The sequence below is a fragment of the Yunchengibacter salinarum genome (assembly GCF_037658235.1).
Taxonomy (GTDB): domain Bacteria; phylum Pseudomonadota; class Alphaproteobacteria; order Sphingomonadales; family Kordiimonadaceae; genus Yunchengibacter; species Yunchengibacter salinarum.
In genome coordinates, this window is record NZ_JBBJLN010000001.1 from 224,662 (window position 1) to 340,004 (window position 115,343).

General features: G+C 64.8%; 94 protein-coding genes and 1 tRNA gene (1 of these 95 running past the window's edge). 48 read left to right on the forward strand and 47 right to left on the reverse strand.

The genetic code is table 11. The annotated features are described in order from the left end of the window. Window positions 1–39: 39 nt before the first annotated feature. Complete coding sequence (locus WGH93_RS01115) at window positions 40–1,041, reverse strand: adenosine kinase (protein WP_374762997.1); 1,002 nt, start codon at window positions 1,039–1,041, stop codon at window positions 40–42. A gap of 133 nt (window positions 1,042–1,174) precedes the next feature. On the opposite strand from WGH93_RS01115, the gene WGH93_RS01120 reads away from it, so the two are divergent. From WGH93_RS01120 to WGH93_RS01135, 4 genes are read left to right on the forward strand one after another with little or no spacing between them, the layout of a single operon-like run. Beyond that, window positions 1,175–1,870, forward strand: coding sequence for an EI24 domain-containing protein (locus WGH93_RS01120; protein ID WP_374762998.1), 696 nt, complete (start codon window positions 1,175–1,177; stop codon window positions 1,868–1,870). Continuing rightward, on the forward strand, window positions 1,867–2,439 hold the full coding sequence (locus WGH93_RS01125; protein ID WP_374762999.1) for a hypothetical protein: 573 nt from the start codon (window positions 1,867–1,869) through the stop codon (window positions 2,437–2,439). The genes WGH93_RS01120 and WGH93_RS01125 overlap by 4 nt, the downstream gene beginning before the upstream one ends. Continuing rightward, a complete protein-coding gene (locus WGH93_RS01130) occupies window positions 2,420–2,653 on the forward strand; it encodes a DUF6460 domain-containing protein (protein ID WP_374763000.1) in 234 nt (77 codons plus the stop codon). Before WGH93_RS01125 ends, WGH93_RS01130 begins: the two co-directional genes overlap by 20 nt. Window positions 2,654–2,670: 17 nt before the next feature. Then, complete coding sequence (locus WGH93_RS01135) at window positions 2,671–3,312, forward strand: DUF938 domain-containing protein (RefSeq protein ID WP_374763001.1); 642 nt, start codon at window positions 2,671–2,673, stop codon at window positions 3,310–3,312. A 70-nt stretch (window positions 3,313–3,382) separates the two neighbouring features. Here WGH93_RS01135 and olsB read toward each other — a convergent pair whose 3' ends face one another. The 3 genes from olsB to WGH93_RS01150 all read right to left on the reverse strand — a co-directional run bounded on the left by olsB (window position 3,383) and on the right by WGH93_RS01150 (window position 6,514). Further along, window positions 3,383–4,279, reverse strand: a complete 897-nt coding sequence (gene olsB, locus WGH93_RS01140; RefSeq protein ID WP_374763002.1) for a l-ornithine N(alpha)-acyltransferase — start codon at window positions 4,277–4,279, stop codon at window positions 3,383–3,385. A 121-nt stretch (window positions 4,280–4,400) separates the two neighbouring features. After that, entirely contained in the window at window positions 4,401–5,741 is a 1,341-nt protein-coding gene (locus WGH93_RS01145) for an AmpG family muropeptide MFS transporter (protein ID WP_374763003.1), read from the reverse strand. Next, window positions 5,738–6,514 carry a hypothetical protein gene (locus WGH93_RS01150; RefSeq protein WP_374763004.1) on the reverse strand — a complete coding sequence of 259 codons (777 nt, stop codon included), beginning with the start codon at window positions 6,512–6,514 and terminating at the stop codon, window positions 5,738–5,740. The genes WGH93_RS01145 and WGH93_RS01150 overlap by 4 nt, the downstream gene beginning before the upstream one ends. A gap of 145 nt (window positions 6,515–6,659) precedes the next feature. Here WGH93_RS01150 and WGH93_RS01155 point away from each other — a divergent pair, with 145 nt between their 5' ends. From WGH93_RS01155 to purH, 4 genes are all read left to right on the forward strand, one after another. Further along, window positions 6,660–8,027 carry an RsmB/NOP family class I SAM-dependent RNA methyltransferase gene (locus WGH93_RS01155; protein ID WP_374763005.1) on the forward strand — a complete coding sequence of 456 codons (1,368 nt, stop codon included), beginning with the start codon at window positions 6,660–6,662 and terminating at the stop codon, window positions 8,025–8,027. A gap of 102 nt (window positions 8,028–8,129) precedes the next feature. Then, window positions 8,130–8,798, forward strand: coding sequence for a ribulose-phosphate 3-epimerase (rpe, locus tag WGH93_RS01160; protein WP_374763006.1), 669 nt, complete (start codon window positions 8,130–8,132; stop codon window positions 8,796–8,798). Between the two features lie 57 nt (window positions 8,799–8,855). After that, a complete protein-coding gene (locus WGH93_RS01165) occupies window positions 8,856–10,682 on the forward strand; it encodes a heparinase II/III family protein (RefSeq protein ID WP_374763007.1) in 1,827 nt (608 codons plus the stop codon). Between the two features lie 45 nt (window positions 10,683–10,727). Continuing rightward, entirely contained in the window at window positions 10,728–12,332 is a 1,605-nt protein-coding gene (purH, locus tag WGH93_RS01170; protein ID WP_374763008.1) for a bifunctional phosphoribosylaminoimidazolecarboxamide formyltransferase/IMP cyclohydrolase, read from the forward strand. Window positions 12,333–12,373: 41 nt separating this feature from the next. Here the strand turns inward: purH and WGH93_RS01175 are convergent, their stop codons facing one another. From WGH93_RS01175 to WGH93_RS01185, 3 genes are read right to left on the reverse strand one after another with little or no spacing between them, the layout of a single operon-like run. After that, entirely contained in the window at window positions 12,374–13,855 is a 1,482-nt protein-coding gene (locus WGH93_RS01175; protein ID WP_374763009.1) for a M20/M25/M40 family metallo-hydrolase, read from the reverse strand. A 33-nt stretch (window positions 13,856–13,888) separates the two neighbouring features. After that, entirely contained in the window at window positions 13,889–14,524 is a 636-nt protein-coding gene (gene nth / locus WGH93_RS01180; protein WP_374763010.1) for an endonuclease III, read from the reverse strand. Further along, window positions 14,521–15,327 (reverse strand): alpha/beta fold hydrolase, encoded by an 807-nt coding sequence (locus tag WGH93_RS01185; protein WP_374763011.1) that lies wholly within the window; start codon window positions 15,325–15,327, stop codon window positions 14,521–14,523. Before WGH93_RS01185 ends, nth begins: the two co-directional genes overlap by 4 nt. A gap of 194 nt (window positions 15,328–15,521) precedes the next feature. Between WGH93_RS01185 and thrS the strand changes: the two genes are divergently transcribed. The 5 genes from thrS to WGH93_RS01210 all read left to right on the forward strand — a co-directional run bounded on the left by thrS (window position 15,522) and on the right by WGH93_RS01210 (window position 20,715). Next, window positions 15,522–17,510 (forward strand): threonine--tRNA ligase, encoded by a 1,989-nt coding sequence (gene thrS, locus WGH93_RS01190; protein WP_374763012.1) that lies wholly within the window; start codon window positions 15,522–15,524, stop codon window positions 17,508–17,510. 145 nt (window positions 17,511–17,655) lie between these two features. Then, window positions 17,656–18,201, forward strand: a complete 546-nt coding sequence (gene infC, locus WGH93_RS01195; protein ID WP_374763215.1) for a translation initiation factor IF-3 — start codon at window positions 17,656–17,658, stop codon at window positions 18,199–18,201. Window positions 18,202–18,246: 45 nt separating this feature from the next. Continuing rightward, complete coding sequence (locus WGH93_RS01200; protein ID WP_374763013.1) at window positions 18,247–18,660, forward strand: MAPEG family protein; 414 nt, start codon at window positions 18,247–18,249, stop codon at window positions 18,658–18,660. 7 nt (window positions 18,661–18,667) lie between these two features. Then, a complete protein-coding gene (locus WGH93_RS01205) occupies window positions 18,668–19,573 on the forward strand; it encodes a LysR family transcriptional regulator (RefSeq protein ID WP_374763014.1) in 906 nt (301 codons plus the stop codon). 152 nt (window positions 19,574–19,725) lie between these two features. After that, complete coding sequence (locus WGH93_RS01210; protein ID WP_374763015.1) at window positions 19,726–20,715, forward strand: glutathione S-transferase family protein; 990 nt, start codon at window positions 19,726–19,728, stop codon at window positions 20,713–20,715. Window positions 20,716–20,720: 5 nt separating this feature from the next. On the opposite strand, the gene WGH93_RS01215 is transcribed toward WGH93_RS01210, so the two are convergent. Further along, window positions 20,721–21,308, reverse strand: a complete 588-nt coding sequence (locus WGH93_RS01215) for a Tll0287-like domain-containing protein (protein WP_374763016.1) — start codon at window positions 21,306–21,308, stop codon at window positions 20,721–20,723. Window positions 21,309–21,438: 130 nt separating this feature from the next. Here WGH93_RS01215 and WGH93_RS01220 point away from each other — a divergent pair, with 130 nt between their 5' ends. Continuing rightward, on the forward strand, window positions 21,439–22,302 hold the full coding sequence (locus tag WGH93_RS01220; protein ID WP_374763017.1) for a pirin family protein: 864 nt from the start codon (window positions 21,439–21,441) through the stop codon (window positions 22,300–22,302). Window positions 22,303–22,680: 378 nt separating this feature from the next. Here the strand turns inward: WGH93_RS01220 and WGH93_RS01225 are convergent, their stop codons facing one another. Genes WGH93_RS01225 through WGH93_RS01240 form a run of 4 tightly spaced genes read right to left on the reverse strand, consistent with a single transcriptional unit; the run spans window position 22,681 to window position 27,075 of the window. After that, window positions 22,681–23,874, reverse strand: coding sequence for an acyl-CoA dehydrogenase family protein (locus tag WGH93_RS01225; protein WP_374763018.1), 1,194 nt, complete (start codon window positions 23,872–23,874; stop codon window positions 22,681–22,683). Continuing rightward, window positions 23,871–25,499: an AMP-binding protein gene (locus tag WGH93_RS01230; RefSeq protein WP_374763019.1), complete on the reverse strand. Its 1,629-nt coding sequence runs from the start codon at window positions 25,497–25,499 to the stop codon at window positions 23,871–23,873. Before WGH93_RS01230 ends, WGH93_RS01225 begins: the two co-directional genes overlap by 4 nt. Then, window positions 25,496–26,395, reverse strand: a complete 900-nt coding sequence (locus WGH93_RS01235; RefSeq protein WP_374763020.1) for an SDR family oxidoreductase — start codon at window positions 26,393–26,395, stop codon at window positions 25,496–25,498. The genes WGH93_RS01230 and WGH93_RS01235 overlap by 4 nt, the downstream gene beginning before the upstream one ends. Then, window positions 26,392–27,075 (reverse strand): TetR/AcrR family transcriptional regulator, encoded by a 684-nt coding sequence (locus WGH93_RS01240; RefSeq protein ID WP_374763021.1) that lies wholly within the window; start codon window positions 27,073–27,075, stop codon window positions 26,392–26,394. Before WGH93_RS01240 ends, WGH93_RS01235 begins: the two co-directional genes overlap by 4 nt. A gap of 154 nt (window positions 27,076–27,229) precedes the next feature. Between WGH93_RS01240 and WGH93_RS01245 the strand changes: the two genes are divergently transcribed. The 5 genes from WGH93_RS01245 to WGH93_RS01265 are packed head-to-tail and all read left to right on the forward strand — an operon-like array spanning window position 27,230 to window position 33,839. Beyond that, window positions 27,230–28,837 carry an acyl-CoA carboxylase subunit beta gene (locus WGH93_RS01245; RefSeq protein WP_374763022.1) on the forward strand — a complete coding sequence of 536 codons (1,608 nt, stop codon included), beginning with the start codon at window positions 27,230–27,232 and terminating at the stop codon, window positions 28,835–28,837. A gap of 37 nt (window positions 28,838–28,874) precedes the next feature. Continuing rightward, window positions 28,875–30,050, forward strand: a complete 1,176-nt coding sequence (locus tag WGH93_RS01250) for an acyl-CoA dehydrogenase family protein (protein WP_374763023.1) — start codon at window positions 28,875–28,877, stop codon at window positions 30,048–30,050. 9 nt (window positions 30,051–30,059) lie between these two features. Next, complete coding sequence (locus WGH93_RS01255; protein ID WP_374763024.1) at window positions 30,060–30,926, forward strand: enoyl-CoA hydratase/isomerase family protein; 867 nt, start codon at window positions 30,060–30,062, stop codon at window positions 30,924–30,926. Beyond that, the gene (locus tag WGH93_RS01260) at window positions 30,923–32,938 is read left to right on the forward strand and encodes an acetyl/propionyl/methylcrotonyl-CoA carboxylase subunit alpha (RefSeq protein WP_374763025.1); all 2,016 of its coding nucleotides are present in this window, start codon (window positions 30,923–30,925) and stop codon (window positions 32,936–32,938) included. Before WGH93_RS01255 ends, WGH93_RS01260 begins: the two co-directional genes overlap by 4 nt. Further along, complete coding sequence (locus tag WGH93_RS01265) at window positions 32,931–33,839, forward strand: beta-keto acid cleavage family enzyme (RefSeq protein WP_374763026.1); 909 nt, start codon at window positions 32,931–32,933, stop codon at window positions 33,837–33,839. Before WGH93_RS01260 ends, WGH93_RS01265 begins: the two co-directional genes overlap by 8 nt. A 9-nt stretch (window positions 33,840–33,848) precedes the next feature. Here the strand turns inward: WGH93_RS01265 and WGH93_RS01270 are convergent, their stop codons facing one another. From WGH93_RS01270 to WGH93_RS01290, 5 genes are all read right to left on the reverse strand, one after another. Beyond that, complete coding sequence (locus WGH93_RS01270; RefSeq protein ID WP_374763027.1) at window positions 33,849–34,463, reverse strand: porin family protein; 615 nt, start codon at window positions 34,461–34,463, stop codon at window positions 33,849–33,851. A 100-nt stretch (window positions 34,464–34,563) separates the two neighbouring features. Then, window positions 34,564–37,941, reverse strand: coding sequence for a TonB-dependent receptor domain-containing protein (locus WGH93_RS01275; protein ID WP_374763028.1), 3,378 nt, complete (start codon window positions 37,939–37,941; stop codon window positions 34,564–34,566). Between the two features lie 322 nt (window positions 37,942–38,263). Continuing rightward, complete coding sequence (locus WGH93_RS01280) at window positions 38,264–41,029, reverse strand: TonB-dependent receptor plug domain-containing protein (protein ID WP_374763029.1); 2,766 nt, start codon at window positions 41,027–41,029, stop codon at window positions 38,264–38,266. Window positions 41,030–41,251: 222 nt separating this feature from the next. Next, on the reverse strand, window positions 41,252–41,656 hold the full coding sequence (locus tag WGH93_RS01285; protein ID WP_374763030.1) for a hypothetical protein: 405 nt from the start codon (window positions 41,654–41,656) through the stop codon (window positions 41,252–41,254). A 95-nt stretch (window positions 41,657–41,751) separates the two neighbouring features. Next, on the reverse strand, window positions 41,752–44,823 hold the full coding sequence (locus WGH93_RS01290) for a hypothetical protein (protein ID WP_374763031.1): 3,072 nt from the start codon (window positions 44,821–44,823) through the stop codon (window positions 41,752–41,754). Window positions 44,824–45,219: 396 nt separating this feature from the next. Between WGH93_RS01290 and WGH93_RS01295 the strand changes: the two genes are divergently transcribed. The 4 genes from WGH93_RS01295 to WGH93_RS01310 are packed head-to-tail and all read left to right on the forward strand — an operon-like array spanning window position 45,220 to window position 47,458. Then, entirely contained in the window at window positions 45,220–45,516 is a 297-nt protein-coding gene (locus WGH93_RS01295) for a YggT family protein (protein ID WP_374763032.1), read from the forward strand. A gap of 17 nt (window positions 45,517–45,533) precedes the next feature. Next, a complete protein-coding gene (locus WGH93_RS01300; RefSeq protein WP_374763033.1) occupies window positions 45,534–45,914 on the forward strand; it encodes a DUF167 domain-containing protein in 381 nt (126 codons plus the stop codon). 1 nt (window position 45,915) lies between these two features. After that, window positions 45,916–46,812, forward strand: coding sequence for a bifunctional methylenetetrahydrofolate dehydrogenase/methenyltetrahydrofolate cyclohydrolase FolD (folD, locus tag WGH93_RS01305; protein WP_374763034.1), 897 nt, complete (start codon window positions 45,916–45,918; stop codon window positions 46,810–46,812). Between the two features lie 22 nt (window positions 46,813–46,834). Then, window positions 46,835–47,458: a MarC family protein gene (locus tag WGH93_RS01310; RefSeq protein ID WP_374763035.1), complete on the forward strand. Its 624-nt coding sequence runs from the start codon at window positions 46,835–46,837 to the stop codon at window positions 47,456–47,458. Window positions 47,459–47,855: 397 nt separating this feature from the next. On the opposite strand, the gene WGH93_RS01315 is transcribed toward WGH93_RS01310, so the two are convergent. From WGH93_RS01315 to WGH93_RS01330, 4 genes are read right to left on the reverse strand one after another with little or no spacing between them, the layout of a single operon-like run. Further along, the gene (locus WGH93_RS01315) at window positions 47,856–48,317 is read right to left on the reverse strand and encodes a YtoQ family protein (RefSeq protein WP_374763036.1); all 462 of its coding nucleotides are present in this window, start codon (window positions 48,315–48,317) and stop codon (window positions 47,856–47,858) included. Then, window positions 48,314–49,288: a hypothetical protein gene (locus WGH93_RS01320; protein WP_374763037.1), complete on the reverse strand. Its 975-nt coding sequence runs from the start codon at window positions 49,286–49,288 to the stop codon at window positions 48,314–48,316. Before WGH93_RS01320 ends, WGH93_RS01315 begins: the two co-directional genes overlap by 4 nt. A 13-nt stretch (window positions 49,289–49,301) precedes the next feature. After that, window positions 49,302–50,246, reverse strand: a complete 945-nt coding sequence (locus WGH93_RS01325) for an AEC family transporter (protein ID WP_374763038.1) — start codon at window positions 50,244–50,246, stop codon at window positions 49,302–49,304. A 30-nt stretch (window positions 50,247–50,276) separates the two neighbouring features. After that, window positions 50,277–51,509 carry an argininosuccinate synthase gene (locus WGH93_RS01330; protein ID WP_374763039.1) on the reverse strand — a complete coding sequence of 411 codons (1,233 nt, stop codon included), beginning with the start codon at window positions 51,507–51,509 and terminating at the stop codon, window positions 50,277–50,279. Window positions 51,510–51,765: 256 nt separating this feature from the next. On the opposite strand from WGH93_RS01330, the gene WGH93_RS01335 reads away from it, so the two are divergent. Both WGH93_RS01335 and WGH93_RS01340 read left to right on the forward strand, forming a co-directional pair. Further along, window positions 51,766–53,226 carry a hypothetical protein gene (locus WGH93_RS01335; RefSeq protein ID WP_374763040.1) on the forward strand — a complete coding sequence of 487 codons (1,461 nt, stop codon included), beginning with the start codon at window positions 51,766–51,768 and terminating at the stop codon, window positions 53,224–53,226. Between the two features lie 90 nt (window positions 53,227–53,316). Continuing rightward, window positions 53,317–53,955, forward strand: coding sequence for a hypothetical protein (locus WGH93_RS01340; RefSeq protein ID WP_374763041.1), 639 nt, complete (start codon window positions 53,317–53,319; stop codon window positions 53,953–53,955). Between the two features lie 134 nt (window positions 53,956–54,089). On the opposite strand, the gene WGH93_RS01345 is transcribed toward WGH93_RS01340, so the two are convergent. The 10 genes from WGH93_RS01345 to WGH93_RS01390 form a co-directional block, all read right to left on the reverse strand. Next, complete coding sequence (locus tag WGH93_RS01345) at window positions 54,090–56,186, reverse strand: TonB-dependent receptor plug domain-containing protein (protein ID WP_374763042.1); 2,097 nt, start codon at window positions 56,184–56,186, stop codon at window positions 54,090–54,092. Between the two features lie 77 nt (window positions 56,187–56,263). After that, window positions 56,264–56,830 (reverse strand): hypothetical protein, encoded by a 567-nt coding sequence (locus tag WGH93_RS01350; protein WP_374763043.1) that lies wholly within the window; start codon window positions 56,828–56,830, stop codon window positions 56,264–56,266. A 156-nt stretch (window positions 56,831–56,986) separates the two neighbouring features. Next, the gene (locus WGH93_RS01355) at window positions 56,987–58,795 is read right to left on the reverse strand and encodes a methyl-accepting chemotaxis protein (protein WP_374763044.1); all 1,809 of its coding nucleotides are present in this window, start codon (window positions 58,793–58,795) and stop codon (window positions 56,987–56,989) included. Window positions 58,796–59,030: 235 nt separating this feature from the next. Beyond that, window positions 59,031–61,121: a TonB-dependent receptor plug domain-containing protein gene (locus WGH93_RS01360; RefSeq protein WP_374763045.1), complete on the reverse strand. Its 2,091-nt coding sequence runs from the start codon at window positions 61,119–61,121 to the stop codon at window positions 59,031–59,033. Between the two features lie 7 nt (window positions 61,122–61,128). After that, window positions 61,129–61,704 (reverse strand): hypothetical protein, encoded by a 576-nt coding sequence (locus tag WGH93_RS01365; RefSeq protein WP_374763046.1) that lies wholly within the window; start codon window positions 61,702–61,704, stop codon window positions 61,129–61,131. A gap of 394 nt (window positions 61,705–62,098) precedes the next feature. Further along, window positions 62,099–62,983, reverse strand: coding sequence for an RNA polymerase factor sigma-32 (locus tag WGH93_RS01370; protein WP_374763047.1), 885 nt, complete (start codon window positions 62,981–62,983; stop codon window positions 62,099–62,101). Window positions 62,984–63,515: 532 nt separating this feature from the next. Continuing rightward, a complete protein-coding gene (locus WGH93_RS01375) occupies window positions 63,516–64,016 on the reverse strand; it encodes a CarD family transcriptional regulator (RefSeq protein WP_374763048.1) in 501 nt (166 codons plus the stop codon). Window positions 64,017–64,336: 320 nt separating this feature from the next. Further along, window positions 64,337–64,672 (reverse strand): ferredoxin FdxA, encoded by a 336-nt coding sequence (gene fdxA / locus WGH93_RS01380; protein WP_374763049.1) that lies wholly within the window; start codon window positions 64,670–64,672, stop codon window positions 64,337–64,339. A gap of 168 nt (window positions 64,673–64,840) precedes the next feature. Further along, the gene (locus tag WGH93_RS01385) at window positions 64,841–65,242 is read right to left on the reverse strand and encodes an Hsp15 family ribosome-associated heat shock protein (protein WP_374763050.1); all 402 of its coding nucleotides are present in this window, start codon (window positions 65,240–65,242) and stop codon (window positions 64,841–64,843) included. A 61-nt stretch (window positions 65,243–65,303) separates the two neighbouring features. Continuing rightward, on the reverse strand, window positions 65,304–68,387 hold the full coding sequence (locus tag WGH93_RS01390) for a helicase-related protein (protein ID WP_374763051.1): 3,084 nt from the start codon (window positions 68,385–68,387) through the stop codon (window positions 65,304–65,306). A gap of 183 nt (window positions 68,388–68,570) precedes the next feature. Between WGH93_RS01390 and WGH93_RS01395 the strand changes: the two genes are divergently transcribed. The 3 genes from WGH93_RS01395 (at window position 68,571) to rpmB (ending at window position 71,331) form a co-directional block, all read left to right on the forward strand. Beyond that, the gene (locus WGH93_RS01395) at window positions 68,571–70,328 is read left to right on the forward strand and encodes an amidase (RefSeq protein WP_374763052.1); all 1,758 of its coding nucleotides are present in this window, start codon (window positions 68,571–68,573) and stop codon (window positions 70,326–70,328) included. 98 nt (window positions 70,329–70,426) lie between these two features. Further along, on the forward strand, window positions 70,427–70,837 hold the full coding sequence (locus WGH93_RS01400; protein ID WP_374763053.1) for an energy transducer TonB: 411 nt from the start codon (window positions 70,427–70,429) through the stop codon (window positions 70,835–70,837). 206 nt (window positions 70,838–71,043) lie between these two features. Further along, window positions 71,044–71,331, forward strand: a complete 288-nt coding sequence (gene rpmB, locus WGH93_RS01405; protein ID WP_374763054.1) for a 50S ribosomal protein L28 — start codon at window positions 71,044–71,046, stop codon at window positions 71,329–71,331. Window positions 71,332–71,461: 130 nt separating this feature from the next. Here rpmB and WGH93_RS01410 read toward each other — a convergent pair whose 3' ends face one another. Genes WGH93_RS01410 through cobS form a run of 3 tightly spaced genes read right to left on the reverse strand, consistent with a single transcriptional unit; the run spans window position 71,462 to window position 75,441 of the window. Continuing rightward, window positions 71,462–72,532, reverse strand: a complete 1,071-nt coding sequence (locus WGH93_RS01410; RefSeq protein ID WP_374763055.1) for an esterase-like activity of phytase family protein — start codon at window positions 72,530–72,532, stop codon at window positions 71,462–71,464. Window positions 72,533–72,548: 16 nt separating this feature from the next. Continuing rightward, complete coding sequence (gene cobT, locus WGH93_RS01415; protein WP_374763056.1) at window positions 72,549–74,426, reverse strand: cobaltochelatase subunit CobT; 1,878 nt, start codon at window positions 74,424–74,426, stop codon at window positions 72,549–72,551. Between the two features lie 10 nt (window positions 74,427–74,436). Further along, complete coding sequence (gene cobS, locus WGH93_RS01420; RefSeq protein ID WP_374763057.1) at window positions 74,437–75,441, reverse strand: cobaltochelatase subunit CobS; 1,005 nt, start codon at window positions 75,439–75,441, stop codon at window positions 74,437–74,439. Window positions 75,442–75,690: 249 nt separating this feature from the next. Here cobS and WGH93_RS01425 point away from each other — a divergent pair, with 249 nt between their 5' ends. From WGH93_RS01425 to WGH93_RS01435, 3 genes are all read left to right on the forward strand, one after another. Beyond that, complete coding sequence (locus WGH93_RS01425) at window positions 75,691–75,966, forward strand: BolA family protein (protein ID WP_374763058.1); 276 nt, start codon at window positions 75,691–75,693, stop codon at window positions 75,964–75,966. Window positions 75,967–76,364: 398 nt separating this feature from the next. After that, window positions 76,365–79,040, forward strand: coding sequence for an aconitate hydratase AcnA (acnA, locus tag WGH93_RS01430; protein ID WP_374763059.1), 2,676 nt, complete (start codon window positions 76,365–76,367; stop codon window positions 79,038–79,040). A 216-nt stretch (window positions 79,041–79,256) separates the two neighbouring features. After that, window positions 79,257–80,093 (forward strand): DUF1223 domain-containing protein, encoded by an 837-nt coding sequence (locus WGH93_RS01435; protein WP_374763060.1) that lies wholly within the window; start codon window positions 79,257–79,259, stop codon window positions 80,091–80,093. A gap of 115 nt (window positions 80,094–80,208) precedes the next feature. Here WGH93_RS01435 and queG read toward each other — a convergent pair whose 3' ends face one another. The 4 genes from queG to WGH93_RS01455 all read right to left on the reverse strand — a co-directional run bounded on the left by queG (window position 80,209) and on the right by WGH93_RS01455 (window position 88,214). Further along, window positions 80,209–81,333 carry a tRNA epoxyqueuosine(34) reductase QueG gene (queG, locus tag WGH93_RS01440; RefSeq protein ID WP_374763061.1) on the reverse strand — a complete coding sequence of 375 codons (1,125 nt, stop codon included), beginning with the start codon at window positions 81,331–81,333 and terminating at the stop codon, window positions 80,209–80,211. Continuing rightward, a complete protein-coding gene (locus WGH93_RS01445; protein ID WP_374763062.1) occupies window positions 81,333–82,001 on the reverse strand; it encodes a glutathione S-transferase family protein in 669 nt (222 codons plus the stop codon). The genes queG and WGH93_RS01445 overlap by 1 nt, the downstream gene beginning before the upstream one ends. A gap of 145 nt (window positions 82,002–82,146) precedes the next feature. Next, on the reverse strand, window positions 82,147–86,691 hold the full coding sequence (gene gltB / locus WGH93_RS01450; RefSeq protein ID WP_374763063.1) for a glutamate synthase large subunit: 4,545 nt from the start codon (window positions 86,689–86,691) through the stop codon (window positions 82,147–82,149). Between the two features lie 68 nt (window positions 86,692–86,759). Beyond that, the gene (locus tag WGH93_RS01455) at window positions 86,760–88,214 is read right to left on the reverse strand and encodes an NAD(P)-dependent oxidoreductase (RefSeq protein WP_374763064.1); all 1,455 of its coding nucleotides are present in this window, start codon (window positions 88,212–88,214) and stop codon (window positions 86,760–86,762) included. A gap of 382 nt (window positions 88,215–88,596) precedes the next feature. On the opposite strand from WGH93_RS01455, the gene WGH93_RS01460 reads away from it, so the two are divergent. Then, window positions 88,597–89,421: an undecaprenyl-diphosphate phosphatase gene (locus tag WGH93_RS01460; RefSeq protein WP_374763065.1), complete on the forward strand. Its 825-nt coding sequence runs from the start codon at window positions 88,597–88,599 to the stop codon at window positions 89,419–89,421. 80 nt (window positions 89,422–89,501) lie between these two features. Here WGH93_RS01460 and WGH93_RS01465 read toward each other — a convergent pair whose 3' ends face one another. Continuing rightward, entirely contained in the window at window positions 89,502–90,452 is a 951-nt protein-coding gene (locus WGH93_RS01465) for a complex I NDUFA9 subunit family protein (protein WP_374763066.1), read from the reverse strand. Between the two features lie 279 nt (window positions 90,453–90,731). Here WGH93_RS01465 and WGH93_RS01470 point away from each other — a divergent pair. From WGH93_RS01470 to ptsN, 8 genes are all read left to right on the forward strand, one after another. Continuing rightward, window positions 90,732–90,818, forward strand: a tRNA-Leu gene (locus WGH93_RS01470). 205 nt (window positions 90,819–91,023) lie between these two features. Further along, window positions 91,024–91,650, forward strand: coding sequence for a ribonuclease D (locus tag WGH93_RS01475; RefSeq protein WP_374763067.1), 627 nt, complete (start codon window positions 91,024–91,026; stop codon window positions 91,648–91,650). Window positions 91,651–91,665: 15 nt separating this feature from the next. After that, window positions 91,666–92,382, forward strand: a complete 717-nt coding sequence (lptC, locus tag WGH93_RS01480; protein WP_374763068.1) for an LPS export ABC transporter periplasmic protein LptC — start codon at window positions 91,666–91,668, stop codon at window positions 92,380–92,382. After that, entirely contained in the window at window positions 92,379–92,927 is a 549-nt protein-coding gene (locus WGH93_RS01485) for an LptA/OstA family protein (protein WP_374763069.1), read from the forward strand. Before lptC ends, WGH93_RS01485 begins: the two co-directional genes overlap by 4 nt. Before the next feature lie 291 nt (window positions 92,928–93,218). Beyond that, on the forward strand, window positions 93,219–94,028 hold the full coding sequence (gene lptB, locus WGH93_RS01490) for an LPS export ABC transporter ATP-binding protein (protein WP_374763070.1): 810 nt from the start codon (window positions 93,219–93,221) through the stop codon (window positions 94,026–94,028). A gap of 28 nt (window positions 94,029–94,056) precedes the next feature. Then, complete coding sequence (gene rpoN, locus WGH93_RS01495; protein WP_374763071.1) at window positions 94,057–95,679, forward strand: RNA polymerase factor sigma-54; 1,623 nt, start codon at window positions 94,057–94,059, stop codon at window positions 95,677–95,679. 334 nt (window positions 95,680–96,013) lie between these two features. Next, the gene (hpf, locus tag WGH93_RS01500) at window positions 96,014–96,610 is read left to right on the forward strand and encodes a ribosome hibernation-promoting factor, HPF/YfiA family (RefSeq protein WP_374763072.1); all 597 of its coding nucleotides are present in this window, start codon (window positions 96,014–96,016) and stop codon (window positions 96,608–96,610) included. 181 nt (window positions 96,611–96,791) lie between these two features. Beyond that, entirely contained in the window at window positions 96,792–97,253 is a 462-nt protein-coding gene (gene ptsN / locus WGH93_RS01505; RefSeq protein ID WP_374763073.1) for a PTS IIA-like nitrogen regulatory protein PtsN, read from the forward strand. 13 nt (window positions 97,254–97,266) lie between these two features. On the opposite strand, the gene truA is transcribed toward ptsN, so the two are convergent. The 4 genes from truA to WGH93_RS01525 all read right to left on the reverse strand — a co-directional run bounded on the left by truA (window position 97,267) and on the right by WGH93_RS01525 (window position 100,514). Then, window positions 97,267–98,034, reverse strand: coding sequence for a tRNA pseudouridine(38-40) synthase TruA (gene truA / locus WGH93_RS01510; RefSeq protein WP_374763074.1), 768 nt, complete (start codon window positions 98,032–98,034; stop codon window positions 97,267–97,269). 3 nt (window positions 98,035–98,037) lie between these two features. Continuing rightward, window positions 98,038–98,970 carry a methionyl-tRNA formyltransferase gene (gene fmt, locus WGH93_RS01515; RefSeq protein WP_374763075.1) on the reverse strand — a complete coding sequence of 311 codons (933 nt, stop codon included), beginning with the start codon at window positions 98,968–98,970 and terminating at the stop codon, window positions 98,038–98,040. A gap of 18 nt (window positions 98,971–98,988) precedes the next feature. Beyond that, window positions 98,989–99,507, reverse strand: a complete 519-nt coding sequence (def, locus tag WGH93_RS01520) for a peptide deformylase (protein ID WP_374763076.1) — start codon at window positions 99,505–99,507, stop codon at window positions 98,989–98,991. Between the two features lie 68 nt (window positions 99,508–99,575). After that, window positions 99,576–100,514, reverse strand: a complete 939-nt coding sequence (locus WGH93_RS01525) for a LysR family transcriptional regulator (protein WP_374763077.1) — start codon at window positions 100,512–100,514, stop codon at window positions 99,576–99,578. Between the two features lie 214 nt (window positions 100,515–100,728). Between WGH93_RS01525 and WGH93_RS01530 the strand changes: the two genes are divergently transcribed. Beyond that, window positions 100,729–101,037, forward strand: a complete 309-nt coding sequence (locus WGH93_RS01530) for a hypothetical protein (protein ID WP_374763078.1) — start codon at window positions 100,729–100,731, stop codon at window positions 101,035–101,037. A 132-nt stretch (window positions 101,038–101,169) separates the two neighbouring features. On the opposite strand, the gene WGH93_RS01535 is transcribed toward WGH93_RS01530, so the two are convergent. Genes WGH93_RS01535 through WGH93_RS01545 form a run of 3 tightly spaced genes read right to left on the reverse strand, consistent with a single transcriptional unit; the run spans window position 101,170 to window position 104,181 of the window. Continuing rightward, window positions 101,170–101,514 (reverse strand): DUF1491 family protein, encoded by a 345-nt coding sequence (locus WGH93_RS01535; RefSeq protein ID WP_374763079.1) that lies wholly within the window; start codon window positions 101,512–101,514, stop codon window positions 101,170–101,172. Continuing rightward, entirely contained in the window at window positions 101,511–101,861 is a 351-nt protein-coding gene (locus WGH93_RS01540) for a PilZ domain-containing protein (protein ID WP_374763080.1), read from the reverse strand. The genes WGH93_RS01535 and WGH93_RS01540 overlap by 4 nt, the downstream gene beginning before the upstream one ends. Before the next feature lie 4 nt (window positions 101,862–101,865). Next, on the reverse strand, window positions 101,866–104,181 hold the full coding sequence (locus WGH93_RS01545; RefSeq protein WP_374763081.1) for an NADP-dependent malic enzyme: 2,316 nt from the start codon (window positions 104,179–104,181) through the stop codon (window positions 101,866–101,868). Window positions 104,182–104,618: 437 nt separating this feature from the next. On the opposite strand from WGH93_RS01545, the gene mutS reads away from it, so the two are divergent. From mutS to WGH93_RS01580, 7 genes are all read left to right on the forward strand, one after another. Next, the gene (gene mutS / locus WGH93_RS01550; RefSeq protein ID WP_374763216.1) at window positions 104,619–107,294 is read left to right on the forward strand and encodes a DNA mismatch repair protein MutS; all 2,676 of its coding nucleotides are present in this window, start codon (window positions 104,619–104,621) and stop codon (window positions 107,292–107,294) included. 8 nt (window positions 107,295–107,302) lie between these two features. Next, window positions 107,303–110,086, forward strand: coding sequence for a [protein-PII] uridylyltransferase (locus WGH93_RS01555; RefSeq protein ID WP_374763217.1), 2,784 nt, complete (start codon window positions 107,303–107,305; stop codon window positions 110,084–110,086). A 1-nt stretch (window position 110,087) separates the two neighbouring features. Continuing rightward, window positions 110,088–111,719 (forward strand): murein biosynthesis integral membrane protein MurJ, encoded by a 1,632-nt coding sequence (gene murJ / locus WGH93_RS01560; RefSeq protein WP_374763082.1) that lies wholly within the window; start codon window positions 110,088–110,090, stop codon window positions 111,717–111,719. Window positions 111,720–111,799: 80 nt separating this feature from the next. Then, a complete protein-coding gene (gene trpS, locus WGH93_RS01565) occupies window positions 111,800–112,828 on the forward strand; it encodes a tryptophan--tRNA ligase (RefSeq protein ID WP_374763083.1) in 1,029 nt (342 codons plus the stop codon). Window positions 112,829–112,930: 102 nt separating this feature from the next. After that, window positions 112,931–113,560, forward strand: coding sequence for a DUF4136 domain-containing protein (locus WGH93_RS01570; protein ID WP_374763084.1), 630 nt, complete (start codon window positions 112,931–112,933; stop codon window positions 113,558–113,560). A gap of 301 nt (window positions 113,561–113,861) precedes the next feature. Further along, a complete protein-coding gene (locus WGH93_RS01575; protein WP_374763085.1) occupies window positions 113,862–114,617 on the forward strand; it encodes a hypothetical protein in 756 nt (251 codons plus the stop codon). Continuing rightward, complete coding sequence (locus WGH93_RS01580) at window positions 114,604–114,924, forward strand: winged helix-turn-helix domain-containing protein (protein ID WP_374763086.1); 321 nt, start codon at window positions 114,604–114,606, stop codon at window positions 114,922–114,924. Before WGH93_RS01575 ends, WGH93_RS01580 begins: the two co-directional genes overlap by 14 nt. A 35-nt stretch (window positions 114,925–114,959) precedes the next feature. Here the strand turns inward: WGH93_RS01580 and WGH93_RS01585 are convergent, their stop codons facing one another. Further along, window positions 114,960–115,343, reverse strand: the 3' portion of a protein-coding gene (locus WGH93_RS01585; RefSeq protein WP_374763087.1) for an MBL fold metallo-hydrolase. The gene runs 525 nt beyond the window's last position; only the last 384 of its 909 coding nucleotides appear in the window; its start codon lies off the right edge, out of view — the gene reads right to left on this strand; the stop codon is at window positions 114,960–114,962.

Genomic DNA, 115,343 nt, shown 5'->3' on the forward strand with positions numbered 1-115,343 from the left:
CGTGCCCCGGCGCGGCCACCCCCCGAAGCCAGAGGCGCTTCAGCCGGGCAGGTGCAGGCCGAGCCGGTCCACCGTCAGTTGCCGGAGATCGTTTTCCGGGCGCGCGCCCAGATAGGAGATCACGTCCGCCGCCGCCATGCTGGCCAGTCGCCCGCCCTGTTCCAGTGTCAGCCCCGCCGCCAGCGCATACAGCAGCCCGGCGGCATAAAGGTCGCCCGCGCCGGTGCTGTCCGCCACATCCGTCGGCAGGGCGGGCACGGTGATGCCTTCATCCCCGTGCAGGATGATGGACCCCTTTTCCGAACGGGTCACGGCCACCAGATCCACGCACCGGCGCACCTGTTCCTTGGCCTCTTCCAGATTTTGCGTTTCATACAGGGACAGCAGTTCATCCTCATTGGCGAACAATATGTCCACCCGGCCTTCCACCAGGGCCCGGAATTCGGCCCGGAACCGATCCACGCAGAAACTGTCCGACAGGGTAAGCGCCACCTGAACGCCGTTTTCGCGGGCGATGTCCATGGCCCGTGTCACGGCCTCCTTCTGGGGCGGCGTATCCCACAGATAGCCTTCCACATACAGAATGCCCGCCTGTTTGATGGCGTCCGCGTCCACGTCGTCCACGGTCAGTCCCACGCAGGCACCCAGATAGGTATTCATGGTACGCTGGGCATCTGGGGTTACCAGAACCATGCTGGTGGCGGTGGCAGGGCCATCGGAGGCCGCCGGGGTCTCGAAAGCCACGCCCGCGGCGCGAATATCATGGCTGAATACGCGACCAAGCTGGTCATCGCGCACCTTGCCGATATAGCGTGCCGCGCCGCCGAACGCCGCGATCCCCACCGCCGTATTGGCCGCCGAGCCGCCGGAACGCTCAATGGCGGGCGGCATGGCATCATAGAGCGCGGCGGAGGTGGCCTCATCCACCAGCATCATGGACCCCTTGATCCGCTCATGGCGGTCAAGAAAGGCATCATCCACGCGGGCGATCACATCCACGATGGCATTGCCCATGCAAAGAACGGTCTTGGTATCGGACACGGCGTCGGCTCCCTGTTGCGCTTTTTTGGCAGCCTAGCGGGGAAAAGTGCGATTGCAAGGACAGTGAGGGGACGATAACAATGGTTCCCATGACAACACAGCCCCCTGTTCCCGCCATCCGGCAGGCCGCCCCATGATCATCACCGCGCTCAACCGCACCTGGTCGCAGTTGCTGGACCCCACCTTTCGCCGCGTTCTGGCGCTGAGCCTGGCGGTGGCGGCGCTCACCTTCGCCGGGGTGGTGGTGCTGGCCGACCTGTTCTGGCCCGCCAGCCTGACGATGGAGGCGGACTGGCTGCCCCAATGGGTGGCCGATCTGGGTTTTTGGGCCGTGGTGGCCGTGGCCGCCTGGTTCCTGTTTCCCGCCATGGTCACGCTGGTGATGGGCTTCATGCTGGAACGGGTGGCCGATGCGGTGGAAGCCCGCTATTACCCCAACCGGCAGGGCGCGCGAGACCCCGGCTGGATTGATCCGGCCATCAGCGCGCTGAAGCTTCTGGGCCTGGTGCTGCTGCTGAACCTGCTGGCGCTGATCCCCTATGTGATACTGCTGGCGCTCACCGGCGGGGTGGGCACGCTGGCGCTCTATCTGGTGCTGAACGGCATCCTGCTGGGCCGGGAATATTTCGAGCTTGTCACGCTTCGCCACATGCGGGAGCGGGACATGGTGGCCCTGCGCCGCCGGGGCCGGGACCGCGTATTCATGGGCGGCGTGGTGATCGCGGGCCTGTTCCTGATCCCTGTGGTCAATCTGGTGGCGCCCATCATCGCCACCGCCGTCATGACCCATCTGGTCCATGACCTGTTCCACCGGGAGGCTGGCCGATGACCGCCCTTTTGTTCCGTGTCTCCCTGTTTCGCGCACCTTCCGCTTTGCGCGCCTTTCGGCCCCTGGCGGCGGCGCTTGTGCTGGCGGCCTGTGGCGGCAATCTGCCCTTTGGCGACAACGCGCCGGAAAAGGCGCCACCCCCCGCCGAGGCCACCGAAACCGCCAAGGCCGATATCGCGCCCACCGCCGAGGTTCCCAAGGCACCGCGCAGGATCAGCCCGCAATTGCTGCACGGCCTGACCCCGGCGGAGGCGGTCGGCGCCTTTGGTCAACCGGACCTGACGCGCCGGGACGACACGGTGCAGATCATGTTGTTCGATCATGGCCAGTGCGTGCTGGAACTGGTGTTCTACGAACCCGAACCCGGCGCCCATTTTCGCGCCCGGCGCCTGACCGCGCGGGACAGCCGGGGCCGCCCCTATGACACGGGCCGCTGCATCCGGCAAAGCCTGACCGGGCCACTGCCCGAACGGATTCTGGAAACCGAAACGGACACGGCGTCCGATGACCCGGCGGGCACCGCGCCCCCGGCCACGAAGGAGGGCCCCGATGACACGGGTGGATCTTAAAACCGTGCTGAAACTGGCGCTGCTCAGCCTGATCGTGGGGGCCATTCTCTATGCGCTGGGGCTGTCGCCGGGCGACATTTATGGCTGGGCAGCCAATGTTCTGGCGGATATCTGGCATTGGCTGGTGACCAGCGGCCTGCAATACATGGCTCTGGGCGCCGCCATCGTGGTGCCGATTTTCCTGATCCTGCGGCTGAAAAAAGGCATCCGCTAAGCGAGGGAGGCGCCATCATGGCCCAATTTTTCGACCCCGACCACAGTGACGACGGGCGCCGCCACGCCCCGGCGGTGGCGCGCAACACCGCACCCCTGATCGAAACGCTCACCCCCCTGCTGCCCGCGCGCGGCATGGTGCTGGAGGTGGCATCCGGCACCGGCGAACATGCGGCGGCCTTCGCCCGCGCCTTTCCCCACCTGACCTTTCAACCCAGCGACCGGGACGATGAACACCTGGGCAGCATCCGCGCCTGGGTGAACCATGCGAATGCTGCCAATCTGCGCCCGCCCCTGACGCTGGACGTAACCGCAAGCCCCTGGCCGCTCGATGAATCACCGGCGGCGATCCTGGCCATCAATCTGATGCATATCAGCCCCTGGGCGGTGACACAGGCCCTGTTCGCAGAGGCGGGCCGCCTGTTGAGCGAAGGGGCGGCACTGATCAGCTATGGGCCGTACAAGATCGACGGCAAACATACATCCGACAGCAATGAAAAGTTCGACGAATCGTTGAAATCACGCGATTCTTCATGGGGCATCCGGGATCTGGACACGCTCAGGGAAGAGGCCGCGAAGCACGGCCTGCGCCTGGCCGGTCGCCATGCCATGCCCGCCAATAATTTCACACTGGATTTCCGCAAGGGCGCCGCCGCCTGAAGCCGCCGCACACGGCACCCGGCAGACGTGACGGCATGAGCCCGGCATGAGCCCGGCATGAGCCGCGCTGTCAGCCGCCTGCTTCGGCGGCCTTTCCATCCGTGTCATTGGCGCCTTCGCCCACGTCATAGTGGCGGGAATAACGCCGGGCAATCTTTTCCACGGGCAGCAGGATGAAAACATCCGTGGTGCCGAACTGCTCGTCCACCACGGCGCCGTCACCGATAAGGCAGCCAATTCGCAGATAGCCCTTGATCAGGGGCGGCAGGGCGCGCCGCGCGGCCCGGTTATCCAGGGAATCGGCGGGCACCGCATCCATCGCCACGAACTGATCATCCAGCGCGCGAATGGAAAATTCCGCAGGCACATGATGATTGTGATAAAGATAGGCCAGCGCTTCCTGAATGCTGTCCGGGTCGGTGGTGGGGAAGCTGGCGCAGCCGAACATATAGGCGATATTGTGTTCCTTGAGATATTCGGCAATGCCCTTCCACAGCATCTGAATGGTGCTGTTGCCCCGATAATCGGGATGCACACAGGACCGCCCCAGTTCCAGCAATTGCCGCCCGTCCCCCTTGAGCGCCTGAAATTCCGGGCTCTCAAAACCGGACAGGTCATATTCACCCGCGCTGTAGAAGCCGTCATGGGCTTTGGCCACCTCTTCGCGCAGCAGGCGATAGGTGCCCACAATGCGCTTGCCGCGCGGCCTGTCATGGTCGATCACCAGAAGATGGTCGCATATGGGATCATAGGGATCGATGTCCCGCCGCGTCATGCGGGCCTTCCAGTCTGGCCGGGCGTTCATTTCCTCGTAGAAGATCCGGTAGCGCAGCTTTTGCGCCGCCTTGATTTCCTTGAAGGAGCGGGCAAGGCGCACTTCCAGACTGCCCTGACGCACATAGGATGGCGCGCCGGCCATGGCTTGCGCCGCGGCAACGCGCGGACGGATACGGGCATATGGCTTCATCACGCTCCCCCAAGTGCAGTGTCACTGATCTGGGTGTCTATCGTGGACGGACACCGCCGTCCAGTGACAGTCCCGTGACGATAACAGCCTGTTAGGTGCAGCGCCCGCTTGCAAGGGCTTTCTATTGTGCACCGCCCGCATTGCTCCCGGCTTTCGGGGTCTCGCCCACCACGCCGCGCCGCCACATCACGCCCAGCAGAACCAGCCCCGGCACCGCCGCCAGCGTGGCCAGCACGAAGAACATCACCCAGCCCGTGCCCGCCGCCAGTTCGCCGGAAAAGGCCCCCACCAGCGCCCGCGCCTGACTGGCCAGCGACGACAGCAGCGCATATTGCGTGGCGGTGAAGCTGAGATTGCACAGGCCGGACAGATAGGCCACCGTCACCGTGGTGCCCAGCCCGGTGGAGAAGTTCTCCGCCCCGATGGTGACCGCCAGCGCCACCACGTCCGCACCCTGCTGTGACAGCCAGGCGAACACCAGATTGGTCAGCATCATCAGCACACCCGACAGCAGCAGTGCCCGGAACGTGCCAAGCCGCCAGTAAACCCAGCTTCCCAGCGCGATTCCGGTCCACAAGGCGATGGTTCCCACCAGCTTGTTGGCATTGGCGATCTCGGCATCGGTGAAATTCAGCTCCACCAGCAGCGGCGCGGTCATGATGGCGGTGATGGCATCCCCCATCTTGAAGAAAAAGATGAAGGCCAGGATCAGCAGCCAATTGTCGCGCCGGGTGAATTCCTTGAACGGCAGCGCCACCGCTTCATACAGAAAGGCCAGCACACGGCGCCCGCGGGTCATCCCGGCGACCCGGTTCATTTCCCGCCGGGCGAAGCGTTCCGGCGGGTGGTTCGGCTCCCCGATCAACAGGGCCGCCACCAGCGCCGGGGCCAGCAACAATACCTGAAGCGCGATCGCGGCGGACCAGCCGATCACCTCCGCCAGCATCAGCACGCCATAGCCCACGATCAGATTGCCCGCCCGATATCCGAAGGTGGTCATGGCCGCGCCGAAACCCTGCTGGCGCGTATCCAGCAATTCGATACGATAGGCGTCTATGACAATATCCTGACTGGCGGACAGAAAGCCCACCGCCAGCACCAGCGCGGCGATGGCGCCGATATCGTCCGCCGGATTCAGGCCGGAAAGCGCGAAAAGCGCCAGCGCCATCAACGCCTGGATCAGCAGCAGCCAGCTTCGCCGGTGCCCCATCCAGCGGCCCAGCCGCCCCAAAGGCAGCCGGTCGATCAGCGGCGACCACAGGAACTTCCACGCATAGGGCATGGTGGCCAGGGCGAACAGGCCCACCGTTTCCTTAGATACCCCGAAGCGGGACAGCCAGAACCCGGTGATGGAAATAACAAAGGTCAGCGGGAACCCGCTGGACATGCCGAAAAAGAAGGTGGCCAGCACCCTGGGTTCCAGATAGTTGGCAAGCCCGGTGCGGGTGGTCTCACCGCTCACGCCGTCCCCCCGGTGATGGTGGCAGGGTCCACCACGACCCAAAGCCCCTCGGCCAGCGCCAGAAGCCGCCCGTCACCGCCCACCAGCGCCGTGCCGCAGCGCCGCTTGCGGCCCGATCCGCTGAGCGGCCAGCCTAGCGCCATCAGGCCGTCTTCCGCACCGGGCCGTTCCAGAATACGCACGCTGAAACGGGCCAGAAGCGCCGCTTCCCCGGCGGCACAGGCGAAATAGCCGGGGCAGTCCAGCGCCGCCCACAGATATTCCGGCGCCACCCGGTGGCCATTGTCCAGAAGGTCCGGGCTGACCGTCCAGGGGGCTGCCACAAGGCCGTCGTCCCGCCCCGCCACCGGGCTGGGATGCAGGCAGAGCCCATCGCCCGGCGTGCGCGCCGACCCACAGACGAAACAGCCGTCAAAAGGCGCAAAGGCGGCGCCGGGCGGCGGCAGCGGGGTTTCCCGGTCCAGCCGCGGGGGCCATTGCAACGCGGGCAGGGTCACATCCGGCAGGCCCGGTTCCGCCACCGCCAGCAGCCGATCCGCCATCGGGTCATGCAGGGTGGCCCGGTCGGCGCCCGTGCTCAGCCGCAATGGGCGATCCAGCGGCGGCGGCGCCTTCAGGCTCACCGTGCCGCCCAGCCCCGTCTGCTGGCCGTCCCCCTGATTCCCGCCATGGCCCTTTTCCAGCCCGGCGGCCACACAGCCGCTGGCATAGCCGCCATTGGCGCTGTTCGGCGGGCCGTTGAAGCGGCGCGCGAGAATGATGTCACGGTCCATGGCATGTCCCCCCAATGCGGTGGCGCCCCGACTTTCGCGGCATGGGCCGGGCAGTGGGCGATCTCGTGGGCGCAGCCTATGGCCTTGACTCTGCGCCGTCCAGTGGGTGCTTGCGCGCGGGCCGAAAAGCCCGTAAAGCGGCCCCATGACCGCCAATCAGGACAGACAGCCCAAAAGGCCCGCAAAAACGCGCTCCGGCGCGCCCGCCGACCCGGCGCGCAGCGCCGCGCTGGCCACCCATATGGCCGTAATCAGCCGACGCCAGGTGCTGGAAACCGCCCTGCCGGAGCATTTCGACCACCACGGCCTGACCGGGCGCGACCGGGCTTTTGCCGCCACGCTGGTCTATACCGCGCTACGGCGCCATGGCAGCCTGTCGGCGCTGCTGGCAAGCCTGATGGACAAACCCCTGAAACCGGCACGGGCGGCGGTGCAAAGCGCCCTGCTGCTCGGCCTAACGCAAATTCTGCTGCTGCGCACCCAGGATCATGGCGCGGTGGACGGCACGGTGCGGCTGGTCAAGGCGCGCGGCAAGGGGGATAGCGCCCTGGCCGGGCTGGTGAACGCCATATTGCGCCGGGCCATACGGGAACGGGCCGATCTGGTTGAAAGGCTGGACATTGACCCGCTGGCCGACCTGCCCGCCTGGTTGAAGGATGACTGGGCCAGCACACTGGGGAGCGATGCGTGCCGTGCCGTGGCGCGCACCCTGCGCACCGAACCGCCGGTGGATCTCAGCCTGCGCGACCCGGCGGGCACCGGCACATGGGCCGCCACGCTGGGCGGCACGCCGCTGCCCACGGGGGCGGTTCGGCTGACCCGCGCGGGCGACGTGACCGCGCTTCCCGGCTACCGCGAAGGCCAGTGGTGGGTGCAGGACATGGCCGCCAGCCTGCCGGTGCGCCTGCTGGGCGCCATAGGGGGCAGCCATGTGCTGGACCTGTGCGCCGCGCCCGGCGGCAAGACCCTGCAACTGGCCGCGGCGGGCGCCCGTGTCACGGCGGTGGACCGGTCGGAAAAGCGGCTGGCCCGGCTGCACGCCAATCTGGCCCGCACGGGCCTGACCGCCCGTGTGGCGGTGGCCGACGCGCTGGAATACACGCCGCCGGAGCCGGTGGACCATATCCTGCTGGATGCGCCATGCAGCGCCACGGGCACGCTTCGGCGCAACCCGGATACGCCCTGGGTCAAGGGGCCGGACGACGTGACCAGACTGGCCGCCCTTCAGGCGAAACTGCTGGACCGGGCCTTTGCCCTGCTGCCACCTGGCGGCGTGTTGGTTTATTGCGTCTGCTCCCTGCAAAGCCGGGAGGGGCCGGATCAGGTGGCCGCCTTTCTGGACCGCACCCCGCAGGCCCGGCGCCAGGCCCTGCCGAAAGAAAATCTGGGGCCGCTGGCGGAGGCGGTCACCGAAACGGGCGACATCCGCACCCATCCGGGCCTGATGGCCGATGCGGGCGGCATGGACGGCTTTTACATGGCCCGCCTGATTCGCCCGCTGGCGGCGGGATAAGCCCGCCGCGCCCGCACAAGGCACCCATACCGCCGAGAAGGCCACCTGAGTGACCGCCCAAGAGACTTGGCAAAGAAAGGGCAAGCTGCTAGGCAAACGGCCATGACTCGCACCGTCAAAATCGCTCCGTCCATCCTGTCCGCCGATTTCGCCCGGCTGGGGGAGGAAGTGCGCGCCGTGGACGCGGCAGGCGCCGACTATATCCATGTGGACGTGATGGACGGCCATTTCGTGCCCAATATCACCATCGGCCCGGATGTGGTGAAGGCGCTCAGGCCCCATAGCGACAAGCCGTTTGACGTGCATCTGATGATCCAGCCCGCGGACCCCTATCTGCAAGCCTTCGCCGACGCGGGCGCGGACATCATCACCGTTCATGCGGAAGCGGGCCCGCACCTGCACCGCAGCCTTCAGACCATCCGGGGGCTGGGCAAGCGGGCCGGGGTTTCGCTGAACCCGGCCACCCCCGCCCATGTGCTGGACTATGTTTATGAAGATGTGGACCTGATCCTGCTGATGTCGGTCAATCCCGGCTTTGGCGGTCAGTCCTTCATCCACAGCCAGCTTCGCAAGATCGAGGCGGTGCGGGAACGAATCGCCATGCTGGGTCTGTCCATCGACCTGGAAGTGGATGGCGGCATCAATGGGGATACGGCCCCCCGCGTGATCGCCGCCGGTGCCGACGTGCTGGTGGCCGGCAGCGCCACCTTTCGGGGCGGGGCTGACCGATATCGCGCCAATATGGACAAGCTCCGCGCCGCCGGGCCGTAGCCGGGCCGGGCGCGGAACCGGGCCGGACACGGGCGCGCACGCGCAAAGGGAACGCCTGTGAGCGCTGGAATTGAAAGCATCACCGCCACATTGACCGACAGCCGCGCCGGTGCCGCGCGCACGGCCCATGTGCGCGATTTCGGCCCCGGCCTCGCAGCGCGCCTGTGGGCCGCCGGGCCACGGGCGTTCTGGCGGCGACTGGCCCGCTGGGGCTATGGGCGGCCCGGCTATGACTGGCGGCTGAAAGGGCGCCATCCGGTTCAGCTTCTGGCCAGCCCCGATGACCCGGTAACCGGCAATGCCACACGCGGCTCGGCACTGGCGGGCGGTGACATGATGGTGCTGGGCCGCAGCCTGCCGGTGGACGATTCCTTCTGGGACACGCTGCGCCATGAAAGCGACCCGGTGCGCCGGGAAGTGGAAAGCTTCAACTGGCTGGCGGACCTGGCGGCCCATGGCGGCGATCAGGCCCGCCACACCGCCGAACGGCTGACCGATCAGTGGATCGACCGTCACGAGCGCTGGTCGCGGACAAGCTGGGACCCCAGCCTGATCGCCCCGCGCCTGATCAACTGGATCGTCCATGCGCCGCTGGTGCTGTCATCCAGCAATCTGGTCTATCGCTCCCGCGTGCTGCTGCTGGCGGCCAAGCAGGCCCGCCACCTGATGCGCACGGCAGCCCTGCCCGCGCCGGGCATGGCGCAACTGGAAACCCATGCCGCCCTTGTCATTGCCGGGGTGCTGCTGCCCTGGGGGGAACGCTGGTACCAGCGCGGCCTGAAGGGCCTGCGCAAAGTGCTGGATCGCTTTGTCCTGCCCGATGGATGCCCGATCAGCCGCAATGGCGCCGACGCGATCCGGGCCATGCGCCTGCTGATTCTGGTGCGGGATGCCCATTTGGCCCGCGCCCGGCGCGGCGATGCGCCGGAACTGCCCGCCATCGTCCAGATCATGCTGGATCGGCTGGCCCCTTTCGTGCGGGCCATGCGCCACCCCGATGGCCGCTTTGCCCAGATGAACGGGCTCACCGCCCGCCAGCCCGGCGCGGATGCCATTCTGCGCGCGGGGGAAAGCACCGGCAAACCGGTGGAAAACGCCCCCCATGGCGGCTATCAGCGGCTCTCGGCGGGCGACGCGCTGGTCATCATGGATACCGGCGCACCCCCGCCCGCGCCCCATGGCCAGCATGTTCATGCCGCCACCGGCGCCTTTGAAGCCACGCTGGGCGGCCAGCGGCTGATCACATCGCTGGGCCATGCCACCCCGGCCCAGGCCGAGGCCGCGGGAATGCCCGATCTGGCGGTGCTGGGCCGCACCACCGCCGCCCACAGCGTGCTGGTACTGGGGGACCGTAACCAGACCATCGTGCCCGAAACGCCCGATGTACCACTGGGTGACGGCGTGCGCCGGGTGGCGGTCACCCGTCGCCGGGACGATCAGGCGGTGCAGATTTCCCTGACCCATGACGGCTATCGGCGGCGGCTGGGCGTGGATGTGATCCGCGAACTGGCGCTGTCCGCCGACGGATCGGCAATGGAAGGCGAGGACCGGCTTCAGGTCATGGCCGCCCGCAAACTGGAAAAGGCCGGTGTGGATGCCGCCGTGATCCGCTTTTTCCTGGCCCCCGGCATTACCGCGTCCCTGGCGCCGGACGGGCGCGTCTTTCTGGAGCCGCGCCGCACGGCGGAAACGGATCAGGACGGCCCCACCGCCTGGGTCTTTACCGCAAGCGGCGGCACGATCGCCCTGGAAGATGGCCTGAGCCTGGAAGATCCCTGGCACCCGGCGCCCACACAGATGATCACCGTCACCCTGCCCGTGACCCCGACCGACCCGGAGGCGCCCATCGCCTGCTTCTGGCGGCTGCGCCAAAGTCACTGGTAAGACACACCCCGTTCAACACCAAAACCACCCCGGACAGGAGCCCCCATGAGCCAGACTGTGAGCGACCCTTCCACCATCCAGCCCGTGAAAACCGCCCTGCTGTCCGTTTCCGACAAAACGGGGCTGGACCGTTTCGGCGCCGATCTGACCGATGCCGGTGTGCGGCTTGTTTCCACCGGCGGCACGGCGCGCGCGCTCAAGGCGGCGGGCACGGATGTGCGCGATGTGGCCGATGTGACCGGCTTTCCCGAAATGATGGACGGGCGCGTGAAAACCCTGCATCCGCACATTCATGGCGGTCTGCTGGCCCGGCGCGATCTGGACCAGCACACCGCCGCCATGGCCGAGCATGGCATTGAGGGCATCGATCTGGTGGTGATCACGCTCTACCCCTTCGAGGAAACCCGTGCACGCGGGGCGGATTTCGATGAAAGCGTGGAAAACATCGATATTGGCGGCCCGGCCATGATCCGCTCGGCGGCCAAGAACCACGCCTTTGTCACCGCCATCACCGACCCGGCGGATTATGAGCCCGTCATGGCGGAAATCCGCGCCCATGGCGGCACCACGCTGGCCACGCGCCAAAGGCTGGCGGCCAAAGCCTTCCGGCGCACGGCGGCCTATGACGCGGCGATTTCCGGCTGGCTGTCCGATGAGGTGGGCGACCCCATGGCAGAGACCATGACCCTGACCGGCAGCAAGGCGCAGGACTGTCGATACGGCGAAAACCCGCACCAGAAAGCGGCCTTTTACACCACCGCCGAGGCGCGCCCCGGCGTGGCCACGGCGCGGCAGGTGCAGGGCAAGGCGCTGTCCTACAACAATCTGAACGATACGGATGCCGCCTTTGAACTGGTGGCGGACCTGCCGCGCAACCGGCCCGCCGTGGCCATCATCAAGCACGCCAATCCCTGCGGCGTGGCGGTGGCGGACAGCGGCCTTGAAGCCTACAGGCGCGCCCTGATGGGCGACCCGGTCAGCGCCTTTGGCGGCATTGTGGCGCTCAATCACCGGCTTGACGGCCCCACGGCGGAGGCCATCGCCGAAATCTTCACCGAAGTGGTGATCGCGCCGGACATAAGCGATGAAGCCGCCGCCATCTTCCGGCGGAAAAAGAATCTGCGCCTGCTGAAAACCGGCGGCCTGCCAGACCCCACAGCGGGCGGCGCGATGGTGAAATCCCTGGCCGGTGGCTTTCTGGTGCAGGACCGGGATACGGGCCGCATCGAACGGGACGAGCTGAAAGTGGTCACCAAACGCCAGCCCGATGAGCAGGAATGGGCGGACATGATGTTCGCCTTCACCGTGGGCAAGCATGTGAAATCCAACGCCATCGTCTATGCCCGCGACGCCATGACGGTGGGCATCGGCGCGGGCCAGATGAACCGCCGCGACTCGTCAAGAATCGCCGCGTTGAGAGCGGGTGAGGCCGCCGAGGCCGCGGGCGAGAGCGCCAGCCTCGCCACCGGGTCCGTGGTGGCGTCGGATGCCTTTTTCCCCTTTGCCGACGGCCTGATCGCGGCGGCCCAGGCGGGGGCGACGGCGGTGATCCAGCCCGGCGGCTCCATCCGCGACCACGAGGTGATCGCGGCGGCCAATGAAGCGGATCTCGCCATGGTCTTCACCGGTATGCGCCATTTCCGCCATTGAAGGCGGCGGGTGAGCGCGCCGTCGTGGCCGTCGCGCCCGCCCTATAGTCCCTTGAACAGCCGCTCATAAAAGCGGATGGCGGCGGCCAGATGGGCCACGGGCATGTGTTCATCGGTGCCGTGAATCCGCTTCATGCTGTCCTTTGTCAGGCCGAAGGGGGAAAAGCGATAGGTGTTGCGGGCCGCCTGCTGGAAATGGCGGCTGTCCGTGCCCACAATGGTGGTGGCGGGGGCCACCGGCACCGGGCCGAAGCTGTCCCGGATCACGCTTTCCAGCAGCTTGTACCCGTCCGCATCCGTACTGGCGGGCGGCGTGGCATTGCGGCCCGAACCGGCTTTTTCCACCTTCAGGCTGGCGCCCGGCGGCAGATCCTCGGGCATCAGGCTGCGGGCGCGGGCCAGCACGCTGTCCACCGAATTGCGGGGATGAATGCGATAATTCACATAGGCCGTGGCCGCCTGCGGCAGGATATTGGTTTTGGTGCCGCCCCGGATCACGGTGGGGGCAGTGGTGGTGTGCATGGCCGCCGCCACGGTGGGCGAGCGGCCCAGTTCCCCGGCCAACATGTTCTGCGTCAGCCACAGATTGGCGATGGCCATGCGCTGCATCCAGGGCATGTGAGGGGCAACGCTGGTCAGGAAATCGGCCAGCGTTTCATCCAGCACCAGCGGATAGGGATGATCGCTCACCGCCCGCACCCCGCGCGCCAGAAGGGAAACCGCCGTTTCCCGCGCCGGCGCACTGGAATGGCCGCCATCGGCGGTGGCGGTGATCTTCAGCGTCACCGATCCCTTTTCCGCCACCGACACCATGGCGATGGGCGCCTGCACGCCGGGCACCAGGTCCGTCATCAGGGCGGAGCCTTCGTCCAGCGTCCAGTCCAGCGTGATGCCCCGATCCGTCAGCGTCCGGGCCATGACCCGCGCGCCCCGGTCACCGCCAAGCTCCTCGTCATGACCGAACAGAAAGTAAACGTCCCGCGCGGGCCTCTCCCCGGCGGCGGCGAGCTTTTCCGCCGCCTCCAGCAGCGCGATCACGCTGCCCTTGTCATCCAGCGTGCCCCGGCCCCAGATGATGCCGTCGGCCACCACGCCGTCAAAGGGCGGATGGGTCCAGGCGGCCTCGGTACCCTTTTCCACCGGCACCACATCCAGATGGGCGAGAAAGCCCACCGGATCGGCGCCCCCGTCCCGGCCCGGCCAGCGATACATCAGGCTGCCCTGCCCGATCACCTCCCGCTCGGCGACGCGGTGAAAGGCGGGATAGGTTTCGGCCAGATAGGCATGGAGCCCGGTAAACGCCTCACGCGGTAGTGGCGCTTCGACGGATCGGCTGATGGTGCGAAAGCGCAACGCCCCCGCCAGCCGCCGGGCCGCCGCTTCCGCCGCCGCGCCGTCCTCCGGCGGTTTGATTCCCATGGCGTCCAGCGGTGCCGGATCGCCCAGCCGCTCGGCCCGCACCCACATGACGGCCACGAGAATGGCAAAACTGGCGGCCAGCACCGCTATCAGGCGTTTGGTCATGGCGCCTTCCCCCCCCCGGTCGGGCCGGATCAATCATCCGGCGATCTTGTCCTTATAAGCGCACAAATCCCGCACGATGCAAGCGGGACAATCGGGTTTGCGCGCCTTGCACACATAGCGGCCATGCAGGATCAGCCAGTGGTGCGCGTGGCGCATACAGGCTTTCGGCACCACCTTTTCCAAAGCCTTTTCCACCGCCAGCGGCGTTTTGCCCGGCGCCAGGCCGGTGCGGTTGGCGACCCGGAAAATGTGCGTGTCCACGGCGCAGGTGGGGTGGCCAAAGGCGATGTTCAGCACCACATTGGCGGTTTTGCGGCCCACACCGGGCAGGGCTTCCAGCGCGGCGCGGTCTTCCGGCACCTGACCGTCATGCTTTTCGATCAGTTGCTCGCTCAGGGCCTGCACATTCTTCGCCTTGGTATTATACAGCCCGATGGTCCTGATATAACGGGCGATGCCATCGCTGCCGAGCGCGGCCATCTTTTCCGGCGTGTCCGCCACCTTGAAAAGCGGCCCGGTGGCCTTGTTCACGCCCTTGTCCGTAGCCTGGGCGGACAGCACCACCGCCACCAGCAGGGTGAAAGGGTTGGTCCAGTCCAGTTCCCCCTGCGGCTCAGGATTCTGCGCCTTCAGGCGGGCGAAAAAGCTTTCCACATCGGCGCGCTTCACAGGTCCGCCCCCGCCGCGTCCGCGCCCAATGCGGCGGGATCACCGTTCGCCCCCACCTGCCGGGCCAGCGCATCCACCACGCGCACCAGCCGGTCCAGGTCCTGCGGGCGGGACAGGCGGTGGTCGCCCCCCGGCACCAAAATCACATCCACATCGTCGCTTTTCAGCTTGCCCGACCAGTCCATCACCAGCGGCCAGGGCACGTCGGGATCGGCGGTGCCCTGAATCAGGCGAAAGGGAATATCCAGCGGGATCGGGCCCGCCGCCACGCGGTTCCGCCAGCCATCTTCGAACAGGGCGCGGGTCAGGCGATAGGGGTCCGGCCCGTAATCGCTGGGCCGGTCCACATAACCGTCCCGCCGAATGGCGGCGCGGTCGGCCTCATTCAGTTCGTCGTGCCACAGGCGGTCGGTGAAGTCGGGCGCGGCGGCGATGCCCACCATGCCCTTCACCCGGCCAGGGCGCGCCAGAGCCGCCAAAAGGGCGATCCAGCCGCCCATGCTGGACCCCACCAGAATTTGCGGCCCCTGTGTCAGCCGGTCGATCACGGCGATGGCATCCTTTGCCCACAACCCGATGGTGCCATCAGCGAACGCCCCGCTTGAGGCGCCGTGGCCCTGATAATCGAAGCGCACAAAGGCCCGGCCCGCCGCGCGGGCATAGGATTCCAGCCGGGTGGCCTTGCCGCCATTCATGTCCGACATGAAACCGCCGCACCAGACGATACCCGGCCCCGCGCCCGGCGTTCGGTGATAGGCGATGCGGGTGCCGTGCCCGGTTTCCAGATAAGATGGGTCGCTCATCAGGTCTCCTTCCCCCTTTGTCAGCGTGATGCCAGCGTGAATGGCGGTCTCCACCGGCAGTCTTGGCCCGCGCCCGCGCCCCGGTCAAGGTGCCCGGCTCTTGACTTGGCAGCAACGCCCGTCTATCGCCAGCCTGAGGTTCCAACTGATGCCACGCGGCCCCCGCGGGTCGCCCCCTGCAACAGGATACGTCCATGACCGAGATCGCACAGCAATCCGCCCCCGTGACCCTGCGCCTGCCCGACGGCAGCGAGCGCCGCTTTGACGGCCCGGTCACCGGGGAGACCCTGGCGGAGAGCATCGGGCCGGGGCTGAAAAAGGCCGCGCTCGCCATTTATGTGAACGGTGATCTGCGCGATCTGAAGCGCCCGATCCACCAGGACGCGGACGTGGCCATTCTGACCCAGCGGGACGACGCCGCGCTGGATCTGCTGCGCCATGACTGTGCCCATGTGCTGGCCGAGGCGGTGCAGGAACTGTATCCCGGCACGGAAGTGACCATCGGCCCCACCATTCAGGACGGCTTCTATTACGATTTCGCGCCCAAATCCCCCTTCACGGAAGACGATCTGCCGAAGATCGAGGAAAAAATGCGCGAGATCGTCGCCCGCGACGAGGCGATCGAACGGGAAGTGTGGGACCGGGATGAGGCGATCCGCCACTTCGAGGACATCGGCGAGAAATACAAGGCGGAAATCATCCGCGATCTGCCGGAAGGCGAAGAAGTGACCATCTATCGCCAGGGCCCGTGGAAGGACCTGTGCCGCGGCCCGCACCTGCCCAGCACCGGCAAGCTGGGCACCGCCTTCAAGCTGACCAAGGTGGCCGGCGCCTATTGGCGGGGCGACCCGCGCAATCCCATGCTGTCGCGCATTTACGGCACCTGCTGGCGGGACAAAAAGGAACTGAAAGCCCATCTTCACCGGCTGGAAGAGGCGGCCAAGCGGGACCATCGCCGCCTTGGCCGGGAGATGGACCTGTTCCACCTTCAGGAAGAGGCGCAGGGCTCCGTGTTCTGGCATCCCAAGGGCTATCGCATCTGGCTGGAGCTGGAAGCCTATATCCGCGCCCGGCTGGGGGATGCGGGCTATGAGGAAGTGAAATCCCCGCAACTGCTGGACGCGCGCTTCTGGGAACAGTCCGGCCACTGGTCCAAATTCCGGGAAAACATGTTCGTGGTGCCGGATGAAGTGCCCGCAACGGATGCCGACGGCCCGGTCATCACCGGCGATGCCAAGCTGATGGCGCTGAAGCCGATGAACTGCCCGGCCCATGTGCAGATTTTCAAGCAGGGCATCAAATCCTACCGCGATCTGCCCATTCGCCTGGCGGAATTCGGCTGCTGCCACCGCAACGAGGCCCATGGCGGCCTGCACGGCCTGATGCGCGTGCGCCAGATGACCCAGGACGACGCCCATATCTTCTGCCGGGAAGACCAGATCACGGCGGAAAGCGTGAATTTCTGCGCCCTTCTGGCGCAGGTTTATGAAGACCTGGGCTTTACGGAAGTGGAAGTACTGCTGGCCACCCGGCCCGAAACCCGCGCCGGGGAGGATGCCGTCTGGGACAAGGCGGAAGCCGCCCTTGAAGACGCGCTGAAGGAAGCCGGGCTGAAATACAGCTTCGCCCCCGGTGAGGGCGCCTTCTATGGCCCGAAGCTGGAGTTTCACCTGAAGGACGCCATCGGGCGCACCTGGCAGTGCGGCACCCTGCAACTGGATTTCGTCCTGCCCGAACGGCTGGATGCCACCTATATCGGACAGGACGGGGAAAAGCACCGCCCGGTCATGCTGCACCGGGCCATTTTGGGCACGCTTGAGCGCTTTATCGGCATCATGATCGAGCACTATGCCGGGCGCCTGCCGCTGTGGCTGGCACCCACCCAGGTGGCCGTGACCACCATCGTTTCGGACGCGGATGACTATGCCCGCGCGGTCAAGGAAAAGCTGGATGCGGCGGGCCTGCGCAGCGTGCTGGACACCCGCAACGAAAAGATCAACTTCAAGGTGCGCGAACACAGCCACGCCAAGGTGCCCGCCATTCTGGTGGTGGGCAAGCGGGAAGCGGAAGAAGGCAAGGTATCGCTGCGCCGCCTCGGCTCCAGCGATCAGGATGTGCTGGACGTGGACGCCGCCATCGCCACCCTGAAAGCGGACGCCCGCCGCCCGAACGAGACGGTCTAGGCACACCCCGCCCCGCCGCCCGCGCGGTGGGGTGATTTCCCCCTCGCCACACAGGGTTGGCGCGGCTATACTGTGGCGCGTCCGGCCCGGAAGATACCCGGCCCCGGCGCATGGTAAGACGGTTCAACAACGAAGGAGAGCAGACATACGTAAAGGACGCAAAGGCAAATTCGCCGCCCCCCCCAAGCAGGAAGGGCCGCGAGTAAACGGGCAGATCAGGATACCGGAAGTGCGCCTGATCGACGCTGACGGGGAAAATGTCGGCGTGGTGGCCGTGGATCGCGCCATCGAAATGGCGCAGGAATCCGGTCTTGATCTGGTGGAAGTATCACCCGGTGCCAAACCGCCTGTCTGCAAAATTCTGGATTTCGGAAAATACAAGTACGAACTACAGAAAAAGGCCAATATTGCGAAAAAGAAACAAAAAACGCAGGAGGTCAAGGAAATCAAGATGCGCCCCGGCATCGACAAGCACGACTATGACACCAAGATGAAAAAGGTGGATCAGTTCATCGAGAACGGGGACAAGGTCAAGCTGACCATTCGGTTCCGTGGCCGGGAAATGGCACATCAGGAACTGGGAATGGGTGTGATGAACAAGGTGGTCGAGGACATGAAGGAGCGCGTGAAAGTGGAAGCGCGCCCGAAAATGGAAGGCCGCCAGATGATCATGGTCATGGCCCCGAAATAAGCGCGATCACGGGCGCCGGGGCTGCAAAAGGAAGGGAGAGTTCCCATGCTGGATGCGGTGAACGCGGCGCCCGAAGCGCTGATGTGGCTGGGCCTCACGGCTCTGCTCACGGCTGTTCTGTGGGTGCCCTATGTCCTGTCGCTGATTTCCCAGATGGGTGTCGGCCCCGCACTGATGGACGGGGAGCACAACACGCCGCTGCAAGCCCCCTGGGCCGGACGGGCCAGGCGGGCGCACGCCAACGCGGTGGAAAACCTGGCCGTGTTCGCCGCCCTGCTGCTGGCTGTGGTGCTGAGCGGCAAGGCCAGCGATACGGTGGCCCTGCTGGCGCAGCTTTTCTTCTATGCCCGGCTGGGCCATGCCCTTGTCTATATCGCCGGTCTGCCGCTGATCCGAACCCTGCTGTTCTTCGCCGGTTTCATCATTCAGGTCTGGCTCGCCGTGCTGTTGATCGGCTAGGCGAGGCATGGATCTGGCGGCCCTTCGCACCTTTTGCCGCGCCGTGGAAACGGGCAGCCTGACACGCGCCGCCCACAGCCTGCATGTGACCAAATCGGTGGCCAGCCGCCGCCTGTCGGCGCTGGAAAACGAGCTGGGCGCACGGCTGGTTCAGCGCACCACGCGCGGCATCACCCCCACGGATGAAGGCGTGCGGTTTTATGAACGCTGCCAAACCATTCTGGACGATCTGGACGATGCCGCGCAAATGCTGCGCCCCCACAGCGGCGGGCTGGCCGGGCGGCTGAGATTGACCGCCCCGCGCGCCTTTGGCGACCTGCACCTGACCGCCCCCCTTGGCGCCTTCATGACGGCCCATCCCCATATCACGCTGGAATGCCGCCTGACCGACGAACGGGTGGACATTACCGGCGGCGGTTATGATCTGGGCCTGCGCATTGTCGCCCAGCCGGACGACAGCAGCCTGAGCGCACGGGCGCTGGGCGACATTTCCTATGCCGCGGTGGCGAGCCCGGCCTATCTGGCCCGCTTCGGCACCCCGGAAACACCGGCGGACCTGGCCGCGCACCGCTGTATCTTCTACGCCAACATGGCGGCCAGCCAGCAATGGCAGTTCCGCACCGGGGCGGGCCTGGAAAAGGTGCGTGTCAGCGGGCCGCTCACCACCAATTCCGGGATATTTCAGCGTAATGCCTGCCTGGACGGGCTCGGCATCGCCGTGCTGCCGCGCTTTTTCGTGGCGGACGGACTGGCCAGCGGCGCGCTCACCGAAATTCTGCAAGACACGCCCCGCCCGCCCGCCACGCTCTATGCGCTTTATCCTGAAAAGCGGCTGCTTTCCGCCAAGGTGCGCGCCCTGATCGACCATCTGGCCGCCTGGTTTCAGGACCCGGCCCACCGCCGCAATCTGTAGGCCGCATCCCGCCGCCATCATCCGTGTTGCCAAAAACGCAACAGCGGCTTGCACAAACCACCCCTAGTCCTGTCCCCATGACATCCTTACCTGAAAGGGTGAGCATGACCGCAAGGCGATCAAGGCGACACACATATTCAAGGAGCGACCCCATGGGACTGCTGATCGACGGAAAGTGGCACGACAAATGGTATGACACCAAATCCACGGGCGGGCGCTTCAAACGGGAATCCAGCCAGTTTCGCAACTGGATCACGCCCGACGGCAGCCCCGGCCCCACCGGCGTCGGCGGCTTTCCGGCCAGGGCGGGGCGCTATCATCTGGTGGTGGCCAATGCCTGCCCCTGGGCGCACCGCACGCTGGTCATGCGCGCCTTCAAGGGGCTTGAGGACATGATCTCCGTCTCCGTGGTCAGCCCCATCATGCTGGAAGAGGGCTGGACCTATGACGAGAGCGAGGGCAGCACCGGTGATCCGCTCTATGGCCTGAAACGCCATTACGAGCTCTATCAAAAGGCGGACCCCCACTATACGGGCCGGGTCACCGTGCCCGTGCTGTGGGACAAGGAGCGCGAGACCATCGTATCCAACGAATCCGCCGACATCATCCGAATGCTGAACACGGCCTTTGACGATCTGGGCGCAAAGCCGGGTGATTACGCCCCCGAAACATATAAGGACGAAATAGAGGCCATCAATGAGCGGGTCTATCACACGGTAAACAACGGCGTGTACAAGGCGGGTTTCGCCACCACGCAGAAGGCTTATGAAGAAGCCGTTTATCCGCTGTTCGAAAGTCTGGACTGGCTGGAAAGCCTGCTGGCCGAGCGGCGCTATCTGGCGGGCGATCGGCTGACGGAGGCGGACATTCGCCTGTGGACCACGCTGGTGCGCTTCGATCCGGTCTATTTCGGGCATTTCAAATGCAATATCAAAATGCTGAAGGACCACCCCAATCTGTGGAACTTCACCAAGGAAATCCATCAGATGCCCGGCGTGGCCGAAACGGTGAACATGGACCACATCCAGCGCCACTATTACGCCAGCCACCGCACCATCAATCCCACCGGCGTGGTGCCCGTGGGCCGGGGCGCACCGCTGGACACACCCCATGACCGGGACCGCCTGCCCCGCGCCGCCTGATGCGGCTATGGCACAGGCATGGTCCGGGTCAGGGTAAAGGCGCCGCGCAGATCGCCGGGTTCGAAGCCGGTGGCCTCATCCGCCGGGTAAAGCCGGTCCAGCGCGGCCTGAATATCAGGCGAAAGGGATGTGCCATGACACAAGGTGCACACATCGCCCATGATGATGGGCTTCATATAGCGGAATGTGCGGCTGCCGTCCCGCTCGCGGGCCAGGGTGCGTTCCAGCGTGGCCGCGTCCCTGCCACGGGCGATTTGCAGCATGAAGGCGCGCAGGCCCTCCCGCTCCCACGCATCGGGGGCGTTGGCCGGGTTGCGCAGGCGATGGCTGGTGCGGCCCACGGTCCAGCCATGGGTGTCGCCCACCCGCTCGGCGATAGCGGGGGCCCTTTCATGGCACACCCTGATCCCGGCCACCGGCCCGCCCTTGCTGATCGCGGCTTTCAATTCGGCCTTGAGCGCGGTGGCGAACGCACGGGTCACGGTGCGGGCCTCCACCGTCAGGGCGCCGGGCACCCGGCCCTGTTGCAGGGCCATGGCCGCAACGGCGCCGCCCGCCAGCACCAGAAACCCCAAAAGTCCAAGAAGTCGCATGGTTCTGCTCCCATTGCTGCCGCTTTTACTGTGCGGCCGGTCGGGCAGGGGCGCAATCCGGTGCGACCAAATGCCAGTCTTTCACACTAGCCAGTCTTTCACGCCAACCGGCCCACACAGGACATCAATCATGACCCAGACCACCGAACACCCCCGCCCGCTGACAGGGCTGTTACCCGCCAACCGGCAAAGCGAAGGCGCCGGTGTGACCGTACACCGCACCATCGGCACACCGCGCGCCGACCATGTGGACCCCTTCCTGCTGCTGGACGAATTCCACATTCCGGCGGACGCCAAAGACGCCGGTTTTCCCGATCACCCCCACCGGGGCTTCGAGACGGTCACCTATATGCTGTCGGGCGTGATGCACCACGGCGACACCAGCGGCAACAAGGGGCGAATCGGCCCCGGTGACGCCCAGTGGATGACCGCGGGCAGCGGCATCATCCACAGCGAAATGCCCGAAAGCATGGATGGCGAACCGGTGCACGGCCTGCAACTGTGGGTCAATCTGCCGGCGGCGGACAAAATGATCCCGCCGCGCTATCAGGACGTGGCCGCCGAGCGTATTCCCACCATGACGGGCGACGGCTTCCGGGCACGGGTGATCGCGGGCACGCTGGCAGGCACCACGGGCCCGGTGGGTGATATTGCCGTGCAGCCGCTCTATGCCGATGTGACGCTCACGGGCGGCGAACCGGCCCGGTTGAACGTGCCAAAGGGGCACACGGTACTGGCCTATACGCTGACCGACGGGCTCAAGGCGGACGGCCATGCCATCCCCGCCCACTGCCTCATGGGCTTTGGCGACGGCGACCATCTGGCCCTGACCGGCACGGCAGGCAGCCGCTTCATGCTGATTGCCGGGCACCCCATCGGGGAACAGGTGGCGCGCCACGGCCCCTTTGTGATGACCACGCGGGACGAAATCCACAAGGCGATAGACGATTATCGCCGGGGCACGCTGGTGCGGGACAAGGCGGTGGTGGATTAGGGGGTCTTTTGTTCCGCTCACGCAAGCGTGCTGCGCACGCGCTCCGCTAGGGCGCCGCACTTGCGGCGGGCCACGGTCGTGGCCTCCGGCGCTGCCGTGGACAGCACCGGTAGAGGCAACGCCCGGTGCGAGAGGGACGGGGTTGTTTACCGCTCACGCAGGCGTGCTGCGCACGCGCTCCGCTGGGGCGCCGGGGCGCGGTCGCGCCCGTTGGTTTGATTTCACGCTTGGGTGCTGCGCACCCCGCTCCAAATGGGCGCCGCAGGGGCGGCGGGCCACGGTCGTGGCCTCCGCTCATCCAGCAAATGCGGGATGGCGGTAGAGGCAATGGCGGTGCGGGCGGGGGCTGTTCTTTTGGCGCACAGCGCCCGGAAAGGGTCACACGAGGCCCAGTTGGCGGGCGGCCAGGTCTTTCATGATCTCTTCCGATCCGCCGCCAATGGCGTTGACACGCACCTCGCGGTAGATGCGTTCCACGCGGCCAATGGGGCCGCCGCGCATATAGCTGGCCCCGCCGATGATCTGCATGGCCTCGCGGGCGCAGAATTCCATGGTCTGGCTCGCCTCCACCTTCAGCAGCGCGATATCCCCGGCGGGCTCCGGCGTGCCGTCCCGCTCCGCCCGGTTCAGCGCGTGGGTCACATGATCCAGAAAGGCCGTGCCCACCCGGATGCGGCGGGCCATGTCCGCCAGCTTGTGGGCGATCACCTGATGCCGGTTCAGGGGCTTGCCGAAGGTTGTTCGCTCCGCCGCCCAGCGCGCCGCTTCCTCAAGGCAGACACGGGCGAACGCCAGCGCCTGCGCCGCCATGGTCAGCCGCTCGCCGTTGAAATTGCGCATGGCCGCCGCAAACCCCCGCCCTTCGGCGCCCAACAGGTTTTCCGTCGGCACCCGCACGTCATCAAAAAAGATTTCCGCCGTGTCGGAGACCCACCAGCCCTGCTTTTTCAGGTCGCGTCGGCTGACGCCGTCACTGTCCGCCGGGATCAGCAGCAGGGAAAGCCCCTCCGCCCCCGGCCCGCCGGTGCGGACCACGGTGGTGAACCAGTGCGCCCGCATTCCGCTGGTGATATAAATCTTGGACCCGTTGACCACATAGCTGTCCCCGTCCCGGCGCGCGCGGGTCTTGATGGCCGCCACGTCGGACCCGCCGTCCGGTTCCGTGATGGCCAGCGCGATCAGCCTGTCCCCGCTGAGCACGGGCGGCGCCACGGCCTGCTTCACCGCATCCGACCCCAGCGCCAGCACCGGCGGCAGGCCGATGCCATGGGTCATCAGCCCGGCCACCAGCCCGCCCGCGCCGGGGCGGGAGAGTTCCTCCGCCGCGATCAGGCCGTGAAAGCGGTCCACGCCGTCGGTCCAGCCGCCAAGGTCTTCCGGGTAGCCAAGCCCGATCAACCCCACATCCGCCGCCTTGCGGTGCAGATCGAAGGGAAAGCCGCCCGCCTCCTCCCAGGTGTCGATGTTCGGCATGATCTCATTGTCCACAAAGGCGCGCACGCTCGCCCGCCAGGCATTGTGGCTATGGTCCATATGGGGGCAGACCGGACGGCTGGTGTCGAAATCCATCATGGTCGGGCGCCTTCCCGTGCGCGCCTGTCCCGTTCGGTGGCCATCGCCCGTGCCGCCTTGTAATCCGCCTTGCCATTGGGGCCACGGGGCACTTGATCCACCAGATAGACAGCCTTGGGCGCCTTATAGGGGGCAAGCGTGTCATGCACATGGGCGATCAGGCGTTCCGGGTCCAGCCCGGTGCCTTCCACCACCGCCGTCACCCGGCTGCCCCAGCGCGGATCGTCCACGCCGAACACCAGCGCGTCCGCCACACCGTCCGCGCGTTTCAGACATTCTTCCACCTCTTCCGGGAAGACCTTTTCACCGCCCGTATTGATGCAGCCGGAACCGCGCCCCAGCAGGGTGATGGTGCCATCCGCCGCCACCATGGCCCAGTCACCGGGGATGCACAGCCGCTCGCCGTCGATCATGCGATAGGTGGCCTCGGTCTTTTCCCGGTCCTTGTAATAGCCGCTGCCAATGGTGCCGCCATGGGCGATCAGGCCCATTTCGTCGCTGCCGGGGGGGACCGGCGTGCCGTCTTCCCGGATCACGCGGCAGCCTTCCACCGGGCTGAGCGTGGCGGTGGCATTCACCGCGCCCTTCTGGCTGAGCGCCACACCGAACCCCATGGTCTCGCTGGAGCCGAAAATGTCCGCGATCACCAGATTCGGCAGCAGGGCCAGCAAGCGTTCCTTGATTTCGGCGGTGAGCATGGCACCGCTGGACAGCAGCACGGCCAGCGCGCGGGCATCCGCCACATCCGCGCTGCCGCTCTCCAGCGCCTCCACCAGCGGGCGGGCGAAGGCATCGCCCACAATGGCCATGTGGCGCACGCCGCTTTCCCCCACGGCGCGCCAGTGCGCCACCGGGTCGAAGCCGCGATCATTGGACACGGTGACCACCGGCTCTCCCATCACCAGCGCGTTGAGCGCGGTGGAAAGCCCCGTCCCGTGCATCCACGGACAGGCGGGGAAAAAGGGCGTCGGGGCCTGACGCTCCCGGATCAGGCGGGCATGATCGTCCGTGTCATCAGGCACCGGCGCCAGCCGGGAAAAAGCGGCGATCTGCTGGCTGCGCAGGGCATGATGGGTCCACACCACGCCCTTGGGCATTCCGGTGGTGCCGCCCGTATAGACCATCAGCGTATCGTCATGCCCGTCCCGCCCCGGATCGAGCGGGGTGCCGTCGCCCCCGGCCAGCCGGTCGAAATCCTGAGCCCAGGGGCGCGCCGTTCCCCCCTTTTGCAGCCAAAGCCGCACGGCGGGCAGCCGGTCGCGCACCCGATCACAGGTGGCCGCGAAATCCGCATCGAACGACACCGCGGCAGCATCGGAATTGGCGATCACATGGGCCAGTTCCGTATCCCGGTAGCGGTAATTCACGTTCACATGCACCAGCCGCGCCTTAAAGCAGGCGGCCAGCAATTCGGGATAGGCGGTGCCGTTGCGGTGATAAAAGGCCACCTTGTCGCCGGGCACGAGCCCGCCATCCAGCAGCGCGCGGGCCAGCGCATTACTGCGCCTGTCAAAGCTGGCCCAGTCCGTCACCGCGCCGTCATGCACCAGGGCCGGGGTGGCAGGGTCGATGGTGCGGGCGGTCAGGTCCATCAGATCGCCGAAATGCCAGGCTGTGGCGGTCATGGCGTGTCCTTTCCCTTCTGATCGATTTCCTGCACCGCCTTTGGGGGCACATAGCGGTGAAAGCCCTGATAGCGGGTGACGTGCCCGGCATCCTCCAGCGGAAAGATCGGGCGGCCCTGGCTGGCGCCGCCGTCCACGCGCAGCCCCGCGCCGGTGATGAAGGCCGCCGCGTCCGACAGCAGGAACACCACCGGGGCGCTGATCTCGGCCTCCGTGGCCAGCCGCTTCAGGGGCACATGACGCTTCATTTCCGGCACCATGGCGCGGGAAAAGCTTGGGTCATACTGGTCCATGCCGCTGGAGGCCACCCAGCCCGGCGCCACGGAATTCACCCGCACCCCGGCGCGCGCCCATTCCACCGCCATGGTCTTGGTGAGATTGTCCATGCCCGCGCGCGCCGCGCCCGAATGGCCCATCACCGGCATTCCATCCCAGAAATCGGCGGTGATATTGACGATCGCGCCGCCGGTCTTCTCAAGAGACTGGTTGAACAGCTCCCGCGCTACCAAAAAGCCACCGGTGAGATTGGTACTCACCACCGCTTCGAAACCGCGCCTGGAAATATGTTGCAGGGGGGATGGGAACTGCCCGCCCGCATTGTTCACCAGATAGCGGATCGGCCCGCCTTCCAGCATGGCCGCCACCGCCGGCTTCACGGCGTCCTCGTCCCGGATATCAAAGGCATGGGCCGTGGCGCTGCCGCCATCCTCGGCGATTTCCGCCGCCACCCCCTGCACTTTTTCCGCCTTGCGCCCGGTGACACACACATGGGCGCCCAGCGCCGCCAGTTCATGGGCGATACAGCGGCCAATGCCGCTGCCCCCGCCGGTGACAATGGCGCGCTGCCCGGCGAACAGGCCCGGCCTGAAAAGGCTGTCATAGCCGTGATCCGTCATGACTCCCCCATCCCTTTTCCGCTATTGGCGCCGCCAGCCGCGCGGGCGGACAGCCAGTCCGACACCATGGCGATCCAGCGGTCCAGAATGTCCGGCACGGATGCTTCCCGCCCGGCGATCATATCCTGCACCAGAAGGCCGCTCATCAGGCAGCGGGAAATGGTGGTGATGGTCACCAGCGCTTCCCCGTCCGCCGCCAGCGGCCTGAGCGCGCCCCCGATCAGGCCCTCGAACTCATCATACCAGCCACGCAGTTCCGGCGCGATGCGCGCGCGAAGCGCCGGATCGGTGCGGGCCGTGGTCATCAGTTCCAGCAGGGCGGCATAATCGGGCGTGCGGAACTGCTCGGCCCAGGAGCGGCGAATCAGCCGCGCCAGGGCATCCGGTTCCCCGGCAAGCTCGCGGCCCGCCTGCTCGGCCCAGCGCACGGCACGGGCCAGCAGGCGCGCCGCCACGCTGGCCATCAGCTCTTCCTTGCTGGGGAAATGATATTGCAGCGCCCCTTGGCTGACTCCAGCCCGAACCACCACCCGCTTGATGGACGTGCCCTCATAACCATCTTCCGCCAGCGCATGGGTGGCGGCCACCAGCACGCGCTGGCGCATGTCCGCGCTTTTGCGGCGCTGCCGCGCCCCGGGGCGCGGCGGGGTTTCAGGCTCTGTAATCTCTTTGCGGGTCACGCCGGAAATTTCCCCTCGCTCTGGCCCTCAATCCGTCCAGCCAATCCGCCGGCCACGCCGGAGAGGCTTGACGGCGGCCCTGTCAGCACCCTACTGTAAAAAAACAATATGGTCGAATTGTTTTATAGCGACCACCGGGAATCGGGAGATGCCCATGCCCGTCCTGCAGCCCAGCCTGCCGGACAGTGACCGCCGCGCCGCCAACCGGGCCGCCCATCTGGCCCTGATCGACGAGGTGCGCGGGCTGGAAACACGCATTGCGGAGGTATCCGCCCGCGCCCGCCCCCGATTCGAAAAGCGCGGCCAGTTGCTGCCACGGGACCGGCTGGCCCTGCTGCTGGATCGGGGCGCCCCCTTTCTGCCGCTGTCGGCGCTGGCGGGCTACCGAATGCACGACGATGACGGCGACAAATCCATATCCGGCGGCGGCTGCATTGCCGGAATCGGATTCGTGGAAGGCGTGCGCGTGGCCGTGCTGGTCAGCGAAGCGGGCATCAAGGGCGGGGCTGCCACCCCCATGGGGATGCAAAAGACCCTGCGGCTTCAGGCCATCGCGCTGGAAAACAATCTGCCGCTGATCCAGCTTGTGGAAAGCGCGGGCGCCAATCTGTTCCGCCAGTCGGACATGTTCGTGCCGGGCGGGCGCACCTTTGCCAATCTGGCGCGAATGTCGGCCAGGGGGCTGCCGGTGATTTCCGTGGTGCATGGCTCGTCCACCGCGGGCGGTGCCTATCAGACCGGGCTGAGCGATTATGTGATCGCCGTTCGGGGCCGGGCACGGATCTATCTGGCCGGGCCGCCGCTTTTGAAGGCCGCCACCGGCGAAGTGGCCGAAGAAGAAGAGCTGGGCGGCGCGGACATGCACTATCACCGGGCCGGCACCGTGGACTATCTGGCCGAGGGTGACGCCGACGGCCTGATCCGCGCGCGCGCCGTGGTCCGGGGGCTGAACTGGGACCGGCCCGCGCCGCAACGCGCCGTGGCCGCGCCGCTGCACGACCCGGATGGCCTGCTGGATCTGGTGCCCGTCAACCCGAAGGAGCCCTATGACGCGCGCGGCGTGATCGCCCATCTCGTGGACGGTTCCGCCTTTGAGGATTTCCGCGCCGGTTACGGACCCCATACACTAACGGGCCAGGCCCGCCTGTTCGGCCATGATGTGGGTATCATCGCCAATAACGGCCCGATCGACCCGGACGGCGCCGCCAAGGCCGCCCAGTTCATCCAGCTTTGCTGCCAGACGGGGCGCCCGGTGATCTTCCTGCAAAACACCACCGGCTTCATGGTGGGCCGGGAAGCGGAACAGGGCGGCGTGGTCAAGCATGGCTCCAAGATGATTCAGGCGGTCACCAACATGACCGTGCCCAAGCTGACGCTGCAAATCGGCGGCGCATACGGCGCCGGGAATTACGCCATGTGTGGCCGGGCCTTCGACCCCCGCTTCATCTTTTCCTGGCCGAACGCCCGCATCGCGGTGATGGGCGGAGAGCAGGCGGCGGGCACCATGCGCGAAGTGGCACGGGCCGGGGCACGGGCCAAGGGGATCGAGCCGGACGAGGAAGCGCTGGCCGCCATGGCTGACGGCGTGATCCGCCAGTACGAGGCCGAATCACGCGCGCTTTTTGCCACGGCGCGGCTGTGGGACGACGGCCTGATCGATCCCAGACACAGCCGGCAGGTTCTGGGTCTGGCCCTTGAAACCGCGCTGGAGGGGGACCGGCGCCAGCCGCGGCCAAGCCATATGGGTGTGCCGCGCCTGTAACATCATCACACATGGCCGGGGGAGGGCCTGATCACGAATGCAACTGACAGAGCAACACCGCCAGATCGCCGACACGCTGGAAAAGCACATCCACAAGCGGATCAATCCGCATGTGTCTGAGTGGGAGGAAGCAGGCATCTTTCCCGCCCATGAGGTGTTCAGGGAACTGGGCGCGCTGGGGCTGCTGGGTGTCACCAAGCCGGAGAAAAACGGCGGCCTTGGGCTGGACTGGTCATACGGCGCCGTGGTGGCGGAGGCACTGGGCCATATCACCTGCGGCGGCGTGCCCATGGCCATCGGCGTTCAAACGGACATGGCCACACCAGCGCTCGCCCGTTTCGGAAGCGAAACATTGCGCCGTGACTGGCTGGCCCCGACCATTGCGGGGGATATGGTGTGCTGCCTGGGCGTGTCGGAGACCGGCGCCGGGTCGGACGTGGCATCCATCCGCACCACCGCCCGCCGGGACGGGGGCGATCATATCATCAATGGCGGCAAGATGTGGACCACCAGCGGCACACAGGCGGACTGGATGTGCCTGCTGGCCAATACGGACGGCGACCACCCCCACCGCAACAAGACCCTGTTCGTGCTGCCGCTGAGGGACGACAGGGGGGCGTTGCGGGACGGCATTCACATTGCCCGCAAGCTGGACAAGCTGGGCATGAGATCCAGCGACACGGCGGAATTCAGCTTTGAGGACGTGCGCGTGCCCGCCCATCACATGATCGGCGAGCCGGGCATGGGCTTCACCTATCAGATGATGCAGTTTCAGGAAGAGCGCCTGTGGGGCGCCCTGTCGGCCCTGATCCCGCTGGAAAAGGCGATCAGCGACACCATTGCCTATACGCGGGAACGCAAGGCGTTCGGTCAGAGCATTCTGGACAATCAGACCGTCCATTTCACCCTGGCCGAATTGCAGACCGAAGTGGAACTGCTGCGCGCGCTGACGTGGAAAGCGGTGGAGGACATGGTGGCGGGCAAGGACGTGACCAAGCTCGCCTCCATGGCCAAGCTGAAGGTGGGCCGCCTGATGCGGGAAGTGACCGACAAATGCCTGCAATACTGGGGCGGCATGGGCTTCATGAACGAAACGCTCATCACCCGCCAGTGGCGGGACGGGCGGCTGGCTTCCATCGGGGGCGGCGCCGACGAGGTGATGCTGTCCATCATCTGCAAGCTGATGGGCACCCTGCCCCCTCGCAAGGGTTGAGGTGCGATCATGGTGAACACAGCCCACCTGCCGACGCTTTCGGAAATGACCGCGCGAGCGCACCCGGACCACCCCTTTGCGCTGGTGGCCCGCTTCAACCGACCGGACCAGCGCAACGCCCTGACCGGCCAGACCGTGGACGATCTGACCGCGCTGGCCACCGCCATCACGCTGGGCCAGACCGGCGTGCGCGCCCTGGTGCTCACCGGTACGGGCGGCAGCTTCTCAGCGGGCGGTGATCTCAGCCGTTTTTCCCGCGATGCGGACGGGCTGAAAAAGGCCAACCGGGCCTTTGGCGCCCTGCTGATGATGCTGGACCGGCTGCCCGTGCCGCTGATCAGCCTGGTGAACGGTGCCGCTTTTGGCGGCGCGGTGGGGCTGATGGCGGTCAGCGATCTGGTGATCGCCCGAAAGGATGCGAAAATGGCCATGAGCGAGACCACGCTGGGCCTGCCACCGGCCCAGATCGCCCCCTTCGTGGCCGCGCGAATCGGGCGCATCCGGGCCCGGCAGATGGCCCTGCTGGGCGGCCATCATGACGGACAAAGCGCCCATGCCCTTGGCCTGGTGGATGAGACCGCCGAAGACAACGCGGCGCTTGAAACCGCGCTGGCCCGTCATCTGGGCAATATCCGCCGCACCGCACCGGAAGCCAATGCGGTCACCAAGGGACTGATCAACCGCACCGGCGCGGAGGTGACGGAAGCCACGCTGGACGCGGCGGCGGATGCCTTCATGACGGCCATGGGCCGATCCGAGGCGCAGGAGGGCCTGCGCGCCTTTCTGAACAAGGACACACCCGACTGGGCTGAAACGGAAGCTGAAACGGGGGCCGAATCGGGGGCGGACACCCCCCCGGATGAGGCCCGCCCATGACCATGCGCCCCTTCACAAGGCTGCTTGTGGCCAATCGCGGCGAGATCGCGGCGCGCGTGATCCGCACCGCCCGCGATGAAGGCTATGAGACAGTGGCCGTGCACAGCGATCTGGAACCCGATGCGCCCCATGTGGCCCTGGCCGATCAGGCCGTTTGCATCGGCCCGGCGGCCCCGGCGGAAAGCTATCTGAACCAGGCGGCCCTGATCGCGGCGGCCCGCGCCACCGGGGCGGATGCCGTGCATCCCGGCTATGGTTTTCTGTCGGAAAACGCCGATTTTGCCGAAGCGGTGGACGCCGCCGGGCTGGTCTGGGTCGGGCCCACGGCGGAGTCCATCCGCCTGATGGGGGACAAGGCCGCCGCCAAACAGGCCATGGCGGCGGCGGGCGTGCCGCTGCTGCCGGGTTATGACGGCGCCGACCAGAGCCATGAAACCCTGACCGCACAAGCCCGGCGCATCGGCTTTCCCCTGATGGTCAAGGCTGTGGCCGGGGGCGGTGGCCGGGGTATGCGGCTTGTGACCGGGGCCGACGCCCTTCCCCATGCCCTGGACAGCGCCCGGCGGGAGGCGGAAAGCGCCTTTGGCGACGGGCGCCTGATCCTGGAACGAGCGGTGGCGAAGGCGCGCCATGTGGAAGTGCAGATACTGGGCGACGGCACGGGCCGGGTGCTGCATCTGCATGAGCGGGACTGTTCCCTGCAACGCCGCCATCAGAAAGTGATCGAGGAAGCGCCCGCCCCCGGCCTGCCGGATGCAAGCCGCGCCGCCCTGCTGGATGCCGCCATCAAGGCGGGGGAAGCGGTGCGCTATCGCGGCGCGGGCACGGTGGAATTTCTGTATGATCCGGCGGAAGACCGCATCGCCTTTCTGGAAATGAACACCCGCCTGCAAGTGGAGCACCCGGTGACGGAGGCGATCACCGGGCTCGATCTGGTGGCCTGCCAACTGGCGGTGGCATCGGGCGCGGGGCTGCCGGTGACACAGGATGATGTGCGGCTTGACGGCCACGCGGTGGAAGCCCGGCTTTATGCCGAAGACCCGACCCGCGACTTTCAGGGGGGCGGCGGGCCAGTGCCGCTGTTCAACCCGCCCGCCGGGCCGGGCATCCGCGTGGATGCGGGCATCGCCAGCGGCGGCACGGTGCCCACCGCCTATGATCCCATGATGGCCAAGATCATCGCCCATGGCCGCGACCGAGCCGAAGCCCTGCGGCGGCTGAACCGCGCCCTGGGCGATCTGGTGCTACTGGGGCCCGCCAGCAATCTGGCCTTTCTGCGGCGGTTGCTGTTGTTGAAGGACATGGCCGAAGGCACGCCGCACACCGGCCTGATCGCCGACCATATGGCGCCCTTGACCGCCCCCGACCCGAACCGGCAATCTTCCCTGCTGGCACTGGCCGCCCTGCTGGCGCTGGACTGGGCGCCGGATGACCCGCTGTCCGGCTTTGGCGGCCTTGCCGGCCCCGGTTTCACCCTGGCACTGGCGGAAGGGGACCATATCCATGTGCTGGGCGTGGCGCCGCACGGAAATGGTTTTACCCTGACCCTGCCGGATGGCCGCGCGCATGACCTTAGGGCGCTTTCCCGCCACGGTAACGCGCTGGAAGCGCGGCTGGATGGCGCGCGGCTGACCGGCGCCGGGCATCGGGTGGCGGACCCCGGCGGCGGCGAAACGCTCCATGTCTGGACGCGGGGCGATCATCGGCGCTACCGGGACATCAGCCGCCGACCGGCTGAAGGCGACCGGGCGGCAAACGGCGCGCTGACCGCCCCCATGACGGGCACTGTCACCGCGATCCATGCCGAAAACGGCGCCGCGCTGACAAAGGGCGATGCGGTGCTGACACTGGAAGCCATGAAGATGGAACACACCCTGACCGCCCCGCTGGACGGCATACTGCACGACCTGACCGCCCGCGCCGGGGATCAGGTCGCGGGCGGGCATGTGCTGGCCCGCATCGTGGCGGCGACGGACCCGGAAACCTCCACCAGGGAGCCCACCCATGAATGACAACACACCTGACGACATGAGCGACACCCCACATGATCGGGCCATCGTCACCTGCGCGCTGACGGGCGTGCTGACCGACCCGGAAAAGCATCCGGTACCGGTCACACCCAAGGAAATGGCCAGCGAAGCCCGCGCCGCTTTCGAGGCGGGCGCCAGCATCATGCATGTGCATTATCGGGATCAGCGACCCGGCAAGGGACACCTACCCAGCTTCGACCCGGCCATTGCCGCCGAGATCAATGACGCCATCCGGGATGCCTGCCCCGGCGTGCTTATCAACATGACCACCGGCGTGCCCGGCAATGATTACGGCCATGTGCTGGACTATCTGAAGGCGTGCAGGCCGGAAATGGCGGCCTGCAATGCGGGCAGCCTGAATTATCTGAAAACCCGCCGGAACGGCGAGTGGGCCTGGCCGCCCATGCTGTTCGACAATCCGGTGGACAAGGTGAAAGCCTTTGTGGACGTAATGCGCGACCACCAGATCGTGCCGGAATTCGAATGTTTCGATCTGGGCATTGTGCGCAGCGTGGGGCTGTATATGGAAAACGGCATGGTGCCCCATGCGGATTACAATTTCGTCATGGGGGTGGCCAGCGGTATGCCCGCCGATGCGGACCTGCTGCCGCTGCTGATCCGCTATCACCGGGCGGGCGAACCCTGGGCCGCCACCGTGATCGGGCGGCAGGAAATCTGGGACGTCCACCGCCGGGCCGCGGAACTGGGCGGCAATCTGCGCACCGGGCTGGAAGACAGCTTCTATCTGCCATCAGGCGAAAAGGCCCGCAGCAATGGCGAGATGATCGCCGCCCTGGTGGCCATGGCGGAGGAAACGGGCCGCACCATTGCCAGCCCGGACGAAACCCGCGCCCGGATCAACGCCCTGAAAATAACGGGGTGATCACCCCCCTTAGAACCGCACGATGAACCCGGCGGACAGGGACCACTGATCCACCGACAGGTCCAGGCCATCGGTGTTCACGTCGGACGAAATGAAGCGCCCCACGCCGCGCAGGGAAACCAGCGGCAGGATGCCGTATTCCACCCCCAGGCCCAGCCGCGTGGCGGTGGAACTGTCGCGTTCCTCGAACCCGCCATCGCGCACCAGCACCCTGGCGTCCCCCAGGCCGAGCGTGGCGAAGATCAGCGCGTCTTCAAAAGCGATGCCGCCGAGCGCGTCAAAGGCCCATTCGCGCCCGGCCACGATGTCGCCCACGGACGGGTCCCGCACCACGGCATCGAACTGGTCGATCCGCGCCTCCACCCCGGCCACGATGCCGATGGGCAGATGCAGACGATAGCCGATCAGGCCGCCATATTTGAGATCGCTGGCATCCAGATTGGGCGTACCGTCGCCCTGTATGTCGATGGAACTGAGCCCCGCTTCCGCCCCCACATAAAGACCGCCGAAATCGGTGTCCGCCAACACCGGCGACGCGGACAGGACCAGCGCCAGCGCACCGGCCAGAACACCCGCCAGCGGGCGAATGAAAGAGCGGGTCGGATCGGCTGAAGATCGGGTCATGGAAGCCTCCCGGACGGGGCACCGACATATCGCTGCCCGTGGTTGAAAAAAGGCGGCCCCCGATCAGGGACCGCCCATGGGTTTCAGGCAGGGCCTGGCATCAGAAACCGAACTGGAACCCGGCATAGATGACCCGTCCACGGGGATCATGGGTGCGGGTTTCGAACCCACCGTCCCCCAGTACGGGCGGCGGGCGCTGGTCCAGAACATTGACGGCGCCGATATTGAAGTTGGTGCCGTCAGCCATGCCCCATTTGTTGCTCAGGTCATAGCTGTAGAACAGGTCCACCGTGGTGTGGTCGCCCACCTTCACCAGATCAAGCGGCTGGCTCAGGTCCGGCAGGCCATTGGCCGCCTGCGTGGCGAAGGTGGAATTGTTGTCATCGATCAGGCGGCCCACATGGCGCACCACCACATTGGCCATGTGCCGCTCATTGACCCAGCTCACATTGGCCTGGCCCCGGAATTCCGGGATCGGATCGCCGAAGGTGTCCCGGTTGCGGAAGCCCGCCAGATCCACCCCTTCACCGCCGCCGAAATTGGGCAGATTGTAGCTTTCCACCCAGGTCATGGAGCCGCCAATGGTGAAGGTGCCCGCATCCGTGTCGAACACATAATCGGCTTTCACATCGATGCCCTGGGTATTGATGAAGGCGGCATTTTCAAACTGGTTGTTGATGGCGATGATGCCGCCGGACGACGGGTCCAGGAAGACCTGGCTGCCGATCAGGGATGTTTCGCCGCCGAGCAGCGCCCGGTTCACCAGCTCCTGTGCCGATTCCTGGATGATCACATCCCGGAATTCGAAGCGCCAGCCGTTCACGTCGAAGGTGAAGCCGTTAAAGGGCTTCCAGGTGAAGCCGGCGGTGAAGGTGTCCGCCGTCTCCGGGCTCAGATCCTCCCGCCCCGTGGTGCGGATGGCGATAAAGGGGGCGGCATCGCTGCGCGGATCGTTCACGCTGTTCAGGCTGGTCTGGTTGCCGAACTGCTGGAACACGCTGGGCGCCCGGAAGCTGGACGACCATGTGGCCCTGAGCGAAAGATCCGGCGTCGGGTTATAAAGCAGGCTCACCTTGGGGTCGAGCGTGTCACCCACGCTGCCGCCATAATCCTCATAGCGCAGCGCGCCGGTCAGCTCCAGATCCTCCGTGATGGGGAACAGAAGCTCGCCGAAAAAGGCATAGACATCCCGGCTGTCGTCAAAGTCCCGCGCGCCCTGCACAAAGAGGAAATTGTCGTTATTGGTGTTTTCGTCATAGTCATAGGCCAGCCGCTCATCCCGATACTGGAAGCCGAACGCCGCCGAAACCGTGCCGCCCGGCCCTTCGAACAGCTCACCGGTGGTCACCGCGTCCCAGACGCTGATGGTGCTGTCGATATCGATGCTCACCGTGCCCATGATCCAGTTCATGATATCGTCGGAATTGCGCACATTGGTGGTGACGGGCGCGCCGTCCGGCCCGATGATCGGGTTGAAGCCATCATCCAGCACCGGCACCACGGCATTTTCATCCCCCACCAGGCCGCTGCCGAAGGGGTTGAAGAATTCGCAGCCCTGGGTGCCGGGAATAATCGCGTCCGGCGCGCAGTTCGGCCCGCCAAAGCCCTGAAGGGCCAGGAAGAAGCGGCTTGCAACGCCGTCCCCCACATCGAAGTTGAAATCATTTTCCGCCCGCACGACGGACAGGTCATAGGTCCAGCTTCCGCTCAGGTCACCCTTCACGCCGCCCATCGCCCGCCAGGTGTCGCTGTTATGGTTGGACGGGTTGGGGTTATTGGGATCATTGGTGAAGTTGGACCCTGGCGTGCGCCCGGCCCACAGCACATCCGTGCGGAAGGTGTTGAACGGATTGTTGGCCGCGATCGGCACGGTCTGGGTGATGGGGAAGTTGGAGTTGCCCCGCGTGGTGCGGTTTCTGGCGAAGGAGAAGCTGCCATAAATGGTGGCCTGATCGGTCACGTCCGCCTCGAACTGGGCATAGCCCTGCAAGCGTTCCTCATCCGGGACCAGATCGAACTGATTGTTGAAGTCATAGCCGCAGCGGCCCACCTGGGTGGTGGAGCCATCCAGCGGATTGGTGAAGGTTTCCGTCAGCGGCACCACATCGTCAAACTGCTCGGCTGCGGCGGCACAGTTCGGGTCCGGGAAGAAGGGCGTGGCGGCGCCGTCCGGCGCGCCCGGATTGGCAAAGCTCAGCATGTTGCCGGTGATCGGCACGGGAAATGCGCCGCTGGCATTGAGCTGCTGCGCCACCGCATCGGCCAGGCTGACACCATCCGCCACCAGATTCGGGTCGGAGAAGATGGCATTGTACACCTGTGCCGAAAGCGCATCGGCAATGCCGTCCGCGCCGAGGGAAATCGGCCCGTCCCCCAGCCCCAGCGCCTGGGCCACCGGCCCCGGAATGAAGGCCACGCCTTCGCCATTGGCGGGGTTGGGCGGGCGGAAGCCCCCCGCCTGCCCCGCGGGCGGAACCCCCGGAAGGCCGGTCAGCCCCTGAATGTTCGGGAAGGGAATCTGTGGCGGCGAGGGATTGGTGGTCACGCCCAGTTGCGCCAGTTGATCCGGCACCGGCGGCGCCGGAAAACCGGACGGCAGCGCATTGGTGAAATCGGGCTGGACCTGATCGAACAGGGACAGGAAGGCGATGGTGTCTGTCAGATTGTCGCCAAGTGGCACGGTGGGCAGAATGAAGGTGCCCGGCAGGCCGGTGGTGGTGGAGATGGACACATTCTGCGCCAGCGCCTCTTCCGAGCGCAGGTCCCGGTCCCGCTGGGACAGGTTGGAGCGATCCATATAATTGACCGCCGCCATCACGCTGACCCGATCGGACTGCCAGCCGGTGATGGCGCCCACGGTGATATCCCGCTGGTCGGTGCCGTCCACATGCTTGACCTCACCGGTCACTTCGAAACCTTCAAAGTCATCGCGGGTCTTGAAGTTGACCACACCCGCCACGGCATCGGAGCCATAGAGCGGCCCGGCCCCGTCCTTCAGGACTTCCACGCTTTCCACCGCGATGGGCGGCACCAGCGAAGCGGTATCCACGAAGCCCACGCCGCCATCGGTCTGCGAGCCGGATACCACGGTGCGCTTGCCGTTCAGGATCACCAGCGTGGATGCCACACCCAGGCCCCGCAGGTTGATGTTGCTCGTCCCCGTGGAGACGTTCTGTGTGGTGGCATCCGGGTTGTTCTGCGCACCATTGTTGATGTTCAGATTATTGGCGAATTCCGCGATGCGGGTCACGCCGGCCATTTCCAGGTCATTCCGGCTGGTCACATCGATGGGGCTGGCCGTGCTGGCTTGCGAGCGGCGCTTGATATAGGACCCGGTGACGGAGATTTCCTCCACCACCAGCATGTCGTCCCCGCCCTCCTCATCGGTGGACTGGGCGTGAACACCGCCGGACAGGGCTGCGACAGACAGCACCCCGACAGAGGCAAGAGCGGTACTCGCCTTCAAGGCAAACTTCATGGATTTTCCCTCCCTGAGTGAACGGCGACCGGTTTGTTACCCTGACAATCCCATCTCCCCAGACGGATTGTTCGGGCCGGGTTTTTTGCCGGTCTTGACGCAAGTTTCAAGACGGATCACGAAAAGGTCAAGACAATCCCCATGCCAAAGGGCGAATTTCACAAGACGGTCATGGCCTTGTTGCTCAAAAGGCACGCGCGGCCACCGACGGATCAGCCCGCACCCCAGGACCGAAACGGCAGGTGCGGGGCGGCGAACACGAAAAAGGGCCGCGAACCAACGGCCCGCGACCCCCATTGCCAGCCTGGGGCTGTTTTGCCGATCAGAAGCTCAGATCAAGCTGCACATAGCCGACCCGGCCCCGCGGATCATGGATCTTGCTGTCAAAGCCGCCATTGGTGAAAACCTGCGGCGGGTCCTCATCGGTGGCATTGATCAGGCCGAGCGTGAGCGCCGTGCCTTCCAGGCTGTCCGACAGGCCGCCCAGATTGAGCCTGTATTGCAGGTCCAGCGAGGTCCAGCTTGCCACTTTTTCGCCGGGGTTCTGGTCGTCCTCATAGGAATCGATGAAGCGCACGAAGAAGCGGGCTTCATGGGTACCATTGGTCCAGCCGGCGCCGGTGTTCCACTGCCACTGGGGCGTGGAGGTGCCGAAATTGGCGAAGTTGCGCTTGCCCGCGCCTTCGATCCGCCCGGCCTGCGGGTCTTCAAGGTCATAGTTCATCACATGGGTGGCCTCGAAGAACGGATTGAAGGTGCCATAATCCGTATCAAGCTGGTAATTCACGGAAATATCGAAGCCATCCGTTTCCACCTGGGATGCGTTGACGAAATCCACGATCACCTGGCCGATGGTGCCCGCGGCGGTTCGAATCACGTCCGGCCCGGTGGGGTCGGCATTGACCACCGCCTGAAAGTTCTCCTGGATGATCACGTCCGTGAAGTCATAACGCCAATAGTCCACATCCACGGTCAGCCCCGGCACGCCCTGCCAGGACACACCGAAATTGAACGCTTCGGACTGTTCCGGCGAAATATCCCGCATACCGCTTTCAGGCAGGGCGGAGCGCACGGCGGCAAAGGCCGTGCCACCGGTGACCGGATCGTTCACCTGATTGAGAACGGTGCCCACGCCGCTCACCTGGAACACGCTGGGCGCCCGGAAGGATGTGGCAAAGCTGCCCCGAAGCTGAAGATCATCCGTGGGCCGCACCAGCAGGGAGATTTTCGGGTCCGTGCTGTTGCCGATTTCGCCATAATCCTCATGGCGCAGGGCCACGGTCAGGTCCGCCCAGTTGGTCAGCGGCAGGAACAGTTCCCCGAACCAGGCATTGATCGCCCGGTCATTGGAAAAGTCCGGGTTGCCGATGATGAAGGCGAAGCCGTCCCGGTTAGAGATTTCGTCATAATCCCGGCCAAAGGTTTCATCCCGCACCTGGAAGCCCAGCGCCAGTTGCGCGGCACCCGCCGGCAGATCGAAGAGCGAGCCGGAGAACACCCCGTCAATCACGGTGAGTTCGGAATTGCCGTCAATCACCTGAGTGCCGATCATGTGATCCAGCACCGCCGGATCATTGGGGATCGGCCCGAAGCTGGTGGCAAACGGGTTGAAGAACTGGCAATTCCCGGTGCCCGGTGCCGAGCTGGAGGGATCACAGTTCGGCCCGCCGAAACCAAACAGCGCCTGCTGGAAGCGATCCGTGATCACGTCCTCGGTGGAGACCGTGAAGTTGTTGGCGGCATGGGTCACGCCCACGTCATAGGTCCAGTCCCCATAGATCGGGCCGGTCAGCTCCGCGCTGAAACGATAGGTGTCCGACTCGGTGCCGGAGGGGCTGCGCTCCCCGCCCACGCCGGATGCGCGGCCCAGGAAAATCGCCGTGGACCCGAACACATTGGCCGGGTGGAAGCTGGGCACGATGGCCGACCCCGTTTGCAGGAAGGGGAAGGTGGGGGAGTTGCCCCGCGTGGCTTCGTTCAGGGCCAGCCCGCCTTCAAGGCGCAGCGTGGTGTCGTCGTCAATGTCAAAGGACCAGGTGGCAAAAGCCTGGAAGCGCTCTTCTTCCGGCACCAGAGAGAAGAAGTCCCCGAAATCGAAACCGCAGGTACCGAAATCGAAACCGGCAATGTCCTCTGCCACCGGTTGCGGAATGCCGCCCACGCTTTCGCAGCCCGTGGGGTCTATGATCGGGGCGTTGTTCTGCGCCAGCGCGCGCAGGCCCGCGGCGGCTTCCGTCTGGCCGATGGCGTCAAGCTGATCCGCCTGCGCGGCAAGCTGGCCGAGAACCGCGGGCACGATGAAGCTGCCCGGATTGCCCAGCGCGGAAGTATCATCCTGCGGGCGGGACAGGCGCCGCTCCGCCGTGGTCAGCTCGGTGCGGTCCAGATAGCTGGCGGCGGCCATGATGTTGTGGCGGCCATCGCTGCTCTGCCAGCCCACCTTGCCCTGAACCTTGATGTCCCGCTGGCTGCCTTCGTCCGTCACGCCCTGAAGACGCCCGGAAAGCTCCACACCCTCGAACTGATCATCGGTCAGGAAGTTGACCACGCCCGCCACCGCATCGGACCCGTAAAGCGGGCCGGAGCCGTCCTTGACGATCTCGATCCGGTTGATGGCGATTTCCGGCACCAGCGAACTGGTGTCCACAAAGGTCACGCCGTCATTGGTGAGCGTGCCCGTCACCACCTGGCGGCGGCCATTCAGCAGCACCAGCGTGGATGCCACGCCCAGCCCCCGCAGGTTGAAGTTGGTGGTGCCGGTGGTGCCGTTCTGGGTGAAGGCATCCGGGTTGTTCTGGGACCCGGCATTGATCGTCAGGGTCTGGGTCAGGTCGGCAATGGTGTTGGCGCCGATATTGGCCAGATCATCGCCGCCGATCACCTTCAGCGGCGACGGCGTGTTGAACTGATCCCGACCTTTTATGTAAGTGCCGGTGACCACCACCTCTTCCAGTGTGAAGGCGCCTTCATCCCCGCCCTGCTGGGCATGAGCGGGCATGGACAGGGCCAGAGCAAGTGTGCCCGCGGCCAGCGCCGTACGACCCCCCAAGGCATTCAAGCGCCGCTTTGACGCCGCAGATGTGGACATTCGCATGACTCCCCTCCCATGCAGGTGATTGAATGTGTCTCTCCCATCAGAAGTTTTAAAATATACCGGCACGAAATCAAGAAAACTGTAGGCGGCTGTAAAACTTAACGGACAAGTGTCGTCTTGAGGACACACCTGAGAACTTACCGCATTGCAATAAAAAAGCCGCACGGTTTTGTGCGGCGCAAGATAAAAGTGCAGTGCAGCAAAATCGGGTGGCGATCAGCCCGGCGGCTCCACCCTGGCGGATTTCACCAGAACAGCCACCGCCCCTTCGCCCAGTCGCCGATCGGCCACGGGCTGAAGATAGCGGCGCACCAGTTCGGGATCGATCGGGCGATCCAGATGAAATCGCTGCCGGGCCAGCGTGGCCAGGCCGGTCATGAAATCCGACCGGATTTGGGGCTTTCGTTTTTCCACCTCTGCCGTGGCCATGTCGCCGGTCACTTCCAGGCGCAGGATCAGCGTGACAATGCCGTTCACCCGGCCTCGCCGCAGGATGGAAAAATTGAAAGGGTCCAGCTCCACCACGTCCACCGCCGGCTCATCCTGTGCGAAAACGGCGGGCGCGGGCGACAACAGAACCATCATCAGAGCCATCAGGGCGACGATCATGGGCGCTGCCATTGGGGCGGTCATCAAGGCCATCGGGGGACGGTAAAAAAACAAACTCCGCACCATGCCACCTCCTGTCACTGAAACCGACCGTGATTCATGCCGCATCAAGTGAACAATGACAAGGTGCCGCCACCCCCGCCGCCGCCACTGTTCAAACGATCCAGCCCCGCCTGGAAATTGGCGATCTGGGCCTGAATGCGGGCCGGCGCCGGCCCATTCAGTTCCTGCCGGCGGGGATCGTTCAACAGGTCCGCGAACGGGTTGGGAGTCAGCGACCGGAACGCCCGCTGGGTGGTGGAAATGGCGGTTTTCAGGCGGCTGAGCACGAAACTGGCCGTGGTGCGGTCGGACAGGTTGAACGCCTTGTCCAGGTCCAGCGAGAATACGCCGCCAAGGTCCACATCCGGGTCCCGTTCTTCCTCGTCCTCATCGCTTGAGATGTCGAAAACCCGGTCTTCCGGCAGGATTTTGCCGGATTCCATGCCGATCTTGGACAGCAGATCCCGACCGCCGGAGCCGGTAAAAAGCTCCACCGGGTCTTCCCCCGTATTCACGGCAATCTCCAGCGAGTCGCCCCTCAGCGAGCTTTTGGATTCCACATCCAGCTTGCCGCGGCTGGCGATGCGGATGCGCCGGGCCAGGTCTTCAAAGGTGTCCCCGTCTTCAAGCGTCACACGCTTCTTCGCGCCGTCATCGATGCGGAATTCGAAAAAGTCGCCGGGCCGCGCGGATGTCTGGGTCTGGATATCGCGGGTTTCGGACGGGTTCACCGTTCCCGCGGGCAGCCCCAACTCGGTCAGCACGCTGCGGCCCTGCGTGGAAAAGGCCAGGCCGCCCGTATTCTGTGTGGACAGGGCCACGCCGAACTGTTCGCTGTCCTCTATGGTGCCCGTGGTGCCGTCGATCCGGGTGACAAAGGCATCCCGCGGGCTGTCCTTGCTTTCGCCGCCCAGCGTGCCGCTGGTATCCCCGGCCACGAACACCTTGCCATTCTGCACCACCATATCCTTCACCCGATCCGACCCGGATGTGGCAAACAGGGTGGTGAAATCGCCGTCCAGGCTGACGCCATTATCGGTCAGCCGGGTGACAAAGCCATCCCGCCCGCCGGCCAGGCTGCCATTCACCGTGGCGGTGCCGCCCGCATCGGGCGCATCGGCGGAGGTGGTGCCGCCCACAAAGATCCCGGTGCCGTCCACGCGCAGACTGTCCAGGCTCCCCTGCGAACCGATGGCGCCAAGGCTGGTTTCGGTCAGTACATTGGTGAAATCCGCGCTGTCCACCTTGCGCAGCAGGGCCTCGCCGTCCCGCTCGATCGCCAGCAACACATTGCCGTCGGCGGCGTTGGCCACGCCGCGCACTTCTTCCGATCCGCTGCCGCCGAACACATCGCTGTCCTTGAGCGCGCCCGTGGTGCCATCCAGCCTGAGCAACAGGCCGTCCCGCACGCCGCCAAAGCCGGAGCTGGAGGAAATGCCGCCATCGGTAAAGCCGCCCACCAGCACGTCGCCGTTGGCATCCGAAGTCACGGACAGCCCGGCGCTGGCGGGGAAGGCATCAAGCTGATAGCGGAACAGCTCATCCCCGTTCTTGGCGAATTTGGACACGAAGGCATCCTGACCATCGATCACATCGGTGCGGGTCAGGTCGCTGTCGGTCTGGCCGGTCAGAATCAGGTTTTCATCCTGGTCCAGCTTCAGGTCGAACGCCTTTGCCGAACCGGTGGCCCCCAGAAGACGGGAAAAGACCACATTGCCCTCATTGTCGAACTTGGTCAGGAAAACGTCTTCCTCGCTGGAGGCGTTGATCTGATTTTCCACCTTGCCCGCGCTGGACCCCACCACATAAACGGACCCTTCGCTGTCCACCACCACGCGGCTGGCCTCGGTCTCGGCGCCCACCACATTGTCGGCGCCGATATCGGTGATGGAGGCATTCAGCGCATCGACGGCCTCTTCCTCCTCCGGCTCCTCGGCGCCCACGGCTTCCCGCGCATCGGCCAGAAGCTCATCCCGCTTGGCGGCAATATCCGGGTCCAGATCATCTTCTTCCTTGTCCGCCGTCAGCCCGGCAAGGCGGGTGGCATCCACGTCAATACCGGCAAAATTTGTGGTCTGGTCCACCGTCAGCGTCCCGTCGAGGCCGGAAATCTCCTGCAAACGGCCACGGCTGAGAGAACCGGGATCGATATTGGTGAAGGAACTGGCCACGAACAGCGCCGGGTCCGCGCTCGGGGAGCCGAATGTCACCGTTTCCGTGATGGTGCCGTTCACCTTCAGGCCATAGGCGCCCGTTTCCGCATCGCGGGCCACACCCACACCGGTGAGATATTTGGGCACCGGATCACCGTCATCATTCAGCACCGGGTCCCCATTGGCATCCAGCAGGGGAACGGACTTGATCTGGTCAGTGGCGAAAGAGGCAATATTGCGCAGGGTCAGATCCTGCGTCATCTGGGACAGGTCCACCGTGACCGTGTCCTGATCGCCGCCCTTTTCAAGCCGGATGGTGAACGTTTCGGTACCGGTAAGACCGGACAGCACCTCATCCGGGCTGGCCGCCACGGTGGTGCCGCTGAAGCTGGAAAGTTTCCGGCCCAGCGTGGCATCCGATTCCGCATCCTTGCGCTTTTCGCCGAAGAAAATATCCAGCTTGTCGCTGTCGCTTTCCGACAGGAACTGCTGCACCTCGCTGAAACCTTCCTGAAACAGGGCGTCCAGCCGCTCCCGCGTGGCATCGGTGGTGCTTTTTTTTGCAGCAAGCTCGGCAATGGTCTGCAACTTGTTCAGCCCCTGAAACAGGCCAAAGGTCAGGCGACTGTCCTTGTCACCGGCCACTTCTTCCAGAATGGCGCTGTCCGGGTCGATAAAGGCGCCGCCCGCCTGAATGCCGCGGACCCTGGCCTCAAGGCTTTTGTCGGCATCATCCTGTTCCCGCTGCCAGGGGGGCACCACATCCGGCCCCTGATCCCGGTTGCCACCGGCCAGGCGCTGGCGATCCGCCGCGGAAAGGGAAGACAGGCTGTTCTGTTGCAGCCGGGCATTGAAACTGGCCTGCAACAGATTGGTGTCGATGCCCACAATCCGGGTGCGCTGCTGCGGCTGGGACGCGCCGAACAGACCGCCACCGCCGCCGAAAAAGCCCCCACTGTTGCCGCCTAAACCAAAAAGTGCCATTGCCTTCTGTCCAATCCCGCTTGAGACACCGCACCGGCCAACCGGCCACTGGCATCTGTCACCCGCTTATCCGGGATACCCGTTCATATCGGGCACCCGTGCGCTTCGGGTCATGGCGCTTCGCGCGCCTTCGGGGGCCGCCCTTCTGGCGGAGCCAACAGCCATTATAGTGCATTTCCGGCCTCACAACTAGGCACAAAAAACACCCCGAACGGTGCGCAACGCCCCTGAAACCCGGCAAAAATTGCCGTATCCGGGGGCGCCGGGCCAACCCGCACGGGGTATGCAGCAAAATCCGTGACAAATGCGGCCAGGATCGGCACAACTCATGCTCAAACGGGGCCAACCATGAAGTGCGCCCCACCGGTTCGGTCCAAATCTGTCGGGAGAAACGTCATGCAGGCCGTTGTCTGGCTTATCAACACCCTGTTCGACATCGTATTCTTCATCGTCATTGCCCATGTGATCATGAGCTGGCTGATCGCCTTCAATGTTCTGAACCTGCATCAGCCTTTCGTGCGCATGGTGGGGCAGTCGCTGAACAGCCTGCTGGAACCCATGCTGGCCCCGATCCGCAACCTGCTGCCGATGATGGGCGGGCTGGACCTGTCGCCGCTGGTGCTGATCCTGCTGGTGCAGTTCCTGCGCATCCTGTTCAATACGGAAATCGTGCCGGTCCTTCTCGGCGTCTAGCCCCCGGTGCGCCCGGCATGACCCGCAACAGCCAGCCCCTGCATCCGGCGCTTTTTCTGCGCCGGGGCGACCTGTGCCTTCGCGTGAGGCTGAGCCCCGGTGCCGGCGCCGACAACCTGGGCGAGGTCCGCGAAACGCCCGATGGCCCGGCGCTTTCCGCCCGCGTCACCGCACCGCCGGAAAAAGGCAAGGCCAATCAGGCGCTGATCCGGCTGGTAGCCAAAAAGCTGCGCTTGCCCAAGGGCCGAATCAGTCTTATAGCGGGGACAACCGGGCGCGTGAAAACCCTGTGCCTGACAGGGGATGCCGCTATGCTCGGCCCGGACATCACGGCGCGACTGGCGCCCGATTCGCCCAGGGGCGGTAATCAGGCGACGGGGAATGAAAAGGGGCAGTGAAGTGACCGCACACCGGATCGATGGCAAGGCCTTTGCGGCCAGTATGCACGCGCGCCTGACCGAAAAGGTGGGCCACCTGAAACAGGATCACGGCCTGACCCCCGGCCTGGCCGTGGTAATCGTGGGGGAAGACCCGGCCAGCCAGGTCTATGTGCGCAACAAGGTGCGGCGGACCGAGGAAGCGGGCATGGCCTCCACCCATATCCATCTGGATGCGGACACGGATGAAGCCACCCTGCTTGAAACGGTGGACCGACTGAATGCGGACCCGGCCATCCATGGCATACTGGTGCAGCTTCCCCTGCCCGACCATATGGACGACGCCCGCGTCATCGCACGGATCGATCCGGCCAAGGATGTGGACGGCTTCCACCTGGTCAATGCGGGCCTGCTGATGACCGGCGGCAAGGGGCTGGTGCCCTGCACGCCCATGGGCTGCATGATGCTGCTGAAAGACCGGCTGGGCCCCGACCTGTCGGGCAGGCACGCGCTGGTGATCGGGCGGTCCAACATTGTGGGCAAGCCCATGGCGCATCTGCTGCTGGGGGCCAATGCCACCGTCACCATCGCCCACAGCCGCACGGCGGACCTGAAAGCGGAAGCCCGGCGGGCCGACATAGTTGTGGCCGCCGTGGGCCGCCCGGAAATGGTGCGCGGCGACTGGATCAAACCCGGCGCCACGGTGATCGATGTGGGCATCAACCGCATTCCCGCCCCGGAAAAGGGCGACGGCAAAACCCGGCTGGTGGGGGACGTGGCCTATGACGAGGCCGCTGAAAACGCCGCCGCCATCACGCCGGTGCCAGGCGGCGTGGGGCCCATGACCATTGCCTGCCTGCTGGAAAACACCCTCACCGCCGCCTGCCGCCAGACCGGTGTGAACGCGGCAAGCCTGTAACCCCTGAAACCGGGAAAGCGCCATGTATGAGGCTTTCGTCACCGCCTTCGTCTCGCTCTTTGTGATCATCGATCCCATCGGCGTGGCGCCGGTTTTCGGCGGCATGACCAAGAACGCCCCGCCGCGGGAGGCGCGCCGCATGGCCTTCAAGGGCGTGGCCATCGCGCTGGTGATCCTGATTTTCTTTTCCGCCGTGGGCAAACCCTTCCTGAATGCGCTGGGCATCACCATGGACGGCCTGCGCGTGGCGGGCGGCATCATGCTGTTCATCATCGGGCTGGAAATGGTGATGGAAAAGCGCGGCGAACGGCGGGAAGAAACCGCCAAAGAGCTGGACGGCTATTTCGAGGACATCTCGGTGTTTCCCATCGCCCTGCCCCTGCTGGCCGGGCCGGGGGCGATCGCCACGGTGATGCTGCTGATGACCAATCACGAAGGCAATATGCAGGCCCAGCTTGCCGTGGTGGCGGCGCTGGCGCTGGTGCTGCTGGCCACGCTCATTGCCTTTCTGATGGCCACGAAGCTGATGAAACTGATGGGCCCCACGGTTCATGCCGTGCTGACCCGCGTGCTGGGCATCATCGTCGCCGCCCTGGCCGCCCAATATGTGCTGAACGGCCTGCACGGCACCTTTATCAGCGGCTGAAGCGCCAAAGCGTAAGCGGTAAACAACCCCGCTCCTCGCACCGGGCGCTGCCTCTACCGGTGCTGCCCACGGCAGCGCCGGAGGCCACGACCGCGCCCCGCCGCCAATGCGGTGCCTGCGTGAGCGAAAAGGAGTCTCTACCGCCATCTCGCCATTGCGCGGGATGAGCGGAGGCCACGACCGTGGCCCGCCGCAAGTGCGGCGCCCCCGCGGAGCGCACGCGACAGCGTGCCTGCGTGAGCGAAAAGAAGCCTCTACCGCCATCCCGCCATTGCGCGGGATGAGCGGAGGCCACGACCGCGCCCATGCGGCGCCCTCGCGGAGCGCGTGCGACAGCACGCTTGCGTGAGCGGAAAAAAGCCGGGCACAAGCTGCCCGGCGTGAGCGGCAAAAAAAATCACCCCCGCTTCAGGGTGCCCGTAATCACATAGGTCAGCACGTCCACCACCTGTTCGGGCGTTTCGCAGGTGGCGGCGGCGGCGCCGTCCACTTCTTTCAGGGCATGGGTCAGGGCCGGGTCGTGCAGGGTGATGATGTGCTTGCCAAGGCCGTAAGCCAGCCCGGCATCGAAGGCGGCGTTCCATTGCTTGTACTTGTCGCCGAAGCGCACCACAACAATGTCCGCGTCCTCGATCAGGGTGCGGGTGCGCATGGCATTCATGCGCGCGCCCATCTGATCCCGCCAGAAGCCGCTTTCCGGCTCACCCAGAATGGCGGCGCCGCAATCGTCCGAATCGGCGTGAACGGTCACGGGCGCGCTCAATGTCACCGGCAGGTTGGCATTTCGCACGCCCGCCGCGATGGTGTCGCGCCAATCGGTGTGGATTTCACCGGACAGATAGACATTCCAGCGTTTCATGGGCCCTGATCCTTTCCTGATGACATGCGTGCGGGGCCGTCCCTTACACCGTCCGCCCCAATGGTGACAAGCCCGGCCCGCTGCCGTTCATAGGCGGCGGCCAGCGCCGCGCGGTCCAGCGGCAGGGCCGGGTCCGGGCGGGGAGCGGCGCGCCGCCGGGGCAGATGTTCCAGCGGCATGAAGACGGCTCGGCGGAAAAAGCGCTTCACATCGCCGCCCCGCTTGCCGCCCAACAGGCGATTGGCGAGCCCGTTCAGGCGCCGCTGGGCTTCCAGCAGCGTGGTTTCCATCGCCGGATTGCGGCGATAGCGTTCCGGCCTGAAAGGCGGCAGATCAGCGGGGCAAAAGGGGCCGAGCAGGATACGCGCCGGGTCCGGCCCATCGGGCTTCATGATGTCTTCAAAGGCCACCACGTCCAGCGGCGCGGCGGGGAAATGGCGGCGCAGCCCGGCCACCAGCGGCGCCCAGCTAAAGGCATCCGGCATGATCCACTGGCCGTAATGGTCCAGCGACGTGGCCCCGCCCATGCGCACGAACTGGCCGTGATAGCTGATCAGAAACGCCGAAAATTCCCGCACGGTGAGCATCAGCCGGATGGGCCGGTCCCCCAGCGCCCCGGCCAGCAGGCCCAGCGCCCGATCCGCCGCCGGGAAAAAGGCGCCTTCGCCATAGACCAGCGGCGGGCCGATCAGCGCCTCGTTGGAGACCAGAAGCGCCCGGCAGCCCGGCGCCGCCATCAGGCTGTCCACCCGGTCGGCAATGGCGGCCTGAAAGGGGGCCGGATCGCTTTCCCGCCGCAGGCGTACGAAAAGGCGGTGCAGCGGGTCCACCCGGCCACGGGTGAAAAAGCGGGGCACATAATGCACCCCCGCCGCCGCCAGCCGGTGGCGCTGGTCATGCAGGAAATGTTGCAGGCTGGTGGAGCCGGTCTTCGGCGCGCCGGGGTGCAGGATCAGGGTCGGCTGTGCCATCGGCGCCCCCGGATCAAACCAGCAGGGTCAGCAGAACGGTCAGGCTGACCACGGACAACAGGGTGGACAGCAATACCGTGGTGGCGGCCCGGCGCTTGCCCACATCGAACTGGGCGGCGAAACCATAGGCGATCATGCCGGTGGGCAGCGCCGCCAGCAGCGTGGCCGTGCCCACCCACAGCGGCGGCAGGTCAAAGGCAAAGCGGGTCATGGCATAAACCGCCGCGGGCACCAGCACCAGCTTGAACCCCACGGCGGTGAGCGCCTGCGGCAGATCCCCGGCGATGCGCACGCCCACCAGCGCCAGCCCCGCCGCGAACAGCCCCACCGGCGCCGCCGCCTGGGCGGGCAGCGCGGTCAGCCGATCCAGCCAGGGCGGAAAGGGCAGACCACAGGCGGACCAGAGCAGGGAAAACACCAGCGCCAGGATGATCGGGTTCTGCCGGATGGACAGGAAAGCTTCCACCACCACCCGCGCCACGGGCGTGCGGCCCGGCCCGTCCAGGGCGCGGCCCCGCTCCAGCAGGAAAGTTGTCACCGGCACCAGGGTCAGGGTGTGGAAGGACAGGATGATCAGCAGAAGCCGCACCCCTTCCTGACCGAACGCGCCTTCCATCACCGGCACGCCGATGAAAACCCCGTTGGCGAAACTGACGGACAGGCCGAACACGGCGCGCTCGGGCCGGGTCTGGTTGAAAAGCTGGCCCGCCACCAGCACCGCCAGGGCATAGACCGCGTAAAGCGCCAGATAATAGGCCGCCACCAGCAGCATTTCCGCCCCGCCCGGCAAGGGTCGAGCGCCCAATGAGCGGAACAGCAGCGCCGGAATCGCCAGATAGGTAACGAAATTCATGCACACATGGCTGGCATTGTCCGGGAACAGCCGTGTGCGCCCCAGCAGGGTACCCGCCAGAATGATCAGAAAGACCGGGGCGATGATGACGACAATATCGCTCAAGCATCGCTCCCGGCCATTATGGCGGGCTGCCTATTCATAGGAAGGCGGCTCGGTCACATTGCCGCGTTTTTTCAGCAGTTGCAGGCGCAGCGCATTGAGCTTGATGAAGCCTTCGGCGTCCCGCTGGTCGTAAACGCTGTCTTCCTCGAAGGTCACATGGGCCATGGAATACAGGCTGTAGGGGCTTTTGCGGCCCACCACATGCACACCGCCCTTATAGAGCTTGAGCCGCACCGTGCCGGTGACGAATTCCTGGCTCTTGTCTATCAGGGCCTGAAGCATCTCCCGCTCCGGGCTGAACCAGAAACCGTTATAAAGAAGCTCGGCATATTTGGGCATGATCTCGTCCTTCAGGTGCATGGCGCCGCTGTCCAGCGTTACCTGCTCAATACCGCGATGGGCTTCCAGAAGGATGGTGCCGCCCGGCGTTTCATAGATGCCGCGGGATTTCATGCCCACAAAGCGGTTTTCCAGAAGATCAAGCCGTCCGATGCCATGTTCCCGCCCCAGATCGTTCAGCCGGGTCAGCAGGGTGGCGGGGCTCAGGGCCTCCCCGTCGATGGACACGGGATCGCCTTTCTCGAAGCCGATCTCGATGATTTGCGGTGTATCGGGCGCATCCTCCGGCGCGTTGGTGCGGCTATAGACATATTCCTCCGCCGGTTCCCACGGGTCTTCCAGCGCCTTGCCCTCGCTGGAGGTGTGCAGCAGGTTGGCATCCACGCTGAAGGGTGCCTCCCCGCGCTTGTCCCTGGATATGGGAATATTGTGCTCTTCGGCGAAGGCCAGCAGCTTGGTGCGGCTGTTCAGATCCCATTCCCGCCAGGGCGCGATCACCTTGATGTCCGGGTCCAGCGCGTAATAGGCCAGCTCGAAGCGCACCTGATCGTTGCCCTTGCCGGTGGCGCCATGGCACACCGCATCCGCCCCCACCTGGCGGGCAATTTCGATCTGGCGCTTGGAAATCAGGGGCCGGGCGATGCTGGTGCCCAGCAGATACTGGCCTTCATAGACCGTATTGGCGCGGAACATGGGGAACACATAATCGCGCACGAACTCCTCGCGCAGGTCCTCGATGAAGATTTCCCGGATGCCCATGTCCTCCGCCTTCTTGCGGGCGGGTTCCAGCTCCTCGCCCTGACCCAGATCGGCGGTAAAGGTGACCACCTCGCAGTCATAGGTGGTCTCCAGCCATTTGAGGATGATGGAGGTATCGAGCCCGCCGGAATAGGCCAGCACCACTTTCTTGATATCTGAGGACATGCAAACTCCCGTCCGCCTGAGAAAACCTGAATTGAAACACCCGAAATGAGAATCGCGCCCGGCCAGGCATGGGCCGGTTTGGCGGCGAGTATAAAAACCCCGGTGGCCGGGTCAATCAAAGGCATGGACTTTTGCGAATCGCACGGGGGCCGGGTGCGCCGGTCGGCGCCGTGGCAATATCACTTTTTGTTGAGTTCAAATATCAAAAATCCCGTATTACGGTACATATCCCAGTATATGAGTAAGGCCGGAATCGATGTTCGACCTACCGGATCACAGCACGGCGGGTGACCCGCCCCGCCATGACACGACCCCGACCATGGCCAGCGGGGCGCCGCGCCGCCCCGCGCCCACCGCCGACCTGCCGGATCCGGCCACCGCCGCCCGCGCCGGCACACGGGACGGACGGGCGAACGTGCCCGGCTCCGCCCCTTATGATTGCGCGCCGTTCGAGCAGCACCTGTTTCGCCAGCGCGCCGCCGAACAGGCGCGACTGACCACCTATCTTGCCGGTCTGTCCACGGCGGTGGCCAGCAATATTGATGGCCTCCTGGCCCGCGATCCGGGCAACCGGGTGGACCGGATCAGCCGCGCCGGTCATGCCCGACTCGCCAATGCGCTCCATAACGAGGAAGACCGGCTTGCCCATGCCGCCACCGCCCTGTGGCGAGCGGAGGGCGCCCTTGCCCGGTTCCGTCGCCATCACGGGCTGAGCCGCCCGGCGAAAGACGGCCTCCGCGGCGCCCGGCGGGTTGCCGTGCTGGCTGCCGCCACGCTGATGAGCGGCGCGGCGCTGTTCCTGGCCCTGTGCAACAATCTGGCGCTGGCCCAGCCGCTGACACTGGCACTCGCCCTGCTGACCGGGGGTGGCACCAGCCTCGCAGCGCAGTGGATCGGGGCGCGAAGCGGGCGCCGCCTGCTGCACCGGGACCGGAAACCACGCCTCAGGGCAATCGCGGAACTGGGTGGTTTCCTGACCCTGACCCTGACGGGGCATGGCTTGCTGGCCCGCTTTCACAGCGCCCATGCGGCCGCCCATGTGACACCGGTGGAATCGGGCGTGGGCAGCGCTTCGCTGCCGGTGATTCTGGTGGGGATGCTGGTGACCCTGACGGGCCTTTTGCTCGGCGCGCGGGGGCTTGATGACCCCTATCCCGGCTATGGCCGCACCACACGCGCCCGCACCGCCGCGGCCCGGCAATACCGCCATGCCTGGCGCGCGGCGGAAGAAGCGGTGGATCAGGCGCTTGAGACCACCCTTGAGCGGCTGATCCGGCATATGGCGCGCTTGCGAAGCCGGCTGGACATGGCCCGCCACCATACCGCCCTGCTGGCCACGGAACGCCGGGCCGCCGCGGCCCGACTTGCCGCGCTGGACCGGGATATCGCCGATCGGCTGACCCGGTACAGACAGGCCAATATCGCCGCCCGCAGCACAGCGGCGCCACTGCACTGGTCGGCGCCAGTAACGCTGCCAAACGGCGCCGGGCCGGGAATGCAGACCACCCACGATCCCGCCGCAAAGGCGCTCGCCCGCCTGCAAGGGCAGATCAGCGGAGCCGAAGCCCGCATGAAGACCGCCCGCGAAAGCCTCCGCCACGATCGGGACAGCCGCCTGAACGCGCTGGAAAACTGGGTGCAGACCCTGAAGCCCGCCGCTCACACGGCGCACCCCCATTGGAATTCGGTGAGACTTGATCAGTTTGAATCGAATTGAGACGACCTGTTTACCGGGTTTTCATGGGCAATCCCTAAACTGATTGATGCAAGAAATCTTGCACCCTTGGGACAGCTAGGGAGAGATCCGATGAAAACCACCCACTCCACACAGACCCGCACCAGGCCGGCTTTACCATCCGCCCTGCCACTGATGTTTCTCGCCGCCGGCCTGACGAGCGTGTTTCTGTTATGCGTCATGCTGGCCGTGCCCAGTTATGGATCGGACGAATCCCCGGACGCCACGGACTCCCCCGGTGCGCTGGCCATGAAACAGGCACGGCTCGCCCTGGCGGCAGCCGATCAGACCACGGGGCACGCCACGTCCGGCGCGCCGGTGGTGGTGTATGACGCCAAAAACCCGGGAAGCCGGCGCATCGCCACGCAGCTTGTGGCGGCGATCGATGCGGTGGGGGCCACCACGTCCCCGGCCCGGATGATACCCGCGACAGACCTGATGGCGCTGAATCGGCGTTCGCTGGTTTTGGTACCAGCCGGTCAGGCGCACCTGCATGATGCAGTCGCCCGCGCCGGACGGGCACGGGAACTGCTCACCGTATCGGGCGACCTTTCCTGCGTGGAATCGGGTCGCTGTGTCATCGGGGTCACCGATCGCACACCCGCTACCCGGCGCGGCGGCCTTGAAATTCTGGTAAACCGATCCGCCTGCAAAAAAAGCCGGCACAGCTTTCGCGTGGCGTTTCGGATGCTGGTGCGCGAAACCGCCTGATCCTGATACTGATGGCTGGTGGCCGGGATGCGCCCCGGCACAGGGCGCCAGACCCATATAGGAAAAGACCCATATAGGAAAAGGGGCGATCGGGACCGCCCCTTTTTGATGATCAGCAGCGCGTAACCAGCGACCTACCAGTGAAGGCGAATACTGGCCAGAACACGGCTTTCGATCGGGTCGGCCTGAGAAGTGCGGAAATTCCCCCCCTTGTTGAGGGCAAAGCCGGTCACGCTGAGCTCCACGCCGTCACGCACTTCATAGGCGATGCGGCCATTCAGGGTCAGCACGTCATCCACATCCATGAATTCAAAGGTATTGCCGGTGGGCGCGGGAATGATGCTCAGGAACTGGCGGCTGTCCACCCATTGAGCTTGCAGATCCACGCTGAGCCGATCCGTGATATCGGACCCGATCAGGGCATTGATGCGATGCTCCGGCGTGCTGTTTTCGAAATCCGCGGCCCGGCGAATGGCGCCGTTGACCACCGTGTCGAAATCATCATCCACATCCAGATAGGCATAGTTCACTTCCCAGCGCACCTTGCCCGTGGTGCCGTTCAGCCGGGCTTCCACGCCCACCTGTTCGCTTTCGCCCACGTCAAAGGGTTGCAGCACCACATTGGGCGGCACCACGAATGCGGGCGCGAAGTTGCCGATGGTGATATTGCCCGACAGGCTGGTATAGAACGCATCCAGCTCAAGCTGGATATCGGTACCTGCAAAATTATGCACATAGCCCAGATTGAAGCTTTCAATGCCGATGGCATCCAGCGACGGATTGCCGATCACCAGCACATTGGACCCCGGCTGCGGGCCAGGCCGCACCGCATTGCCGCCAAACTCGATCAGGCTGGGCAGCTTGGCGCCCCGCGCGGCGGACAGGGTCACCTTGTCCTGCGGGGTCGCCGTCCATACCAGGCCCGCATTATAGGTGACTTCCTCAATGGTCTTGTCGAAATCGTCATTGGTGAAGGGCAGGCCCGGCACCAGCAGACCATCGCGTTCCATGTCCGCATTGTCGTACCGCACGCTTGCGGTCAGATCCAGACTGTCGCTCATGCGCCAGTTCCACATGGCCGACAGCGCGAAACTGTTGAAGCCGGAGCGCATGGTGTCGCCAAAGGGGTTGAAGGCGAAATCGGCCTCGAAGCTGTTGTCCCGCACTTCGCCGAACAGGCGGAAGCTGTGCTCCGCGCCCACCTTGAACAGATTTTCAAGCTGGGCCACCAGCACATCGTTTTCAAAGAACAACTGGCCGATGCCGTTGATGAACACCTCATGGTCCAGATTGTTGTAATAAATATTGGCTTTGGTCAGCCCCAGCGACCCTTCATGGGTCAGCGTGCCTTTCAGGGAATAGGTTTCCACATCCGGGTTGCCGCCCAGAAAGAAGGGCACCAGTGTCGCCCGATCCGTGGAAGACCAGGTCACTTCCGAGCCCAGCACCGTGTTGTTCCCCACCTGGAACTGGCCGCGGGCGGAGAGCTTGTAGGTTTCCGGGTCGATATTGGGCAGCACGTCCGGCTCGCCGGGAACGCCCTGCGGATCGAAGGCATCCGCGCCGAAAGCGCTGCCGGAAAAGGTTATGCCGCCCACATCGCCCAGATCCAGCGTGCTGACGGCGGAAATCTGTTTGGTGTCCTGCGTGCCATAGGTGACCCGCACATCGTTCACGTCGTCATATTGCGGATCATAGGTGACGATATTGACCACGCCGGTTGCGGCATTGAAGCCGAACAGCGCCGTGTTCGGCCCGCGCACGATTTCGATCTGACGGATTTCGCCCATCTGGACGGGAATGGCGTCCCAGAAGGTCATGCCGAAATGGTCGAAATAGACCTGTCGGCCATTGACCAGCACCAGCAGGCGCGGATTGAGCGGGGAGTTGAACCCGCGCACCGCCACATCCGCCGCCTGCGGCGTCAGGCGCACCACGTCCACACCCAGGCTGTATTGGATGGCATCGGGAATATTCTTGGCGCCGGTGCGCTCGATATCTTCCGCCGTGATGATGTCCATCGGCACCGGCGCTTCGGAGGCGCGCTGCGGCTTGCCGGTGGCGGAGGTGGTCACCGGCTCGCCGAACAGCATTTCCATGGAGCCGTGATCGATGGTCTGCGCCGCGGCGGGCAGCGGGGCAAGAACCGCCAGCGTCATACCCATGGCCCGCGCCAGGCCGCGACCCCGCACCGGCACCCCGGCCTGACCAGCATTCGTCAAATTTTTCATCTTGAATTCCTTCCGGCACCCGTAACTCTGTGGACCCCTATCCGGGCACGCCTGCCCGCCGCGCCCCAACCGGATCATCAAACTTCCTGAACCATCATCAGAAAGGCGGCGGAAAAGCCGATCCCTGCCGATGCGGCCGCCGCCTTGTTGATCAGAATGGTCACTTTTGGCGTGGTGGAAATGCCCACCACACAGTGGCCGGCACGAACACAGGTTTCCCCGAACCCGATGGTGGGGATGCCCGCCGCCTTGGCCGCAGCACCCGCCTTATCGGAAGCCGCCGCGCTCAGCCCGTCGGGAATGAAGACCACCGCGGCACCGGCCACGCTGTCCGCCGCGGCCACGACGGGCTCAAGCGTGGCCTTTCCCGCCTTGGGATTGTCGGCCACCTGAGCCGCCACCACCTCGGCGGCGGCCTTGCTGTCGGCATTGCCCGCCTCGAACACCACCACGGCCCGAACCGCGCCCGTGGGCGGATTCTGCATGAAAGCGATGGACCGTGCGGCCACCTGAATATCCTTGGCGGTCACCGCCGCCCATGCGGCGCCAGCCACAAAGGGCAGAGCCGCCAGCAGGGCCAGCGCCAGGCCAGCCCGTTTAACGGAGTCGCGCCGTGACACAGTCGTCAAAACTCTGGACACCATTTTGAAAAGTCTCCCTCAAGACCGGACCCCGTTGTCCGCCGGAAAGCCATAACGGGAATATGTTTAGGAAGGTGTTAAGAAATCTGGACATCACGCGGTTGTGATTGTGTGTGTGTTTTTCCGTGACACCCAGGCGTATGAGGAAGGGAACGCCGGTCAGGCGCCCCCGCCATCCTTTCTGATTTCGTCAACGAAACTGTTGGCATTATCCTGCAGATTGCTGAAGTTGTGCCGCAGGTCCTCCACAATCCCCAGCAGGGTCTGCGCCGCCTCGCCATTCTTGCGGGCGATGTCGGACAGGATGTCCGTCTGCTCGGCGAAGCTGTTGGTATCGCGCGAAGCATCGCTCACCGTCCGGGCGATCTCTTGGGTTGCCGCCAGTTGCTGCTGCACGGACGCGGAAATGGATGCTGTGGTTTCGTCGATCTTGCCGATCATGTCCCCGGTGCGGTGAATGGCCTGTACCACGCCCTTGGTGCCGGATTGGATCTCGCCCACCTTGGCGGCGATTTCCTCCGTCGCCTTGCCGGTCTGGCTGGCCAGGTTCTTCACCTCGCTGGCCACCACGGCAAAGCCTTTCCCGGCCTCCCCGGCGCGGGCGGCCTCGATGGTGGCATTCAGCGCCAGAAGGTTGGTCTGTTCGGCGATGTCGCTGATCAGGGTGACGATCTTTTCCACCTCGCCCGCGGACTCGTTCAACTGGTCCACGCTGGTTTCGGTCTGGCGGCTCTGATCCACGGCGGCGCGCACGGTCTCGCTGCTGTCCTCCGCCTGACGGGCGATCTCGTTGATGGAGCTTTCCAGCTCTTCCGTGGCCCCGGCGGCGGACTGGATATGCCCGTTGACGGCGCGGGTGCCCTCCAGCACCTCCCCGGTGTGGCGCTCGTTTTCGCTGGCGCGCTGACCCATCTGTTCGGCATAGCTCTGCACCTGATCGGCACTGTCGAACACCGCTTTCAGTGCACCGGTGAAGGTGCTGTCGAAATCCTCAGCCAGACGCTGCATGGCATCCTGACGTTCCGCCGCCAACTGTTTCTGGCGGTCGCCCTCGCGCTGGCGCTCTTCTTCCTCGCGGGCCTTTTCACGCTCCAGACGGGCTTTCTCTTCCTCCATCTGTTTCTGGCGCATGGTCTCCTGCTCCTCCTGCAATTCGGCGGAGCGGGTGATGTAATCGCGGAACCGGGCGAGCGCATGAACGATGGCGCCCAGTTCATCGCCGCGACGGAGCGTGTCGATATCCACATCCGTATCGCCCTTGGCCAGCCGGGCGGTGGAGGACGCGATGGACTGGATGGAGCGCACCGTGGACCAGCCGATGAAAACGGTCACGGCGACGGTAAGCAGCAGGCCGATCACGGTCAGGCTGATGAAGCTGGCGCGCGCGCTTTCGGTAACATCCTTCACATGGGCGCCGTTCTGTTCCGCCAGGCGGATCTGCTCGGCGCGAATTTCCTGAAGCACCTGCCCCAGATCGGCGGACAACTGCTTCACCGGGTCCAGCATGGAAACGGCGGTGGCGAAGTCGATCTCCAGCATGGACATCATCACATCCAGCGCGCCGCTGTATTTTTCCAGATCGGCAATGGCCTGGGTCAGATCATCGCGGAAGGCGGAGGCACTTTCACGCTGCTTCAACTGGTCCAGGGCCTCGCTGATGTCCGCCATGTCGGCCTTGGCGCTTTCGAACCGGTCGGCCACCATGCTGCTGTCGCCGCTGGCCGCGCTGGTCAGCGCGCGGTAGACGGTGGCGTCCACCCCCTGCAATTTTTCCGTAGTGGTGCCCACAAGCCTGATCAGGGGAATATCTTCATCCACCAGGGTCGAGACCTGCTGGCCCGACGTGGACAGCCCGCTGATTCCGATCCAGGCCAGAAGCACCAGGATCATCAGCGCGAACAGGGGGGCGACCCCGATCTTGATGACCATGGGCCAGTCCCGGATACGCATAACAGCTTGGATTGACATATACCCCACCCTCAGAAGATTTGAACGATTGTTGCACCCACCGCTTGTTTACAGAAATTGAGTTAAAATTTGAATGAATAAAACTTGGTAAACGCGATTTCGGAACACGCCGTAAATTATTGAAAAACATTAACCAAAACAACGGACTACTGAAAACACTAACAAAATTGACACAGGACTGTGATTTTTCCGATCCGGCGCGCCCGACCCATAAGCGGGTCGGGCGGCCCGGTTGTTACCAGCTCACGGCGAGGGTCAGGAACACCTGGCGATCCACCCGTTCAGACTGGGTGGGCCGGAAATCCGTACGGTTGAACCCCACGCCCGACAGGGTCAGGTCCACGCCATCCATGACGGCGTACCGCACCCGGCCGGAAAGCATGAACTGATCGTTGATATCCGTCAGTTCCAGCCCTTGAAAGCCGGGAAGCAACTGTTGCAGGCGGCGGCTGTCGGTCCACTGGGCATAGAGGTCGGCGGTCAGCCCCTCGGTCAGATCGGCGCCCAGATGCGCATTGATCCGGTGCTTCGGCGTGCCCTGTTCGAATTCCGCCCCGCGCACACGCACGGTACCGGTGGGGTCGAACACGTCGAAATCGTCATTCACGTCCAGAAAGGCATAGTTCACTTCCCAGCGCACACCGTCCTGTTCGCCTTCCAGCTTGGCCTCGATGCCCACTTCCTCGCTGGAACCCACATCGCGGGAGAAGGATGCGAAATTGGGCGGGGCGACCACGTCGGGCAGGAAGTTGGCCAGCGTCACCGTACCTTTCAGTTCGGCATAGAACACATTGATCTCGGCAGACCCGCCAATGGAGGGAATGGACCGATTATAGGCCAGATTGTAGCTTTCGATGGCATCGGGCCCGATCTCCGGCGACCCCCAGAAGAAGAAGCGCGTACCGGGCAGCGGCCCCTGGCCGATGGCCGCGGCGCCGAATTCGATCAGGCTGGGCAGCTTGGAGCCGCGAGCGGCGGACAGGGTCACCCGTGTCAGCGGATTCACCGCCCAGGTCAGGCCCGCATTATAGGTGATCTCCTCAAGCGTCTGATCCCACAGATCGTTGGTGCGCCCGCTGCCGGGCACCAGCGGCCCGCTGCGGCTCAGGTCCACAATGTCATACCGCAGGCTGGTGGTGAGCGTCAGGGCATCGTTCATCGACCAGTCCCACATGCCGGACAGGGCATAGGCATTGAAGCTGGTGTTCACCCGCTCATCGAACGGGCTGAGGCCGAAATCACCCTTGAAGGTATTGTCCCGGAATTCGCCGAACACGCGGAAGCTGTGGTCGGTGCCCACCTTGAACACGTCCTCAAGCTGGGCCACCAGAATCTCATTGTCATAAAACAGCGGACCCACGCCATTGACCACGGTGTCATGGGACAGGCGGTTATAATAAACCGTGCCCTTGACCAGCCCCAGATCCCCTTCATGGGCCAGCGTGGTCTTGGCGGAGAAGGTTTCCACTTCCGGCGACGCGCCAAGGAAGACCGGCACAAAGGCCGCCCGCTCGGTTTCGGACCAGGACAGTTCCGCGCCGATTTCCGTGTTCCGGCCCACCGCATAGGACATGCGACCGGACAGCATGTGGGTCTCCGGGTTCACATCCGGTACAAGATTCGGACCCTTCACGTTGAAGGCATCCGCATCCAGCGTGCTGCCGGACAGGGTCAGCCCGCCCTTGTCACCAAGCGGCGTGGACACCACGGCGGAAAGTTCCTTGGTATCCTGCGTGCCATAGGTCACCCGCACCTCGTTGACCTGCGTGTATTGCGGATCATAGGTCAGAATATTGATCACGCCGGTGGCGGCATTGAAGCCGAAAAGCGCCGTGTTCGGCCCGCGCACGATCTCAATCTGTCGGATTTCCGCCATTTGAACGGGAATGGTGTTCCAAAAGGTCATGCCGAAATGGTCGGAATAAACCTGGCGCCCGTTGACCAGCACCAGAAGCCGCGGATTGTACGGGGAATTGAACCCCCGCACGCCCACATCGCGCCCTTCGCTGGAAAAGCTCAGCACTTCCATGCCCATGGAATGGCGGATGGCATCGGGGATATTGGTGGCGCCGGTGCGCTCGATTTCCTCGGCGGTGATGATTTCCATGGGCACCGGCACTTCCGAGGCCCGCTGCGGCTTGCCGGTGGCGGAGGTGGTCACCGGTTCCCCGAACAGCATTTCCAAAGAGCTGTAATCCATGGACTGGGCGAACGTAGCACCCGTCAGGGTCAGCACGCTGGCACCGGCGGCCAGCAAACGGCCTGCACTGCGCCGCGCTGTGCGGCGGTGAGGAATCGGGGTTGCCTGAATGGGTTTTCTTTTCATGGGAGCCTTACACTTCCTGAATCATCATCAAAAAGGCGGACTTGAAGCTGACCGAAGCCGCTTCCGCCGCGGATTTGTTCACCAGAATCTGAACTTTGGGGCTTGTGACCACGCCCACCACGCAATGACCGGCGCGCACGCAGGCCTCGCCAATGGACAAGGTGGGCACCCCGTCGGACGCCGCGGCACTGAAGACTGCCCCGGCATTGCCCACGCCGGACGCCATGAACACCACACCCTTGCCGGAAAGCTGGCCAAGCTGATCGGATGGCACCAGAACCGGGGCCAACGTTGCCCCACCCGCCTTGGGAAACTGAGTGATCAGACCCTTGATCGAGTCGGCATCCGCCTTGGAGTCCGCATTGCCGGGGTCAAAGACCACCGCGACCTCCACCGTGCCGGTGGGGGGGTTGGACAAAAAGGCCACAGAGCGCGCCGCCACCTGTATATCCTTGGCGGTAACGGCGGCAGCCGGGCCCACAAAGGGCGGCAGCACGGCAAGGGCCGCCAGTGTCATGGCTGTGGCCAGCCATCGCGCGGTGCGCTTCGACACCCCTGTTGAACGGACCGTGGTTGGAAACATGGGATCCTCCCCTGTGAGACTGGCCGGCCTTACCCTGGAAAAGCGTCCTTGATAGCCCGCCCCGACAATCAACCCTGAGACACCGCGAAGCCCGGTTCGTTGCTTCTTTAAGCCGGGCGGCCCACACCTGCCTGCCCATCACCTTTCGGACTCACGGATAATCACGCTTTCGTGATTCACCGTGATCCCCAAAACTTAATAAAAAGTTTCGGTTTCGAAAAAATTGCTGGGTTGCGCTGTTTTTCAGGTTAATCGTGTGGCAATCCGCCTCACGGTTGTGGCATTTCCGGCATGGTCAAACGGATCGACAGGCCACAAAAAAATCGCCGCCCCGCCTTGGAGCGACGATTCACACCACATTAAAAACCCGCTGACAGGCGCCTGGAAGCGCCGGTCAGGCAGCGGGGGCCAGCCCCGCCTTGATCGGGTCGCCCACATGCTTGATAAGCGCCTTCTTCATCTTGCCAAGCGCCTGCGCTTCCAGTTGACGGACCCGTTCCTTGGAAATACCGAGCCGGTCGCCCAGGGAGGCCAGCGTCACAGGGTCTTCGGACAGGCGCCGCTCCTGAATGATGAAGCTTTCCCGCTCCGTCAGGACGGACATGGCCTGGCGAATCAGCTCAATCTGGCGGGCGCCGTCCCGCTGCTTGACCACCACGTCTTCCGGCAGCGGCGCATCGGATACCAGCAATTCCTGCCATTCCTGATCGGATTCCTCGGCCACGGGGGCGTTGAGCGATCGATCCACACCGGAAAGGCGGCCTTCCATGGCCTCCACATCCGACAGGCGCACACCCATTTCCTGCGCGATTCTGGTGCGCCCCTCAAGGCCGAGCGGCTTGTCGGAATTCAGGCCCAGTTTGGATTTCAACCGCTTCAGATTAAAGAACAGCGCCTTGTGCGCGGCGGTGGTGCCGGTGCGCACAATGGACCAGTTCCGCAGAACGAAATCCTGAATGGCGGCGCGAATCCACCAGCTTGCATAGGTGGAAAAGCGCACTTCGCGGGCCGGTTCGAAGCGGTAGGCCGCTTCCATCAATCCCACTGTGCCTTCCTGAATCAGGTCTGCCACGGGCAGGCCATAATGGCGAAACCGGGATGTGGCCGCCACCACCAGCCGGATATAGGCTGATGTGAGTTTGTGCAGGGCCTTTTCGTCCCCCTCGGCACGCCACCGCTGCGCCAGATCATGCTCTTCCTCGCGGCTGAGCATGGGCGTTTTCATCGCATCGCGAATAAGGCGCCTGTCGTCCCCGGAAACCCAGTTGCTGTATGACATGTCGGCTCTCCCGTTCCGTCTGCTGTGTGCCCTCTGAATACGCCCCCCATGGGCGAGCGGATCAGCGGTCACAGCGCACGGTGTCGCTTCTGTTTCTGATCTCCTTAAATATGACGGATTTGATCCGGTTTGAACAGGGAAAAGGTGACCAAAACAGTATGAATTAGTCGAACACAGTGATCGGGGCAGCCGATTGACAGGGCTTTCCCCTGAGCTTCTCCCTGATGCCGCACATTTCTGCCGCGACGGTACACGCCCCGCCAGAGCGGACAGGGCGGGCGGGCAGGACCAGCGCACCAGCGCGACCCGGATACGGGAAAATGGAAACGACGGGGTACGCACGGCGGGAAGGCGGGGCTCACATCCCGATCGGGCAAAAAAAGACCCCCACGGACACCGCCCGCGGGGGTCGATCTCAGCAACGTCCGTTTCTCAAGACCGGTCGAACGCTGCGCTCTTTTGCTTCGTCAGGAGGAAGCCCCGCCAGCCGCACCACTCACGCCTTGATGCGCCTGACGGCAAGGCCGCAAAGTCACGCGGCCAATTCTTTTTCCAGCCGCATCATGGCGGCATCTTCGTCAATCTTTTCCACGGCAGCCAGTTCCCGCGCAAGACGGCCCAGCGCGGCTTCATAGATCTGACGCTCGCTATAGCTCTGTTCCGGCTGATCATCGCCGCGATAAAGATCGCGCACCACTTCGGCAATGGACACAAGATCCCCGGAATTGATCTTGGCTTCATATTCCTGGGCCCGCCGGGACCACATGGTCCGCTTGACCCTGGCCTTGCCCTTCAGCGTGGTGAAGGCTTCGTTCAGCGTGGCTTCGGACGACAGACGGCGCATTCCGCTGCTTTCCGCCTTGTTGATCGGCACCCGAAGGGTCATCCGTTCCTTTTCGAACCGAATCACGTAAAGCTCCAGCGCGGCGCCCGCTATATCCTGTTTTTCCAGTTCCGTGATCCGACCAACGCCATGTTTGGGATAAACGATATAGTCACCAATCTTGAAGGGAGTCACTTTCTTGGATGCCATAACGATTTCTTGTCCTTTTATATCAACCGCCCGATCAATCGGCCTACACGGCGGGCCGCCCGGTCGGCGCACTGCGCTTTAAGGCGGCCAACGCCCACTATGCCTGCCCTGCGCCCACAGACACAAAACACGGAAGGGTCCACAAAGGGAGAATGTTGCCCACTCGCCCGGTGCCGACCTTTCCTGTCTGATGGATGGATTGAGTCACCCGACACGATCCAACACTGCGTTCCATGACAGTGTGTAACATAATTGACTCAATTTTTATAGTGCGAATCCGCGCATCCCGCGAAACTCATACGAATCGCGCAGGATTTTGGTCAGTTTCCGGTACCGGGATTGGGCGAAAAGAGGGATTCCTTGCCTTCTTTGCCGTTCCACTCCTCGGCATCGGCGGGGGGTTCGCCCTTGGCGGTGATATTGGGCCATTTGGCCGCATATTCCGTATTCACCTCAAGCCATTTTTCCAACCCGTCCTCGGTATCGGGCAAAATGGCCTCGGCGGGGCATTCCGGTTCACAGACGCCGCAATCAATGCATTCGTCCGGTGCGATCACCAGCATGTTTTCGCCTTCATAGAAGCAGTCCACCGGGCATACTTCCACGCAGTCCATGAATTTGCAGTTGATGCAGGCTTCCGTCACCACATAGGTCATGGGTCTCTCCTAGTGCCCTGGACAAAACGCACCGGCCCCGCGTGCCGGGCGGGCCGTGGCGGCTTTATGCCCAAAACCGCCTGTGCAAACAACCAATTTCGATTAAACCCCGCCCACAGTCGGCCTAATCCGACAAACCCGCGCGGCGGGCGCGCCAGACAGATGCACTCACAGGCCGCCATCGCCCGAATGCTTCCAGGCGGCGAGCGCACGCCGATCCTGCTTGGTAGGCCGCCCCGCGCCGGGCGCCCGCACCCCATCGGCAGCCGCCCGGCCCCGATCCGGCGTTTCCTCAGGGGGCGACAAATCGTCATACAACGTCGCCGCCTCGCTGGCCGGGCCGCGCCGCGTGCCGGGGCCGGTGATGCGCACCACGCGAACCCGATCCGCCTTGACGAAGGTAAGCACATCCCCCTGCTGCACGGTGCGGGCGGGCTTGGCCACCACCACCCCGTTCAGCCGCACCCGGCGCCCCTTCACCACGCTGGCCGCCAATGTCCGGGTCTTGAAGAAGCGGGCGTGCCACAACCATTTATCGATGCGGATGGTCTCAGCCTCTGGGGCATCCATGGCACGGAATCCCTTGCCCCGCCCATCCGCCGCGCCCGATTGGCGCGCAGTGGCACAGGGCCTATTTCTTCTTGAGCTGTTCCTTCAACCCGGCCAGTGCGGCAAAGGGTGAATCCGGGTCCACCGGCTTGTCCGCAACGGGTTTTCCAGCCGGTTTACGGCCCTTGCCGGACGGCTTTCCGCCCTTGCGCCGGGGCCCTTTGCCCCCGTCGCCCTTACCGTCATTGTCCTGGCCCTGGGCGCCCTTTCCAGGGCCGCCCCTGTTCTGGCCTTCCCTGTTCTGGCTACCCTTGCCCTGGCCATCGCCGCGCGCGCCCGGCTTGCCTGCACGGCGGCCCTTGGGCGCCCACTGAAACTGATAGCGATCCACAAGGGCATCATCACCTTCCTGAGGCGTGATCACGGGCTCCGGCGCACCATCCGGGGCAGCGCCCGGTGCTGGCGCCTCCTCAACGGGCGGGGCCGAGGCTGCATCCGGCCCCGACTCGGCGGCGCCCGTTTCCGGGCCTTGGGGCTGTACATCCTCCGGGCCGGACGCGGCGGAAGCTGGCGTTTCCGACTCTTGCTTTTCCGGCTTTTCGGTTTTTGGGGCTGGCGCCGGGGCCGCATCCGTCGCGGCGGCCTGCTGCCCGGCATCCGCCGCCTGTTCGGCCTGATCCGGTGCCTTTCGGGCGGCCTGCTGCTCCGCCAGCGCCGCCTGGCGCCGCTCCTCGCCGCGGGTGATCTGATAAACACTGTGCTTATAGCCCAGCGCCGCCATCACCTCGGCGAACTCGGCACCGGACAGCCCCACAAGCCCCATGATTTCCGGGGTTACTTCGAAGCGCGCGCCCTTGGCGCCCAGGGGCCGCACCGCGTCGGCCAGCCGCTCCAGCATGTCCACGCGCACGGCCTTTTTCCCGGTTACCCGGAAGCCCGCCATTTCATAAAATTCACGCGGCGCGCTTTCATCCACATCCACCCAGACCATGCCGGGGGTGGGCAGATCGGGCAGATCGTCCCGCTTGCCTTCCATCGCCCACAGCATCAGCCGAAGCTCGGTGGCATGGGGCTTGAGCACAAAAGGCATGTAAACCGTGGTGGCCCCGATGCGCACGCCGAAGCGGCGCAGGCTTTTGCGGGCATCCTGATCAAGCTGGCGCAGATCGGATGCCACCAGTTCCCGCGGCATCACGCCATAGGCTTCCAGCAGCCGATAGGCCACGCCGCGCACCAGCCCGCTGAGCGGCGGGGTGTTTTCCGGCGGGTCCACCTCCCCGTTCAGCTCGCGGGAGAGCTTCAGCAGCGGCTCCAGCTTTTCCTCGACCCGCTGGTCAAGCCATGTCTGGCAGGTCTGGCGCACGAATTCGGCTTCCTCACCCTCCAGCAGGCTGCCCTGCACCAGGCGGGCGCGGGGTGCGAACGGGGCGCCAGACTGGGTGATCACCGCCACCGGGGCACCGTCCCACACCAGGCGGGGGGCCGCCAGCCCGTTGGAGAAATCCAGCGTGCTCTTGTGAATCCCGATATTGGCAAACAGCTTGGCGCGTCGGGTCAGCTCCGCCCTCAGGCCCTTTTCGGCGGCGCCTTTCAGGGTCCTGGCGTCATCCCGCACGCTGAGCGCGTCGCCTTTGAGGGAAAATCCGTGGAGCGTGCCCATATCCAGGCCCTCCACGCTGACCTTGCCGGTCTCGTCGTCAATACTCACGGCCAGTTCGCCCCTTTGCCTGAGCGAGCGCATCAGAACCGCACTGCGCCGGTCCACGAAACGCTGGGTCAACTTCTCGTGCAGGGCATCGGACAGCTTGTCCTCAACACCCCGCGTCACATGGGCCCAATGGGCCGCGTCCTGAAGCCAGCCTTCACGCTGCGCCACATAGGTCCACAGGCGTATACTGGCAATACGAGTGGCAAGGGTATCTATCTCGCCCTCGCAGTTGTCAAGACGCTTCACCTGACCGGCGAACCAGTCATGGCCGATTACCCCCGCATCTCCGGTCAGGGCCAGAAAGATGGTGCGCAGCTTGGACAGATGATCGCCCATGGAAATCTTGCGGAAATCCGGCACCTGGCACACCTGCCACAACAACTGCACCGCCGCCGGGTCCGAAGCGCGCTCTGCCACCGCCTCGTCACCGTGAAACGCCTTGAGCACCTGAAGGTCCAGCGCGTCCCGCTGGCGGTGCACGCCCTCCATCACGGCCTTCCGCTCCAACGACCGCACCAGTCCGCCGATGGACCGGAAATCGAGACGGCTGTTGCGCCAGACCAGTTTTTTCACCGGCTCGAAGCGGTGCTCTTCGATCTGGGACACCATCATCGGGTCCATGCCCTCATCGCCGGTGAGCGTGGAAAAGGTGCCATCCCGCTTGTAGCGCCCGGCCCGGCCCGCCACCTGGGCCGCCTCCGCCGCGCGAAGCCCGCGATAGGTGCGGCCATCGAACTTGTCCAGACTGCCAAAAGCCACATGGGAAATGTCCATGTTCAGCCCCATGCCGATGGCGTCGGTGGCCACCAGATGATCCACTTCGCCGGACTGATACATGGCCACCTGGGCGTTGCGCGTACGCGGGCTGAGCGCGCCCATGACGATCGCCGCCCCGCCCTTCTGGCGGCGCAGCAGCTCGGCCATGCCGTACACATCCGCCGCGGAAAAGCCCACAACCGCGCTGCGCCGGGGCAGCCGCGACAGCTTCACGGGCCGCACATGGCTGAGCGTGCTGAAGCGCGGCCGCACCACGATCTCGGCTTCCGGGATCAGCCGCTGGATCAGGGGCCGCATGGTTTCGGCGCCCAGCAGCAGCGTTTCGAACCGGCCACGGGCGTTGAGCAGATGATCGGTGAACACATGGCCGCGCTGCGGATCGGCGGCCATCTGCACCTCGTCAAGCGCCACGAAATCCACCGCCCGGTGCCGGGGCATGGCTTCCGCCGTGCACAGGAAATAGCGCGCGCCTTCGGGCAGGATGCGTTCCTCCCCCGTGATCAGCGCCACCTGATGGGTGCCCTTGACCGCCACCACGCGGTCATAGACCTCCCGCGCCAGAAGCCGCAGCGGAAAGCCCATCATACCGCTGGCATAGGCCAGCATCCGTTCCACGGCATAATGGGTCTTGCCCGTATTGGTGGGGCCAAGCACCGCCTTGATAATCTGGGAATGGCGCATGAAGGAAACAGCCCTTTGGGGCATGAGAGGTGACATACAATAAAGGCACGGCCACGAACCGGTGATATGAACACACCATTCCGCGGCGATGCTTTGCAAACGCGATCGCTTTTCCTAAAGTCTAGGCTGTCGCTTCAAAGTTCAACCCTTAAGACCCGGCGCCGTCCGGCAGAAAGGCCGCCCATGTCTTCTTCCTCCCGCCTGTCTCCCCGTCTGTCACGACGTGACACCCTGAAGGCACTGGGCGCCGGCGCGGCGCTTGCCGGGGGCGGTGCCCTGGCTGGCCGGGCCACCGCCGAAGATGCACCGCTCGATGGCGCGCGGGAATGCCTGCCCTTTGCGGAGCGCCTGGCGGGCATGGACTATACCACCAGCGAACGCGCCCAGATGATCGATCAGCTTGATGACATGGTGGAAGGCATCCGCGCCCGCCGGGCCGCCTATCAGCCGGACAATGACGCCGCCCCGGCGCGGGTTTTCGATCCCCGCCTGCGCGGCCACGCCCTGCCCGACCAGCCGGACGGCGTGCGCCTTGCCGCCACGCCCGGCCCCCTGCCGGATGATCCGGCGGACATCGCCTTTGCCCCGGTTCATGCCCTGAGCCACTGGATTCACAGCGGCGTGCTGACCAGCGTGGACCTGACCCGGCTTTATCTGGACCGGATCGACCGGCTGGCGGGCAAGCTGCAATGCTTCGCCCGGCTGACCCGCGAACGCGCGCTCGAAACCGCCACTGAGCGGGACCGGGAACTGGCCGCGGGCCGGGACCGGGGGCCGCTGCACGGTATTCCTTACGGCCTGAAGGATCTGGCGGATACCGCCGGTATCGGCACAAGCTGGGGCGCCACACCCTATCGGGACCGAGTGCCCGATGAAGACGCCGCCATCGTGAAGCGGCTGGACGCCGCGGGCGCAGTGATGCTGGGCAAGACCACGCTGGGCGCGCTGGCTTATGGCGATCTGTGGCATGACGGGCTGACCCGCAACCCCTGGGCACCGGAGGAAGGCTCCAGCGGCTCTTCCGCCGGATCGGCGGCGGCCACGGCGGCGGGCCTTGTGGCCTTTGGCATCGGCACGGAAACCATGGGCTCCATCGTTTCGCCCACAACCCGCTGCGGCGCGGTGGGCCTGAAGCCCAGCTTCGGACGGGTGCCGCGCACCGGCACCATGGCGCTGTGCTGGTCACTGGACAAGATCGGCCCCATCACCCGCGCGGTCGAGGACACGGCGCTGGTGCTGGCCGCGCTCAATGGCATGGACGCGGGCGACCCCGGCAGTCTGGACCACCCCTTCGGCTATGACGGCACGAGCGATGCGCCGCTGCGGGTGGGCTTCCATCCCGACTGGTTCAAGGATGCCACCGACAGCGACCGGGCGGCCCTCGCCGCGCTGGAAAACAACCCGGCCATCAGCCTGCACCAGGTGACATTGCCGGACCTGCCGGTGGAGACCCTGTTCACCATACTGGAAGTGGAAGCCGCCGCCGCCTTTGAAGACCTGACCCTCAGCGATCAGGACGATTTGTTGCGCTGGCAGGAAAAGCGGGCCTGGCCCAACAGCTTCCGGCTGGCCCATTTCCACAAGGCGGTGGAACTGATGCAGCTCGATCGGATGCGGCGCCGCCTGATGACCGGCATGGCGCAGGTGATGAGCGGGGTGGATGTGCTCATCTCCCCCAATTTTGCCGCCAATCTGCTGGTCATATCCAATTTTGTCGGCACCCCCAGCCTGACCCTGCCGGTGGGTTTCGAATCGCGGCCCCTCAATGCGTTGACCGGTCAGGGCGAGGCACAGGAAGACGGCAAGCAACCAGAGAAGAGATTGCCCCACACCCTGACCCTGTGGGGCGGCGTGATGGGGGAAAACGCGCTTCTTCGGGCCAGCCTGGCGGTGGAGCGGGCCACCGGGCTGAAGGGCGCGCGGCCATCGGGCTTTGGTTGAGGGGCGCTCCCGGATCACTCAATTGTGAGGCCAGAATTCATAATTAACCCTGTATATTCACTGTGCGGTGCAGCAAAATCAGGAGAGGATTTTACCCCATGCTGCGACTGCTTTCCGGTGCTGTGACCGCCACATTGATCGCCATACTGAGCGCCACCGCCAGCCTTGGAGCGGAGCGAATCGGCCCGCTGACCCCGGTGGGGTCGCCGGGGGTGGACCTGTCGGCCTGGGAAACTTCGGTGAATGGCAAGCTGGAAGATGCCTATTTCTATCCCCGCTCGGCCATGATGAACGGGGAACAGGGCAGCGGCGCCTTGCAGATCACCATGGAAAAGGGCGGCAAGGTGGTCCATGTGGCCATCGCCGAAAAACCCGGCAGCGCGGTTCTGGACCAGGCACTGAACCGGATGCAGGCCAAGATCAATGGCACCAGCCTGCCCGGTCTGCCCGGCGGATTCGCCCAGTCCCACTTCACCTTCATGGCCAAGATCAACTGGCTGGTGGACTGATCGCGCCGACAAACGGGGCACGGATCGGCAGTAAAACAGGCCGGATCATGCCCCTTTCCGGCCTTTCCTGGCCCTTTTTCTTGACCGCGGCGCGCCTATGGGATAGGCACCCGCCTGCGTCCGCCTGCTTGTATGGCGGGCGCCCAAGCTGATCATAAAGATTCCGCGCCCGATACGGGGCGTGCAGAAAAAGAAGGATAACGATCATGTCGCGTGTATGCGAATTGACCGGAAAGCGTGTGATGACGGGCAACAATGTCTCCCACGCCCACAACAAGACCCGCCGCCGGTTCCTGCCGAACCTGACCAAGGCGACCCTGATGTCGGATGTGCTGAAGCGCTCCGTCACCTTTCGGATTTCCACCCACGCCCTGCGCTCCGTCGAGCACAAGGCCGGGCTGGACAATTTCCTGCTGGCCGCACGCGACTCCGATCTGAGCCCCAAGGCGGTCAAGCTGAAAAAAGAGATCAAAAAGGCCACAGCAGCCGCCTGAGCGGCGCCGTTCCCCACAATGGGAACCATATCGGTCTGCAATCGATCAGGAAATGAGCCGTCGGGGCCCCGGCGGCTTTTTCCGTGTCCGGCCACGGGCACGGCTCGCCCCAAGTGGGCACCGACGGCGCTCAGTCGCCCTGATCGCCCCCGGTCGCACCGCCTTCATCCAGCCGATAGATCAGCAGCAGGGTACGCTGGAAGGCGTTGAAATTGTCGTCGGACAACAGCGCCACGCGCAGCGGCCCGCCCTTTTCAAGGGGCGGCAACAGGGCCAGTCCCTCCATATTATCCACCGACATGGGCGGCGCCAGGGTGGCAAGCACGCGGCCCTTGAGCCGTGCCCCCGCCTTGATGCTGTCCCCCGCCAGCCGAAGCAGCTTGGCGGATACACCATCCACCGGGGAGAAATGCCGCAGCAGCACCAGAACATCCCCATCCGGCAGGGTGGCGGCTGAGGTGGGCACATAGTTCTGCGGCGGCTCGAAACCCAGCGTGGCGGCGCGGGGCGGATCAGCCGGGCGATCCCGCTGCACCAGCCATGCCTTCAGGGCACCGGATACATCCCGCCCCCGTTCACTGAATACCAGCAGGCGCCCGCCGGACAGCATGGTCATGGCCTCGGCGCCGCCATTGGGCGCGATACCGGTCCAGTCGATCGCCTGGCCAGCCGGGGCGGGCCAGCGCCAGCCACCGGGGGCGGCCACGAAACGGATGGTATGGTCCTGCTCCACCCCCACAAGCCAGCCAAGCGGCACCCGGACCAGGCTTTCCATATCGAAGCGGCGTTTCCTGTTCGGCGCATCCGCGGGCGCGGCGGGTATCAGCCGCACATCGCTGAACGGCTGCTGCCGGGTCGGATGGAAGGCGGCGGTCAGCCAGCTTCCCGAATCACCCACGGCGGTCAGGCGCCCGCCGCTGATCCGCACATCGGACCAGCCGCCGAAATCCTCGTGGTCGCTGGTCAAGGCCCAACCGCGTTCATAGACCAGCGCGCCGGTGCGGCCAGTTTCCGCATCAACAGTCTTTGCATCTTCGGCGAACGGAACGGGCTCCGCCTGAAGATTGATGGCCACCGGGTCCATGGCCCGGCCCTCAGCGGGCGCCGATGAATCCTGCCGCGACATCCCCGCGGCATAAACCGGGCCGACCAATAGAAGCATGACCGCAATGGCGGCGTTCAGGCGGGTGAAAACAATCATCTTTCCTCCGGCGGGTTCAGCGGCGCACCCCGGCGGGGGTGGGCAGCTCTTCCTCGAACAGGGCGGCCAATTGGTCGGTCATGGCGCCGCCCAGTTGCTCCGCGTCCAGCAGGGTCACGGCCTTCTGATAATAGCGGGTTACATCATGACCAATGCCAATGGCCAGCAATTCCACCGGGGAGCGGCGCTCGATCCAGGTGATCACCTCCCGCAAATGGGTTTCCAGATAGGTGCCGCTGTTCACCGACAGGGTGCTGTCATCCACCGGCGCGCCGTCCGAAATCACCATCATGATGCGGCGCTCCTCAGGCCGGTGAATCAGCCTTTGATGCGCCCACAAAAGGGCTTCCCCGTCGATATTCTCCTTCAGCAGCCCTTCGCGCATCATCAGGCCCAGATTGCGCCGCGCCCGGCGCCAGGGGGTGTCGGCGGTCTTGTAGATGATGTGCCTGAGATCGTTCAGTCGGCCCGGCTTGCGCGGGCGCCCCGCCTCCAGCCAGGTTTCACGGCTCTGGCCGCCTTTCCACGCGCGGGTGGTGAAGCCCAGTATCTCCACCTTTACGCCGCAGCGTTCCAGCGTGCGGGCCAGGATATCGGCGGAAATGGCGGCAATGGAAATGGGCCGCCCGCGCATGGAGCCGGAATTGTCCAGCAGCAGCGTGACCACCGTGTCCTTGAAGCGGGTATCGCTTTCCTGCTTGTAGCTGAGCGGCTGACCCGGCGAGGTGATGACCCGCGCCAGACGGCCCGCATCCAGCAGCCCTTCTTCCAGATCGAATTGCCAGTGGCGCTGCTGCTGGGCCAGAAGGCGGCGTTGCAGCCGGTTCGCCAGACGCGACACCGCATTGGTCAGGTGGGACATCTGCTGGTCCAGATACCGGCGCAAGCGGTCCAGCTCCTCGCCCTCGCACAGATCCTCGGCCCGGATGAACTCGTCGAACCGATCGGTGAACACCGTGTAGCGACTCTGGCTTTCAAGCTGATCCAGCGGACGATTGGGCCGCCACGGAGTTTCCCCCTCACGCACGCCCTCCCCGGCCTCGGCCTCCGTATCGTCGGATTCCAGCGCCGCTTCCATGCCCTCATCATCGTCCGTGTCGCTCTCGCCTTCCTCGGACGAATCGCCGGTATCTCCCGATTCGGCCTGTCCCCCTTCGTCGCCGCCCTCATCCGGGTCACCGCCCGCGTCGCCCTCGTCGCCGTTCTCGTCCGGGTCCGGCGCATCATCTGGCCGCTCTTCCCCACTGTCAGAGCCGAAGAGTTCCGCGATCAGGGAGCGCAGCACCACCGCGCTGGCGCGCTGGTCCGTCAAGGTGTCGCCCAACTGGTCGAGAAAACGCCCCACCGTTTCCTCAAGCGACTGGCGGCGTTCGGCAAGGGCGGCTTCCGCCACAGCGGGCGGAGCGGCGCCGGTGAGCTTTTCCCGCGCCATCAGGCCCAGCACCTCGGCCAACTGCTCGTCGGACCCGGCATCCACGGCGCCGGCCAGATTGCCTTCCCGCGCGCGCTTGTCCGCCAGCCGGTCCAGATTGCCACGCATCCCCTTCATGCGGCGGGCGCCGATGGCCTCCACACGGGCCTGTTCCAGGGCATTGAACACGGCACGGGATTGCGGCCCTTCCGGCGCCAGCTTGCGGTGCAGGCCCTTGTCGTGAAACCGGCGCTCCAGCGCCAGCGAATCCGCCAGCCCGCGCAGTTCCGCCAGCGCCCCTTCGTCCATCTGGCCGGGTGGATGGGGCAGGCGCGCTTCATCCATCGACAGGCCGGGCCGGTCACTGGTGAACCGCACGGCAAGCGACCCGTCTTCCGCCACCGCGCGGGTGGTGGCGGAGACGGCGCGTTCCAGCGCCTCTCTCAATCGCGTGCGATCCGCTTTTGGCCCGGTCCCGGTCATCGCTGCTGCGTCACCGACCGGCGATCAGCGCGGACCCGGCACTTTCCGGCAGATCCCTGCCGAAACACCGCTGATAATATTCCGCCACGATGCCGCGTTCCGCCTCGTCGCACTTGTTCAGGAAGGTCAGCCGGAAGGCAAAGCCCACATCGCCCAGAATACGGGTGTTTTCCGCCCAGCTCAGCACGGTGCGCGGGCTCATCACCGTGGAAATATCCCCCTGAACAAAGCCTGTGCGGGTCAGGTCCGCCACACGCACCATGGCCGAAATCTGCTCCCGCCCCTCCTGGGTGTCAAAGCCGGTTTCCTTGGCCAGCACGATGCCGGTTTCCACATCGTGATCCAGATAATTCAGCGTGGCAACGATGTTCCAGCGGTCCATCTGGCCCTGATTGATCTGCTGGGTGCCGTGATACAGCCCCGTGGTGTCGCCGAGCCCCACCGTATTGGCGGTGGCGAACAGGCGAAAAGCCGGGTGCGGATGGATAACCTGATTCTGGTCCAGCAGGGTCAGCTTGCCCTCCACCTCAAGAATGCGCTGGATCACGAACATCACGTCGGGCCGGCCCGCATCATATTCGTCAAACACGATGGCGCAGGGGTTTTGCAGCGCCCAGGGCAGGATGCCGGGGCGGAATTCGGTCACCTGCTTGCCGTCCCGGACCACGATGGCGTCCTTGCCCACCAGATCGATGCGGCTGATATGGCTGTCCAGATTGACGCGCACACAGGGCCAGTTCAGCCGGGCGGCCACCTGTTCGATATGGGTGGATTTGCCGGTGCCGTGATAGCCCTGTATCATCACCCGCCGGTTATGGGCGAAACCGGCCAGAATGGCGAGCGTGGTCTCCGGGTCGAACACATAGGTGTCGTCCCGCTCCGGCACATGGTCGCTCGGCTGGGAGAAGGCCGGAACGGTCATGTCCACATCAATGCCAAAGGTCTCGCGCACGGGAAGGTCCGTGTCGGGAAGGTCCGTCTGCTGCTGGGAATGTTCGGCGAAAGCCGCGGTCATGCCTGTTCCTCTTGTCCGGGCCCGCGGCGAATCCATATCCGGTACCGCGGGCGGAATTTACCCTTGCCGGGGCCATCCGGGCGGCCCACAGTCGCCGTGATTGTTGGGGCGAGACCGGGGCGGGTCAATAGGCTGCACGGCAATTGCCGCCAGAAAACACCGCCAAGGGCCGAAAACCGGGGACAACCCCCGGCCACTTGAAAGATTATCGCCAAGATCGCCAAAAGAACATCGCAGGGAGACGCATCCATGACGCGCATGAAGGCCCGGATGGAGGAAAAACTGAAAAAACGCTTCGATCCGGTCGAGCTGACGGTGGACGACGTGTCGGAGCAGCATCGGGGCCATGCGGGCTACCGCGACGGCGGCGAAACGCATTTCGATGTGCACATCGTGGCCGACGCCTTCACCGGGGAAAGCCGCGTGGCCCGACAGCGTGCCGTGATGGCCGCGGTCAGAGACGAGCTGGCGCAGCGGGTACATGCCCTGAGCATCATCGCCAGGGCGCCGGACGACCCCCGCTGACCATTCCGCCCGGCCCGAAGGTCAGGGGCTGGCGCCGGACAGCCCTCAGGATCGGCTGCGACGGCGGCTGTACAAAAGCGCCGCGACAATCACCCCGGTCAGCGCGAAGGCGACGACTACATCCACAATGGCCCGGTCATACAGGGGCAATTCGCTCATGATGGCTCTCCCGGTCAGGTCTTCGGCGGGGCACCTCATGCGGCCCTGCCCCCGCCCCGAAACGGAGCGTTGAAAAGACGGTCTCACGCAACCATGTCAAAGCTGTGTCAGCGCCCTTGCTTGCATTCGCGGGCGCAATACGCCATAAGCAGCCTGAAATTCAGACCGGTGCGACAGGGCGCACAAGACTTCGGCGCCCCCGTCGGCCACCCCTTTCAAGTCAAGGAGGGCATTCCCCGATGGCTTCTTCCAAAGACAGCTTCCAGACCAAACGCACCCTGTCCGTCAGTGGCCGGGACTATGACTATTACAGCCTGAAAGCCGCGTCGGAGGCGGTCGGGGATACCAGCCGACTACCTTATACGCTGAAAGTATTGCTGGAAAACATGCTGCGCCATGAAGACGGCGACACCGTAACCGCAGACGATGTGCGCGCCATTGTGGATTGGCAGAAAGACCGCACCAGCAATCACGAAATCGCCTATCGGCCGGCGCGTGTGCTGATGCAGGACTTTACCGGCGTTCCAGCGGTGGTGGATCTGGCCGCCATGCGGGATGCCATGGCCAACTGGGGCGGCGACGCCCAGAAGATCAACCCGCTGGCCCCCTGCGATCTGGTGATCGACCACTCGGTCATGGTGGACAAGTTCGGCACCGCCACCGCGTTCAAGCAGAATGTGGCGCTGGAGATGGAGCGCAACGGGGAACGCTATGCCTTCCTGAAATGGGGCCAGAACAGCTTTGACAATTTCTCCGCCGTGCCGCCCGGCACCGGCATCTGCCACCAGGTGAACCTGGAATATCTGGCCCGCACCGTCTGGACCAGGGAAGAGGATGGCCGCACCGTGGCCTATCCCGACACCTGCGTCGGCACGGACAGCCATACCACCATGGTCAACGGCCTGGCGGTGCTGGGCTGGGGTGTTGGCGGGATCGAGGCCGAAGCCGCCATGCTGGGCCAGCCCGTATCCATGCTGATCCCGGAAGTGGTGGGCTTCAAGCTGACCGGGCGCCTGAAAGAAGGCGTCACCGCCACCGATCTGGTGCTCCGCGTCACCGAGCTGCTGCGCAACAAAGGCGTTGTGGGCAAGTTCGTGGAATTCTACGGCGAGGGGCTGGACGATCTGACCATCGCCGATCAGGCCACCATCGCCAATATGGCCCCCGAATACGGCGCCACCTGCGGCTTCTTCCCGGTATCCGATGCCACGCTGAGCTATATGCGCTTCACTGGCCGGGACGAAGAGCAGATCGCGCTGGTGGAAGCCTATGCCAAGGAACAGGGCATGTGGCGGGATTCGAACAGCCCGGACCCGGTGTTCACCGATTCGCTGGAACTGGACATTTCCACCGTACAGCCGGCGCTGGCCGGGCCGAAGCGCCCGCAGGACCGGGTCGATCTGGACAAGGCGGCGAAAAGCTTCACCCAGGTGCTCAAGGATGCCGGCAAGGAAGGCGACGATGCGGGCTATGCGGTGGAAGGCGCGGACTACAAGCTGAACCACGGCGATGTGTGCATTGCCGCCATTACGAGCTGCACCAACACATCCAACCCGGATGTGCTGATCGCCGCCGGGCTGGTGGCCAAAAAGGCCAACGAACTGGGCATGACCCGCAAGCCCTGGGTCAAGACCTCGCTCGCCCCCGGCAGCCAGGTGGTGACCGACTATCTGGACAAGGCGGGCCTGACCGACGATCTGAACGCGCTGGGCTTCAACCTGGTGGGCTATGGCTGCACCACCTGCATCGGCAATTCCGGCCCGCTGGACGGCCCGATTTCCAAAACCATCAACGAAAACGACATGGTCTGCGCCTCGGTCCTGTCCGGCAACCGGAACTTCGAGGGCCGGGTCAGCCAAGATATCAAGGCCAACTATCTGGCCTCGCCGCCGCTGGTGGTGGCCTATGCGCTGGCGGGGTCGATGAAGATCGACATCACCACCGAGCCGCTGGGCCAGGACAGGGACGGCAATGATGTCTTCCTGAAGGACCTGTGGCCGTCCAGCGCCGAAATCAGCAGCGTGATCGAAAAGAGCCTGAACAAGGACATGTTCACCGAGCGCTATTCCAACGTGTTCGAAGGCACGGACGAATGGCGCGCCATCGATGTGCCCGAAGGGGCCACCTATGCGTGGGACGACAATTCCACCTATGTGAAGCGGCCCCCCTATTTCGACGGCATGGGCCATGAGCCCGAACCGGTGACCGACATCAAGGGCGCCCGGATGCTGGCCCTGCTGGGGGACAGCATCACCACCGACCACATCTCCCCCGCTGGCGCCATCAAGCCGGACAGCCCGGCCGGCCAGTATCTTCAGGACAAGGGCGTGGCCGTGCAGGACTTCAACTCCTACGGCTCGCGCCGGGGCAATCATGAAGTGATGATGCGCGGCACCTTCGCCAATATCCGGCTGAAGAACCTGATGGCCCCCGGCACCGAAGGCGGCTGGACCACCTATCAGCCCGATGGGGAAGTGACCTCCATTTACGATGCCTCCATGAAATATCAGGATCAGGGCATTCCGCTGGTCGTGGTGGGCGGCAAGGAATACGGCACCGGCTCCAGCCGGGACTGGGCCGCCAAGGGCACCCGGCTGCTCGGCGTGAAGGCGGTGCTGGTGGAAAGCTTCGAGCGCATCCACCGCTCCAACCTGATCGGCATGGGCGTGCTGCCGCTGTGCTTCAAGGAAGGCGACACGCGCGAAACGCTGGGCCTGACCGGCACGGAAACCTTCGACATCACCGGCATTGACGGCGATATCCAGCCGCAGCAGGACGTGGCCGTGACCATCACCTACAAGGATGGCACCACCAAAGACATCACCGCCACCTGCCGACTGGATACGGCCAATGAGGTAACCTACTACAAGCATGGCGGCATTCTGCACTATGTGCTGCGCCGCCTCGCCGCCTGATCCGGGCAAGCGCGGACAGTGAAAAATCCGGGGCGGCCTCCTGCGTGGGGCCGCCCTTTTTTCTGCGCGGTCGGGGCCATTGCGGGCATTCAAGCGGCACGATCGCCCATGACCGCCGATACACACGGCTTGCAGGGCGCGGCCAATGGCCGTAAAACAGCGGCTTCACGCAGTGGTGATTGGCGGCGGGGCAATGGCTGACCTATACTCCTTCTCATGGTAACGTGGATTTTTCCCAACTGGCTGAAAACAGGCCCTGTTTATCGTGCTGCCCCCACGCGGCGCGCGGGGCTGTTCCATGCCCGCACGGCCCTGGCCGGGCTGATGGCCCTGCTTGGTACGATGGCAGTGACCGGCGCGGCCAGCGCGGCGGAAGACACACCCCGCCTGACGGTGGTGGAGCTGTTCACGTCCCAGGGATGCAGTTCCTGTCCGCCCGCCGATGCCGCGCTACGCGCCATGCGCTCCAAGCCCGGCGTGCTTACGCTGTCCTGGCCCGTGGATTACTGGGACCGCATGGGCTGGAAGGATACCTTTGCCAGCCCCGACCACACCCAGCGGCAGGTGGCTTATAACAAGCGCCTGGGCCGGGGTGGGGTCTATACCCCGCAAATGGTGTTTGACGGGCGGGTTCAGTGCGTCGGTTCCAAGAAAGACGAAATCCGCCAGGCCATCAGCCGCGCCCGCGCGGTGGAACGGCCCGCCATCACCCCCACCCTGCATCGGGATGGGGAGCAGGTGCAGGTCAGGCTGCCCGCCACGGAGCTTGCCAGCCCGGTATCGGTGCGGGTGGTCTGGTATATACGCAATGCCAGCGTGGATATCGTCAGCGGCGAGAATCAGGGCCGCACCCTGCATTACACCAATGTGGTGCGCCACAGTGAAACCCTGCGGGACTGGGACGGCAGCGCCACCACCCTGACGCTGGACCCCGCCCATGCCCAGGTGGGCGATGCCAATGCGGTGGCGCTTCTGTTGCAGGACGGGTACGGCCACGGCCCCATTCTGGGCGCGGCCAATCTGGAACTGAACACCCAGCTCACCCACCGCTGAGGCACCCCCATAAGGGAATCAGCATGACCGGGGCACCGACACAGGCGCGCCCGCGAAACCCGCTCATCCCAAAGTCACTTATCCCAAGGCCGCTCATCAGCCTGATCATGCGCCTTTATTCCACCGCGTCCATCGGTTCATAAAGCGCCATGTCGCCCTTCAACCGGGCCACGGCCCACCGGGCCGCATCAGCCACCACCGGGTCCGGGTCCGCGCTCAGGGCCTGTGCGCGGGGCAGAAATTCTTCGTCACCGCTATTGCCAATGGCAATCAACACATTGCGCACAAAAGCGTTTCTGCCGATTCGCTTGATCGGGCTGCCGGAAAACACCTGCCGAAACGCCGCATCGTCCAGATCCGCCAAATCCGCCAGCTTCGGCGCCGCCAGTTCCGCCCGCGCGTGAAAGGCCGCTTCCCCCGCCCGGCGCGCGAATTTGTTCCACGGGCACACCGCCAGGCAATCGTCGCAGCCATAAATACGGTTCCCCATGGCGGCGCGAAATTCCAAAGGAATCGGGCCCCTGTGTTCTATGGTCAGATAACTGATGCAGCGCCGGGCATCGATCCGGTACGGGCCGGTGAAGGCATCGGTGGGGCACACATCCAGACAGGCCCGGCAGGAGCCGCAGCGGTCCTCATGCCCCGGCCCGCCCGCCGAACCTTCCGGCCTGTCCGCCAGCACATCCCGTTCCAGATAAACGATGCCCAGAAACAGCCAGCTTCCCAATTCGGTGGACACCAGATTGGTATGCTTGCCCTGCCAGCCCAGCCCGGCGGCGGCGGCCAGCGGCTTTTCCATCACCGGGGCGGTATCCACAAACACCTTCAGCGGCCCCACAAGGGGATGAATCGCGCGGGCCAGCGCTTTCAGGCGCTTTTTCACCACGTCATGATAATCCTTGCCGCGGGCATATACCGAGATCACGCCCCGGTCGCCATGGGCCAGCAGGGCGCGCGGGTCCGTATCCGGCCCGTAATTCAGGCCCACCGCCACCACGGACCCCACATCCGGCCACAGATTGGCGGGGCGGCGCCGATGGTGCAGGCGTTCCTGCATCCAGCCCATGGTGCCGTGATGGCCCAGCGCCACGAAGCGCGCCAGATCATCCCCGGCCCCGGCCACGTCATCCGGGCGGGCGAAGCCCACCGCGTCAAACCCCTGCGCCCGTGCCGCCCGGTCGATTTCACGGCGCATATGCGCCGGGGTCGGTTCAGTATCGGGCGAATCGGGGCGGGCCATCAGAAATCGATTTTACTGTACACCGGCGGCGGGCTGAAGCCGGGGATGCGATCTTCCAGCAGGGCGGCGACGGAACGGCGGGATTTCACCCGGCCATACCAATCCTTCACATCGGGCCAGTCCGCCCAGTCGATATCGCCGAAATAGTCCGCCACGCTGATATGGGCCGCCGCCGCGGCATCGGCCATGGTGAATTGCCGCCCGGCCAGGTAATGCCGCATGGATGCCAGATAGCCGATATATTTCAGATGGATATGAATATTGTGGGCAGCACAGCGCACGGCTTCCGAATCCGGCTCTCCCATGCCCAGAAAGCGCTTGAACAGCTTTTCGCGCACCAGATGCCGGGTGACTTCGCTGCCCATCTTGGCGTGAAACCAGCCGATCAGGCGCCGCACCTCATAGCGATCCATCCGCCCTTCAGGAAGCAGGGCCGGGTCCGGCCACATTTCCTCGATCAGTTCGGCCATGGCCAGCGTGCCGCTCACCGGTGTGTTGTCGTCCAGCACCAGAACGGGCACCTCGCCCGCGGGATTGAGCTTCAGAAAGGCCTCCCGCCGCTCCCATTCCTTTTCCAGACGGAGCGAGAAAGCCACCTGCTTTTCCGACAGCAGCACGCGGATAAAGCGCGCCGCGGGGGAAAGCCAGTGATGATAAAGAACCGCCATGACGCTGCCTCTCAGGGGGTCCGGTGGGTTGGGAAAAAACGAACGGGCGCGGCCCCCGAACCGGGAATCGCGCCCGCCCTGTTCTACGCCATCGGGCCGGTTTCGCCAATGCCTTTCCGGCCCGGCGGCACCCGGCCCGGCCCGCTTACTGGGCCGGAACCGCCGCCTGTTCCGCGTCGTCCAGCGGGTGGCTGAGATGGGCCAGCATTTCCTTCGGCACCACCTGCCAGAAGGCGTCGCGGCGGGCCTCCCAGTTGGACAGCAGGGTCTGACCAAAGCGCGACCCGGTCTCCGCCACATGGCGTTCTATCAGGTCGGTCAGAACCCCTTCCCAGTGCCGGGATGCAAGCCGCACATACACCACCGAATCATCATTGATGTGCTTCTCGAACGCACCCTCGTCATCATAGATAAAGGCCATGCCGCCGGTCATCCCCGCCGCGAAATTATCGCCAACGGGGCCGAGAATCACCGCCGTGCCGCCGGTCATGTATTCACAGCCATTGGCGCCGCAGCCTTCAATCACCACCTCGGCGCCGCTGTTGCGCACGGCAAAGCGTTCCCCCGCCTGACCGGCGGCGAAAAGCTGCCCGGCGGTGGCGCCGTAAAGCACCGTATTGCCGATGATGGTGTTGTCCCGCGCGGTGAAGCGCGCCCGGTTGCTGGGCCGCACCACAATGGTGCCGCCGGACAGGCCCTTGCCCACATAGTCATTGGCATCGCCGGACACTTCCAGCTTCAAGCCCTGCACCGCAAAGGCGCCCAGCGACTGGCCCGCCGAACCGCGCAGACGCACGGTCACATGGCCGGGCTTCAGGGCGGACATGCCGAACCGGCGGGTGATTTCGCTGGAAAAGCGCGTGCCCACGGCCCGGTGCACATTCTGCACCGAATAGGTAAGCTGCATCTTCTCCCCGCGCGTGAAAACGGCGCGGGCGTCTTCCAGCATCTGGGCATCCAGCGTGTCGGGCACCGCGTTGCGGCCCTCACGGGTACAGACCGCGCGGCGCTGGCGCCCGCCCACCTGCACCAGCAGCGGGTTCAGGTCCAGGTCGTCCAGATGCGGCGCGCCCCGGCTGACCTGATGCAGCAGGTCCGTGCGGCCAATCACATCGTCCAGCCGGGTCATGCCCAGTTCCGCCAGAAGCTCGCGGGTTTCCTCGGCAATGAAGCTGAACAGATTAACCACCTTTTCCGCCGTACCCTCGAACTTGCCGCGCAGGGCCTCGTCCTGCGTGCATATCCCCACGGGGCAGGTGTTGGAATGGCACTGCCGCACCATGATGCAGCCCATGGCCACCAGCGATGTGGTGCCCACGCCGAACTCCTCCGCGCCCAGCATGGCCGCGATCAGCACATCCCGACCGGTGCGGATACCGCCATCGGTGCGCAGCCGTACCCGGTGGCGCAGATTGTTCAGGGTCAGCACCTGATTCACTTCCGCCAGCCCGATTTCCCAGGGCGTGCCCGCATATTTGATGGAGGTCTGCGGGCTGGCCCCGGTACCGCCAGAATGGCCGGACACCAGGATCACATCCGCATGGGCCTTGGCCACGCCCGCGGCGATGGTGCCGATGCCCGCCCGGCTGACCAGCTTCACGCAGACCGTGGCATCGGGGTTGATCTGCTTCAGATCGTAAATGAGCTGGGCCAGATCCTCGATCGAATAGATGTCATGGTGGGGCGGCGGTGAAATCAGCGTCACCCCCGGCGTGGAATGGCGCAGGCGGGCGATCATCTCGGTCACCTTGAAACCGGGAAGCTGGCCGCCCTCACCGGGCTTGGCGCCCTGAGCCACCTTGATCTCGATTTCCTCGCAGGCATTGAGATATTCCGCCGTGACCCCGAACCGCCCGGAGGCAATCTGCTTGATCGGGCTGTTGGCGTTGTCGCCGTTTTCATACGGTTTGTAGCGCTTGGGGTCTTCCCCCCCCTCGCCGGAGACGGACTTGGCGCCGATCCGGTTCATGGCGATGGCCAGCGTTTCATGGGCTTCCGGCGACAGCGCCCCCATGGACATGCCGGGCGTGATGAAGCGCTTGCGCAACTCCGTGATGGATTCCACCGACTCCAGCGGCACGGATTCGTCCGCGCGGGTGAAATCCAGCAGATCCCGCAGATTGACCGGCGGAAGATTCTGCAACCCCTTGGACCAGTTCAGATATTTGGTGTAATCGTCCGCCGCCAGCGCATCCTGCAACTGATGCACCAGCCGACCGTCAAAGGCGTGCACCTCACCGCCCGCGCGCAGGCGGTAAAGCCCGCCAATGGGCAGCCGGGCCATTTCCTCGTCATAGGCTTTGGCGTGCTGTTCCAGCACCTTCACCTGAATGCCCGCCAGCCCGATGCCGGAAATCTTGGTGGGCATACCGGGGAAGAATTCGTTCACCAGCGAACGGGAAAGCCCCAGCGCCTCGAAATTATAGCCACCGCGATAGCTGGAAATGATGGAAATGCCCATCTTGGACAGGATTTTCAGCAGGCCCTGATCCACCGCCTCGCACGCGCGGTCATAGGCGTCCACCAGGCTGAGATCGCCGAACAGGCCCTTGGCATGGCGCGCGGCGATGCTTTCCAGCGCCAGATAGGCGTTGACCGTGGTGGCCCCGGCCCCGATCAGCACGGCGTAATAATGGGTGTCCATGCATTCGGCGCTGCGCACGTTCAGGCTGGTAAAGGTGCGCAGGCCCTGTTTCACCAGATGGCTGTGCACTCCGGCGGTGGCCAGGATCATCGGGATCGGCGCGCGATCCTCGCTGATATGTTCATCGGTCAGGAACAGATGGCCGCGGCCCTCGCGCACGGCATCCTCGGCTTCCCGGCGCACCCGGTCCAGCGCATCCTTCAGGGCATTGTCCCCGCCGCGGGCGTCAAAGGTGCAGTCGATCCGGTGCACCGTGTCGCCGAACTGGTCCTGCAATGCCTGCCATTCCCGATTGGTGATCACCGGGCTTTCCAGCACCAGAACACCGGTCTGGGTGTGGCCTTCTTCCAGCACATTGGCGAAATTGCCGAACCGGGTCTTCAGCGACATCACCCGGTTTTCCCTGAGCGAATCGATCGGCGGATTGGTGACCTGGCTGAAATCCTGCCGGAAATAATGGGCCAGATTGCGATAGCCCTTGGACAGCACCGCCAGCGGCGTGTCGTCGCCCATGGAGCCGATGGCCTCCTTCCCGGTGGCCACCAGCGGATGCAGAATCAGTTCCAGATCCTCCACCGACTGGCCCGCCACCACCTGGCGGATCAACAGCTCTTCCCGGCTGTAATGTGCCTTTTCCGGGCCGCGATAGCCGGGCAGATCGTCGCTGGACTGAAGATCCTTCACCCAGTCCTGATAGGGCTGTGCCGAGGCCAGCTTGTCCTTGATCTCCCGGTCATTGAAAAAGGCCCCCGCGCCCAGGTCCAGGGCGATCATATGGCCGGGGCCAAGGCGCCCCTTTTCGATCACAAGCTCTTCATCCACGGCCACCATGCCGGTTTCAGAGCCGACGATCAGCATATTGTCCGTGGTGCGGCAATAGCGCATTGGGCGCAGGCCGTTGCGGTCCAGCCCGGCGATGATCCAGTTGCCGTCGCAGGCGGCGATGGCGGCCGGGCCGTCCCACGGTTCCATCACCGAATTGCAATAGGCGTACATGGCCTGATGGCCTTCCGGCATGGTGGATTTCTTGGACCAGGCTTCGGGCATCAGCAGGGTCTTGGCCATGGGCCCGATCCGCCCGGCGCGCACCAGCACTTCAAAGGCGGCATCCAGCGCCGCACTGTCGGACGCGCCCTTGGGAATCACCGGCTTGATGTCTTCGGAATTGTCCCCGAACGCGATGGATGCCATGCGAATCTGGTGGCTTTTCATCCAGTTCACATTGCCGCGAATGGTGTTGATCTCGCCATTATGGGCCAACATGCGGAACGGCTGGGCCAGCCACCATTGCGGGAAGGTGTTGGTGGAATAACGCTGGTGATAAATGGCGAAGCGCGAAATGAAGCGGTCATCCTGAAGGTCGGGATAGAACACGCTGAGCTGCTCGGCCAGGAACAGACCCTTGTAGATGATAGAGCGGCAGGACAGGGAACAGATGTAAAAATCATTCACCTGCGCTTCGATCACCGCCTTCTCGATCCGGCGACGGATGATGTACAGCTCCCGCTCGAAGGCGTCGTCGTCCAGATCCTTTTCGTTCGATATCATGATCTGTTCGATTTCGGGCCGGGTGGCCTCGGCCTTTTCGCCGATCACGTCGATGTTCACGGGCACCTGTCGCCAGCCATAGATGGTATGGCCGAAATGCAGGATTTCCGCTTCCACGATGGACCGGCACGTCTCCTGCGCATGAAGATCCAGGCGCGGCAGAAACACCATGCCCACCGCCAGGCGCTTATCCCCCGGCTCGTGGCCGGTGGCGCGCACATGCTGCTTGAAGAAGTCCTGCGCGATTTCAAGCTGGATGCCCGCGCCGTCACCGGTCTTGCCGTCGGCATCCACGGCGCCCCGGTGCCAGATGGCCCCAAGCGCATCGATGGCGCGCAGCACCACCTGACGGCTGGGCTTGCCATCCGTGGCGGCCACCAGGCCCACGCCGCAGGCATCGCGTTCATCCGCGGGATTGTACAGGCCGATGGGGCCGGGGACGGCGCCGTCGGACAGGGCGTGATCCTGAATGGGGGCGGACTCTTGATTATCAGTCATGGCAGGTCTCTTTCACGAAATCGGGCAAACGGCCAGAAGGCTATGAAAAGGCGCGGGCGGCAGGCGGCTCAGGCCACCGCCGCGCCGGTCTCCGCCTGCTCGGCCTTGCGATCCTTGATATAGGCTTTCATGGCGGTGGCGGCGTCCCGGCCATCCCGGATGCCCCACACCACCAGCGAGGCGCCGCGCACGATGTCCCCGGCGGCGAAAACGCCGGGCAGATTGGTCATCATGCTGTCATGGTCCACCGTGATCGTGCCCCAGCGCGTGACCCTGAGTTCCGGCACGCCGAACATGGCGGGCAGTTCCTCCGGCTCGAAACCGAGTGCCATGATGGCCAGATCACAGTCCAGCGTGAAACTGGAATCGGGCACGCGCTCCGGCGTCTGACGGCCTGTGGCGTCCGGCGCGCCAAGGCGCATCCTGTACGCCTTGACCGCCTTCACCTTGTCATTGTCGTCGCCCACAAAGGCTTCCGGGCCGGACAGCCAGACAAATTCCACGCCCTCTTCCTCGGCATTGGCCACTTCGCGGGCGGAGCCCGGCATATTGGCCCGGTCCCGGCGGTACAGGCATTTCACGGATTTTGCCCCCTGCCGCACGGCGGTGCGCACACAGTCCATCGCGGTGTCGCCGCCACCGATCACCACCACATTCTTGCCTTCGGCATTGAGCGCGCCGGATTCGAAGTCCGGCACCGTATCGCCGAGCCCCTTGCGGTTGGATGCGGTCAGATAGGGCAGGGCTTCCTGAATGTTGCCCAGGCCAATGCCGGGGCATTTCAGGCCGCGCGCCTTGTAAACGCCGGTGGCGATCAGCACCACGTCGTGCTTTTCCCGCAGCTCGGCCAGGGTGGCATCGCGCCCCACCTCGAAATTCATGTGAAAGGTGATGCCGCTGTCCTTCAGACGGACAGTGCGACGGTCCACCACATCCTTTTCCAGCTTGAAGCTGGGAATGCCATAGATCAGCAGGCCGCCCGCCCGGTCATAGCGGTCATACACATGCACCTGATAGCCGGACTTGCGCATTTCTTCCGCCGCGGCGAGGCCGGCGGGGCCAGCGCCGATCACGCCCACGCTCTCCTCCCGCTCCCGACGGGGGGTGATGGGCTTGATCCAGCCATTCTCCCAGGCGGTTTCGGTGATGTATTTCTCCACCGAGCCGATGGTGACCGACTTGAAGCCCTTTTCGATGACGCAATTACCCTCGCACAGGCGATCCTGCGGGCAGATGCGGCCACAGATTTCCGGCATGTTATTGGTGGACGAAGCGATCTCATACGCTTCTTCCATCCGGTCTTCGGCGGTCAGGCGCAGCCAGTCGGGGATATGATTGCCCAGCGGGCAGTGCACCTGGCAAAAGGGGATGCCGCACTGCGAACAGCGGGAGGCCTGTTCCTCCGCCGCGTCCGGGTCGAACTCGTCATAGATTTCACCGAAATCATCATTGCGATCGTCCGCATCCCGCTTGTGGGGATAGTGCTGCTGCGTACTGACAAAGGACAGCATCTTCTTCGCCATGGGAGCCTCGCTCTCTGGTGGCGGGGTATCGTCCGCACCGGCCTGACCGGCACGCAGAAATCACCCGCAGTCATGATTGACCCATGGTCTGCGAACCCGCCGGGTTCACGCCTCCCCCGGTCAGGGCCTTGGGCGGCCCCTTACCAGATCCATGGGCGGATTTCGTAATCTGGTGCGCACTATAAAGACTGTTTGCGACATTTTCATTAAAAAAAATGCATATAAGTCATAATGACTGTCCTAAATAGTCATTATCTTCCGCCATACAGGTTCGCCTTCCTGACCTTTTGGCGTAAATAGGTCCGATTAGAGACTATTTTGCACCTGTTCCCGATCCCGCGGGCTTGCTATAGCTCGCAATGATCGAGCGAAAGGGGCCTGCATGACCGCGATCCATCTCTTCCTTGTCGCCCTGATTCAGGGGCTGACGGAATTCCTGCCGATCTCGTCGAGCGCGCACCTGATCCTGATTCCCATGGCCACCGGCCTGCCGGATCAGGGCCCCCTGATCGATGTGGCCGCGCATATGGGCACGCTCGCGGCGGTTCTGCTGTATTTCCGCCGCGACACGGCGGGGCTGGCACTGGCCGCCCTGGCCACCGCCGGGTTGCCACCGGCGCGCCGGGCCATTCAGGGCACACTGTATCGCAAGCTGTTCTGGGCACTTGTGGTGGCCACCCTGCCCGTCATCATCATTGGCGGCTGGCTGGCAATGACGGATTGGCTCAGCCTGGTGCGTTCCGCCTGGGTGATCGGGGTCGCGTCCATCCTGTTCGGGCTGCTGCTGTGGGCGGCGGACCACACTGGCGCCCGCAACCGGGCACTGGACCGCATGGCCATCAAGCCCGCCCTGCTGGTGGGGCTGGCACAGATTTTCGCCCTGATTCCCGGCGCCAGCCGCGCGGGCGTAACCATGACGGCGGCGCTGGCACTGGGCTTTGACAGGCAGGAAGCCGCCCGGTTTTCCATGCTGCTGTCCATACCCACCATATTGGGGGCGGGCGTGATGGCCGCCAGCCGGATCGGGCCGGGGCTGAGCGCCGCCGCCTGGGCCGACGCGGCGGTGGTGGCCGGGCTCAGCTTCATGGCGGCGCTGGCGGCCATTCATCTGTTTCTGCGCTGGCTGGCCCATGCGGGCATGACGCCATTCGTCATTTATCGTCTTGTGCTGGGTGGTGGGCTTGTCGCGCTCAGCCTGTCCGCCTGAACCATATGCCCGACCGAAACACGAAGGGGCGCGCCCGCCCGGCACGCCCCCGCTTTGAACCGAGCCCATGGGCCGTTTTCCTATGTGGTGCCGATTTCGCTGAACTGGCCGTGGGGCTTGTACTGCACCATATAGCGGGGCAGCACCGCATCCAACGGCGTGGGCTTCAGGCCCAGCGTGGTCAGGGTGCGCGCATCCCCGGCCACCACATTGTCCTTTTCCAGCAGCTTCACCTGATCCAGCGTCAATGGCGGATTCGGCAACAGGCCGAGCACGGCCCCCTGTATCTTGGCAAGCCATGTGGGCACATTCACCACGGGGCGGGGGCGACCGGTGTGTTTCATCATCACCTTCAGGCATTCCCTGAGCGTCAGCACATGCGGGCCGCCCAGTTCGAATGTCTGCCCGGCCACGCCCTTGCCGCCATCCACGACAGCCACGATGGCATCCGCCACATCGCCCACATAGACCGGCTGGAACCGGGTTTCCGCGCCGGGAATGGGCAGCACCGGCAAAAAGCGGCTCATCTGGGCGAAGCGGTTGAAAAAATCATCCTCCACCCCGAACACCACGCTGGGGCGCATGATGGTGGCCTTTTTGAAGTGTTTGCGGACTTTTTCCTCCCCCAGTGCCTTGGACCGCGCATACCGGGACGGCGACCGGGCATCCGCGCCAATGGCGGACATATGCACCAGCGTTTCCACCCCGGCCCTGGCGGCCTCTTCGGCCACGATGCCGGCGCCTTCATCCTGCACATTGGAAAAACTGTTGGCGCCCTGATCGTGCAGCACGCCCACAAGGTTCACAACCGTATCGGCCCCGGCCACGGCGCGCGCCACCGAACGCGGAAAGCGCACATTGCAGGAAAAGGGCGTGATCTGCCCCACCGCGCCCAGCGGCTTCAGAAACAGCGCCTCATCCGGCCGCCGCACGGCGACGCGCACACGATCCCCGCGCGCAGCCAGCTTCTGCACCAGATACCGACCGATAAACCCGGAACCGCCAATGACAGTCACCACCCGTCTGGACATAAACGCACTCTCCCAAGAGGTTTTCCGCCCGACCCGAAAACCGTGGGGTCAGGCTGTTGGCGCGCACTTTAGCGACCGCCCGCCCGCCTGTCCATGCCCGGCAAAGGCCCCCGACGCGGCAGGGTCACCGGGCCAGACCCGGCCCCGTCCGCACCGTCCGGCAACGGCCCGTCCCCGCCTGTGCGGATCATCTCGCCCGCTGGCAATGAAAAAACGCCAAACAGCGCTTGACAACCGCGCCGGTGATCCCCTATCTCCCCTCTCACCAATTCCTATGGTGCCCAGGTGGCGGAATTGGTAGACGCGCTAGCTTCAGGTGCTAGTGGCCGTATGGCCGTGGAAGTTCGAGTCTTCTCCTGGGCACCACTTTTCCTTATCCCGATGAAATCCCGCACCTTCATCGCCGTGTGGCCGAGTGGCGCCACAGGCCGCGCATGGCATTGCCCGCAAGGCGCGGCAGCGCCCGCCCGCCTTCGCCCCATCGCCGGTTTTGCACAGGAGGCTTGAGCCATGGCCGATCACGGGCCATACAGGGAACAACATCCTCCGCTCAGCCAGAAAGGCGCTATCCATGACCATTCATCTGCACCATGACGATCTGCCGGCGGACGTGGCCGACCAACTGCGCGCGGGCGATGCCGTGGCGGTGGACAGCGAAACCATGGGCCTCAACCCGCTCAGGGACCGGCTGTGCGTAGTGCAGCTTTCCGCCGGAGACGGGGACGCGCACCTTGTGAAATTCGCCAAAGACCGCTTCGATGCCCCCAATCTGTGTGCGGTGCTCGGTGATCCCGGCGTGCTCAAGCTGTTTCACTTCGCCCGCTTCGACATTGCCGTGATGCTGCACTATCTGGGCGTGGTCACGGCGCCGGTCTATTGCACCAAGATCGCCTCCAAGCTGGTGCGCACCTATACGGATCGCCACGGCCTGCGCGACCTGTGCCGGGAAACCATCGGCGTGGACGTGGACAAGGGCCAGCAAAGCTCCGACTGGGGCGCGGACAGCCTGAGCGACGCGCAGAAATCCTATGCCGCCGGGGACGTGCTCTATCTGCACCGGGTCAGGCAAGTGCTGGACATTATGCTGGATCGGGAAGGCCGCCGCGCCTTCGCGGAAGATGCCTTCGCCTTTCTGCCCACCCGCGCCCGCCTTGATCTTGCCGGATTCGAGGGGCTGGATATCTTTGCCCACAGCTAGGCGGGAACAGCATCCATGACCCCTTCCAACACGCACCGCCATTATCAAAGCACCGATGCCGCCCGCGAGCGGGCACGCGCGGCGCTGAGCCCGCGCCCGGCGGTGAAAACCGGCACCGGCTGGGACCGCTTCGTGGCGGCCATGCGGCTGTTGTTGCCCCTGGCGGCGCTGATACTGGGGGGCGTGACGGCCCTGTGGCCGATGCTGAACGACCGGGAGGTCAGCTTCACCCTTGCCCGTGATGAGGTTGCGGCCAGCGACGGCAAGGTGCGCATGACCGATCTGACCTATACGGGCACGGATGCGGTGGACCGGCTGTTCACCCTGCAGGCGGCGCGCGGCGTGCAGGACAATCCGGGGGCGCCGCGCGTCAGCCTGGAGGACATCCGCGCCCGCATGTCCCTGAAGCCCGATGATCCCGCCCGGCTGACCGCAAAGCGCGGCATCTACATGATCCGGGAAGATCGGCTGACGCTGAGCGGAACAGTGGACCTGAGCACCGGAAGCGGCTATCACCTGTCCATGCTTGAGGCCACCGTGAACCTGAAGGACCATAGCGCCGTGGGGCGGGGTGCCATCACCGGCACGGCGCCCCTGGGCCGCCTGACGGCGGATCGCCTGGCCATCGATGTGGATGATCGTAGCGGCGTTTTTTCCGGCGATGTGCGGCTGCACATCACGCCCAAACGCCCCCCGGACCACTCCGGTAAGAGCGAAGGGACAAACGGATGAGATCAACCCGCCACCCGTGCCTGCCCGCGCTCGCGGCCCTGATGATGCTGATGGCGCCGATCACGGCGCACGCCCAATCGGTGCTGAAAGAGCACGACACCTACCAGCCGCTGGACATTTCCGCCGAACGCCTGGAAGTGAAGCAGAAAGAAGGCCGCGCCCTGTTCGAAGGCGCGGTCAAGGTGGTGCAGGGCAAGCTGACGCTGACTGCCGATGAACTGACCGTCTTCTATGAAAACGCGCAGGAAAGTGATGACCCGTCGATCCGTCGGCTGGACGCCCGCGGGGACGTGATGCTCACCTCCACCACCGAGAAGGTGACAGCCGACTGGGGCGTTTACGACGTGGACCGGCGCTTGGTTACCATGGGCGGCGACGTGCAACTGACCCGGAACGACAGCGTGGTGCGCGGCAAGCGGCTGGAACTGGATCTGGAAACCGGCCTGACCAAGCTGGATGGGGCCAAGGGCGATGAAAACCGGGTGCGCGGGCGCTTTTCGGTGCCGGACCAGTCCGGCAAGACCGACAACGATGGTGGCCGCTGAGACCCGCGCCCCGGCCATCGCCCGGCCACGCCCAAGTACCGGGTGATCACGGCTTGCCAGGATCATGCAGCCGGTGCACGATCAGAAAATGAAAACAGCCCTTGCCGCCCGCCCATCATCTGATAAAGTGACATGCAGGAATTGCGCCAACTTGGTAAGGTTTTAGCAAGGTTTTGCTAAAATTTACTGTAAGTCCTTGATTCATATGCTTTTAGCCGCTGAATCAGGTCCAGCGCCGTAACCAGTATGCCCCGGCGGCCTGCCCGCCGGTGAACAGGACGGACCCGCTGCATGAGCTTGACTTCCGACACCCGCCCGGCCAGCGCCGGCCAACCCGCAAGAGAGACGCCCCAGGGCGTCAAGGACGGGCGCGCGCTGGATGACGGCCTGCATGTGGATGCCATCGCCAAGGCTTATGGCGGGCGCCCTGTCCTGCGGGACGTGACCCTGTCGGTGCATCGCGGCGAGGTGGTGGGCCTTCTGGGCCCCAATGGCGCGGGCAAGACCACCTGTTTCTATTCCATCACCGGCCTGATCGCGCCGGATAGTGGCCGCATCGTGCTGGACGGTCAGGATATCACCGCCCTGCCCATGTATCGCCGGGCGCGGCTGGGCATTGGCTATCTGCCGCAGGAAACCTCCATCTTTCGCGGCATGACGGTGGAAGAGAACATCCGCGCCGTACTGGAAATCGTGGAGACGGATCGGGCGCTGCGCAATGCCATGCTGGATGAACTGCTGGACGAATTTTCCATCACCCATCTGCGCCACACCCCCGCCCTGGCCCTGTCCGGCGGGGAGCGGCGGCGCTGCGAGATCGCCCGCGCGCTTGCGGCCCGGCCCGGCTTTGTGCTGCTGGATGAACCCTTTGCCGGGATTGATCCCATCGCCATCGCCGACATCCGCGAGCTGACCGTTCATCTGAAGGAACGGGGCATCGGCGTGCTGATCACCGACCATAATGTGCGGGAAACACTGGATATCATCGACCGCGCCTCGATCATCTATGACGGCCATGTGCTGTTCGAGGGAACGAGCGACGCGGTTCTCAAGGACCCGGATGTACGGCGGGTCTATCTGGGCGAGGACTTCCGTGTCTGAGCCCGGCGGCGCGTAGGAGGGAAGCGGCATGGCCCTTGGTCCGCGACTGGATATCAAGCAAAGCCAGCAACTGGTGATGACCCCCCAGTTGCAGCAGGCCATCAAGCTGCTGCAACTGAGCAATCTTGAACTGGAAGCCGCCGTATCCGAGGAGGTGGAGCGCAACCCCGTGCTGGAGTTTGGCGAGGGTGAGCCCACTTACGGCGTGGAAAGCGATCGCGGCGAGGGGGGCGGCACTGAGTCCCCGGAAGACCTGTATGAAAGCGGCGGCGACAGTGGCCGGGGGGACAGCGGCGCGGCGGATGACACCGGCGACGGCGGCATGATCGCCAGCGATCGCGGCCTGGACAGCGGCAGCGATACCCAGGCGCTGGGCGAGGCAGCGCTGGATGCCTCCTATGAGAACATCTACAATCATGACAGCGGCAGCGACGCCGCCAACCCGTCGGAAACGGCGGCAGCGGCGGGCGGCTCCGGCAGTCTGGGCTATGACGGCGGCGGCGCCGTCAAGGGCAGCGGCGGGGTGGACAGCGAACGCACCCTAGAAGCCACTCTGGCCGCCGCCACCAATCTGCACGATTATCTGAGCGAACAGATGCAGTTCACCATCACCGATGCGTCGGATCGGCTGCTGGCGGCCCATATCATCGATTCCGTCAGTGATGCGGGCTATATCGACCCGCAGGTGCTGGATGACATTGCCGAGCGCTTGGAGGCCACACCGGCACGGGTGGAAGCGGTGCTGCACCGGTTGCAGACACTGGAGCCCAGCGGCGTGTTCGCCCGCTCGCTGGGGGAATGCCTGGCCCTTCAACTCAAGGAACAGAACCGGCTGGACCCGGCCATGCAGGCGCTTCTGGACAATCTGGGCCTGCTGGCCCGGCGTGATTTTCCGGCACTGAAGCGGCTGTGCGGCGTGGACGGCGAAGATCTGACCGAAATGATGGCGGAAATCCAGGCCCTGAACCCCAAGCCCGGCCATCTGTTCGATACCGGCGAGGCCCAGCCCGTGGTGCCGGACGTGTTCGTGACCAAGGACAAGAAAGGCGCCTGGAAGGTGGAACTGAACGCGGACACCCTGCCCCGCGTGCTGGTCAATTCCAGCTATGTGAGCGAATTGCAGCAAGTGGGCGGCGGCAAGGAGACTCGCAGCTTCGTGTCCGACTGCGTGTCCGGCGCCAACTGGCTGGTCAAGGCGCTGGACCAGCGCGCCCGCACCATATTGAAGGTATCCACCTGCATCATCACCAAGCAGGAAGCCTTTTTCGAACACGGCGTCCACTTCATGAAGCCGATGACGCTGAAGGACGTGGCGGAAGAGATCGACATGCACGAATCCACCGTCTCCCGCGTGACCAGCAACAAATATATGGCCACGCCGCGCGGCATGTTCGAGCTGAAATACTTCTTTTCCTCCGCCATCTCGTCGTCCAGCGGCGGCGATTCGCACTCGGCGGAAGCGGTGAAATTCCGCATCCGGGAACTGGTGGACCGGGAAGACCCGAAAAAGATCCTGTCCGATGACAAGCTGGTGGCGATCCTGAAAGCGGAAGGCATCGATATTGCCCGCCGCACCGTGGCCAAATACCGGGAGGCACAGAACATCCCCTCCTCGGTCCAGCGCCGCCGCCTGAAAAAGACCCGGGCCTGACACCCGCCCCGCACCGGGGCCAGAAAGCGGGCGCGGCCGCACCCGTCGCCGCCTGTCTCATTGTGCACCGCCGTGAAATATTATGCGCCGCAACAAGTCCGCGCCTTTCAAAAAAATGCGCGCCTGAGACCGGTTGTCATTGCCGAGCGGCTGACCATATGTGCTAAAGTAGCCTGTGTCGGCCCACCCGGACACGCGGGTTGCCGGGCCGGCACGCCGGGGCTTGGACGGGTCCCACCCGGATTCGCCTGGCCCCCGGCATTCACGGCGCGGCAGCGCCCGCGTCATACGAACCCGGCGGCACCCAGCCGCCCAGTCAGGGGAAGACGACCTTATGGAAATCAGTGTTGCAGGACGCAAGATGAATGTGGGGGACGCCCTCACCGTCCATGTGGAAGACCGTCTGGACGAGGTGGCGGACAAATATTTCTCCCGCTCGATCGATTCCAACGCCACTTTCACCAAGGAAGGGCACCTGTACCGCACGGATTTGTCCATGCACCCCAATCAGGGCGTCAATCTGCAAAGCCGCGGGGAGGCGGACGACCCCTATGCCGCCTTTGAAATGGCGGCGGAGCGGATTGAAAAGCAGCTACGACGATACAAACGGCGACTCAAGAGCCACAACAATCTGCCCCAGCGGGACGTGGCCCTGGAACTGGCGCGGGAATCCACCATTTCCGCGGACAGCTTCCCGGATGAGGAGCCGATGGAAAACGGCGTGGATGTGGACGCCGACCAGCCCGTTATCATCGCCGAAACGCGCAAGCAGATTCCGCGCGTCAGCGTATCGGACGCGGTGATGCTGATGGATCTGGCCGATGCCACCGCCTTCATGTTCCGCAATGTGAAAACCGATCAACATGAAGTGGTGTATCGCCGGGCGGACGGCCATATCGGCTGGATCAGTCCCGGTCAGTCTGAAGGCTGACCCGCCCGGCACCTGTCGGGCGCGGATGCGGGGCAATTATTCACCCTTGCATTGCCGTAAAAAAATCGGCATGGGTACGCCCGTGCCGGGGGCGGATCGTCCGCCCACTTTGCCGCAGGCATGGTCCAGTAAAGGTAGAAGCCCGCCCCCAATCATAACCGGGTGGCTGAGAGTGAGAGCCATGGAAATCGAGGACCTGCTGACACCGGACAATGTGATCGCCACATTCCGGGCCTCCAGCAAGAAACAGACCCTGCAATCCCTCACCGAAAAACTCGCCAGGAACTACGACCTCAATGCGCGGCGGGTTTTCGATGCGGTGTTGGAACGGGAAAAGCTGGGCAGTACCGGCGTGGGCCGGGGTGTTGCCATCCCCCATGCACGGGTGGATGGGCTGGACAAGATTGTCGGCCTGTTTGCGCGGCTGGAAACTCCGATCGATTTTGACAGCGTGGATGACCAGCCGGTGGATCTGGTGTTTCTGCTGCTGGCGCCGCTGGATGCGGGCGCGGACCACCTGAAAACGCTGGCGCGGGTTTCCCGGCTGCTGCGTGATGCCAAGACCTGTGAAAAGCTGCGCGCCACCACGGATGCGGGTGCGCTCTATGCCATGCTGGCCCAGCCCAGTTCCAGCGTGGCCTGATTGCCTGCGGAATTCAGCCGCTGGTCGGCATGTCCGCCGGATAATCCGCTTTCAGAAAATACAGGCCGTCGGGCGGGGCGTTGAAGCCCAGCGCCCCGCGGTCCCGTGCGGCCAATGCCTTTGCCACGGCTGACACCGGCCACTGACCGCGCCCCACCAGCGCCAGCGTTCCCACCATGGACCGCACCTGATGGTGCAGAAAAGACCGGGCGCCCGTGCGCACCAGCACCTCATCACCCCGGCGGCTCACATCCAGATAGTCCAGCGTTTTCACCGGGCTGTCCGCCTGGCAGGCCACATGGCGGAAGGTAGTGAAGTCGTGCTGGCCGACAAGGGCCTGCGCCGCTTCATGCATGGCGGCCACGTTCAGATCCTGTGGAACGCGCCAGGCCAGGCCCTGATCGAAGGTCAACGGCGCCCGGCGCGTGATGATGCGATAGAGATAATGCCGCTTCCGGCAGGAAAACCGGGCGTGCCAATCCGGCGCCACGGGGGAGACGGCAAGCACCGCGACCGGATGTGGCCGGATAAAATGATTCAGCGCCCCCTGTATGCGATCGGGTGCCATGTCGTCCCGCACAATATCCACATGGGCCACCATGCCACTGGCGTGAACGCCCGCATCCGTGCGCCCGCTGGCCTGCACGGTGATGCTGTCCTGCGGGGCGAAACCGGCCACCGCTTCTTCCAATACCTGCTGAACGCCGAGGCCGTTCTTCTGGCGCTGCCAGCCCACAAAGGGCCTGCCATCATATTCCACATCCAGCCGGTAGCGGGGCATGGTTCACCCCCCCGACCGGCTGAAAACCGCGCCCGGCGACACGGGAAAGCCGCGCAACAGGATGTCGCCATCCATCATCCCCTTGCCGGGGCGCTGGGCGCGGGTGATGCGAAAAGCCCCGTCCCCGCAGGCGACCAGCAGCCCGTCATCCAGCACGGTGCCGGGTGCTGCCCCGGCGCTGGCCGGTTCGACGGTGCCGCCAAGAATCTTCAGCCGGGTATCGTTCACCACGCTCCACGCGCCCGGAAAGGGCGCCAGGCCCCGCACCAGGCGGGATACGGCATCGGCGCTGGCGCTCCAGTCTATGGCGGCTTCGGTCTTGTCAATCTTGGGCGCATAGGTGACACCTTCCTCCGGCTGGGGCCGCCCTGAAACGCTCCCCGCCTGCAAACCGGAAAGCACCGGGCCGATCATGGCCGCGCCCAGCAGCGCCAGCCGGTCATGCAGGTCGCCCGTGGTGTCCTCTTCTCCGATGGGCAGATTCTGACGCGCCAGAATGGGGCCGGTGTCCAGCCCCTTATCCATCTGCATGATGGTGATGCCGGTCATCCGGTCCCCCGCCATCACCGCCCGGTGTATGGGTGCCGCCCCGCGCCAGCGCGGCAAAAGGCTGGCATGAACATTGATGCAGCCCAACCGCGGCGCCTGCAAAACCGCCTTTGGCAGAATCTGGCCGTATGCCACCACCACCGCTGCATCCAGCGCCATATCGGCAAAGTCGGCCTGCACGTCTTTCGATTTCAGGCTGGCGGGGGTAAACACATCGATGCCCGCCGTCTCGGCTTCCCGGTGCACCGGGCTTTTGCTGAGCGCCTTGCCGCGCCCCGCGCGGGCAGGCGGCTGTGTATAGACCGCCGCGATCTCGTGCCCGGCACCGATCAGCGCCTTGAGCGTGGGGACCGCGAAATCGGGCGTGCCCATGAAGGCCAGACGCATGGCGTTTCCCCCAACGGTTCAGAGAACGGCCACATCGCGCGTGAGCTTGGCCACTTTCTTGATGATCATATTGCGCTTCAACCGGGAGAGATAATCAATAAACACCACGCCGTTCAGATGGTCGATCTCATGCTGAACGCATGTGGCTTCCAACCCGTCCAGGGTTTCTTCCACCAGTTTGCCGTCATAGCCGAGATACCGCACCGTAACCTGTGCCGGGCGCTCCACCTCGGCATAATGGTCGGGCACGGACAGGCAGCCTTCGTTATAGCTGCTGCGTTCCCCGGATTCCCAGATCACTTCCGGGTTCACCATGAAACGGGGGCGGGGGTCGGTGGGATCGCCCTCGGTATCCACCACCAGCAGGCGCTTGGGCACGGCCACCTGAATCGCCGCCAGCCCGATGCCGGGGGCGGCGTACATGGTCTCCAGCATGTTGTCCATCAGCCGCCTGAGGTCATCATCCACCTGCCCCACCGGTTCGGAGCGGGTCTTGAGCAGGGGATCGGGTACGGTGATGAGATCCAGTTTTGCCATGATTCTGTGTCCTTGCGCGGCCATGCGCCCTTGTTTCCACGACTAGGTATGGCGAGCAACCGCCCGCGTCAAGCGCGACCGCCACGCGCGGGGAAGATCACCGTCTCGGATGGCCCCCCCGTGAAACTGTCGGCGCTTTCCAGCATCCGATCCCGCAGGAAGTCGAAAACCGCCCGAATACGGGCATTGCGGCGCAGATCACCGTGCGCCGCCAGCCACATTTCCTTTTCCAGCACCCGCACGCCCGGCAGCACACGCACCAGATCATCAGCGGCATCGGCCCGGAAACAGGGATAGGGGCCAATCCCCACGCCCCCTTTCAGCGCGTCCAGCAGGGCGGGAAAGCTGTTCACCTGCAACACCACCCGGTCCCGCACCGGAATGCCCTGATAGACCTGTTCATTGGTCAGGCCCATCAGATCGGCGGTCGGCAGGGCCACATCATGATCCGCCAGATCGGCCAGCCGCTGCGGCGTGCCATTGCGGGCCAGATAATCGCGGCTGGCATAAAAGCCGATGCCCATGCGGCCCACCTGCCGGGCGATCAGGTCCGGCTCGTCCGGGCGGAACAGCCTGATGGCCATGTCCGCCTCCCGCGCCACCAGGTCCGCCGCGGTCATGTCGATCCGCAGGTCAAGCCGGATACCCGGATATTCCCCGCGCAGATCCGCCAGCCAGCGCCCGCTGATGGCGGCGGGGGCGGAGATCGTCACTTTGCCCGTAAGGCTGGCATTGTCCCCGGTGACGACGCGGCTGATGGCGTTCACATCGTCCCGCATATGGCGCACATGATCCAGCAGCCGGGCGCCGGTTTCGGTCAGCGCCAGCCCGCTGCGGGCCCGGCCAAACAGATCGCAGCCCAACACCTCCTCAAGCGCGGCAAGGCGCCGGGACAGGGTGGGCTGGCTCACTTTCATGGCGCGCGCCGCCGCAGAGATCGAGCCTTCATCGGCGATCGCCAGAAAGAAGTTCAGGTCGTTCCAGTTCACACCGCGCCATTCGGTCATGATCGTCTTCCCCCGATAAAAGCCCGGCATCGCCGGATAGCGCCTGGTGGCGCGTTATCTATCCATATATGAATACCATATATCCATAAATTGACGTTTTCAATTCATAAATGGGGGTATAACTTCAGCCTCAGACAGACAGAGACATCAGGCAAACCAATGGGCCATCACCGCATCTCCCCAAAGCCGGTGGGCCCGAAACCGGAGACGAACCATGAAAAAGACCCTTCTCAGCGCCCTCGCCGCCACCGCCCTCATGGTGGCTTCCGCCACCCCCGCCACAGCCGGCGGCCTGGATGTGCGCAGCCTGCGCCTCAATCAGGCAATCGATGGCGGCGTGCAGGCCATGCAACAAGGCCAGTGGGCGAAAGCGGTAACCCGGCTGCAACAAGCCCGGCCCCTCATCAAGGACGCGGATCGCCAGGCCCGTCTGACCGCGCTGATCTGCTTCGCCGATGCCCGCGCGGCCAGCAATGCCGATGTGGAATGCGGCGACACCCCGGTGGCCACGCTGAGCCGCTAAAACCCTCTCGCTTCAAGGTGTGTGTCTCTCCCTGAATACACACGCCCCCCTGAGCGCCGGCCCCATCGGGTCGGCGCTTTTTTCATGACGGCAAAGCGGCATGGCGGCGGGAGCCACCCATGGCGGCCTTGATCAGCGGTCGAATACCACCGGGTCATCCAGAACATGGTCGCCCCTGGGGTCTTCCACCACCAGCACCCACAGGTCCGGGTCCATACGGCGACGCTTCGCGATGCGCTCCGTGATTTCAGCGTCGCTCAGACCGCTTTCCGGCCCCAGCCCCCGCCAGAAGCGGCGCCCGTCCATATCCACGGTCTGTTCCAGCAACAGGCCGACCCCGTTCAGCCGGTCCACATGCAACAGGATGCCGCCGCGTTCCCGGTCCCCCTTGTGCTGGATCACCGCCATCATTCCCTGGCCGTTGCACAGGCGCAAATGGGCATCGATCCACAGCCGTGCGGGAAGCCGACCCATCATGACGGGCTGTCTTCACCCGCATCCGGGGCGGGCGGCGGCACGGTCTCGCTCAGGCCAAGGGCGCTGGCCCGGTCGGCGAACAGGGCGCGGATGCGGGCGGGCGGATCGTCAAAGGCAATGCCCAGTCCGTCGCCCACGCTCCAGCTTACCACGCCGGACAGCGGGGGCCGATCCTCCACCGTCAGGCGCACCGACGCGCCGACCCTCAGGGGCAGGGAACAATCCAGCCGCACACCGCCCAGCGACAGGTTGCGCACCCGGCAAACGCTGTCATGGCCCGCCACATGCACCGTGGCGGGCCAGAGAACGCTGCGGCGGACATGCTGGCGCCGGTTCTCCTCGGCCATGGTTCTACAGGCTCGGTATGGTGTTATGGGCCAGCAGGGACTCCCGCTCCGACTCCAGCGCATGGCTGGTGCTGGCGGCGAAGGCGGCCATGTTCACCAGATCGCTGGCGGACGAGGTCATGCGGGCGATCTGCACCGATTTACCCATGCCCAGCAACAGCGGGCCGATCACCTTGCCATCCCCCAGTTCAGAGAGCAGCTTGTAGCCGATATTGGCCGAATGCAGCGCCGGCATGATCAGCACATTCGCCGGGCCGGACAGGCGCATGAAGGGATACAGCTCCATCAGGCGCTTGTTCAGGGCCACATCGGCCTGCATTTCCCCATCGAATTCGAAATCCACGCCCCGATCCGCCAGAAGCTGGACCGCCTTGCGGGATTCAAGGGTCTTGTCGCTGGGCGGGTTGCCGAAATTGGAAAAGGACAGGAAAGCCACGCGGGGGTCATGGCCCAGCCGCTTGACGAAATAGGCGGCCTGCTCGGCGATATCGGCCAGCTCCTCGCTGTTGGGCCGCTCATTCACCGTGGCATCCGCGATAAAGACCGTGCGGCCCTTGGTGACCACGATGGACATGCCAAAGGGGCGCAGGCCCGGCAGCGGATCGATCACGCGGCGCACATTCTGCAAGCTGCGCCAGAAATGGCGGGTCACGCCGGTGATCATGGCATCCGCATCGCCGGTGGCCACCATGCAGCTTGCGAACACGTTGCGGTCCCGGTTCACCAGCCGCTGCACGTCCCGAAGCAGAAAGCCGCGCCGGTTCAGCCGCTCATAGAGATAATCCACATAATCTTCGCGGCGATCCGTGGTGCTGGCATTCCAGATTTCGAACTCGCCGTCGTCCACACCCATCTCGCGCAGACGCTCACGGATCGGGGCCTCATACCCCACCAGAATCGGCTGGCCATACCCCGCCGTCTTGAAGCTGACGGCGGCCCGCAGCACGCGGTCCTCCTCCGCCTCGGCAAACACCACGCGGCGCGGCTCCCGGTTCTTGAGATCCTCGAACATCACCGACAGGGTGGCCACGGTCGGGTCCAGACGGGCCGACAATTCCTTCTCATAGGCTTCGAAATCATCAATGGTGGTGCGGGCCACGCCACTGTCCATGGCGGCCCGCGCCACCTTGATCGGAATGGCGCGAATCAGCCGCGGATCGAACGGCGCAGGAATGATGTAATCCGCGCCGTAATGGGGCTGCTGCCCGCCATAAGCGGCGGCCACTTCCTCCGGCACCTCCTCCCGCGCCAGTTCGGCCAGGGCGTGGACGGCGGCAATCTTCATTTCTTCATTGATGGTGCGCGCGCGCACGTCCAGCGCGCCCCGGAAAATATAGGGAAAGCCGAGAACATTGTTCACCTGGTTGGGATAATCGGATCGGCCCGTGGCGATGATGGCATCGGGCCGCACCCGCTTCACATCCTCCGGCGCGATTTCCGGGTCAGGGTTGGCCATGGCGAACACGATGGGCTTTTCCCCCATGGAGGTGATCATGTCCTCCGTCAACACGCCCGGCCCGCTCAGCCCGATCACCACATCCGCGCCGCGCATGGCATCTTCCAGCGTGCGCGCATCGGTCTTGATCGCGTGGGCGGACTTCCACTGGTTCATGTTTTCGTCACGGCCCTGATAGATCACGCCCGTGCGGTCCACCATGGTCACATTGTCATGGGGCACGCCCATGGTCTTGATAAGTTCGATACAGGCGATGCAGGCGGCCCCGGCGCCGATGGCCACCACCTTTGTATCCGCAAGCGTGCGCCCGGTCAGGTCCAGCGCATTGATGAAACCGGCGGCGGTGATGATGGCGGTGCCGTGCTGATCGTCATGGAACACCGGAATGTCCATGGCTTCCCGCAGGCGCTGTTCGATGATGAAACATTCGGGCGCACCGATGTCTTCCAGATTGATGCCGCCAAAGCTCGGCCCCAGCAGGCGAACGCAATTGACGAATTCGTCTATGTCCTCGGTGTCCACTTCCAGATCGATGCTGTCCACATCGGCAAAGCGCTTGAACAGAACCGCCTTGCCTTCCATCACCGGCTTGGACGCCTGCGCCCCCAGATTGCCCAGCCCCAGAATGGCGGTGCCGTTGGAAATCACCGCGACCAGATTGCCCTTGGTGGTATAGTCATACGCCAAATCCTTGTCCCGCGCGATTTCCCGCACCGGCACGGCCACCCCCGGCGAATAGGCCAGCGACAGGTCGCGCTGCGTGGCCATCGGCTTGGACGGGACGATTTCCAGCTTGCCCCGACGGCCCGAAGCGTGAAAACGCAGGGCTTCGGCATCGGAAAACTTGGATGTGGTCTTGGACATGATGACCCCTTGTTGTCTTGCGGCGCGCCAACAGGCGGCCTTCCTTTTTCGGCCCGTGGACCGGCCCCCGCGCACGCGCAGGCGGCACGCCCCCGTGACAGCGGCGCCAAGAGCGGCTATGCCTTGACCCCGCCGACCGACGGGCATCCCTTTGAAGATGCCCCACTGGCGAAATACAATGCCCGCCGCGCCCTTTCAATTGAAAGCCGACGGGACAGGGCAGAATTGCTGCGCCGCACCAGCATCCGACGTGCCTCAGGGCACCCTGAGAAGACCCCATGAGTCAGGAACGAGGACCCATGAGCGACCCCGACCCCAAAGCGCCCCACAGCCTGACACACGCACCGCACGGCGCCGTCCCCCACAAGGGGGACAGTGCGACCGGCGGCGGCGGCCGCGACTGGGCCGGGCTTGCCAATGCGCCCGGCACCACGCCCATGATGGCCCAGTTTTTCAATGCCAAGGCGCAGGCGCCGGACAGCCTGTTGTTCTATCGCATGGGCGATTTTTACGAGTTGTTCTTTGAGGATGCGGAAAGGGCCGCGGCGGCGCTGGATATCACGCTGACCAAACGCGGCAAAAATCTGGGCGAGGACGTGCCCATGGCGGGCGTGCCCGTCCATTCGGCGGACATGTATCTGGCCCGGCTGATCCGCCACGGCTTCAAGGTGGCCGTGTGCGAACAGACCGAAGACCCGGCGGAGGCGAAAAAGCGCGGCTCCAAGGCGGTGGTGCGGCGGGAAATCGTGCGCCTGGTCACGCCCGGCACGGTCACGGAAGACAATCTGCTGGAGTCGCGGCGGCACAACTTTCTGGCGGCTCTGGGCCGCGCGGGCGGGGAATTGGCGCTGGCGCTTGCCGACATGACCACGGGCGACTTCTGGCTGGAAGCGACCAGCCCCGAACGGCTGGAAACCGATCTGGCCCGGATCGGGCCGAGTGAGATCGTCATGCCCGATGCCCTGCCGGACGACGATACCCTGACACAGGCCCTGTTCGACTGGCGCGACCGGATCAGCCCCGCACCCGGCGCCCTGTTTGACAGCCGGGCCGGGGAAAGCCGCCTGAAATCCCTGCTGAAGGTGCACACGCTGGACGGGATGGGCCAGTTTTCCCGCGCCGACCTGGCTGCCGCCGGAGGGCTGATCGGCTATCTGGAGGATACCCAGAAAGGCGCCCATGTGCGCCTGAAGGCGCCGCAGAAGCGGGCGGCGGACAGTGTCATGTCCATCGATGCGGCCACCCGCCGCTCGCTGGAACTGACCGTGACCCAGACCGGGGACCGGCGCGGCAGCCTGCTGGCCACGCTGGATCACACCCTGACCGGCGCGGGCGGGCGCCTGCTGGCCGAACGCCTGAACGCCCCGCTTCGGGACCCGGCGGAAATCCGGGAACGGCTGGACAGTGTGGCGAGCTTCCTGGCCAATCCGGGCCTGAGGGAAACCGTGCGCGACCATCTGCGCCGGGCGCCGGATATGGAACGGGCCATGGCCCGCCTGTCGCTGGGCCGGGGGGGGCCACGAGACCTGGCCGCCATCGGTGCCGCGCTGGGCGTGGCCGCGCGGGTCAGTGCCGCCATGGCGGAAAGCGATGCCGCGGTCGCCGCACTGGCCGCACCGCTGAAACGCGCCGCCACCGCGCTGGGCGGGCATCAACCCATGGCCGATCTGATCACCCGCGCCCTGGTGGATGAGCCGCCGGTGCTGCTGCGCGACGGCGGCTTCATCCGACGCGGCTACAGCGATGCACTGGACGAGTTCCGCACCCTGCGGGACGAAAGCCGACGGCTGCTGATGGGGCTGGAAGCCGACTATCGCAAGCTCACCGGCATCGCCAATCTGAAGATCAAGCATAACAATGTGCTGGGCTATCATGTGGATGTGAGCGCCAAACAGGCGGAAAAACTGATGGCGCCGCCCCATGACACCACCTTTATCCACCGTCAGACTCTGGCCAATGCGGTACGGTTTTCCACTACGGACCTGTCAAAGTTGGCTGGCAAGATTTCAGAAGCGGGCGACCGGGCGCTGGCCACCGAGCAAGAGCTGTTCGAAGACCTCTGCCGTCAGGTTCTGGCGGATGCGGACGCCCTGTCGCACGCGGCGCGAGCCCTTGCGGTGGTGGATGTGGCAGCCGGGCTGGCGGCCCTCGCCGCGGAAAAAGGCTATTGCCGCCCGGAAGTGGACGACAGCCAGGCATTCAGTATCGAGGGCGGGCGGCACCCGGTGGTGGAAAATGCCCTTGGCGACGCGGGGGACGGACCCTTCGTGGCCAATGACTGCGATCTGGGCGCCGACCAACGCCTGTGGCTTGTGACCGGGCCGAACATGGCCGGCAAATCCACCTTTCTGCGGCAGAACGCGCTCATTGCCATCATGGCGCAGATGGGCAGCTATGTGCCCGCCGCCAGCGCCCATATCGGCGTGGTGGACCAGTTGTTCAGCCGTGTGGGCGCATCGGACGATCTGGCCCATGGCCGGTCCACCTTCATGGTGGAAATGGTGGAAACCGCCGCCATTCTCAATCAGGCCGGGCCGAAAAGCCTTGTGGTGCTGGACGAGATAGGCCGCGGCACCGCCACTTATGACGGCCTGTCCATCGCCTGGGCCGCGGTGGAAAATCTGCACGACGTGAACCGCTCCCGCGCGCTGTTCGCCACCCATTATCACGAACTGACCGCCCTGAAGGAAACGCTGGACGCGCTGAGCCTGCACGCCATGAAGGTGCGCGAATGGCAGGGGGAGGTGATTTTCCTGCATGAAGTGGGCGAGGGCGCGGCGGATCGATCCTATGGCATTCAGGTGGCCCGGCTGGCCGGGTTGCCGGAAGCGGTGATCGCCCGCGCCCGCACCGTGCTGGACACGCTGGAGAGCAGCGAACGAAACAGCGGCGGCGCGCTGAGCCAGGACCTGCCCCTGTTCCAGAGCCTGCCGGATCGCCGTCATGGCCCGGCCACGCCCGCCACCGACCCGGCGGCGGAAGCGGTGGCGCACAGGCTGCGGTCACTGAACCCCGATACGCTGACACCGCGGGAAGCCCTTGAGCTTCTGTATGAACTGCGCGACTCTGTGGACACCACTGACGGCCATCCGGCAAGGAGCCACCATTCATGACCGCCATCATGCCCCTCGCGCAGATCAAGGACCGCAAGGCCATCATCGACCGCAAGGCGCTGATGGGCCGGGTCGCCGAACTGGCCGAAACCCACCGGGACACGGCGCTGAACCAGGCGATGGTGGCCCTGCTGAAAGAGGCCCACGCAAGCGGCATGGCGGAAATCCGCCAGCGTTTCGAGGCGGGCACCATGGGCGGTCGGCGCACGGCGCGGGCCATCGCCTATCTGACCGACCAGATTCTGCGCGTGGCCTTCGATGTGGTCACGGAACACCTGCACCCGCTGGCCAACCCCACCGCCAGCGAACGCATGGCGCTGGTGGCCGTGGGCGGCTATGGCCGGGGCGAAATGGCCCCCTATTCAGACGTGGACCTGCTGTTTCTGATCCCGCACAAGTCCACCCCCTGGGTGGAGATGGTGGTGGAGACCATGCTCTATCTGCTGTGGGATCTGGGCCTGAAAGTGGGCTATGCCACGCGCACGCCGGAGGAATGCACCCGGCTTGCCCGCACCGACCTGACCATCCGTACCGCGCTGCTGGAATCCCGCTATCTGTGGGGCGATCGATCGCTGTTCGATCAGGCGGCCAAGCGCTTCATACGCCGGGTGGTGGCCCTGACCGGTACGGAGTTCGTGGACCAGAAGCTGGCCGAACGGGACGCCCGCCACGCCCGCATGGGCGATAGCCGCTATGTGGTGGAACCCAACATCAAGGACGGCAAGGGCGGCTTGCGCGACCTTCAGACCATGTGGTGGATCGCCCGCTATCTCTATGGCGGCATCCAGCCCAGCGAAGTGCTGGATCAGGGTGTGCTGACCACGGAAGAATACAACCAGTTCCAGCGCGCCGCCAAATTCCTGTGGACGGTGCGGATCGCGCTGCATTTCGAAGCCGGACGGGCGGAGGAAAGGCTGACTTTCCCCATGCAGCTCGAACTGGCCAAGACCCTTGGCTACACGGACCATCCCGGCGCCAGCGGGGTGGAGCGCTTCATGAAGCACTATTTCCTGGTGGCCAAGCAGGTGGGCGACCTGACCCGCGTATTCTGCGCCGTTCTGGAAGCGCGCCAGAAAAAGACCCTGCTGTCCCGCCTGAGGCGCCGTCGCAAGGTGCAGGGCTTTGCCGTGGAAGGGGAGCGCCTGACCGTATTCAGCCCGGACGACTTCAAGGACAACCCGGCACGGATGATCGCCATTTTCAGGGTTGCCGACGAAAAAGACCTGGACATTCACCCGGATGCGCTCAGGGCCATACAGCAGAATCTGGGGCGCATCACGGATCGCGTGCGCCGGGACCCGCAGGCCAACCGGGATTTCCTGACCGTCCTGACCTCCGCCAAAAACGGCGAGATCAATCTCAGGCGCATGAACGAAGCAGGCGTTCTGGGCCGGTTCATCCCGGATTTCGGGCGCGTGGTGGCGCAGATGCAATATGACATGTACCACCACTATACGGTGGACGAGCACACCATCCGCGCCATCGGCCTGCTGGCCCGGATCGAACGCGGCGAACTGGTGAACGATCATCCGCTGTCCAGCCGGGTGATTTCCAAGATCGCCTCGCGCAGGGTGCTGTATATGGCCGTATTGCTGCACGATATCGCCAAGGGCCGTGGCGGCGACCATTCGGTGATCGGCGCCGAGGTGGCGAAAGACCTCTGCCCCCGTGTGGGCCTGGACCCGGCGGAAACGGAAACCGTGGCCTGGCTGGTGCGCTGGCATCTGGCCATGTCCAACACCGCCTTCAAGCGCGACCTGTCCGACCGCAAGACGATTCAGGATTTCTGCAAGCTGGTGAAAAGCCCGGAACGGCTGCGCCTGCTGCTGGTGCTGACGGTGGTGGACATCCGCGCCGTGGGGCCGGATGTGTGGAACGGCTGGAAGGGGCAATTGCTCCGCGACCTGTATGACGCCGCAGAAGAAGAACTGCTGGTGGGCCACGCCAATGTGGGCCGCACTGAGCGGGTGGCCGCCAAGCAGGCGGAAATGGCCGACGAACTGGCGGACTGGACACCGGACGAGATCGCCCGCCACACCGCCCGCTTTCTGGACAGCTACTGGATCGCCGAGGATGTACCCACCCTGGTGCACAATGCCCAACTGATCCGGGAGGCTGAAAAATCCGGCGTGGAAGTGCAGGTCTCGGAACGGATCGAGCCCAGTATGGACATGACCCAGATTTCCGTTTACGCGGCGGACGCGCCGGGGGTGTTCGCCCGCATATCCGGGGCGCTGGATCTGGCGGGGGCCAGCATCACCGGGGCGCGCATCCACACCACGCGGGACGGCATGGTGATGGACAATTTCATCGTTCAGGCCTTCGACAATACCGCGCTGGACGACAGCCATCAGCTTCGCAAGCTGGACGATGCCGTGGCCAAGGCGCTCAAGGGCAAGCTGAGCCCGCGGGAAAAGCTGATCGCCCGCAATCAGGGCGGCCTGGCGGACAAGGAGGACGCCTTCGAGGTGGAGCCGCAGGTGATCGTGGACAACAAGGCCAGCAACTGGTCCACCGTGATCGAGGTGGACGCCAAGGACCGGCCCGGCCTGCTCTATGACCTAGCCTTCGTGATCTACAAGCTGCGGCTGTCGCTGACCTCGGCGCAGGTGGCCACCTTTGGCGAGCGGGCGGTGGACGTGTTCTATGTGCGGGACCGGGACGGTGCCAAGGTGACCCATCCGGTCCGCATCCGCAATCTGCGCACCAAACTGCTGAAGGCCGTGGCCGGAGAGCCGGTCTTCTCCCGGCGCCGCAAGGTGCGGGACGCGCTCGATCAGGCAGCGCAATAAGATGACGGCCAAACCGGACAACCCGTCTCCGCGCAAGGCGGCTCTCGCCGGTTTCCGGCGCCATGCGGGCACGGTGGGCGGGTTGACCATGCTCAGCCGCCTTTTCGGCTTTGCGCGGGATGTGCTGATGGCCGCCGCGCTCGGCGCCGGGCCGGTGGCGGATGCCTTTTTCATCGCCTTCAAGCTGCCCAATTTCTTTCGCCGCATCACCGCCGAAGGGGCGTTCAACGCCAGCTTCGTTCCGCTTTATGCCGGGTTGCTGGGCACCACGGCGGACGAGGCTGCCCGCGAGCGGGCCGCGGACTTTGCCGGAAAAGTGCTGGGCTGGTTTCTGCCGGTGCTGCTGATTCTGCTCGCCATCATGGAAGCGGCCATGGTCCCGGTCATGACCGGGCTCACCGGCGGCTTTGACGGAGACACGGAAAAGTTCGATCTGGCGGTGGAGTTGGGCCGGGCCACTTTTCCCTATCTGGTGACCATATCGCTGGTCGCCTTCTTTTCCGGCCTGCTGAATGCCCACACCCATTTCGCCGCCGCCGCTTTCGTGCCGGTGCTGTTCAATCTGGTGCTGATCACCGCCCTGCTGAGCGCGGGGGAAACGGCCCTGGACACGGCGCGGGCGCTGGCCTGGGCGGTATCGCTATCGGGGCTGGTGCAGCTTGTCTGGGTGTATGGCGCGGCCCGCCGGGCCGGTATCCGCATCCGCTTTCAACTGCCGCGCCCCTCGGCGGATGTGGCCCGCCTCGCCCGCCTGATGGGGCCGGCGGCCCTGGGCGCCGGGGCGCTGCAACTGGGCCTGCTGGTGGACCTGTTTCTGGCCGCCCGCTTTCTGGATGACGGCGCCGTAAGCTGGCTGTTCTATGCCGACCGGCTGCATCAGCTACCCATCGGGGTGGTGGGTGTGGCGGTGGGGATCGTGCTGCTGCCCGGCATCTCCCGCTTGCTGGCGGATGGCGACCGGGCCGGGGCCAATCGCCAGCAGAATGACGCCATCCTGTTCGCCATGACACTGACCCTGCCCGCCGCCGCCGCCCTGGCGGCCATACCGGAAGCCCTGATCAGCGGCCTGTTCGAACGGGGCGCCTTCACCCGCGCGGACAGTGTGGCCACGGGGCGGGCGCTGATGGCCTATGCGCTGGGCCTGCCCGCCTTTGTGCTGGTGAAGGTGCTGACCCCCGGCTATCACGCCCGCCGGGACACGCGCACGCCGGTGCGCTATGCCATGATGGCGCTGGTGGTGAATCTGGCGCTCAATCTGATCCTGATCGGCCCCATGGCCCATGCCGGGCTGGCGCTGGCCACCAGTCTCAGTGCCTGGGTCAATGTGGCCCTGCTGGCCCGCGGCCTGACCGGGCAGGGCCTGCTGGAAGTGGCGGGCGACACCTGGCGCCGCCTGGGCCGCGCACTGGTGGCGACGGCCCTGATGACGGCGGGCCTGATCGGCCTTGCCAGCGTGATGCCTGCCCTGGTGGCGGCCCTGCCGGGCGGTCTGACCGGCGGCATTGCCGGGGACGCCGTGCCGCTCGTGCTGCTGGTGGGGGCGGGTCTGACGCTCTATTTCGGCGCGGCCTTCGCGCTTGGGGTCTATGCCCCGGCCAGCCTGCTGGCGCGGCTGTCAAGGCGGCCCCGCTGAGGCGGCCCGCCAACCCCGGCATGATGCTTGTCTTTGGCGGCGGCCCTTGTCATAAGGCAGGCAGTAGCCCCCAAGACCAGATGGAGAGAGTCCCCGTGTCATTCCACGCTTCTTCAGGCCGCGTTTTTTCCGGTGCCCAGCCTTCGGGCAATATGCATCTCGGCAATTATCTGGGTGCCTTCAGGAACTGGGTTGCCCTTCAGGACAGCCATGAATGCCTGTATTGCGTGGTGGACCTGCACGCCATCACCGTATGGCAGGATCCCGCGGAACTGACCCGCCAGACACGGGAAGCGGCCGCGGCCTACATGGCCGCCGGGGTGGACCCGCAAAAGTCCATCCTGTTCAACCAGTCCCAGGTGATGGCCCATGCGGAGTTGAGCTGGATCTTCAATTGCGTCGCCCGCATCGGCTGGCTGAACCGGATGACACAGTTCAAGGACAAAGCGGGCAAGAACCGGGAAAAGGCCAGCGTGGGCCTGTGGGTCTATCCCACCCTGATGGCGGCGGACATTCTGTTGTACCGGGCCAACCGCGTGCCCGTGGGGGAGGATCAAAAACAACATCTGGAATTGACCAACGAAATCGCCCGCAAGTTCAACCATGATTACGATACGGACCTGTTCCCGGAGGTGGAGCCCATTATTCAGGACACCGGCGCGCGGGTGATGAGCCTGCGGGATGGTTTGCGGAAGATGTCCAAGTCCGAGCCCAGCGACATGACCCGCATCAATCTGACCGACGACCGGGACCTGATCGCAAAGAAAATCCGCAAGGCCCGCACCGATTCGGAGCTGATCCCCGCCACCATGGACGCGCTGGGCGAACGGGCGGAGGCACGCAACCTGATCGGCATTTATGCCGCCCTTGCGGACATGAAAAAGGATGCCGTCTGCGCACGTTTCGAGGGGCAGGGCTTTGGCGACTTCAAGAGGGCGCTGACGGAACTGGCGGTGGAGCGGCTCGCCCCCATCACCGAGGAAATGGCCCGCCTGATGAACGCCCCGGACCATATCGACCGGGTTCTGCGCGACGGCGCCGAGCGTGCCCGCGCCATGGCCGAACCCACCATGGCCGAGGTGCGCCGCGCCATGGGCCTGCTGGCCTGATGCCTGGCCTCCGGCGTCAGCAATAACAGCCCCTGTTCAGTCAGGGTTCAGCCCCCATATGATGAGGTGAGGATACGACACATGAATCATGCGGAGAGAGTAATGCAACCCATTCGTCATCTGGCACTTATTGCGGCAGCGCTTGTGCTGGGTGCCTGTGCCAAATCCTTTGAAAGCGATGTGGCAACCTTCCACAACATGCCGGCACCCGGCGGCAAGACCATCGCCGTTCAGGCCATGGACCCTGACAAGCAGGACAGCCTAGAATATGCCCAATATGCGACCGTTGTGGGGCGGAAACTGGCACAGCAGGGCTTCAAGCTGGTGGACAGCACGGATAATGCGGACCTGATCGCCGGTTTCGACGTAACCCTGTCCGAAGGTCGCGTCCATATTGACGACCGTGGCTATGGCGGCGGCTTTTATGGCGGCTATGGCTTTGGCGGCTTCCACGGCTATCCCTATTGGGGCATCGGTCCCGGCTTCAACCGGCGCACGGAATCGGAAACCGTCTATACGGCCCGGCTGGCCATGGAAATCCGCGAACCCGGCGGCAAGATGGTCTTTGAAGGCCGTTCCGAAGCGGAAGTGGACAGCCGCGCCCTGCCCGAACTGGTACCGCTGCTGGCGGAAAGCCTGTTCCGGGAATTTCCCGGCCAAAGCGGCATCACCCGGCAGGTGAAGCTGAAGGGCGACATGGTGGAAAAAATTCAGGACCCGAACGCCTATTGAGGTCCATGCCGCCCCGGCGCGGCCTTCAACACGCGATCTTCAAGCCCGGCAGGCCCCTGCCGGGCTTTTTCTTGTCCGCCCATGACCCGCCCCCGCCGGGCTGCCGCGACAGAGCGCCACCCCGCTTTGTCACCACATGAACCGCGAACCGGGGACCGCGGGAAACGGCCCCGGCGGCCATGAGGGCACCCGCACCGGCCCCGATCAGCTATTGACATGGTCGCATCACGCGATACATTCTGCAATGTACTTTGTATTGAAAAGTACTTTATTATCCCGAAAAAGCAGGATGGAGAACGTCATGACAGACCCCGCAAATCAGGGAAACCGGCCCGATCCACATGACGGGGCCAACCCACGGCAGGAAGCCAATCCCCGGCAAAGGACCGATCCACATGACGGGACCGACCCACGGGACGGGGCCGACCTCCTGGCGGCATCCCCCGGCGATGCCGCTGGCGACCCCGCCGGTGATCTGGCCCTCATTCGCCGCATGATGGAAGAAGGCCGCGCCCGGCTGGGGGCGGACGGACGCCATGTCACCCTGTGGGGCATCATTGTCGCGCTGGGCTTTCTGGGCACCTGGGCGGTGGTCGCCGGTTATCTGCCACGGGTATCCCCCTGGCTCTGGGTCTGGTTGCCGCTGGGGCTGATCGGCTGGACGGTCAGCATGGTGATCGGCCGCAACACCCCCGGATCGTCCAATCCCGTAGGGCGCATCGGCGATGCCGCCTGGCTCGCCGTGGGCCTGTCCATGACCGTTGTGCTGATCGCCGGCCTCGTGGGCGGCCACGGCCCGTCCCCCATCACGGTGGTCATGATCAGCGCGGCCCTGTTCGCCAGCGCCTTTTTCACCATCGCCCTGGTCACCAAAGACCGCTATCTCGCCGTGGTGCCCGTGGGCTGGTGGGCTGTTCTGGGCTGGATGACTCAGGTGGAAACCTTCACCCGGCCCATGCTTCTGGCCCTTGCCCTGATCAGTGTGAGCCTGATCACCGTGCCCGGCCTGATCCTGATGCGGTGCCATGGCCGACGGGGGCACCATGGCGGGGTATGATGTCAGCAAGCTGGACGATGTGATCCATTCCAAGGCACGGCTGGCCATCATGTCCTATCTGATGACCGCCGACCCATGCGACTTCACGGACCTGAAAACCCAACTGGGTCTGTCTGACGGCAATCTGTCCACCCATCTGCGCAAGCTGGAAAGCAGCGGCTATATACAGATGGAGAAAACCTACCGGGGACGCAAACCGCTGACCCGCCTGCGCCCCACCGCCGCTGGCAAAAAAGCCTTCCGCGCCCATGTGGAAGGGCTGGCCCGACTGCTGGGGCCTTCCCTGGGCGGCTCCGGGCCGGATTGACGGAAGGAAACCCGCAAAAAGGGGGGCAACCGCCCCTATTTTTCCGGCAGAGAACGATAGACGAAGCTGATGAACAGGTCTGTCCAGCCGTCCCGTTCCGTGTGCCATTTGTCCGCCATATCCGCCAGCGGCGCTGCCGCCTGAATCTCTTTCAGGCTTTTGCCCTCGGCCTTCTGGGCGGCGATGCGGTCACGGGCCTCCGTCACCACATCCCGATAGGTTTCCAGCCCCGCCCGATCGGTCACCGGGCCATGGCCGGGAATGATGATGGTGTCGTCGTCCACCCGCTCCAGCGCCACCGAGACCGCGTTCAGGATGCCATCGATGGAACCGCCATTGTCCACATCGATGAAGGGGAAGCGGTTGTTGAAGAACGTATCCCCCATGTGCAGCACATTGCTGCCGGTGAAATGCACCAT

Excerpts from the sequence above, each read along its gene's own strand:
- WGH93_RS01270 (WP_374763027.1), bottom strand. The coding sequence starts at position 34,463 with ATGACCCGATCTTCAGCCGATCCGACCCGCTCTTTCATTCGCCCGCTG.
- WGH93_RS01205 (WP_374763014.1), top strand. The coding sequence starts at position 18,668 with ATGGATCTGGCGGCCCTTCGCACCTTTTGCCGCGCCGTGGAAACGGGC.
- WGH93_RS01120 (WP_374762998.1), top strand. The coding sequence starts at position 1,175 with ATGATCATCACCGCGCTCAACCGCACCTGGTCGCAGTTGCTGGACCCC.
- WGH93_RS01350 (WP_374763043.1), bottom strand. The coding sequence starts at position 56,830 with ATGGTGTCCAGAGTTTTGACGACTGTGTCACGGCGCGACTCCGTTAAA.
- WGH93_RS01540 (WP_374763080.1), bottom strand. The coding sequence starts at position 101,861 with ATGGCCGAGGAGAACCGGCGCCAGCATGTCCGCCGCAGCGTTCTCTGG.
- WGH93_RS01220 (WP_374763017.1), top strand. The coding sequence starts at position 21,439 with ATGACCCAGACCACCGAACACCCCCGCCCGCTGACAGGGCTGTTACCC.
- WGH93_RS01395 (WP_374763052.1), top strand. The coding sequence starts at position 68,571 with ATGTCTTCTTCCTCCCGCCTGTCTCCCCGTCTGTCACGACGTGACACC.
- WGH93_RS01370 (WP_374763047.1), bottom strand. The coding sequence starts at position 62,983 with ATGTCATACAGCAACTGGGTTTCCGGGGACGACAGGCGCCTTATTCGC.
- WGH93_RS01465 (WP_374763066.1), bottom strand. The coding sequence starts at position 90,452 with ATGTCCAGACGGGTGGTGACTGTCATTGGCGGTTCCGGGTTTATCGGT.
- WGH93_RS01315 (WP_374763036.1), bottom strand. The coding sequence starts at position 48,317 with ATGAAACGCTGGAATGTCTATCTGTCCGGTGAAATCCACACCGATTGG.
- WGH93_RS01265 (WP_374763026.1), top strand. The coding sequence starts at position 32,931 with ATGAATGACAACACACCTGACGACATGAGCGACACCCCACATGATCGG.
- WGH93_RS01245 (WP_374763022.1), top strand. The coding sequence starts at position 27,230 with ATGCCCGTCCTGCAGCCCAGCCTGCCGGACAGTGACCGCCGCGCCGCC.
- WGH93_RS01225 (WP_374763018.1), bottom strand. The coding sequence starts at position 23,874 with ATGATGGATTTCGACACCAGCCGTCCGGTCTGCCCCCATATGGACCAT.
- WGH93_RS01275 (WP_374763028.1), bottom strand. The coding sequence starts at position 37,941 with ATGAAGTTTGCCTTGAAGGCGAGTACCGCTCTTGCCTCTGTCGGGGTG.
- cobT (WP_374763056.1), bottom strand. The coding sequence starts at position 74,426 with ATGACCGGGACCGGGCCAAAAGCGGATCGCACGCGATTGAGAGAGGCG.
- WGH93_RS01355 (WP_374763044.1), bottom strand. The coding sequence starts at position 58,795 with ATGTCAATCCAAGCTGTTATGCGTATCCGGGACTGGCCCATGGTCATC.
- WGH93_RS01155 (WP_374763005.1), top strand. The coding sequence starts at position 6,660 with ATGACCGCCAATCAGGACAGACAGCCCAAAAGGCCCGCAAAAACGCGC.
- WGH93_RS01280 (WP_374763029.1), bottom strand. The coding sequence starts at position 41,029 with ATGTCCACATCTGCGGCGTCAAAGCGGCGCTTGAATGCCTTGGGGGGT.
- WGH93_RS01125 (WP_374762999.1), top strand. The coding sequence starts at position 1,867 with ATGACCGCCCTTTTGTTCCGTGTCTCCCTGTTTCGCGCACCTTCCGCT.
- WGH93_RS01290 (WP_374763031.1), bottom strand. The coding sequence starts at position 44,823 with ATGGCACTTTTTGGTTTAGGCGGCAACAGTGGGGGCTTTTTCGGCGGC.
- WGH93_RS01390 (WP_374763051.1), bottom strand. The coding sequence starts at position 68,387 with ATGCGCCATTCCCAGATTATCAAGGCGGTGCTTGGCCCCACCAATACG.
- WGH93_RS01385 (WP_374763050.1), bottom strand. The coding sequence starts at position 65,242 with ATGGATGCCCCAGAGGCTGAGACCATCCGCATCGATAAATGGTTGTGG.
- WGH93_RS01310 (WP_374763035.1), top strand. The coding sequence starts at position 46,835 with ATGTATGAGGCTTTCGTCACCGCCTTCGTCTCGCTCTTTGTGATCATC.
- WGH93_RS01230 (WP_374763019.1), bottom strand. The coding sequence starts at position 25,499 with ATGACCGCCACAGCCTGGCATTTCGGCGATCTGATGGACCTGACCGCC.
- truA (WP_374763074.1), bottom strand. The coding sequence starts at position 98,034 with ATGCCCCGCTACCGGCTGGATGTGGAATATGATGGCAGGCCCTTTGTG.
- thrS (WP_374763012.1), top strand. The coding sequence starts at position 15,522 with ATGACCGAGATCGCACAGCAATCCGCCCCCGTGACCCTGCGCCTGCCC.
- WGH93_RS01545 (WP_374763081.1), bottom strand. The coding sequence starts at position 104,181 with ATGTCCAAGACCACATCCAAGTTTTCCGATGCCGAAGCCCTGCGTTTT.
- WGH93_RS01425 (WP_374763058.1), top strand. The coding sequence starts at position 75,691 with ATGACGCGCATGAAGGCCCGGATGGAGGAAAAACTGAAAAAACGCTTC.
- WGH93_RS01535 (WP_374763079.1), bottom strand. The coding sequence starts at position 101,514 with ATGATGGGTCGGCTTCCCGCACGGCTGTGGATCGATGCCCATTTGCGC.
- lptC (WP_374763068.1), top strand. The coding sequence starts at position 91,666 with ATGACCCCTTCCAACACGCACCGCCATTATCAAAGCACCGATGCCGCC.
- acnA (WP_374763059.1), top strand. The coding sequence starts at position 76,365 with ATGGCTTCTTCCAAAGACAGCTTCCAGACCAAACGCACCCTGTCCGTC.
- WGH93_RS01135 (WP_374763001.1), top strand. The coding sequence starts at position 2,671 with ATGGCCCAATTTTTCGACCCCGACCACAGTGACGACGGGCGCCGCCAC.
- def (WP_374763076.1), bottom strand. The coding sequence starts at position 99,507 with ATGGCAAAACTGGATCTCATCACCGTACCCGATCCCCTGCTCAAGACC.
- WGH93_RS01330 (WP_374763039.1), bottom strand. The coding sequence starts at position 51,509 with ATGTCCTCAGATATCAAGAAAGTGGTGCTGGCCTATTCCGGCGGGCTC.
- WGH93_RS01260 (WP_374763025.1), top strand. The coding sequence starts at position 30,923 with ATGACCATGCGCCCCTTCACAAGGCTGCTTGTGGCCAATCGCGGCGAG.
- WGH93_RS01235 (WP_374763020.1), bottom strand. The coding sequence starts at position 26,395 with ATGACGGATCACGGCTATGACAGCCTTTTCAGGCCGGGCCTGTTCGCC.
- WGH93_RS01375 (WP_374763048.1), bottom strand. The coding sequence starts at position 64,016 with ATGGCATCCAAGAAAGTGACTCCCTTCAAGATTGGTGACTATATCGTT.
- WGH93_RS01210 (WP_374763015.1), top strand. The coding sequence starts at position 19,726 with ATGGGACTGCTGATCGACGGAAAGTGGCACGACAAATGGTATGACACC.
- WGH93_RS01365 (WP_374763046.1), bottom strand. The coding sequence starts at position 61,704 with ATGTTTCCAACCACGGTCCGTTCAACAGGGGTGTCGAAGCGCACCGCG.
- WGH93_RS01360 (WP_374763045.1), bottom strand. The coding sequence starts at position 61,121 with ATGAAAAGAAAACCCATTCAGGCAACCCCGATTCCTCACCGCCGCACA.
- WGH93_RS01345 (WP_374763042.1), bottom strand. The coding sequence starts at position 56,186 with ATGAAAAATTTGACGAATGCTGGTCAGGCCGGGGTGCCGGTGCGGGGT.
- WGH93_RS01460 (WP_374763065.1), top strand. The coding sequence starts at position 88,597 with ATGACCGCGATCCATCTCTTCCTTGTCGCCCTGATTCAGGGGCTGACG.
- WGH93_RS01285 (WP_374763030.1), bottom strand. The coding sequence starts at position 41,656 with ATGGCAGCGCCCATGATCGTCGCCCTGATGGCTCTGATGATGGTTCTG.
- WGH93_RS01255 (WP_374763024.1), top strand. The coding sequence starts at position 30,060 with ATGGTGAACACAGCCCACCTGCCGACGCTTTCGGAAATGACCGCGCGA.
- WGH93_RS01575 (WP_374763085.1), top strand. The coding sequence starts at position 113,862 with ATGACAGACCCCGCAAATCAGGGAAACCGGCCCGATCCACATGACGGG.
- WGH93_RS01215 (WP_374763016.1), bottom strand. The coding sequence starts at position 21,308 with ATGCGACTTCTTGGACTTTTGGGGTTTCTGGTGCTGGCGGGCGGCGCC.
- lptB (WP_374763070.1), top strand. The coding sequence starts at position 93,219 with ATGAGCTTGACTTCCGACACCCGCCCGGCCAGCGCCGGCCAACCCGCA.
- WGH93_RS01530 (WP_374763078.1), top strand. The coding sequence starts at position 100,729 with ATGAAAAAGACCCTTCTCAGCGCCCTCGCCGCCACCGCCCTCATGGTG.
- WGH93_RS01580 (WP_374763086.1), top strand. The coding sequence starts at position 114,604 with ATGGCGGGGTATGATGTCAGCAAGCTGGACGATGTGATCCATTCCAAG.
- WGH93_RS01555 (WP_374763217.1), top strand. The coding sequence starts at position 107,303 with ATGCCCCTCGCGCAGATCAAGGACCGCAAGGCCATCATCGACCGCAAG.
- WGH93_RS01320 (WP_374763037.1), bottom strand. The coding sequence starts at position 49,288 with ATGGCACAGCCGACCCTGATCCTGCACCCCGGCGCGCCGAAGACCGGC.
- murJ (WP_374763082.1), top strand. The coding sequence starts at position 110,088 with ATGACGGCCAAACCGGACAACCCGTCTCCGCGCAAGGCGGCTCTCGCC.
- fmt (WP_374763075.1), bottom strand. The coding sequence starts at position 98,970 with ATGCGTCTGGCCTTCATGGGCACGCCCGATTTCGCGGTCCCCACGCTC.
- WGH93_RS01150 (WP_374763004.1), bottom strand. The coding sequence starts at position 6,514 with ATGGACCGTGACATCATTCTCGCGCGCCGCTTCAACGGCCCGCCGAAC.
- ptsN (WP_374763073.1), top strand. The coding sequence starts at position 96,792 with ATGGAAATCGAGGACCTGCTGACACCGGACAATGTGATCGCCACATTC.
- cobS (WP_374763057.1), bottom strand. The coding sequence starts at position 75,441 with ATGACCGCGGCTTTCGCCGAACATTCCCAGCAGCAGACGGACCTTCCC.
- hpf (WP_374763072.1), top strand. The coding sequence starts at position 96,014 with ATGGAAATCAGTGTTGCAGGACGCAAGATGAATGTGGGGGACGCCCTC.
- WGH93_RS01485 (WP_374763069.1), top strand. The coding sequence starts at position 92,379 with ATGAGATCAACCCGCCACCCGTGCCTGCCCGCGCTCGCGGCCCTGATG.
- rpmB (WP_374763054.1), top strand. The coding sequence starts at position 71,044 with ATGTCGCGTGTATGCGAATTGACCGGAAAGCGTGTGATGACGGGCAAC.
- WGH93_RS01400 (WP_374763053.1), top strand. The coding sequence starts at position 70,427 with ATGCTGCGACTGCTTTCCGGTGCTGTGACCGCCACATTGATCGCCATA.
- WGH93_RS01455 (WP_374763064.1), bottom strand. The coding sequence starts at position 88,214 with ATGGCGAAGAAGATGCTGTCCTTTGTCAGTACGCAGCAGCACTATCCC.
- WGH93_RS01250 (WP_374763023.1), top strand. The coding sequence starts at position 28,875 with ATGCAACTGACAGAGCAACACCGCCAGATCGCCGACACGCTGGAAAAG.
- queG (WP_374763061.1), bottom strand. The coding sequence starts at position 81,333 with ATGGCCCGCCCCGATTCGCCCGATACTGAACCGACCCCGGCGCATATG.
- trpS (WP_374763083.1), top strand. The coding sequence starts at position 111,800 with ATGGAGAGAGTCCCCGTGTCATTCCACGCTTCTTCAGGCCGCGTTTTT.
- WGH93_RS01475 (WP_374763067.1), top strand. The coding sequence starts at position 91,024 with ATGACCATTCATCTGCACCATGACGATCTGCCGGCGGACGTGGCCGAC.
- WGH93_RS01300 (WP_374763033.1), top strand. The coding sequence starts at position 45,534 with ATGACCCGCAACAGCCAGCCCCTGCATCCGGCGCTTTTTCTGCGCCGG.
- WGH93_RS01175 (WP_374763009.1), bottom strand. The coding sequence starts at position 13,855 with ATGACCAAACGCCTGATAGCGGTGCTGGCCGCCAGTTTTGCCATTCTC.
- WGH93_RS01525 (WP_374763077.1), bottom strand. The coding sequence starts at position 100,514 with ATGACCGAATGGCGCGGTGTGAACTGGAACGACCTGAACTTCTTTCTG.
- olsB (WP_374763002.1), bottom strand. The coding sequence starts at position 4,279 with ATGAAGCCATATGCCCGTATCCGTCCGCGCGTTGCCGCGGCGCAAGCC.
- fdxA (WP_374763049.1), bottom strand. The coding sequence starts at position 64,672 with ATGACCTATGTGGTGACGGAAGCCTGCATCAACTGCAAATTCATGGAC.
- mutS (WP_374763216.1), top strand. The coding sequence starts at position 104,619 with ATGATGGCCCAGTTTTTCAATGCCAAGGCGCAGGCGCCGGACAGCCTG.
- rpoN (WP_374763071.1), top strand. The coding sequence starts at position 94,057 with ATGGCCCTTGGTCCGCGACTGGATATCAAGCAAAGCCAGCAACTGGTG.
- WGH93_RS01435 (WP_374763060.1), top strand. The coding sequence starts at position 79,257 with ATGGTAACGTGGATTTTTCCCAACTGGCTGAAAACAGGCCCTGTTTAT.
- gltB (WP_374763063.1), bottom strand. The coding sequence starts at position 86,691 with ATGACTGATAATCAAGAGTCCGCCCCCATTCAGGATCACGCCCTGTCC.
- WGH93_RS01410 (WP_374763055.1), bottom strand. The coding sequence starts at position 72,532 with ATGATTGTTTTCACCCGCCTGAACGCCGCCATTGCGGTCATGCTTCTA.
- WGH93_RS01570 (WP_374763084.1), top strand. The coding sequence starts at position 112,931 with ATGCAACCCATTCGTCATCTGGCACTTATTGCGGCAGCGCTTGTGCTG.
- WGH93_RS01200 (WP_374763013.1), top strand. The coding sequence starts at position 18,247 with ATGCTGGATGCGGTGAACGCGGCGCCCGAAGCGCTGATGTGGCTGGGC.
- WGH93_RS01295 (WP_374763032.1), top strand. The coding sequence starts at position 45,220 with ATGCAGGCCGTTGTCTGGCTTATCAACACCCTGTTCGACATCGTATTC.
- WGH93_RS01445 (WP_374763062.1), bottom strand. The coding sequence starts at position 82,001 with ATGGCGGTTCTTTATCATCACTGGCTTTCCCCCGCGGCGCGCTTTATC.
- rpe (WP_374763006.1), top strand. The coding sequence starts at position 8,130 with ATGACTCGCACCGTCAAAATCGCTCCGTCCATCCTGTCCGCCGATTTC.
- purH (WP_374763008.1), top strand. The coding sequence starts at position 10,728 with ATGAGCCAGACTGTGAGCGACCCTTCCACCATCCAGCCCGTGAAAACC.
- WGH93_RS01335 (WP_374763040.1), top strand. The coding sequence starts at position 51,766 with ATGTTCGACCTACCGGATCACAGCACGGCGGGTGACCCGCCCCGCCAT.
- WGH93_RS01185 (WP_374763011.1), bottom strand. The coding sequence starts at position 15,327 with ATGAGCGACCCATCTTATCTGGAAACCGGGCACGGCACCCGCATCGCC.
- WGH93_RS01130 (WP_374763000.1), top strand. The coding sequence starts at position 2,420 with ATGACACGGGTGGATCTTAAAACCGTGCTGAAACTGGCGCTGCTCAGC.
- WGH93_RS01340 (WP_374763041.1), top strand. The coding sequence starts at position 53,317 with ATGAAAACCACCCACTCCACACAGACCCGCACCAGGCCGGCTTTACCA.